General features: G+C 38.3%; 115 protein-coding genes, 1 tRNA gene and 9 pseudogenes (2 of these 125 cut by a window edge). 29 read left to right on the forward strand and 96 right to left on the reverse strand.

Annotation, left to right across the window (positions count from 1 at the left end):
• The 6 genes and pseudogenes from CEF16_RS07530 to CEF16_RS07555 form a co-directional block, all read right to left on the reverse strand.
• Positions 1-324 (reverse strand): annotated as a pseudogene (locus CEF16_RS07530) (rhamnogalacturonan lyase); it reaches 2,265 nt to the left of the window's first position.
• A 149-nt stretch (positions 325-473) separates the two neighbouring features.
• Entirely contained in the window at positions 474-1,772 is a 1,299-nt protein-coding gene (locus CEF16_RS07535; RefSeq protein ID WP_091585298.1) for a TRAP transporter large permease, read from the reverse strand.
• Positions 1,769-2,296, reverse strand: a complete 528-nt coding sequence (locus tag CEF16_RS07540; protein ID WP_091585297.1) for a TRAP transporter small permease — start codon at positions 2,294-2,296, stop codon at positions 1,769-1,771. Before CEF16_RS07540 ends, CEF16_RS07535 begins: the two co-directional genes overlap by 4 nt.
• A 17-nt stretch (positions 2,297-2,313) precedes the next feature.
• A complete protein-coding gene (locus CEF16_RS07545) occupies positions 2,314-3,315 on the reverse strand; it encodes a TRAP transporter substrate-binding protein (protein ID WP_091585296.1) in 1,002 nt (333 codons plus the stop codon).
• A gap of 75 nt (positions 3,316-3,390) precedes the next feature.
• The gene (gene bglB, locus CEF16_RS07550) at positions 3,391-4,494 is read right to left on the reverse strand and encodes a beta-galactosidase BglB (RefSeq protein WP_091585295.1); all 1,104 of its coding nucleotides are present in this window, start codon (positions 4,492-4,494) and stop codon (positions 3,391-3,393) included.
• Between the two features lie 148 nt (positions 4,495-4,642).
• On the reverse strand, positions 4,643-5,482 hold the full coding sequence (locus CEF16_RS07555; protein WP_211295845.1) for a sugar phosphate isomerase/epimerase family protein: 840 nt from the start codon (positions 5,480-5,482) through the stop codon (positions 4,643-4,645).
• Positions 5,483-5,876: 394 nt separating this feature from the next.
• On the opposite strand from CEF16_RS07555, the gene CEF16_RS07560 reads away from it, so the two are divergent.
• Complete coding sequence (locus CEF16_RS07560; protein ID WP_245917793.1) at positions 5,877-6,170, forward strand: HPr family phosphocarrier protein; 294 nt, start codon at positions 5,877-5,879, stop codon at positions 6,168-6,170.
• A 70-nt stretch (positions 6,171-6,240) separates the two neighbouring features.
• Here CEF16_RS07560 and CEF16_RS24325 read toward each other — a convergent pair.
• The 4 genes and pseudogenes from CEF16_RS24325 to CEF16_RS24330 form a co-directional block, all read right to left on the reverse strand.
• Positions 6,241-6,808, reverse strand: a pseudogene (locus CEF16_RS24325) (DDE-type integrase/transposase/recombinase); the annotation flags it as partial.
• Positions 6,809-7,454: 646 nt separating this feature from the next.
• Positions 7,455-7,736, reverse strand: a complete 282-nt coding sequence (locus CEF16_RS07565; RefSeq protein ID WP_091585294.1) for a phosphoribosyltransferase — start codon at positions 7,734-7,736, stop codon at positions 7,455-7,457.
• A gap of 549 nt (positions 7,737-8,285) precedes the next feature.
• Positions 8,286-9,611: a short-chain fatty acid transporter gene (locus CEF16_RS07570; protein WP_245917794.1), complete on the reverse strand. Its 1,326-nt coding sequence runs from the start codon at positions 9,609-9,611 to the stop codon at positions 8,286-8,288.
• A 132-nt stretch (positions 9,612-9,743) separates the two neighbouring features.
• Positions 9,744-10,049: pseudogene (locus CEF16_RS24330) on the reverse strand (SDR family oxidoreductase); the annotation flags it as partial.
• Positions 10,050-10,059: 10 nt separating this feature from the next.
• Here CEF16_RS24330 and CEF16_RS24335 point away from each other — a divergent pair.
• Positions 10,060-10,293: pseudogene (locus tag CEF16_RS24335) on the forward strand (SDR family NAD(P)-dependent oxidoreductase); the annotation flags it as partial.
• Here the strand turns inward: CEF16_RS24335 and CEF16_RS24340 are convergent.
• The 5 genes from CEF16_RS24340 to CEF16_RS07600 all read right to left on the reverse strand — a co-directional run bounded on the left by CEF16_RS24340 (position 10,281) and on the right by CEF16_RS07600 (position 13,757).
• Positions 10,281-10,484 (reverse strand): SDR family NAD(P)-dependent oxidoreductase, encoded by a 204-nt coding sequence (locus CEF16_RS24340; RefSeq protein WP_254780991.1) that lies wholly within the window; start codon positions 10,482-10,484, stop codon positions 10,281-10,283. The pseudogene CEF16_RS24335 and the gene CEF16_RS24340 overlap by 13 nt on opposite strands.
• Positions 10,485-10,635: 151 nt before the next feature.
• Positions 10,636-11,034: a carboxymuconolactone decarboxylase family protein gene (locus CEF16_RS07585; RefSeq protein WP_091585293.1), complete on the reverse strand. Its 399-nt coding sequence runs from the start codon at positions 11,032-11,034 to the stop codon at positions 10,636-10,638.
• A 100-nt stretch (positions 11,035-11,134) separates the two neighbouring features.
• Positions 11,135-12,328: an acetyl-CoA C-acetyltransferase gene (locus CEF16_RS07590; RefSeq protein ID WP_091585291.1), complete on the reverse strand. Its 1,194-nt coding sequence runs from the start codon at positions 12,326-12,328 to the stop codon at positions 11,135-11,137.
• Complete coding sequence (locus CEF16_RS07595) at positions 12,325-12,987, reverse strand: 3-oxoacid CoA-transferase subunit B (RefSeq protein WP_091585289.1); 663 nt, start codon at positions 12,985-12,987, stop codon at positions 12,325-12,327. Before CEF16_RS07595 ends, CEF16_RS07590 begins: the two co-directional genes overlap by 4 nt.
• Positions 12,988-13,061: 74 nt before the next feature.
• The gene (locus tag CEF16_RS07600; RefSeq protein WP_091585287.1) at positions 13,062-13,757 is read right to left on the reverse strand and encodes a CoA transferase subunit A; all 696 of its coding nucleotides are present in this window, start codon (positions 13,755-13,757) and stop codon (positions 13,062-13,064) included.
• Between the two features lie 102 nt (positions 13,758-13,859).
• Between CEF16_RS07600 and CEF16_RS07605 the strand changes: the two genes are divergently transcribed.
• Together CEF16_RS07605 and CEF16_RS07610 are read left to right on the forward strand one after the other, a co-directional pair.
• Entirely contained in the window at positions 13,860-14,750 is an 891-nt protein-coding gene (locus CEF16_RS07605) for a LysR family transcriptional regulator (RefSeq protein WP_091585285.1), read from the forward strand.
• A gap of 715 nt (positions 14,751-15,465) precedes the next feature.
• On the forward strand, positions 15,466-15,807 hold the full coding sequence (locus tag CEF16_RS07610; protein ID WP_091585283.1) for a hypothetical protein: 342 nt from the start codon (positions 15,466-15,468) through the stop codon (positions 15,805-15,807).
• 384 nt (positions 15,808-16,191) lie between these two features.
• On the opposite strand, the gene ald is transcribed toward CEF16_RS07610, so the two are convergent.
• The 16 genes from ald to CEF16_RS07690 all read right to left on the reverse strand — a co-directional run bounded on the left by ald (position 16,192) and on the right by CEF16_RS07690 (position 30,579).
• Complete coding sequence (gene ald / locus CEF16_RS07615) at positions 16,192-17,331, reverse strand: alanine dehydrogenase (RefSeq protein ID WP_091585281.1); 1,140 nt, start codon at positions 17,329-17,331, stop codon at positions 16,192-16,194.
• A gap of 30 nt (positions 17,332-17,361) precedes the next feature.
• Positions 17,362-17,484, reverse strand: coding sequence for an SDR family oxidoreductase (locus CEF16_RS07620; protein WP_091585279.1), 123 nt, complete (start codon positions 17,482-17,484; stop codon positions 17,362-17,364).
• A 143-nt stretch (positions 17,485-17,627) separates the two neighbouring features.
• On the reverse strand, positions 17,628-17,972 hold the full coding sequence (locus CEF16_RS07625; protein ID WP_096241742.1) for an SDR family NAD(P)-dependent oxidoreductase: 345 nt from the start codon (positions 17,970-17,972) through the stop codon (positions 17,628-17,630).
• 8 nt (positions 17,973-17,980) lie between these two features.
• A complete protein-coding gene (locus CEF16_RS24810) occupies positions 17,981-18,088 on the reverse strand; it encodes an SDR family NAD(P)-dependent oxidoreductase (protein WP_091585275.1) in 108 nt (35 codons plus the stop codon).
• Between the two features lie 64 nt (positions 18,089-18,152).
• A complete protein-coding gene (locus CEF16_RS07635) occupies positions 18,153-19,631 on the reverse strand; it encodes an alanine/glycine:cation symporter family protein (protein ID WP_091585273.1) in 1,479 nt (492 codons plus the stop codon).
• Positions 19,632-19,715: 84 nt separating this feature from the next.
• Positions 19,716-20,450 (reverse strand): SDR family oxidoreductase, encoded by a 735-nt coding sequence (locus CEF16_RS07640; RefSeq protein ID WP_091585271.1) that lies wholly within the window; start codon positions 20,448-20,450, stop codon positions 19,716-19,718.
• Positions 20,451-20,499: 49 nt separating this feature from the next.
• Positions 20,500-21,099 (reverse strand): short chain dehydrogenase, encoded by a 600-nt coding sequence (locus CEF16_RS07645; protein ID WP_091585269.1) that lies wholly within the window; start codon positions 21,097-21,099, stop codon positions 20,500-20,502.
• Between the two features lie 66 nt (positions 21,100-21,165).
• Complete coding sequence (locus CEF16_RS07650; RefSeq protein WP_091585267.1) at positions 21,166-22,395, reverse strand: NAD(P)/FAD-dependent oxidoreductase; 1,230 nt, start codon at positions 22,393-22,395, stop codon at positions 21,166-21,168.
• Positions 22,396-22,421: 26 nt separating this feature from the next.
• Entirely contained in the window at positions 22,422-22,709 is a 288-nt protein-coding gene (locus CEF16_RS07655) for a (2Fe-2S)-binding protein (RefSeq protein WP_091585265.1), read from the reverse strand.
• On the reverse strand, positions 22,699-22,980 hold the full coding sequence (locus tag CEF16_RS07660; protein WP_091585355.1) for a (2Fe-2S)-binding protein: 282 nt from the start codon (positions 22,978-22,980) through the stop codon (positions 22,699-22,701). The genes CEF16_RS07655 and CEF16_RS07660 overlap by 11 nt, the downstream gene beginning before the upstream one ends.
• A gap of 20 nt (positions 22,981-23,000) precedes the next feature.
• On the reverse strand, positions 23,001-23,783 hold the full coding sequence (locus CEF16_RS07665; RefSeq protein ID WP_245917796.1) for an aspartate/glutamate racemase family protein: 783 nt from the start codon (positions 23,781-23,783) through the stop codon (positions 23,001-23,003).
• Between the two features lie 243 nt (positions 23,784-24,026).
• Entirely contained in the window at positions 24,027-24,926 is a 900-nt protein-coding gene (dapA, locus tag CEF16_RS07670) for a 4-hydroxy-tetrahydrodipicolinate synthase (RefSeq protein ID WP_091585263.1), read from the reverse strand.
• A gap of 25 nt (positions 24,927-24,951) precedes the next feature.
• A complete protein-coding gene (locus CEF16_RS07675; protein ID WP_091585261.1) occupies positions 24,952-26,142 on the reverse strand; it encodes an NAD(P)/FAD-dependent oxidoreductase in 1,191 nt (396 codons plus the stop codon).
• A 23-nt stretch (positions 26,143-26,165) separates the two neighbouring features.
• On the reverse strand, positions 26,166-27,680 hold the full coding sequence (locus CEF16_RS07680; RefSeq protein ID WP_425428019.1) for an aldehyde dehydrogenase family protein: 1,515 nt from the start codon (positions 27,678-27,680) through the stop codon (positions 26,166-26,168).
• Positions 27,681-27,753: 73 nt separating this feature from the next.
• Positions 27,754-29,088, reverse strand: coding sequence for an aspartate aminotransferase family protein (locus tag CEF16_RS07685; RefSeq protein ID WP_217639610.1), 1,335 nt, complete (start codon positions 29,086-29,088; stop codon positions 27,754-27,756).
• 33 nt (positions 29,089-29,121) lie between these two features.
• Positions 29,122-30,579, reverse strand: a complete 1,458-nt coding sequence (locus tag CEF16_RS07690; RefSeq protein ID WP_091585255.1) for a CoA-acylating methylmalonate-semialdehyde dehydrogenase — start codon at positions 30,577-30,579, stop codon at positions 29,122-29,124.
• 98 nt (positions 30,580-30,677) lie between these two features.
• Here CEF16_RS07690 and CEF16_RS07695 point away from each other — a divergent pair, with 98 nt between their 5' ends.
• The gene (locus CEF16_RS07695; RefSeq protein ID WP_245917797.1) at positions 30,678-31,583 is read left to right on the forward strand and encodes a LysR family transcriptional regulator; all 906 of its coding nucleotides are present in this window, start codon (positions 30,678-30,680) and stop codon (positions 31,581-31,583) included.
• Positions 31,584-31,935: 352 nt separating this feature from the next.
• Here CEF16_RS07695 and wrbA read toward each other — a convergent pair whose 3' ends face one another.
• The 4 genes from wrbA to CEF16_RS07715 form a co-directional block, all read right to left on the reverse strand.
• Positions 31,936-32,547, reverse strand: coding sequence for an NAD(P)H:quinone oxidoreductase (gene wrbA, locus CEF16_RS07700; protein ID WP_091585351.1), 612 nt, complete (start codon positions 32,545-32,547; stop codon positions 31,936-31,938).
• Positions 32,548-32,687: 140 nt separating this feature from the next.
• Positions 32,688-33,293 carry an alpha/beta hydrolase gene (locus CEF16_RS07705; protein WP_091585252.1) on the reverse strand — a complete coding sequence of 202 codons (606 nt, stop codon included), beginning with the start codon at positions 33,291-33,293 and terminating at the stop codon, positions 32,688-32,690.
• Complete coding sequence (locus tag CEF16_RS07710; protein ID WP_091585250.1) at positions 33,290-34,240, reverse strand: ring-cleaving dioxygenase; 951 nt, start codon at positions 34,238-34,240, stop codon at positions 33,290-33,292. Before CEF16_RS07710 ends, CEF16_RS07705 begins: the two co-directional genes overlap by 4 nt.
• A 72-nt stretch (positions 34,241-34,312) precedes the next feature.
• Positions 34,313-34,768, reverse strand: coding sequence for a MarR family winged helix-turn-helix transcriptional regulator (locus CEF16_RS07715; RefSeq protein WP_091585248.1), 456 nt, complete (start codon positions 34,766-34,768; stop codon positions 34,313-34,315).
• Positions 34,769-35,440: 672 nt separating this feature from the next.
• On the opposite strand from CEF16_RS07715, the gene CEF16_RS07720 reads away from it, so the two are divergent.
• Entirely contained in the window at positions 35,441-36,235 is a 795-nt protein-coding gene (locus CEF16_RS07720; protein WP_091585246.1) for a potassium channel family protein, read from the forward strand.
• Between the two features lie 348 nt (positions 36,236-36,583).
• On the opposite strand, the pseudogene CEF16_RS07725 reads toward CEF16_RS07720, so the two are convergent.
• A pseudogene (locus CEF16_RS07725) lies at positions 36,584-37,530 on the reverse strand (beta-ketoacyl-ACP synthase 3); the annotation flags it as partial.
• Between the two features lie 97 nt (positions 37,531-37,627).
• Between CEF16_RS07725 and CEF16_RS07730 the strand changes: the two are divergent.
• Together CEF16_RS07730 and CEF16_RS07735 are read left to right on the forward strand one after the other, a co-directional pair.
• A pseudogene (locus tag CEF16_RS07730) lies at positions 37,628-38,119 on the forward strand (LysR substrate-binding domain-containing protein); the annotation flags it as partial.
• Complete coding sequence (locus CEF16_RS07735; protein ID WP_091585244.1) at positions 38,120-38,386, forward strand: flavodoxin family protein; 267 nt, start codon at positions 38,120-38,122, stop codon at positions 38,384-38,386.
• Between the two features lie 389 nt (positions 38,387-38,775).
• Here CEF16_RS07735 and sda read toward each other — a convergent pair whose 3' ends face one another.
• The 3 genes from sda to CEF16_RS07750 all read right to left on the reverse strand — a co-directional run bounded on the left by sda (position 38,776) and on the right by CEF16_RS07750 (position 39,809).
• Positions 38,776-38,904 (reverse strand): sporulation histidine kinase inhibitor Sda, encoded by a 129-nt coding sequence (gene sda / locus CEF16_RS07740; RefSeq protein ID WP_102776560.1) that lies wholly within the window; start codon positions 38,902-38,904, stop codon positions 38,776-38,778.
• Positions 38,905-38,946: 42 nt separating this feature from the next.
• Positions 38,947-39,216, reverse strand: a complete 270-nt coding sequence (locus CEF16_RS07745; protein ID WP_091585240.1) for a hypothetical protein — start codon at positions 39,214-39,216, stop codon at positions 38,947-38,949.
• Positions 39,217-39,293: 77 nt separating this feature from the next.
• Complete coding sequence (locus CEF16_RS07750; protein ID WP_091585239.1) at positions 39,294-39,809, reverse strand: hypothetical protein; 516 nt, start codon at positions 39,807-39,809, stop codon at positions 39,294-39,296.
• A gap of 625 nt (positions 39,810-40,434) precedes the next feature.
• Here CEF16_RS07750 and CEF16_RS07755 point away from each other — a divergent pair.
• Positions 40,435-41,757: a CitMHS family transporter gene (locus CEF16_RS07755; protein WP_091585237.1), complete on the forward strand. Its 1,323-nt coding sequence runs from the start codon at positions 40,435-40,437 to the stop codon at positions 41,755-41,757.
• Between the two features lie 58 nt (positions 41,758-41,815).
• Here the strand turns inward: CEF16_RS07755 and CEF16_RS07760 are convergent, their stop codons facing one another.
• The 9 genes and pseudogenes from CEF16_RS07760 to CEF16_RS07795 all read right to left on the reverse strand — a co-directional run.
• Positions 41,816-42,511, reverse strand: coding sequence for a response regulator (locus tag CEF16_RS07760; RefSeq protein ID WP_170031694.1), 696 nt, complete (start codon positions 42,509-42,511; stop codon positions 41,816-41,818).
• A gap of 19 nt (positions 42,512-42,530) precedes the next feature.
• A complete protein-coding gene (locus tag CEF16_RS07765; protein WP_091585233.1) occupies positions 42,531-44,138 on the reverse strand; it encodes an ATP-binding protein in 1,608 nt (535 codons plus the stop codon).
• Positions 44,139-44,738: 600 nt separating this feature from the next.
• Entirely contained in the window at positions 44,739-45,044 is a 306-nt protein-coding gene (locus tag CEF16_RS24815; protein ID WP_254780987.1) for a GerAB/ArcD/ProY family transporter, read from the reverse strand.
• Entirely contained in the window at positions 45,025-45,756 is a 732-nt protein-coding gene (locus CEF16_RS07770; RefSeq protein WP_254780985.1) for a GerAB/ArcD/ProY family transporter, read from the reverse strand. Before CEF16_RS07770 ends, CEF16_RS24815 begins: the two co-directional genes overlap by 20 nt.
• A gap of 41 nt (positions 45,757-45,797) precedes the next feature.
• Positions 45,798-46,910 carry a GerAB/ArcD/ProY family transporter gene (locus tag CEF16_RS07775; protein WP_091585231.1) on the reverse strand — a complete coding sequence of 371 codons (1,113 nt, stop codon included), beginning with the start codon at positions 46,908-46,910 and terminating at the stop codon, positions 45,798-45,800.
• Positions 46,911-46,940: 30 nt separating this feature from the next.
• A complete protein-coding gene (locus CEF16_RS07780; protein WP_091585229.1) occupies positions 46,941-47,183 on the reverse strand; it encodes a hypothetical protein in 243 nt (80 codons plus the stop codon).
• 64 nt (positions 47,184-47,247) lie between these two features.
• A complete protein-coding gene (locus CEF16_RS07785; protein WP_091585227.1) occupies positions 47,248-48,405 on the reverse strand; it encodes a Ger(x)C family spore germination protein in 1,158 nt (385 codons plus the stop codon).
• Between the two features lie 30 nt (positions 48,406-48,435).
• Positions 48,436-49,995, reverse strand: coding sequence for a spore germination protein (locus CEF16_RS07790; protein WP_091585225.1), 1,560 nt, complete (start codon positions 49,993-49,995; stop codon positions 48,436-48,438).
• 805 nt (positions 49,996-50,800) lie between these two features.
• Positions 50,801-51,394, reverse strand: a pseudogene (locus CEF16_RS07795) ((Fe-S)-binding protein); the annotation flags it as partial.
• Between the two features lie 83 nt (positions 51,395-51,477).
• On the opposite strand from CEF16_RS07795, the gene CEF16_RS23640 reads away from it, so the two are divergent.
• Positions 51,478-51,642 carry a hypothetical protein gene (locus CEF16_RS23640; protein ID WP_170031697.1) on the forward strand — a complete coding sequence of 55 codons (165 nt, stop codon included), beginning with the start codon at positions 51,478-51,480 and terminating at the stop codon, positions 51,640-51,642.
• A 119-nt stretch (positions 51,643-51,761) separates the two neighbouring features.
• Here the strand turns inward: CEF16_RS23640 and gntK are convergent, their stop codons facing one another.
• From gntK to gnd, 3 genes are all read right to left on the reverse strand, one after another.
• On the reverse strand, positions 51,762-53,294 hold the full coding sequence (gene gntK, locus CEF16_RS07805) for a gluconokinase (protein ID WP_091585223.1): 1,533 nt from the start codon (positions 53,292-53,294) through the stop codon (positions 51,762-51,764).
• Between the two features lie 59 nt (positions 53,295-53,353).
• Positions 53,354-54,697, reverse strand: coding sequence for a GntP family permease (locus CEF16_RS07810; RefSeq protein ID WP_091585221.1), 1,344 nt, complete (start codon positions 54,695-54,697; stop codon positions 53,354-53,356).
• Between the two features lie 91 nt (positions 54,698-54,788).
• On the reverse strand, positions 54,789-55,685 hold the full coding sequence (gene gnd / locus CEF16_RS07815; RefSeq protein WP_091585219.1) for a phosphogluconate dehydrogenase (NAD(+)-dependent, decarboxylating): 897 nt from the start codon (positions 55,683-55,685) through the stop codon (positions 54,789-54,791).
• A 152-nt stretch (positions 55,686-55,837) separates the two neighbouring features.
• Between gnd and CEF16_RS07820 the strand changes: the two genes are divergently transcribed.
• Positions 55,838-56,692: a MurR/RpiR family transcriptional regulator gene (locus tag CEF16_RS07820; RefSeq protein WP_091585217.1), complete on the forward strand. Its 855-nt coding sequence runs from the start codon at positions 55,838-55,840 to the stop codon at positions 56,690-56,692.
• A gap of 180 nt (positions 56,693-56,872) precedes the next feature.
• Here the strand turns inward: CEF16_RS07820 and CEF16_RS23645 are convergent, their stop codons facing one another.
• Positions 56,873-57,046 carry a hypothetical protein gene (locus CEF16_RS23645; protein ID WP_170031700.1) on the reverse strand — a complete coding sequence of 58 codons (174 nt, stop codon included), beginning with the start codon at positions 57,044-57,046 and terminating at the stop codon, positions 56,873-56,875.
• 448 nt (positions 57,047-57,494) lie between these two features.
• On the opposite strand from CEF16_RS23645, the gene CEF16_RS07825 reads away from it, so the two are divergent.
• Positions 57,495-57,908 carry a hypothetical protein gene (locus CEF16_RS07825; RefSeq protein WP_091585215.1) on the forward strand — a complete coding sequence of 138 codons (414 nt, stop codon included), beginning with the start codon at positions 57,495-57,497 and terminating at the stop codon, positions 57,906-57,908.
• A gap of 571 nt (positions 57,909-58,479) precedes the next feature.
• On the opposite strand, the gene CEF16_RS07830 is transcribed toward CEF16_RS07825, so the two are convergent.
• Positions 58,480-59,862 (reverse strand): SNIPE associated domain-containing protein, encoded by a 1,383-nt coding sequence (locus tag CEF16_RS07830; RefSeq protein WP_091585213.1) that lies wholly within the window; start codon positions 59,860-59,862, stop codon positions 58,480-58,482.
• A gap of 361 nt (positions 59,863-60,223) precedes the next feature.
• Here CEF16_RS07830 and CEF16_RS07835 point away from each other — a divergent pair, with 361 nt between their 5' ends.
• Complete coding sequence (locus CEF16_RS07835; RefSeq protein WP_139185954.1) at positions 60,224-60,433, forward strand: hypothetical protein; 210 nt, start codon at positions 60,224-60,226, stop codon at positions 60,431-60,433.
• Positions 60,434-60,535: 102 nt separating this feature from the next.
• Positions 60,536-60,736 carry a hypothetical protein gene (locus tag CEF16_RS07840; protein ID WP_091585209.1) on the forward strand — a complete coding sequence of 67 codons (201 nt, stop codon included), beginning with the start codon at positions 60,536-60,538 and terminating at the stop codon, positions 60,734-60,736.
• 1,092 nt (positions 60,737-61,828) lie between these two features.
• Here the strand turns inward: CEF16_RS07840 and CEF16_RS25275 are convergent.
• Both CEF16_RS25275 and CEF16_RS07860 read right to left on the reverse strand, forming a co-directional pair.
• Positions 61,829-61,993, reverse strand: a complete 165-nt coding sequence (locus CEF16_RS25275; protein ID WP_091585204.1) for an IS3 family transposase — start codon at positions 61,991-61,993, stop codon at positions 61,829-61,831.
• Between the two features lie 169 nt (positions 61,994-62,162).
• Complete coding sequence (locus CEF16_RS07860) at positions 62,163-62,468, reverse strand: transposase (protein WP_091585202.1); 306 nt, start codon at positions 62,466-62,468, stop codon at positions 62,163-62,165.
• A 144-nt stretch (positions 62,469-62,612) separates the two neighbouring features.
• Between CEF16_RS07860 and CEF16_RS07865 the strand changes: the two genes are divergently transcribed.
• The 3 genes from CEF16_RS07865 to CEF16_RS07875 all read left to right on the forward strand — a co-directional run bounded on the left by CEF16_RS07865 (position 62,613) and on the right by CEF16_RS07875 (position 64,161).
• A complete protein-coding gene (locus CEF16_RS07865) occupies positions 62,613-62,846 on the forward strand; it encodes a hypothetical protein (RefSeq protein WP_091585200.1) in 234 nt (77 codons plus the stop codon).
• Between the two features lie 152 nt (positions 62,847-62,998).
• Positions 62,999-63,379, forward strand: coding sequence for a DUF4183 domain-containing protein (locus CEF16_RS07870; RefSeq protein ID WP_091585198.1), 381 nt, complete (start codon positions 62,999-63,001; stop codon positions 63,377-63,379).
• A 413-nt stretch (positions 63,380-63,792) separates the two neighbouring features.
• Positions 63,793-64,161: a DUF4183 domain-containing protein gene (locus CEF16_RS07875; RefSeq protein ID WP_091585196.1), complete on the forward strand. Its 369-nt coding sequence runs from the start codon at positions 63,793-63,795 to the stop codon at positions 64,159-64,161.
• 61 nt (positions 64,162-64,222) lie between these two features.
• On the opposite strand, the gene CEF16_RS07880 is transcribed toward CEF16_RS07875, so the two are convergent.
• The 19 genes from CEF16_RS07880 to CEF16_RS07965 form a co-directional block, all read right to left on the reverse strand.
• Positions 64,223-66,820 carry a glycosyltransferase gene (locus CEF16_RS07880; RefSeq protein ID WP_091585194.1) on the reverse strand — a complete coding sequence of 866 codons (2,598 nt, stop codon included), beginning with the start codon at positions 66,818-66,820 and terminating at the stop codon, positions 64,223-64,225.
• Between the two features lie 18 nt (positions 66,821-66,838).
• Entirely contained in the window at positions 66,839-67,195 is a 357-nt protein-coding gene (locus CEF16_RS07885) for a tetratricopeptide repeat protein (protein WP_091585192.1), read from the reverse strand.
• 13 nt (positions 67,196-67,208) lie between these two features.
• Positions 67,209-69,131, reverse strand: a complete 1,923-nt coding sequence (locus tag CEF16_RS07890) for a motility associated factor glycosyltransferase family protein (protein WP_091585190.1) — start codon at positions 69,129-69,131, stop codon at positions 67,209-67,211.
• The gene (locus tag CEF16_RS07895; RefSeq protein ID WP_091585188.1) at positions 69,132-69,446 is read right to left on the reverse strand and encodes a hypothetical protein; all 315 of its coding nucleotides are present in this window, start codon (positions 69,444-69,446) and stop codon (positions 69,132-69,134) included. It lies immediately after the preceding gene.
• 6 nt (positions 69,447-69,452) lie between these two features.
• Positions 69,453-69,755 (reverse strand): hypothetical protein, encoded by a 303-nt coding sequence (locus tag CEF16_RS07900; RefSeq protein WP_091585186.1) that lies wholly within the window; start codon positions 69,753-69,755, stop codon positions 69,453-69,455.
• Positions 69,756-69,777: 22 nt separating this feature from the next.
• Entirely contained in the window at positions 69,778-70,605 is an 828-nt protein-coding gene (locus CEF16_RS07905; RefSeq protein ID WP_245917799.1) for an SDR family oxidoreductase, read from the reverse strand.
• Positions 70,586-71,305, reverse strand: coding sequence for an acylneuraminate cytidylyltransferase family protein (locus CEF16_RS07910; protein WP_091585184.1), 720 nt, complete (start codon positions 71,303-71,305; stop codon positions 70,586-70,588). Before CEF16_RS07910 ends, CEF16_RS07905 begins: the two co-directional genes overlap by 20 nt.
• Positions 71,302-72,213: a Gfo/Idh/MocA family protein gene (locus tag CEF16_RS07915; protein WP_091585182.1), complete on the reverse strand. Its 912-nt coding sequence runs from the start codon at positions 72,211-72,213 to the stop codon at positions 71,302-71,304. Before CEF16_RS07915 ends, CEF16_RS07910 begins: the two co-directional genes overlap by 4 nt.
• Positions 72,210-73,259 (reverse strand): nucleotidyltransferase family protein, encoded by a 1,050-nt coding sequence (locus CEF16_RS07920; protein WP_091585346.1) that lies wholly within the window; start codon positions 73,257-73,259, stop codon positions 72,210-72,212. Before CEF16_RS07920 ends, CEF16_RS07915 begins: the two co-directional genes overlap by 4 nt.
• Before the next feature lie 34 nt (positions 73,260-73,293).
• Entirely contained in the window at positions 73,294-73,917 is a 624-nt protein-coding gene (locus CEF16_RS07925) for an acetyltransferase (RefSeq protein WP_091585180.1), read from the reverse strand.
• On the reverse strand, positions 73,914-75,005 hold the full coding sequence (gene neuB, locus CEF16_RS07930; protein ID WP_091585178.1) for an N-acetylneuraminate synthase: 1,092 nt from the start codon (positions 75,003-75,005) through the stop codon (positions 73,914-73,916). Before neuB ends, CEF16_RS07925 begins: the two co-directional genes overlap by 4 nt.
• Entirely contained in the window at positions 75,002-76,162 is a 1,161-nt protein-coding gene (gene neuC / locus CEF16_RS07935) for a UDP-N-acetylglucosamine 2-epimerase (RefSeq protein ID WP_091585176.1), read from the reverse strand. Before neuC ends, neuB begins: the two co-directional genes overlap by 4 nt.
• Complete coding sequence (locus tag CEF16_RS07940) at positions 76,155-77,336, reverse strand: LegC family aminotransferase (RefSeq protein WP_091585174.1); 1,182 nt, start codon at positions 77,334-77,336, stop codon at positions 76,155-76,157. The genes neuC and CEF16_RS07940 overlap by 8 nt, the downstream gene beginning before the upstream one ends.
• On the reverse strand, positions 77,333-78,343 hold the full coding sequence (locus tag CEF16_RS07945; protein WP_245917800.1) for an NAD-dependent 4,6-dehydratase LegB: 1,011 nt from the start codon (positions 78,341-78,343) through the stop codon (positions 77,333-77,335). Before CEF16_RS07945 ends, CEF16_RS07940 begins: the two co-directional genes overlap by 4 nt.
• A gap of 585 nt (positions 78,344-78,928) precedes the next feature.
• A complete protein-coding gene (locus tag CEF16_RS23650; protein WP_170031703.1) occupies positions 78,929-79,081 on the reverse strand; it encodes a hypothetical protein in 153 nt (50 codons plus the stop codon).
• The gene (locus tag CEF16_RS07950) at positions 79,074-79,388 is read right to left on the reverse strand and encodes a hypothetical protein (protein ID WP_091585170.1); all 315 of its coding nucleotides are present in this window, start codon (positions 79,386-79,388) and stop codon (positions 79,074-79,076) included. The genes CEF16_RS23650 and CEF16_RS07950 overlap by 8 nt, the downstream gene beginning before the upstream one ends.
• 12 nt (positions 79,389-79,400) lie before the next feature.
• Entirely contained in the window at positions 79,401-79,616 is a 216-nt protein-coding gene (locus CEF16_RS07955) for a hypothetical protein (protein ID WP_091585168.1), read from the reverse strand.
• 405 nt (positions 79,617-80,021) lie between these two features.
• Positions 80,022-80,612, reverse strand: coding sequence for a helix-turn-helix domain-containing protein (locus CEF16_RS07960; RefSeq protein ID WP_091585166.1), 591 nt, complete (start codon positions 80,610-80,612; stop codon positions 80,022-80,024).
• Between the two features lie 199 nt (positions 80,613-80,811).
• Positions 80,812-81,054, reverse strand: coding sequence for a hypothetical protein (locus CEF16_RS07965; RefSeq protein ID WP_091585164.1), 243 nt, complete (start codon positions 81,052-81,054; stop codon positions 80,812-80,814).
• A 425-nt stretch (positions 81,055-81,479) separates the two neighbouring features.
• Between CEF16_RS07965 and CEF16_RS07970 the strand changes: the two genes are divergently transcribed.
• The 3 genes from CEF16_RS07970 to CEF16_RS07980 all read left to right on the forward strand — a co-directional run bounded on the left by CEF16_RS07970 (position 81,480) and on the right by CEF16_RS07980 (position 83,615).
• Positions 81,480-81,809 carry a hypothetical protein gene (locus tag CEF16_RS07970; protein WP_091585162.1) on the forward strand — a complete coding sequence of 110 codons (330 nt, stop codon included), beginning with the start codon at positions 81,480-81,482 and terminating at the stop codon, positions 81,807-81,809.
• Between the two features lie 142 nt (positions 81,810-81,951).
• Positions 81,952-82,272, forward strand: coding sequence for a tyrosine-type recombinase/integrase (locus CEF16_RS07975; RefSeq protein ID WP_245917978.1), 321 nt, complete (start codon positions 81,952-81,954; stop codon positions 82,270-82,272).
• A 791-nt stretch (positions 82,273-83,063) separates the two neighbouring features.
• Positions 83,064-83,615, forward strand: a complete 552-nt coding sequence (locus CEF16_RS07980; RefSeq protein WP_091585160.1) for a CBO0543 family protein — start codon at positions 83,064-83,066, stop codon at positions 83,613-83,615.
• 254 nt (positions 83,616-83,869) lie between these two features.
• Here the strand turns inward: CEF16_RS07980 and CEF16_RS07985 are convergent, their stop codons facing one another.
• The gene (locus CEF16_RS07985; RefSeq protein ID WP_091585158.1) at positions 83,870-84,400 is read right to left on the reverse strand and encodes a DUF5906 domain-containing protein; all 531 of its coding nucleotides are present in this window, start codon (positions 84,398-84,400) and stop codon (positions 83,870-83,872) included.
• Positions 84,401-84,525: 125 nt separating this feature from the next.
• Positions 84,526-84,768, reverse strand: a complete 243-nt coding sequence (locus CEF16_RS07990; RefSeq protein WP_245917801.1) for a helix-turn-helix domain-containing protein — start codon at positions 84,766-84,768, stop codon at positions 84,526-84,528.
• 162 nt (positions 84,769-84,930) lie between these two features.
• Here CEF16_RS07990 and CEF16_RS07995 point away from each other — a divergent pair, with 162 nt between their 5' ends.
• Both CEF16_RS07995 and CEF16_RS08000 read left to right on the forward strand, forming a co-directional pair.
• Positions 84,931-85,344, forward strand: coding sequence for a helix-turn-helix domain-containing protein (locus CEF16_RS07995; RefSeq protein WP_091585154.1), 414 nt, complete (start codon positions 84,931-84,933; stop codon positions 85,342-85,344).
• An 11-nt stretch (positions 85,345-85,355) separates the two neighbouring features.
• Positions 85,356-86,528: a tyrosine-type recombinase/integrase gene (locus CEF16_RS08000; RefSeq protein ID WP_245917802.1), complete on the forward strand. Its 1,173-nt coding sequence runs from the start codon at positions 85,356-85,358 to the stop codon at positions 86,526-86,528.
• A gap of 388 nt (positions 86,529-86,916) precedes the next feature.
• Here the strand turns inward: CEF16_RS08000 and CEF16_RS08005 are convergent.
• The 6 genes from CEF16_RS08005 to CEF16_RS08025 all read right to left on the reverse strand — a co-directional run bounded on the left by CEF16_RS08005 (position 86,917) and on the right by CEF16_RS08025 (position 90,821).
• Positions 86,917-86,992, reverse strand: a tRNA-Val gene (locus tag CEF16_RS08005).
• A 274-nt stretch (positions 86,993-87,266) separates the two neighbouring features.
• On the reverse strand, positions 87,267-87,401 hold the full coding sequence (locus CEF16_RS24820; protein WP_281259158.1) for a hypothetical protein: 135 nt from the start codon (positions 87,399-87,401) through the stop codon (positions 87,267-87,269).
• A 220-nt stretch (positions 87,402-87,621) separates the two neighbouring features.
• On the reverse strand, positions 87,622-88,998 hold the full coding sequence (locus CEF16_RS08010; protein ID WP_091585152.1) for a DHA2 family efflux MFS transporter permease subunit: 1,377 nt from the start codon (positions 88,996-88,998) through the stop codon (positions 87,622-87,624).
• A 197-nt stretch (positions 88,999-89,195) separates the two neighbouring features.
• Positions 89,196-89,801 (reverse strand): FMN-binding negative transcriptional regulator, encoded by a 606-nt coding sequence (locus CEF16_RS08015; protein WP_091585150.1) that lies wholly within the window; start codon positions 89,799-89,801, stop codon positions 89,196-89,198.
• 23 nt (positions 89,802-89,824) lie between these two features.
• Positions 89,825-90,343: a spermidine/spermine N(1)-acetyltransferase gene (gene paiA / locus CEF16_RS08020; protein ID WP_091585148.1), complete on the reverse strand. Its 519-nt coding sequence runs from the start codon at positions 90,341-90,343 to the stop codon at positions 89,825-89,827.
• A 25-nt stretch (positions 90,344-90,368) separates the two neighbouring features.
• Positions 90,369-90,821: a MarR family winged helix-turn-helix transcriptional regulator gene (locus CEF16_RS08025; protein WP_091585146.1), complete on the reverse strand. Its 453-nt coding sequence runs from the start codon at positions 90,819-90,821 to the stop codon at positions 90,369-90,371.
• Between the two features lie 140 nt (positions 90,822-90,961).
• Here CEF16_RS08025 and CEF16_RS08030 point away from each other — a divergent pair.
• A pseudogene (locus CEF16_RS08030) lies at positions 90,962-91,576 on the forward strand (YczE/YyaS/YitT family protein).
• A gap of 444 nt (positions 91,577-92,020) precedes the next feature.
• On the opposite strand, the gene CEF16_RS23655 reads toward CEF16_RS08030, so the two are convergent.
• From CEF16_RS23655 to CEF16_RS08060, 7 genes are all read right to left on the reverse strand, one after another.
• Complete coding sequence (locus CEF16_RS23655) at positions 92,021-92,197, reverse strand: hypothetical protein (protein ID WP_170031706.1); 177 nt, start codon at positions 92,195-92,197, stop codon at positions 92,021-92,023.
• Positions 92,198-93,388: a Ger(x)C family spore germination protein gene (locus tag CEF16_RS08035; protein WP_245917979.1), complete on the reverse strand. Its 1,191-nt coding sequence runs from the start codon at positions 93,386-93,388 to the stop codon at positions 92,198-92,200. It abuts the gene before it with no gap.
• A complete protein-coding gene (locus tag CEF16_RS08040; protein ID WP_091585142.1) occupies positions 93,336-93,932 on the reverse strand; it encodes a GerAB/ArcD/ProY family transporter in 597 nt (198 codons plus the stop codon). Before CEF16_RS08040 ends, CEF16_RS08035 begins: the two co-directional genes overlap by 53 nt.
• Entirely contained in the window at positions 93,932-95,416 is a 1,485-nt protein-coding gene (locus CEF16_RS08045; RefSeq protein WP_170031709.1) for a spore germination protein, read from the reverse strand. Before CEF16_RS08045 ends, CEF16_RS08040 begins: the two co-directional genes overlap by 1 nt.
• 289 nt (positions 95,417-95,705) lie before the next feature.
• Positions 95,706-96,845: a mannitol-1-phosphate 5-dehydrogenase gene (locus tag CEF16_RS08050; protein WP_091585138.1), complete on the reverse strand. Its 1,140-nt coding sequence runs from the start codon at positions 96,843-96,845 to the stop codon at positions 95,706-95,708.
• Positions 96,846-96,850: 5 nt separating this feature from the next.
• Positions 96,851-98,935, reverse strand: coding sequence for a BglG family transcription antiterminator (locus tag CEF16_RS08055; RefSeq protein ID WP_091585136.1), 2,085 nt, complete (start codon positions 98,933-98,935; stop codon positions 96,851-96,853).
• 209 nt (positions 98,936-99,144) lie between these two features.
• Positions 99,145-101,058 (reverse strand): PTS mannitol transporter subunit IICBA, encoded by a 1,914-nt coding sequence (locus CEF16_RS08060; RefSeq protein ID WP_091585134.1) that lies wholly within the window; start codon positions 101,056-101,058, stop codon positions 99,145-99,147.
• 280 nt (positions 101,059-101,338) lie between these two features.
• Between CEF16_RS08060 and CEF16_RS08065 the strand changes: the two genes are divergently transcribed.
• A complete protein-coding gene (locus tag CEF16_RS08065; protein WP_091585132.1) occupies positions 101,339-101,629 on the forward strand; it encodes a hypothetical protein in 291 nt (96 codons plus the stop codon).
• A gap of 1,044 nt (positions 101,630-102,673) precedes the next feature.
• Here the strand turns inward: CEF16_RS08065 and CEF16_RS08070 are convergent.
• A complete protein-coding gene (locus tag CEF16_RS08070; protein WP_091585130.1) occupies positions 102,674-103,519 on the reverse strand; it encodes an STAS domain-containing protein in 846 nt (281 codons plus the stop codon).
• A gap of 176 nt (positions 103,520-103,695) precedes the next feature.
• On the opposite strand from CEF16_RS08070, the gene CEF16_RS08075 reads away from it, so the two are divergent.
• The gene (locus CEF16_RS08075; protein ID WP_091585128.1) at positions 103,696-104,454 is read left to right on the forward strand and encodes a (S)-benzoin forming benzil reductase; all 759 of its coding nucleotides are present in this window, start codon (positions 103,696-103,698) and stop codon (positions 104,452-104,454) included.
• Positions 104,455-104,704: 250 nt separating this feature from the next.
• On the forward strand, positions 104,705-106,825 hold the full coding sequence (locus tag CEF16_RS08080) for a heavy metal translocating P-type ATPase (RefSeq protein ID WP_096241743.1): 2,121 nt from the start codon (positions 104,705-104,707) through the stop codon (positions 106,823-106,825).
• A 47-nt stretch (positions 106,826-106,872) separates the two neighbouring features.
• On the opposite strand, the gene CEF16_RS08085 is transcribed toward CEF16_RS08080, so the two are convergent.
• Positions 106,873-108,888 carry a methyl-accepting chemotaxis protein gene (locus tag CEF16_RS08085; protein ID WP_091585126.1) on the reverse strand — a complete coding sequence of 672 codons (2,016 nt, stop codon included), beginning with the start codon at positions 108,886-108,888 and terminating at the stop codon, positions 106,873-106,875.
• A gap of 250 nt (positions 108,889-109,138) precedes the next feature.
• Between CEF16_RS08085 and CEF16_RS08090 the strand changes: the two genes are divergently transcribed.
• Positions 109,139-109,342: a hypothetical protein gene (locus tag CEF16_RS08090; protein WP_091585124.1), complete on the forward strand. Its 204-nt coding sequence runs from the start codon at positions 109,139-109,141 to the stop codon at positions 109,340-109,342.
• A gap of 102 nt (positions 109,343-109,444) precedes the next feature.
• Here CEF16_RS08090 and CEF16_RS08095 read toward each other — a convergent pair.
• Positions 109,445-109,543, reverse strand: a pseudogene (locus CEF16_RS08095) (helix-turn-helix domain-containing protein); the annotation flags it as partial.
• Positions 109,544-109,752: 209 nt separating this feature from the next.
• A complete protein-coding gene (locus CEF16_RS08100) occupies positions 109,753-110,004 on the reverse strand; it encodes a hypothetical protein (RefSeq protein WP_091585122.1) in 252 nt (83 codons plus the stop codon).
• A gap of 237 nt (positions 110,005-110,241) precedes the next feature.
• Between CEF16_RS08100 and CEF16_RS08105 the strand changes: the two genes are divergently transcribed.
• Both CEF16_RS08105 and CEF16_RS08110 read left to right on the forward strand, forming a co-directional pair.
• Positions 110,242-111,897, forward strand: coding sequence for an FAD-dependent oxidoreductase (locus CEF16_RS08105; RefSeq protein ID WP_091585120.1), 1,656 nt, complete (start codon positions 110,242-110,244; stop codon positions 111,895-111,897).
• A gap of 5 nt (positions 111,898-111,902) precedes the next feature.
• Positions 111,903-112,193, forward strand: a complete 291-nt coding sequence (locus CEF16_RS08110; RefSeq protein ID WP_091585118.1) for a 2Fe-2S iron-sulfur cluster-binding protein — start codon at positions 111,903-111,905, stop codon at positions 112,191-112,193.
• A gap of 243 nt (positions 112,194-112,436) precedes the next feature.
• Here the strand turns inward: CEF16_RS08110 and CEF16_RS08115 are convergent, their stop codons facing one another.
• The 3 genes from CEF16_RS08115 to CEF16_RS08125 all read right to left on the reverse strand — a co-directional run.
• Positions 112,437-113,945 carry an S-layer homology domain-containing protein gene (locus CEF16_RS08115; protein ID WP_091585116.1) on the reverse strand — a complete coding sequence of 503 codons (1,509 nt, stop codon included), beginning with the start codon at positions 113,943-113,945 and terminating at the stop codon, positions 112,437-112,439.
• Positions 113,946-114,076: 131 nt separating this feature from the next.
• Positions 114,077-115,222: a thiolase family protein gene (locus CEF16_RS08120; protein WP_091585114.1), complete on the reverse strand. Its 1,146-nt coding sequence runs from the start codon at positions 115,220-115,222 to the stop codon at positions 114,077-114,079.
• Positions 115,219-115,343, reverse strand: partial view of an AMP-binding protein gene (locus CEF16_RS08125; protein WP_091585112.1) — the 3' portion only. It continues 1,402 nt past the right edge of the window; 125 of the gene's 1,527 nt are visible here — the last part of the coding sequence; the start codon falls outside the window, past its right edge; its stop codon occupies positions 115,219-115,221. Before CEF16_RS08125 ends, CEF16_RS08120 begins: the two co-directional genes overlap by 4 nt.

Here is a 115,343-nt window from a genome sequence, read left to right on the forward strand (position 1 = left end):
GTCCAAATAGTTCGTACTGTCTTCCACTGTGGCAATCTTATTTCCGTTACGATAGACGTGAAAAGTTGAACCCGTCAGACCTGTGCCGGAAGAACCGGTCACTTCGTCAGCCAACAACCTCCAGCTCAGGAATAACCCTTCAGATGTAGACGCCGCAACCAGTCCCCGGTCGAGATATTCCAACTGCACACCTGCACCATTTCCTGTTCCCTCGTCTTTTTTCCAATCAGAGGCGGAAGTACTGAACGTCCCCGTCATCAGCAGAGGGACGACTAAAGCGATCATACATACCTTTTTAACAAGAGAAGATTTTTTCAAATACATGTATCATCACCTTTTTTCATTATTTGGAACCGTTGTAAACGGCTATCCCTTTGTTATGGCAAATAGGTTTAAAATATAAAAAAAATTCAGTCAATTAAAGAAAGTCTATGAAAAGCACACCATGATTGATCACGCGGTGTGCTTATGCGTTATAATCCCAGCAGGTTCGGTAAGAACAAGCTGATTTGCGGAAAGTATGTGACTAGCATAAGTAAAACGAAAATCGCTGCATAGAATGGAAGGAGCGGCTTCAGTACTTGTTCAATCTTCACTTTCCCTACACTCGATCCTACAAAGAGTCCTGTTCCAACCGGAGGTGTGATGGTACCGACACACAAGTTGAGAATGAAGAAGATTCCAAAGTGAACAGGGTCTATACCAATACCTGTAGCAATCGGCATAAAAATCGGGGTGAAAATCAGAATCGCCGGCGCTACGTCCATGACCGTACCGATTAACAGCAGGACAAGGTTCATGATAAGCAAAATGATGATCGGATTATCAGAAATGCCTAACACCAAGCTGCTCAGCGCTGCCGGAATACCTGTGAAAGCCATAGCAAATGACATTAAAGAAGAAGAAGCAATCAGAAACATGATCACTCCTGTCATTTCAACGGCCTGGGCCATCACATGTGGCAGCTGTTTCAACGTGATCGTCTTATAAAAGAAGAAAGCCAAAATGAAAGAGTACACGACAGCAATAGCTGATGCTTCAACTGCCGTAAACACACCAGTCAGTATTCCGCCGATAATAATAAAAATCAACAGGATACTCGGAACAGCTTCCCAAACGATTTTTTTCACATTCAAATTGGTTTTCTCGGTCACAACCGGATATTTTCTTTTCTTCGCAATGATGTAAGAAACAATCATAACCGCGAGAGCCCAGAGGACACCGATGACATATCCGCCCATGAATAGAGCTGCGATCGAAGTCCCTCCACTGATGAGGGAGAAAATGATGAAACCGGTACTTGGAGGGATGACCATTCCAGCCGGAGCTGAGGCAATATTGACTGCCGCTGCAAATTTCCGGTCGTACCCTTCTTTTTCCTGCAGCGGGACCATGACCCCACCGATCGCTGTGGAGGCAGCGATTGCAGAACTGGAAATCGAACCGAACAGACTGTTTCCGATAACGTTTGTATGGGAAAGAGAACCCGGGACCCTGCCCGCCAACAGCTTAGAAAAGTCCACCAACTTCGCGGCAATCCCGCCGTTATTCATAATAATTCCGGATAAAATGAAGAATGGAACCGCTATCAAAGAAAAGCTGTCGATACTGGCTACCATCTTTTGAGCTGAGGAAAAAACCGCTATATCGATAGGCAGAATCAGTAAGATGGTAGCTAAAGACGCAACGGCAATACTGATTGCTATCGGTATACCTACCGCCAGAAGAACTGCAAAGACAAGGACCAAAATTAAGCTAGCCTGTAAGATCATAGAACTTCACCTGCTTTTTCGTATTCCACGCCATCCCTTTTTTCCATAGCCGGAGTTTTATCTTTTTTTAATAATTGAACCATATTGAAGATACTGTAGAATGTGATCAACAAACCTGATACCGGCAGGGACAGATACACGAATCCCATCGGCATCCCTAAGGAAGGGGACAGCTGGGACATCGTAATCGAGATGGCTTTCACTCCACCATAGGTCATGATGGCCAACGAAAAGAGTAAAAAGGCGGATTGTATAAAAAGCTCTAACCCTACTTTGTTCTTTCCTTTGAACCGGTCACTGATCATCGTGAAGGCGATGTGACTCCTTTTTCCCACGACATACGAGGCGGCTAACATCGAAAGCCAGATCAGACTGAATCGTATAAACTCCTCCGTGATAGTACTCGGGTTGCTAAGAACATAACGGGCAATGACCTGCCACGTTGTAACCGCTACCATAATAAGAAACAAAGTAGCCGTTACACCTAAAAGTATTTTGTCCACGTACTTTTTCACTGCTTCCATTTGATTCCCTCCCTTACTTATTGACCGCTCATTTCTTGTATCGCTTCATACAGATCCTTGAACTCTTTATTATTTTTGAATTCGTCGTGAAGGGGCTGTACGGCTTCTTTAAAAGGTGTGTTATCCACTTCATTAAATTCTACGCCGTGCTCTTCTATCGCCATCTGCTTTTCTTTTTCAACGGCCGCTTTCCATACTTTCTTCTCGTATTCCGTTGATTCTTCTGCCGCTTCATAAACCGCTTCCCTTTGTTCAGGTGTCAATTTATTCAACGTGGCTTCATTCATGACCACAATGTCAGGCACTCTCGTATGCTGATCATAAGAATAATACTTCGCCACTTCTCCATGGCCAGCTGTCACTAAGACGAATTCATTATTTTCTGCCCCGTCAATAATCCCTTGCTGTAAAGAGGTGTACACTTCTCCACTGCCCATAGGTGTCGGGGAACCGCCTAGCAGCTCGATCATTTCAATGGCCGTCTCACTCTGCATCACTCTGATCTTCTTCCCTTTAATATCTTCCGGGGATTCCACAGGGCCGTCTTTCATATAGAAACTTCTCTGGCCAGAATCATAGTATGTTAATCCGACAAACCCAAGATCGGAAGTCGATTGATAAATCGGCTCCATGATTTCTTCATTTTCCATGACATTGTAGAAATGTTCTTCCCCATCAAATAAATACGGGAGGGCAAAAATCGAATAGCGGTCAGAAAAACTTTCCAGAGCAGCTCCACTGACCTTGGTGATGTCGACCGCCCCCGTCTGGGTCAACTCAATCAATTCCCGTTCCCCGCCCAATTGCGAGTCCGGATAATATTTGACGGTGACTTCCCCATCTGTTTTCTCTTCAAGCAACCGACCAAACTCTGCCATCGCTTCTTTGACAGGCGGTGCATTACTGGCATAAGCAAAACGTAAAACTACCTGATCACCCGCTTTTGCATTCAAGCTGCAACCCGTGATAATCGTAAGGATACATGCACCTACTAACAACAAGATGACATTCCTCTTCATGCTCTTTCCTCCCCTGTAAGTTTTAAAGGTTTACATGGACCACCAACATGACCCGTGTAAGGATTGTGAATCTGATCAGATATATGTGTGCAGATATTCCGTCAGGCACAAAACGGCCAGAGACTGCCCGTACGGCATCGTCGTCGTGTTAATTTCCTTGTAAAATTCCTTCGAGTCCCCCATCCCCGTTCCGACGGAAACTTTTTGAACGGCTCCGTCTTCATTGATTTCGCTTACGACACCCTGAATCGCCTGGCGGGCGACTTCTCCGTATTTTTTATCAATGTAGCGTTTTCGGACCGCCTTCAATATTCCATACGCAAATCCAGCCGTTGCGGATGCTTCCAAATAGGAATCCGGATCGTCAATCAGCGTATGCCATAGACCGCTTTCATGTTGGTGTTCAGCTAACGTCTCGACCTGGCGATTCATATTCTCGAGAAGAAACTCCCGGAAGAAATCCCCTTCTTTCAAGTCCAGCATTTCAATGATTTCAGGGATAGCGATGGTGATCCAGCAGTTCCCCCTGCCCCACAAAGCATTAGCAAAATTGTGATTCCCTTCAAATGTCCAGCCGTGAAACCATAAACCTGTCTTCGGATCGCATAAGTATTTCGTATGAATCAAAAACTGCCTTTTCGCTTCTTCGATATATTCGGGCTTGTTCAACAGCTGACCAATCTTTGCCAGTGGCAACACCGTCATCATCAACGTGTCATCCCACAACTGTTCGGTATTCGGCGGACCATAGGTCATATGCTGCAAACCATTCTCTTTGGTACGAGGCATATCGTACATGACCCAATCCGCCCACTTTTCCAAATAAGGGACATAGGTTTGTTCGCGAGTGTCCTCATACATATAGGCTAAGGTAAGAAACGGAGCCATCGTATTGACGTTTTTCGGCGGGACCCCTTCTTTAAACCTCGCTTCAAACCATTCGTTCACCGTTTTTAAAGCCTTTTCATTTTTCGTCAGCTTATACAAGTTGTAAATCCCATACAAACCCACACCCTGCGGCCAATTCCAGACATGCCAGCTTTTATCATCTACCACAAGCCCATCAAAGTTTAAGAGAAATTCACCAGTGTCATCTTTTATCTGCGCCAGGTTTTCTATAAGGGAATCAATGTGTTCCAGTACGGTTTCCTTTTCCAGTTTCACTTCACTCTGTATCATCTTTACCTCCATGATCCATCTTTTTTATATTTTGATTTTTTTTGACTTCGCTTTCATTATAAAGATAATTCAAAAAATAATCAACATAAGTAAAAATATTTTGTGCTTTATCCAAAAAAAACAACTATTATTTTTTGTTTTATTGGTTTTATGCGCTCTTGTATTTGTTTATTAAGTAGTCGATACTTTCGTTGATATACGGTTCTTTCGTCTCTTCCATCAAAATGTTGACGAACGGTTTCTTTTTCTTCATATATTTAAACACCGCATCGTAGTTTAAGAGACCTTTCCCAACCGGGACGACCTGGAGTGTACCGTCTTCGATCCGGAAATCTTTCGCATGCATAATCGCGATCCGGTTCCCGAACCGTTCAAACGCTCCCTGAATGATCGCTTCCTGCTGCTCGTAGTTTTCGACGGTCAAATAGTTGACGGGGTCATAAATAACTTGCAGATTATTAGAATCCACACAATCCAACAGCCTCTTCATGACGGCCGGGGAATAGATCGGGTGATTGACTCCCCCTTCGATTCCGACAATCACACCGAATTTTTCGGCTTCTGCTACAAGCTCACGAACACTTTGTACGACGTCCAAAAAAGGCTGTTCATGAAAGTTCGCTTCTGTGTACACGATTTCCGGATGCACATTCCCCGTCTCCGTCCCTACAATGCTGCATCCGAAATCACGGGCATACCGGATATGCTCCTTGAATCGGTCTAGAGCTTCTCTTCTTTCGTCATAATCAGGGTGAATCATATTGATGTAACAGCCAAGAACGGCAATTTGAACATTCCTGTCAGAAAAAGTCCTGCCTACGTAATGAGCGAAGCCCGGGCTCAAACTGCCTGTATCCGTACTTTCCTCCCCAATAGATTTTGCCAAGGCCAGCTGAACGGATGTTAACCCTTTTCCGGATACCGTTTCGACTAATTGTTCCAAAGGTAAACGTTCAAGGTCATGTGCTCGAATACCTAAATTAATCATCTGCAATCCCTCCATGTATCGATTTATTTATAATAAAAACCTGTATTTTTGGTTTGGACAGGCTCTTTCTATCATTGCAAAGGCGGCTCCATTGTGACCATGGTCCTTACATGTATTCCCTTGCAAAATGTGGATTTCTTTAAGAAAGCTTGGTCGTAATTATAGGAATATATTTTCGATAAATATATAACCTTACTTATTTTTTTATTATCCTCATTTGCCTAATTATATAAATTTCAAAGATCCTCTTGAAACTTCACCCTCGTTTGAACATAATAAATATAATTCTATAACACTCTGAACTGTTGCTGGAAATGCCGCTCAACATAGATCAACCATATTAATCCACAGGGGATCTTCACAGAGGCAAAAAATAAAAGAGAGGTTGATTGGATTGGATGAGAAAAAAATGAATGCCGGGCTGAATGTTGCAAAGGGATTGGAAACAGGTTCAAAAGAAAGCAGGAAAATGCTGAACATCGTTCATACGGCAAACAAGTTTGATTCGAGTATTGTGTTACATACTCCCCACAAAGTCATTGACGTCAAAAGCTTCTTAGGATTAAGCGTGTCGTTATCTGATAAGGACGATTATAAGCTGGAGGTTCACGGACCGGATAAGGAAAAAGCAGAAAATGCGATGGTTGATATTTTTACAGAAAACGGCCTGAAAGTTCATATTGTATAAGAAAAAGGTTGAGTATGGGGCTCCATACTCAGCCTTTTTCCATGACTCCGATTGGATTGCCAACACAAAACTAGACAATCTTGTTAAGGTGTTTCTTCTTGAATTCCATTGGGCTGAGATAGCTTAGAGTTCCATGAATTCGGATGTGATTATACCAGCCAGGTCCAATTGTTTCTGGCTTTCGAATGTTTCTCCATAGACAAACTCTGTCTTAATCACCTTATATGTAGCTACAGCGACCGCATTATCATAAGGGCAACCCTCCATGCTCAAAGAACGATCAATTCTAAGGCTTCAAGTAGCTCTTCTATGGCTTGATTTTTAAATTCATTTCCACGATCTGTATGAAAAAGTTCTATTTCTTTGAGATTACCATCAATCGAAGAGAAGGCTTTCTGAACCAAGGCGGCACCTTTTGAGGAACTGAACTGTAGCCGATAATTTCACGGTTATATATGTCCAAAATCGTACAAATATAATGCCATTTGGAAACGTACCCGAACATAGGTTAGATCACTCACCACGCCTTTGCGATCCTGGTCCTAGGAGAATTGACGATTCAATGTGTTCTCATGTTCCGACTCGTTGCACGGGGTTTTCATCGGCTTGAATTGAGCCACAGTGTATTTGGAGACAAGCTAAAAAAGCCTCTCAAAAGTTCAATGAACTCATGAGAGGCTTCCTAGAACTAGACTAAATTTAAAAATCCAGTCATTATTCATTTATAGGGTTTCAAATCCTTGTGTAGCAAAGAGTTTGAGGACAGCTTACATCATGCCGCCCATACTTCCTCGCCAAAAGAAAGTAGTTTACGAGACTTAACGCTTCTTCATTTGTCTGAAAGATTTTTTATTTTGATCAACTCTGATATTAAATTACCTGTTCCAATATCCAGGAATTTTTTCCAAATAGTATAAAAAATTCTCGCTTTTCATGCTTGGTTGATGAATTCAATAATTTCTGTATCTTCTAACGTAAAACTGGTTAGTGTCTTTATTTCTTCTATAACTTGCTTATGGAGCCTATTTGTTGAAGATAGCTTTTTTTATTAGTAATTAATTCTCATCGATCTAAGACCTTAGTTCAGCATAAGTTCTTTTTCGATTGTTTCTCCATCTGCTCTCTCCTTTGGAATAAAAAAGAGGTCGCTCAGGTAAACGGATTCACTATAAACCTTAACGTCCTCAGTGAATTAATAAAATAATTATCCAGATATAATTGAATGAATGTTATTTAGTAGTTGTGGCGCTTTGTAGTTTTTATAACCATTAATTTTCTTAGCATCTATATTTGTTGCATTAACGTTTGGACTAAAAACATCACCTTCAATAAAAAATCTTCTTTTCTATATACATTTTGAAAAGTACCAATTGTCACAAAAATGAGTTCTTTAACACCTTGATTCAATAAAAGGTTTCTTGCACACTCAAATGAGTAACCATTGGCTGTATAGTCATCTAAAACTACTACCTTCTTACCCTTTAATTTACCTTGGTATTCTGGATTTAAGTGTATTGTATCTAAATGACGCTTTGCTCCTTCAATGTCCTTTTCTTCTGGCCTCATATATGCTGATTTCTTAGAACTAGTATGCCTGATTAGTTTATCTTTACGGTGGTAAACCAATTTTCCTCGCCCGCACGATTCGTAACCTGCCTCGATATACTCAAAAACCTTAAGTTTTATTTAATTACATAAAATCTCTTAAAATTAATTTACTCATTCACTACATTAGCCGTATTCACTGCGTTTTTACGCTTACTTGGATCCTTCATTTTATCGCCAAAGAACATTTCAATGGCAGATATATGGCTTACCAAATGTTTACCAGTCTAAGACGATACTCAGCTCTTCCACTGATGTGTCACAAAAGAAATGGCCTCAAAATAGTACTGTTTCCGGAAGAACTCTCTACAGGATTCCAAGAAGAAGGTGCATTTACATACCAAGAATCCCCAGAAGGATAACTGGTAGAACTTTGTGAGCTTGTACTACCATAGGATGACCAACCGTTTGTACCATAGTTTACTTGTCTACTTAAAAGATAGTTCAGTGTTTAAGTGATTTCCTTACAGCTGTATACTAACTGTGATCCTCTTTCCTTAGCAAAAATACTTAAAACAATAAAAACCCTAGCGAAATAATGACACCGCTCACAAATAAAATAATAACACAAAAACCCATGATGTCTTTCGCTTTTAATCCAGCTATGGCAAGAGCTGGAAGGGCCCAGAAAGGTTGAATCATGTTTGTCCATGCATCTCCCCAAGCAACGGCCATGGCTGCCTTAGAAGCTGGTACACCTAACCTTTGTGCGGCTTCAAGCACAACTGGCGCTTGAACAGCCCATTGTCCCCCACCTGATGGAACAAAGAAATTTACAATTCCAGCACTTAAAAATGCAAACAATGGAAAAGTGATTTCGTTTGCAACAGACACAAACGCTTCAGACATGACTGTTGCCAATCCAGATGAAACCATAATTCCCATTAACCCAGCATAAAATGGAAACTGGATGATAATCCCACTTGCGCCTTTCACAGCATTTGTTACTGCTCTCAAAAATAATTTAGGCGTGCCCTGGAATAAAATCCCTAAGAAAAGAAAAGAGAAATTAACAATATCAAGATTTAACTGAAAGCCACTATTTAAAAAGTAATAAATTAAAAAGATAATTCCTAGTATACCAATAAGAAATGATAACACACGACTATTTTCCAATCGATCTGAAGGTGTCATCGCGGCTGTATCAAGGGTGGCTGCTTGAAGATTCTGGCTATCTTCTAATGAAGAACGATCAACCGTAATCGTTTCTTCCTTTTTGGGGATCATCATCCGATTGACGAGTGGAATCGTAATAAAAAGGGTAATGACAATGGCAATGTTATATGGCGCAAAAACGGTCTCACTCGTAGGGATGACTCCAATGATATCTTGAGAAAAGTGATCGGGTGTGGCAATGGTTAATGGAATCGAACCAGATATTCCACCATGCCAAATAACAAATCCACTATATGCACTTGCAATTAATAACCGATAATCAACATGATCTACTTTTTTCGCTAGTTCTTTTGCAAATAAAGCTCCAATAACTAAACCAAATCCCCAATTAATGAAACTTGCCAATAAAGAAACAACGCTGACTAATATGATCGCTTGACCTGGTGAAGATGGTAGACCAGCTAAACTCCCAAGCCCTTTTTTAAACAGGGGGCTGCTTGCTAAGACATGTCCTGTCACAAGAACAAGTAACATTTGCATGGAAAAGGACAATAAACCCCAAAATCCTTCTCCCCAATATTGGACAATATTAATTGGACTGCTGTTTGTAAAAATGAATGCTAAGCCAAATACTGTAAATGTGAGAAGGACAACAAACAGAAATGGATCAGGTAAATAGCGTTGCATCATCCGGTTGGATAGCGAAATAACATACTTCAACGTTTCTCCTCCTTTGCTGGCTTAAAGTAGATAGATTTTACTATGTAAGAATAAACTCCCTTATCACTACAATAAAAAATTTTCTGACTATTTCTCTTATTCTTCTTCTACCTTCACTCCCCCATAAACGTTTTATTGCGCTATGTACCCGCCATCAAGTACAATCGCCTGACCGGTGACCCCTTTGGCTTTATCATTTGCCAAATACATCGTATAATCCGCAATTTCCTGTACCTCAAGCAGGCGTTTTTACGGAACGAGAGGATACAGCACCTCTTCCAGTACTTTTTCTATCGGCACATTTCGGTTCTTCGCCAAGCCTTCAAATTGGTTGCGAACGAGCGGAGTATCAACATACCCCGGACACATGGCATTTACCGTGACCCCATATTCTGCGCCTTCCAATGCCGCTACTTTTGTTAAGCCGATGACCCCGTAATTCGAAACATACGGAAGGCTGGATGTACTGATTAAAAATGCAGGGCTACAACAAGTGGCTTCACTAGAAGAGTTTCCTACTGAAAAGTTCGAGTTCATTACGAAGGTGATGCTTGTCACCCCATTCATGACTACCAAGCATGTATTCCCGATTATGAAAAAACAAGGGACTAGCCGGATCATCAATATGGCCTCGATCAATGGACTGATCGATTTTGCTGGAAAAGCTGCCTATAACACCTCCTTGGTCACGTCACATTTTAGGCCCATACAGTCAAACCCATTCTGCCTCAACGTATCCGTCACTTCCCTTACTTTATCTTCATTGATATCCGTAAGGACGACCTTTGCACCATTTTTTGCAAATTCCACTCCAATTTCATAACCTATCCCACTTGCTGCTCCCGTTATGAACACAACTTTATTTTCTACCATTCTATTTTCCTCATATAGCTTCTATCAATATCGCAGTCATCTACATGCTATTGGCAGTTAGAAAAAACCTTATCATAGACAGTTTGCTCCTTACTTCTACCTGTCTACGATAGAGAATACAACACTCTTACTCAAAAGCTGCATAAAGAGGTTATTTTTCTTCAATCATAACATGATGTTCTTCAAAAATCTTTTTAGTCATATTTAATGCATTCTGAACACGTGGAAATCCTATATAAGGAATTAACTGCATGATGCTTTCTATGATTTCTTCTGGAGTTAATCCTGATGTAATTCCCCTCTTCACATGTGTTCCAATTTGCGTATAAGCTGCTTGCGTCACAAGCGAAGAAAGCGTAACAAGTGCTCGCTGTTTATTATCCAACCCCGACCGCGTGTAAATATCTCCATAAGCAAATTCCACAATAAACTTACGAAGGTCTGGAGCAATGTCTTTTAAACCATCTGACTCTATTAAATGATTTACTTCTTCTGAACTAGTAAATTCTTTTAATTTATCTAACCCCCGCTGAAAACGATCCTGTTCCATCCTAACACCTTCTCGTATACTATTTATACTGCTCAGCTTCTGTCTTGTAATTGGTATCTCCAACAAATGCTACTTGTATGAGAATTGCATTCTTTTGAAGTTATCCGTTATACCTCTCTACAATTGTCGCTATTCCTTGCCCTCCGCCAATACAAAGAGCAGCTAGTCCAGCGGCACTATCTCGACGTTTCATTTCATGAAGCAATGTCACTAACACACGAGTTCCGCTTGCTCCAATCGGATGCCCTAATGCAATGGCGCCTCCGTTTACATTAATCCGGTCCTCTGGTATGTCCAAATCACGCTGGACGGCAATGGATTGTGCTGCAAATGCTTCGTTTGCCTCTACCAAATCCAGGTCATTAATCGTCATTTCTGCTTTGTCCAATGCTCTTTTAGCTGCCGCGACAGGACCGATGCCCATAATACGCGGCGGAACTCCCGCGCTGGCATTAGCACGGATACTTGCAAGCGGCTTGGCATTTAATTCTCTGGCGCAGCGCTCACTCATTACTATTATTGCTGCTGCCCCGTCATTAATGCCGGAAGCATTGCCTGCTGTAACGCTGCCGTCTTTTTTAAAAGCGGGCTTCAACTCACTTAATTTTTCAACCGTTGTGATTGCCCTAATGCCTTCATCGTGAGTAACGGTGATAGAATCTTTTTTTCTCTGCAGCACTTCTATCGGCACAATCTCATCTGAAAATAGTCCACTTTCCTGAGCTTTTGCAGCTTTTTCCTGACTCAAGGCGGCAAATTTGTCCTGCTCTTCTCTTGTAAATCCGTACTGATCGTTTATATTTTCTGCGGTTATTCCCATGTGATAGTTTTCTAGCGCACAGGATAATCCGTCATGAATCATGCTGTCTATTAATTGTTGATTTCCGATGCCAAATCCCGTTCGGCTTCCCTTTAAAAGATAGGGAGCCTGACTCATGCTTTCCATTCCGCCTGCCACTATAACATCAGCGTCTCCTGCTTGAATGGCTTGAGCAGCCAAGTGAACAGCTTTTAATCCAGAACCGCATACTTTATTAACCGTCATAGCAGGAATCGATTCTGGCAGGCCGGCATGTATTGCCGCTATACGAGCGGGATTTTGACCAATTCCTGCCTGGAGAACGTTCCCCAAAATAACCTCATCAACCTGGTCAGCTTCAATACCTGAGCGCTTTAACGCCGCTCGTATTGCAGCGGCACCAAGATCGACAGCAGATAATTCTTTAAATACGCCGTTAACCACTCCAATCGGCGTGCGAACAGCACCTGTGAGAACGACTTTTTCCGAATTCAATTTACTCCCTCCTTTTGGAGAAGGGATTGATCTACTGTAAAACGAGCTTCTGTATGTTTTCGTACCGCATCCAAGTCATAGCCCTCCTGGATTTCCTTTAACACCATCCCATCTTCCGTAAAATCAAACACCGCCATCTCTGTGATTAATCGACTGACTACTTTCTTTCCCGTCAACGGCAGTTCACATTCAGAGCGGACTTTGGACTGCCCATGTTTATTGACATGATTCATAATAATGACTACTTTTTTTGCTCCTTGAACAATGTCCATCGCACCGCCCATGCCTTTGACCATTTTTCCCGGTATCATCCAATTGGCCAGATCCCCATTTTCAGCCACTTCCATGCCGCCTAGAATGGCCAGATCAACATGGCCTCCGCGAATCATTGCAAACGATTCGGCATTGTCAATAAACACAGCCCCTTCTTTCGCTGTCACCGTTTCTTTTCCTGCGTTAATAAGATCAGCATCCTCTTCGCCGGAAACCGGATAGGGGCCAATCCCTAAAAGACCATTTTCCGAATGTAAAAACACTTCCTTGGATGAAGGGATTTTATCTGCAATCATCGTTGGCATCCCGATCCCCAAATTGATATTCATGCCATCTTCCACTTCTAAAACGGCTCGAGCAATAATTTTTTCACGAATAGAACTCATTTTACCCCTCCTATTAATAATGTGCTAGTTTTCCGCAGACGCCCGGCCGAGCGTCTCTCTGTATAAAACATATATTAAGCCCCGCGAACCGTCCGTCTTTCAATTCGTTTCTCATAATGTTCGCCTTTTAATACGTACTGCACGTAAATACTAGGTGTATGGATAAAATTTGGATCTAACTTACCAACGTCAACTAGTTCTTCTACTTCAGCAATTGTTACTTTACCAGCCGCTGCTGCTAGTGGATTAAAGTTACGGGCGGTGTGGCGGTATATTAGATTCCCATAAGCATCACCTTTCCACGCCTTCACAAGGGCAGCATCCCCCGTAATTGCTTCTTCCAAAATGTACGTTCTTCCATTAAATTCTTTATGTTCTTTTCCTTCAGCTATGGGTGTTCCTACGCCGCTTGGTGTATAAAATCCTGGAAGACCGGCCCCGCCTGCTCGAATACGTTCGGCAAGCGTTCCCTGCGGTACCAGCTCCAAATCCAAATCTCCGTTTAAATACTGGGACTCCAGGGTTTTATTTTCCCCTACATACGAGGCAATCATTTTTGTGATCTGCTGATTTTGAAGCAGCAAGCCAAGGCCCCAATCATCAACCCCGCAATTATTACTGACAATCGTAAGGTCTTTGGTTCCCTGCTCTACCAGTGTCAAAATAGCTTGCTCCGGAATGCCGCAAAGTCCAAATCCTCCTACAATGACTGTATCCCCATTTTTAATGTGGCTTACGCTGTCTGCAAACGACATTGTAATACTTGACATTTGAAAACCTCCTTCTATATTTACACTTTACTAAAAGCGTTTTCATAAGTAAAATAGATAAAAAATATATATTTATTCTTATAAAGAATAAATGAGGTGCCTATGGATATTAAACAACTACATTTGTTTCTCGAAGTATATAAAGAAATGAGCATTTCTAAAGCAAGTCAAAAACTCCATATTTCACAGCCCGCCCTTAGCAAATCTCTGCTTCAATTAGAACAAGAGCTGGGACTTCGTTTATTTGACCGCTCCACCCGTCACCTGCACATCACAAAAGAAGGTGAAATAATGCTTTCTCACGCGCAAAAGGTCATACGGGATATGGAGGATATGAAGCAAGAAGCAGAAGACATAAAACTAAGAAAAAAAGGAAGCTTTAAGTTCGGCCTGCCGCCCGTGATTGGCTCCAATATTTTTCCCGACATCATCGCTTCCTTTAAAACATATAATCCTGAAATAGAGATGGAAATTGTGGAAGAAGGAGCTAAAATTATGGAAGCTTCTCTCTTAGAAGGAAAAATAGACGTAGGTGTTGGGATCTTACCTGTGGATCATGAACTATTTGAAATACGCCCCATTGTAAAAAAAGATTTATTGCTCGTGGTTTCCACAGACCATCCATTAGCAGATAGGAAACGAGTGGAATTAAAGGAATTAGCGAATGAACATTTTTTGATGTTTCAAAAGGGATTTTCATTGTATGACCGTGTCAGGCAGGGTTGTATTGAGGCAGGTTTTGAGCCTTTTATTGTACATGAAAGCACACAGTGGGATTTTTTAGTGGAAATGACAAAAAAGAACCTTGGCATCACGTTGCTGCCGGAAATGCTCTGTCAGAAGATTGATTTATATGGAGCCTCTACATTAGAAGTAACAAATCCTACAATCTCGTGGAACTTGGCGATCATCTGGCGAAAAAACAGCTATCAATCACATGCAGCAAAAGCCTGGGTTGATTTCGTGGAGGATGCACTGCAAAATAATCTGTAACGTTTACGTTTTGCACTTTAAATAAAATCGTATAGGCGTTGCCGGATTGACTCACTTTTAATCGGATGTAAGCCTGAGGAGGTCTTTTGCTCGGTTTCCAACATAAGATAGCAAAAACTGCTGCGGGAATAAGCATAAGCGAGTGCAAAAATGCTACATCTATTCCTCGATATAAAAAGTAGACTTTGCACCAGCTCCATAGTTTACGAGAATGGATGCTTTTCTTGAGCTAAGTGATAGGTTCATTTCCTGATGCAGGTATGCCCGTTTTGTTAACATTGTATGTATTCTTTCTTCTTGATCGGAACAAACAACATATGTAGTAATGGATGAGAGCAGATTTTTCTAGGAGTCTATGGCAGTGAACTTTTTCTAACAAAACCACAACCCGAATATGTGAGGAGACAGGGCATACCTTTTGCTTTGATTAGTTACGATTATTTGTATGATTGCCGCTGTTATTACTTTTTCGCTGAACCAAGTAGAAGATAAAAATTATAATAGTGAATCAAGTTTTGGCCAACTTGATTCATGTTTATTTAATCTGGCTTCCTGGAGGGATTATCGTTATTGGAATTTTTGGATTCATCTGGTATTTATTTTAATAGATTTTTATGAGATGTTGACTCAGCAGGTATTACTGCTGCAGTTGTTGGTTTCGTGATATAATGACAGACAGAAAACTATTATATAATTAACAGGGATGAGAAAAAAGATGAGCAGTACAATAAAATTGATCTCCCTTTCCATTTTAATATGTTATTTTATTTTTATCGATTATCATGGCCCTCCAACCAGTATCGATTCTTATAATCAGACCAATGTTATAACTGTTAGTGAAGATATAAGTGAATATGAACCTTTCATCGGAAAAGATAAACACGCCTTTGGCCATAACCTTTTTATCTATCCGTTACTTATTTTAGTGGTTGTTTTAGAAAGCGTATCTAATAAGACCATACCAACCTGGTATTTCAGCAGGACATTATTAGCACTTACTCCAGTATTTTATGGGGCTGATTATTTGATCCATTTCCCTTTGTTTATGAAACAATGAATCTTTTATGATTGGAGGAATGGGTATGATGTGGTTCAGACTTATAATGATTGGTGTATTTGCTTTGACTGCTGTAAATATCTTTTCATATCAAGGTATAGAGATAGTGTATGCTATTACCGACTTCATCAAAAATAAGCAATAGTTTTTTTGAGTGCATAGACTCTTTATCTATGCACTCTTTTTAGTGATCATTCAGCTTTGATCACTTGCCCAGGAATTCTATCCTCTTCCATGGGAATTCCTCTATTGTCCTCTTATATGGGCTGCATCTCCAAAAAATGTGAATTATTGTTAATAGTGTGACCATTTAAGCATTATTAGCCCATTTTAAAAGTGTTTGACAAATGACTACAAGGTTGCCGATTTATTTCATTAACTCTCCTAAAGAGTCTTTTCATATTGGTTCTCTTCCATTTCTTCATAAATATTTGTATATGTGTAACCATGAGCATCAGCTACTGCTTCTAAAGTGACTTTACCATTAATGCAATTAATCCCTTTTGCTAGTCCTGGATTCTCTAAAGCGGCTTTTTCATATCCCTTGTTTGCAAGGTCTAATCCGAATTGAGTAGTAACATTTGTTAAAGCAATGGTGGAGGTCTGCGAGACAGCTCCAGGCATATTAGCTACCGCATAATGGACTACACCATGTCGAACGTAAGTAGGTTCAGCGTGCGTTGTTATATAATCAATAGTTTCAATAGAACCTCCTTGATCGATTGCAACATCGACAATAACAGACCCAGTTTGCATATCTTTCACCATGTCATCTGTAACAATTTTTGGAGCTCGTGCTCCGGGAACTAGAACAGCCCCAATTAACAAATCAGCACGCTTAACTGCATTTCTCACGTTTAGAGGATTGGATATTATTGTTTTTAATTGCCCATGAAACTGGTCATCCAATTGTCGTAAACGTTCAGCACTAACATCAAGTATTGTGACACTTGCTCCTAGCCCTAAGGCCATTTTGGCAGCGTTCGTCCCTACTACTCCACCGCCAATAATAACTACTTCTCCCGGAGAAACCCCTGGTACTCCTCCTAGCAGCACTCCTTTTCCACCTTTACTTTTTTCTAAAAACTGAGCACCTATTTGTACAGACATGCGTCCTGCTACTTCACTCATAGGTGTTAGTAATGGAAGAGTGCCATTCTCTAGCTGAATTGTTTCATACGCTATAGCAATAACTTTGTTATCTAATAGAGCTTTAGTAAGAGTTGGTTCAGGGGCTAGATGTAAATATGTGTACAAAATTAAACCTTCTTTAAAAAACTCATATTCTGAAGGAATTGGTTCTTTTACTTTAATAACCATATCGACGTCCCAGGCTTCTTTAGGGCCTGACACCATGATGGCACCGACTTTTATATAATCTTCGTCACGAAAGCCACTTTCGAGACCTGCATTTTTTTCAACAAGTACTTTATGTCCAGCGTTTGTATATACAGCAACATTACTAGGGGTTAATGCTACACGATGTTCGTTATTTTTTACTTCTCGAGGAACTCCAATTATCATTTTAATACCACCTTAGCCATATTTTTTATTCTATTTAACAGAAAAACCTCTATCTACAAATAGCTGTGCTCCTGTTATAAAAGAAGCCTCATTTGAAGCCATAAATGGTACAGCTGCAACAACATCTTCCGGTTTTCCTATGCGCTTTAACATTGTAAGATTTGCTTAGGCAGATGCCACTCCTTCTAACTGTAATCGTGACTTAGTTAAGATTGTTTGTATGGTGCCAGGAGCTATGCCGTTTACCCGAACATTCTATTCTCCCAAATCTAAAGCCATATGACGTGTCATTTAAGCTACCGCACCTTTGAGGCCCCATGCTCAACCGTATTCGGTTCTGCTATAACAGAAGTTGTAGAGGAGATGTGAACAATACTACCTTGTTTCTGCTTAACCATATGCCGAGCAGCTTCTTGGCTGCAGAAAAATACACATTTTGCATTAACGTCCATTACTTTATCATAGTCTGCTTCGGTTAATTCGAGAAAAGGCTTCCTAATAGTCACTCCCGCGTTAGCTACCGTAACCTTAATCTTAAAAAAGCTTTCTATTGTTTTAGCTATTAGAGATTTGACAGACTGCACATCTGCGACATCTAACCCGATAGTCATCCAGTTAACTTCATCATGTTGTGAATTCAAAGCTTCTCTTAACAGCTTCTAAATTTATCTAAAAAAACGACCTTAGCTCCTTCATCAAGATACCTTTTAGCAATAGCTGCTCCATTGCCAGAACCAGCACCAGTTACAATAGCCACTTTATTTTTTTAGTTTCATTCACTCCCCCTTTCTTCCGTGTTTGTCTCTTGATATGAATAAATTTCACTGAGCCTTCCTTTGTTCTTTCCTGTGTTTTTCATCTTGGACATACTCTTTCTCCCAAAATTCTGCATTTTTTATCCCTAGCTTTGCTGGATCAAAAACAGGATCCTTGCCCATCTTTTTCTGTTCCTTAAAATCCTTTAATACTTTCAATGCTGGTTTAAACAGCAGAAGTAAAGCAAATAAGTTAAAATAAGCCATGCTGCCTAAACCTATATCGCCAATAGTCCAGGCTGTATTCGAAGCGACAACTGTCCCAGTAAAAACAAAAATTAAAATCAGGAATTTTAGCAAATTATTCATCCATTTTACTTTGCTTTTCCAGTTGCGAGTGATATAAGCCAAACTTGTTTCAGCCTTGTAATAATACGAAAGCATTGTGGTAAAGCAAAAGAAAAACAAAGCAATAGCTAAAAAAATGTAACCAAAACTAGGAAGAATATCACTTACAGCCATCTGGACATTTACTGCTCCCGCTTCGACACCAGGTACATTCGTCACAATAGCCTCTTGCCCATCAGGTTGTACATTATACATTCCGGTAATTAAAATCATAAAAGCAGTTGCCGAGCAAATAATCCATGTATCCACGTAAACCCCAAAAGCCTGTACAAATCCCTGCTTAGCAGGGTGAGAAACTTCTGCAGCTGCGCCTTCGTAGGTTTCTCCTCCAGATCCAGCAGCATTTGAGAAAAAACCTCGCTGCACTCCCCAAGAGATAGCAGCACCAACGATACCTCCAAACGTTGCCTCCGCACCAAAAGCACTTGATAAAATTAAAGAGAAAACATCTGGAATAGCTGATACATTAGCTATTAATATAATACTGCACACAATCAAATAACCAATTGCCATTAAAGGTACGAAAAACTCCGTAGCCTTTGCAATTCTTTTTATTCCTCCGAACACAATCAGAGAAAAAAACAACACTAGAATTATTCCCATAAACATCGGATTAATGCCGAATGCTTTTTCCATGGAAACTGCGATTGTATTTGATTGAATGTTCATTAAACCGAAACCTTTTGCAATAATTGCGATTAATGCATACACTATGGCAATTTTCTTTAACCCTAGTCCCTTCTCGATATAATAGGGTGGGCCGCCACGATATTCGCCATTTTGCTTACTTTTATATATTTGTGCCAATGAACTCTCAATAAAGGCTGTTGCCGAGCCCAAAAAGGCCATTAACCACATCCAAAAAACAGCCCCAGGACCTCCCAACGCAATGGCAGTAGCTACACCAGCTATATTACCGGTTCCCATTCGGCTTCCTAATGACATTGATATAGCTTGAAATGAAGATACTCCACTTCTTGAGGATTCTCTACTAAACGTATATTTAATCATCTCTTTGACGTGTACTAGCTGAACAAACCTACTTGCAATCGTAAAGAACAGTCCAATACCCAAAAAACAGTAAATGAAGTATTGGTTCCACACCAGTCCGCTAATCCAATTTAGTATACTTACCATAATAGCCCCCGATTCACTCAATGAAATCAAACGTACATTGAGTTATTTTAGTATTTATGGGCTCTCTCCACTCTCACTCCTTGTTTATTCTCCTATTGGTTTTCTATTAATCTCTAAACTTTTTTTTATGTTGTGATTGATAACGTTTATATTTTCTTCCTGTATATCTTTTTGATGCTTTGCACTTTCAAATATTAACTCGGCTACTCTATCAGGATGCATATAACTATCCCTTTGCTCGTTGGATGGTGTTGTTCTCCATAAATTAGTTATCATATTTCCCATATAAGCTGATAAAATATTTATATTTAGGTCTTGACATTCTATGGCTAGAGCTTCAGTAAAACCACGCACTCCAAATTTACTTGCACTGTAAACGCTTTCCATTTTCTTTACTACTTTTCCAGAATTTGATATAATGTTTATAAAGCATCCTTTTTTTTGCCTATGCATCACTTTTAATACTTCCTGTGTACAAAAAATTGTCCCTATTAAATTTGTATCAATGGTTCGGTTAACATCTTCTTCTGTCAGCTCAATAACTGGTTTGAAAATTCCTATCCCGGCGTTATTAACCCAGCAATCAATAGATCCGTGAACTCTTATAATGCTTTCTGTAACATGTTCAATGTTAGTTTTGTCTGTAACATCTAATTCATAAATGGAGGATTCACCATCAAGTTGAGAAGCAGTATTCATAAGGGTTGTTTTTGTTCTTCCGAGCAAACATACATGGCTGCCGCTTTGCGAATACTTTATTGCTAATGACTTTCCCAACCCACTGCCTGCACCAGTAATGGCAACTATTTCTTGTGCTATATTAAATCACCCCCTGGCAAAGTATGATGAAAGAGTCACTATATGATTTTTAATAAACTTCATAAGTTTGGCCTGACTGCGCTCCTAGTATACTTTTCTTAAAAGCGAGACCTACATCTTTGGCTTCTCTTGGTTTGAACCCTTTAAACAAAGGACCGTATTTTTCTTCCGATTCGATGACCATTGTTGGGCTTACATTATTAATACGAATATTTTTAGGTAATTCAATTGCAGCAGACTTAACAAACGCTCGAACACCACCATTTGCCATGGCAGAAGATGATGCTTTTACTATCGGATCATCCATTAAAATACCAGTAATTAGTGTAATGCTTCCATTTTCACGAATATAATCTAGACCAAGCAGAACTAAATTAATCTGGCCAAGAAGTTTACTATTTACAGCTACAAGATTTTGTTCAGGGGTCATGTCTTCTACAGGTCCAAAATGGGCCGCCCCAGCTGTGCATACCAGCGCATCAACCTCACCCACGGTTTCAAACATTGCTTGAATGCTATCCGTCGAGGTAATATCTACCTCCACATCAGCATTTGTTCTACCTGCACTTATAATTTCCGCATCCGTTTTCATTTCGTTTGCCACTGCTTGTCCAAGAGTACCATTTGCGCCTACTAGTAATAATTTCATGATCTCTAACCTCTCAATATCGATAGTTTGTCTATAAATGATAAACGTTCATTGATCCCACAAACGTTATGCTTCCTGCTTTTTCTTTCTCACTTCTTTAATATCTTCAAGCTGTCGATAGAATTGCTCACGTGCCTGGGGGAGACCGGGCTGGAATTGTATCATAGCATTATCTCTGGTAATTTTCACATTCTCCATTGCTCTATTTATTGATTCTTCCAATTGAATCCATTTGTTAAGGAAATCCGCAGCCACAGACAAGCCAGCCACTCTTCCTTGAGCCATTGCCACTTTAGCACTTTCAATGCCAGTTATATTTCCAGCAACAAAAAGATTTGGCACATTTGTCTGCATTCTTTCGTTATGCACCGGCACATGCCCGCCTAGCTCTGGTACATACTTAAAAGAACAGCCGACAATAGATGCAAGCTCTGCTAGCGGGGTCAATCGACCTGAGATACACACGAAGTCAGCATCTACTACTTTTTCACTTCTATGATCAATTTCGCCGCTTGCTGTGACATTTGCTGTTCTTACTCCGGTAGCGTGGGTTTCTCCAAGGATCTCTAATGCAGCGGTTTTTATACGAATAGGAATTCCAAACATCCTCATTCCCTTTTTAGGAAAAAACCTGACTACAATTTTGGGATGTACAAGCTTACCGATCTTCCCTAATTGACGCAGGACTGGAGTTGGTGCAAGGTGTGTTAAGTTCATTAACGAGGATAAAACCTTTTCAGGCACTCCAGCTTCTTTGGAAATCATATCAGCCTTTGGAATAATGATTTCTTTCACTTTAACACCACATAACTTTAGTTCATTGGCAATAGCCATCGACAGCACGTTGGCTCCAATAATTACACACGAATCACCAGGCTTGACTCGATGCACATTTCCCATTACTTGAGCTGCTCCTATGGACATCACTCCAGGAAGCGTCCATCCTTTTACTGGAATAGGACTTTCCGAAGCCCCTGTGGCTAGAAGTAGTTTTTCAGCTTTAAATTCTCCACGAGTCGTGTATACACGCCAACCATTGTTTGATTGATTGATATCATATACGGAAACCTCACACTGAATTGCAACACCTAATTGAAGTGCCCGTTGATTAAGCTGTTCTCCTTCTTCTATTCCGTTCCACCACTCACCGTTTGGTTCTTGATGCAGCTGTCCCAGAAGACGTCCTCCTGCCTTCGGAAATTCGTCAATTACTTTAACAGTTAACCCTTCTTCCGCCGCAGTAATAGCTGCGCTTAACCCGGCAGGACCAGCCCCTATAATAAGAAGATTTAACATCTTTATTCACCTCCTCTTCTTAAATCTTATAGCGAATGTATCCTCATCCCTTCTGAAACAGATGTTAAGCATGCCCTTGCCACTTTTTTTTCATTGAGCTGGACTCGGCATTCAAAGCAGTGACCAATATTACAGTAAATTCCTCTTCCTTTTCCACTAACTTCATGGTGCCTGAGTGTTTTTATCCCCTCTGCCATCATAGCTGAAGCAATCGTATCTCCTTCATAAGCTTTATAGGCTTTATCATTAAAGTAGATCGTTACTTCCCTTTGGTTTTCTAGATCTTTTAGAACGGGATGATGTTTAACTCTCATTGTTGTTCTCCCCTCCTAACTCTCCAAAGGTGACCGGCCGTATTGGCGGCCTATAACTGAGCTGGCTTTCATCCTTAGCCTTCTCATTATTAATTTCCTGTACAATTCGTTCTACCATTGTTCGACATGTTCTCCCACCACAATATCCCATTCCAGCACGTGTTCGTAATTTAACTTCACGAGAAGAGCAGTGAAATTGTTTCGCTGTGTCAGTAATCGTCCCTAAAGGTATATCCTCACATCTGCATATAATTGTTGTCTCATCAATCATAACAACCATTCACCCCCTTATTAGAGAAAACCACTATAGGGTTTCTGGGACGTTGCCATATGTGCCCACCGAATCATTGTAATAAAGTCGTATACTGGCAGCCCTGCTGCACGTTGAATATCTGCTGCGTACGGTGGAAGATCACTGCATTCCAACAGAATAGCTCCCATATCTGGATTCTCGTGCACAAGTTCTAAAGAAGCGTTCACAACCTCTTTTCGGACAATATCGTTATCAAAGCTTCCCCGGCTTTCAATAATTGCCGAAAACTCCGGGAGCCTGCCTAAATCCTTTATCTTTGCATAATCTGTATTTTTCACTCCACTGCTATCAAAAAGTTTATCTGTCAATCCATTAATATCAGCTGTTAATACCCCTACTGTTTGTTCTGATTTTAAGCCTGTTTTAATCCACGGTAGTTGAATGATACTTGACATAAATACAGGAATATCAACAGAATTAGCGACTTGCTCTTGATAATTTCCAAAAAAGCCGCAAGCACCACAGATCACTTTAGCTCCTTCTTTTTCTAATTGTTTAGCAGCAGATATAACATCGCTCACAAGGGTTGGATCCCCCGCGTGTATTCTCTCTTGGTTACATCCTGGAACCACTTTCATAACAACTGGAAAATCATAAGTGGATAAATTAGCTACGTTTCCAGGTAGAGTCGGATACCAGCAATCATCTAAAAACAGAATTCCAACCGAATAGCCTGAAACATACTGACCTTTCTTCATCTTTATTCTTGTATTTGTACCTTGCTCAATGAACCCATATCCTTGCGATTGACTTGTTAACACTTTCCCACTTCCTATCTGACTATTACTTATTTGAAAGAGTGAGGGCTGTCTCACAATTAGGATGGCTCCATCTATTTTAGCGACTACAGTTGAAATACGGGCAACGCTTCCTTCAGTTTTCCCGTGAGCAGAAAACGCTTACTGCGGCAACTTCAGAAATCTACGTGTATTTCAACTGCATGATGTTTCTTTTCAGGTGAGAAAAAATAGAATTAAATCCCCTTTGGGACAGCCCCATGCTTATTAAACAGTTTTAACTTCGTACCCTAACTCCGAAAGTGCTTGACCCATTTTTTGTTTCAATTCTTCCGATGCTGGTACTAGCGGATCACGTACAATGCCCCCTCTAATTCCAAGAATGTCTAGTCCTGCTTTTACTGGTCCCGGAACGGGTTCAGCTTCCACATAATCATAGAGCGAAAGAAGTTTTTGATTCATCGCGATAGCTCCATCGATATTCCTTTCTTTTGTAAACAAATCATACATTTGAACAATTTCTTTTGGGACCAAATTGTGAACGATCCCGGTTGCGCCGTGCCCGCCAACCGCTAAAGTGGGCAAAATGAGGTGTTCAAAACCAGTTAAAACGGAGAAATCATTTTGATCTTTTGTAAGAGCGATTACTTTGCAAGTGTGTTCTTGATCTGTCGTATTTTTAACACCCACAATGCCGTCAATTTTGCTTAATTCTGCAATCAACTCTGGGGACAGTTCAACGCTTGTTGCTGCTGGGTAATGATAAATTACAATGCCGATATCCGATTCCTCTGCAAGAGTAGTATAATAGTCAATAATGCCTTGTTCGCTTGTTTTTAAATAGTATGGGTTAATAACAAGTGCACAATCTGCCCCAATGTCTGCTGCATATCTTGTTAGTTCTAGGGTATCTTCCGTTCTATGAGCGCTTGTTCCAGCCATAATAGGCACTTGACCATTAGCAGCTTCGACAGCCGCCTTCAAGACTGATTTCCTTTCATCCATTGACATCAAAGAATATTCGCCTGTACTTCCACCTGCAAGCAAGCAGTGTACTCCACCGTCTATTAAGTGTTTAATTAGATTATTGTACGCCTCAAAATCTATTTTTCCCTCGTTGTCAAAAGGCGTAGGCATAGCTGGGATCATTCCGATAGGTTTGTACATATTAAATTCCTCCTATTTGTATTTACTATTTTGCTATTCTAGTTGATTCTTTGTAGCGCGAGAACTTTAATCGAGCAATGTCAAAGTCTGTTTCTTCATTTGATATTAATTGAGTCATCATCTTCCCTGTAATGGGCGCCATACTGATACCGTCGCCCTCATGGCCGCTCGCAATGTAAAACCCTGGCACTTCTTCTACTTCTGAAACAATTGGCAAGTGATCAACGACCCATGGGCGAATTCCTGCATAAGAACGAATACAGCTTATATCTTTCAAAATAGGCAGAAATCGTAAGGCCCTTTCTGCAATCCCCTGCATAACTTCATTTTCTGAACGAATATCATAACCTCTAAAGGCCCGATGTCCGCCTAGAAGAAAATTACCTGCCTCGGTTGGCTCAATGGTAAATGCGATATTGTTTTCTTCTACGACACTGCTTACATTGCGTGAATAGTTGATATCTTCGAATTTTGACAACATATAGCCGAACTCATGGACTTTTTGACTGACAACTGGTCTTGTTTTTTCCGATACAAGGACCATTCCTTTGCGTGGTCGTATCGGAATATCTATTCCTACCATGTTTCCGAGCTTTGCTGCCCAAACACCTGCACAATTTACAACCCTTTTTGTAATAATCGTTGTTTTATCAGTAACCACTGCTTCAACATGACCACCTGGTCCCTTTTTAATATCTTTTACCTCATGATTAGAAAATAGCTCTAAACCATATTTTTTTGCTTCTTCTACAAAAGCGAAGCAAACTAGATACGGATTCATGGTAGAGTCTACTTCTGTCCATATTCCGCCTACTAAGTCTTTTGCCAAATGAGGCTCAATATCCGTAAGTTCTTTCTCATCAACCATTTTCATGTCATAGCCAGCCGCAGCCTGTTCATTAACATAGTCTTTGGCAATTTCTAGCTCTTGATCTGTTTCGCATACATATAAGCTGCCTCTAGATGAAAATTCAAAATCAAAAGATAATTCCTTTGCCAACTTCTTATACAATTGAATACTTTCAAAACCCATTTCCGTATCAATGCCGGGTTTTTTGTCACAAATTAAAGCAACTGCATCGCAACGACTAGAAGTGCCAGAAGCGACATCACCTTTATCTACCAGCGCCACGCTATAACCTGCTTTAGATAGGTGGTATGCAACACTGCATCCAATAATGCCGGCGCCAACAACCACAACGTCAAAACTATTCATGGTGTGCCTCCTAGATTCTTTCTCTACCCTTTATAAAAACCAGAGGGCTTTACTTCTAACGCCGTATTTATTTGTTTTTTATACAAGTATTCTTCAAAACCATAAGTTCCAAGGTCTCCCCCACCAACACCACTTTGTTTGTAGCCGCTCCATGGTGCTTCATTAAACGTTGGATGGTAGGTATTAATCCACGTTATACCTGCCTGAAGATTACGGATCACTCTTTGCGCCTTTGCACCATCATTTGTAAAAACAGCAGCAGCAAGACCAAAGTCAGTGCCGTTTGCTAATTCAATGGCCTCTTCCTCTGTATCGAACACTTGAATAACTAATACTGGACCGAAAATTTCTTCCTGAACAATTCGCATATCGGGTGAAGTGTTTGAAAAAATAGTTGGCTCAACATAATTACCTTGGGCCAAAGCTCCTTCTACTATTTGATTTCCACCACAAAGAAGTTCTGCGCCCTCATCTTTACCGATTTGAATATAATCGAGCACACTGTTCATGTGATCTTTTGAGGTAAGAGGACCCATTTCTGTATTTTCATCCCAGCCTGGCCCAATCTTGATTTTTTTTGCCCTTGTTATAAGTTCATTTACAAACTGGTCATATATACTTCTTTCTAAAATTAACCGGGACCCAGCTGAACAAATTTGTCCTGTACCAGCAAAAATACCTAGCAGCGCAAAATCAACGGCAGTGTCAAAATCTGCATCAGCAAAGACAACATTAGGAGATTTACCACCAAGCTCTAAACTGACGTTTTTCAATGAACTTGCAGCATTTTTCATAATTCGTTTCCCAGTATCCGTGCTTCCAGTGAAAGAAACCTTATCTACATCAGGATGATTAAGGAATCCTTCACCTACTATAGAGCCTGTTCCTAATACCAAATTCGCAACTCCTTTTGGGAATCCAATTTCATCAATAATCTCAAAGAGACGAATGAGAGTGAGCGGTGTCTTCCTATCAGGTTTTACAACGACAGTACATCCGGCTGCTAGAGCTGCCGCCATTTTTTGTGTTGCCATCACAAGCGGAAAATTCCATGGAGCTATTAGGGCAACTACTCCCATAGGTTCCCGAACAACCATTGCCTGTATTTCATCGGGAACCTCATATGTTTGACCATGTGGTTTTGTCGCCAGACCAGCATAATACTGAAATTGGTTAATGGCATCCTCTACGTCTACCAATGAATCTTCGTATATCTTTCCATTATTTAATGTTTCCAACATGGCAAACTCTTCTTTTCTTTCTTCTAATTTATTTGCTACTTTCAGAAGAAGGTCTGCTCTAGAACGTGCATAAGTTTGTTTCCAACCATCTTTATAAAAAGCATACTTAGCTGATTGAACAGCTGAATCCACCTCGTAAGAATCGGCTTCTGCCACTGTGGCGATAACTTCATTATTTGCCGGGTTTATAATCTCTCTGGTCTTGTTTGAGGAACCCATCACCCATTCGCCATTTATATACATTTTTTGAACACCTGTTTTGTTTTTTAAAACATTTTCGAATTCTCGAGCAGTCATTTCCATTCTACAAGCTCCTTTCCAAGGTTAAAAAATCATCATATCTACCTAAAGAGTGAATATTATTTATTTTTCAAATTAACCAAAAACTATCAAACAAAGTCTCTATAATAAATTGATAGTCTTGCTCTGTTATATTTAAAGGCGGAGATAATTGTATAATGTTATTATGACCCGTTACGGTGTCTCCATTCTTGCCAACTAGCAAGCCTTTATTTTTACATGCTTCCATAATGGTTGTTACTTTTGAGGAATCAATAGGAACTTTTGTTCTTTTGTCTTCTACAAGTTCAATTCCAAGTAAGAGACCTTTTCCACGTACATCCCCCACGTAAGGATGTTCTTTCAACTCTGATAAATCGCTTAGAAGCCGCTCTCCCAGTTCCTTAGAACGTTTAAATAAATCCTCATCTTCCATAATCTCTATATTCTTTAACGCTACAGCACAAGAGGCAGGGCTCCCGCCATACGTATTGACGTGCCTGAAACGGTCATACTCGCTTTCTCCGGCAAATGCTTCATAAATCTCACGTTTGACAGCTGTAGCTGCTAGAGGCATATAAGCACTTGTGATACCTTTTGCCATCGTAATAATGTCAGGTTTAACACCGTAATTCATGAAACCAAATGGCTCCCCTGTTCTACCAAACCCACATATGACTTCATCAACTATCATTAGAGCCCCATGTTTTTCACAGATTTCTTTCACCCGTTTTAGATAATTGTCTGGAGGCATAAGCACTCCGCCACCTGTAATAATAGGCTCCATGATAACTCCTGCGATTGTCTCATTTAATTCCCATTTCATTACCTGATCTATTGCTTCTGCGCTGGATAATGTTTCTTCATCATCTGGGTTACGATATAAGTCTGGAGGCGTCACATGAATAAAACCAGAACTTAAAGGTTCATACTTATACTTTCTTTGGGCTTGTCCAGTAGCAGCAAGTGCTCCCATCGTATTTCCGTGATACGCCCGATAACGGGAAATGAATTTATGGCGATTTATGTCACCTTTCTGCTGATGATATTGTCTAACTATTTTAAATGCTGTTTCATTCGCCTCTGACCCGCTGTTCGAAAAAAAGAAAACATAGTCATCATCCAAATACTGGTTTAACTTTTCAGCTAGCAAAATAGAAGGGTTGTGACCATGCGACAACGGAAAGTAAGGAAGTTTAGTAAGTTGCTCATAAGCAGCACGGGCAAGTTCTTCCCGTCCATATCCTACATTTACGCACCAAAGCCCTGACATCCCGTCTAAATATTCTTTACCGTCCGTATCCTTGACCCAGGCGCCTTTAGCGCTATCTATGATCAACGAATGAGATTCATCAGTATATCCCTTCATTGCATGCCAGACATATTTTGCATCTTTTTTTCGTAATTCTTCAGCATTTTCCTTCATTGACTGCATATCAGTACCTCCTAGTGCTGCTCCTTAATAACGTGCGGTTAACATTTTTTTTCTTGTATAAAACTCCACCCCGTCTTTTCCATTTGCATGAAGGTCCCCGTAGAATGATTTCTTATATCCTGAGAAGGGGAAGAATGCCATAGGAGCCGGAACACCAAGGTTAATTCCCAGCATTCCTGCATCTATTTCTTCTCTAAATTCCCTGATTGCATTTGCACTGTCTGTGAACAAGCAGGCGCCGTTAGCAAAATCAGATTGATTAGTGAGCTCAATAGCTTCTTTGAGAGTATCGACACGAACAATAGAAAGAACCGGAGCAAAAATCTCATCTTTCCAAATTTTCATTGATGTATCAACATGGTCAAAGATAGTTGCACCAACGAATGAACCACTTTCTTCAATATCATCTTCTCGGCCGTCTCTTACTAACTTGGCACCCTCCTGTTCTCCAGCTGCAACGTATGAAAGTGTCCGTTCCTGTTGCTCCTTACGGATTACTGGTCCTAGAAAAACATCTTCTTTTGACCCATCACCTATCACAATGTTGTCTGCCTCTACTTTTAGTCTAGAAATCAGTTCTTCAGCAATGTCTCCTACCGTAACAACCACTGAGGCTGCCATACAACGCTGACCTGCTGATCCAAAAGCAGCATTAATAATATTTGGCACTGTTATATCTAAGTCAGCATCTGGTAATACAATACTGTGATTTTTTGCTCCAGCTAATGCCTGAACTCGCTTGCCGTTAGCAGCTGCTGTTTTATAGATATATTCTGCGACTGGTTGTGAACCTACAAAGGAAATTGCTTTTACGTCCTTGTGATCCAGCAGTTCGTTTACAACGTCATGTGCACCATTGACAATATTTAATACGCCATCTGGAAGACCCGCTTCTTTAAACAATTCGGCAAGCTGCATAGCAAGTAATGGAGTTCTTTCTGACGGTTTTAGTACGAAAGTATTTCCGCATGCAATTGCTAATGGAAACATCCAACAAGGAACCATCATTGGGAAATTGAAAGGGGTTATTCCACCAACCACTCCAATTGGATAGCGGTACATTCCAGACTCAATTCCATCAGCAATGTCCGGTAACTGTTCTCCTTTCATAAGAGATGGAGCGCCAGCAGCAAATTCCACGCACTCAATCCCCCGCTGGACTTCTCCGAGTGCTTCAGAATGGTTTTTGCCATTCTCTTTTGTAATAATTTCTGCAAGTTCCTGTTTATGCTCGATTAAGAGCTGCTGATAGCTAAATAAAATTCGTGCTCTTTTTGGTACAGCTACTTTATTCCATGTTTTAAATGCATCACTTGCAACATTGACAGCGTTTTCAACATCTGAAGCATTTGAAATGGGTACTTTAGCAATGACTTCATTTGTAGCAGGATTTACAACCTCTTCATACTTTTGTGCCGATGGCTGTACCCACTCTCCTGAAACGAAATTTTTAATTAATTTTGCGGGGCTGCTCATCACCATTTACTTAACCTCCAAAAGTGTTTAATATTTTTTTTATTCTTACTTGACTTACATTCAGTATAATCAGACAATTAACATTAGTAAAATGAAAGTTAATAATGCTTAACATGAATAAAATTCATATAAGGAGTGTAGCCATGACTATCCAGAGGTATGAGGTTTTTAACAAAGCAGTTCAATTAAAAAATATTACAAATACTGGGAAAGAATTGGGATTGACTCAATCAGGTGTAAGTCATGCCATTAAAAGTCTTGAGGACGACTTAGGGGTACCTCTTTTAATCAGAAACCGGTTAGGATTGCAGCTGACTAGCGAAGGAGAGAGGGTATATGAATATACGCTTAAAATCATGCAAACCCATGATAGCTTATTACAAGAAGTTGAAACACTAAAGGGATTGAAAACAGGCAAGGTTAAAGTAGGATCCTTTGCAAGCGTCACTTCCCAATGGATTCCCGAAATATTGAATGTTTTTTCGAACAAGTATCCAGGGATCACAATTGAGATTTATGAAGATGATTATGAAAGCCTTGAAAAGTCTGTAAGTGCGGGAGAACTAGATTGTTGTTTCACTACAGCTTCTGATAAAAAAATGATTGATTTTGTGCCACTGATAAAAGACAAACTGTTTTGTATCGTTTCAAACAAAAATCCACTTTCTGAACAAAAAACAATAAAAACCAGAGACTTAGAGAAGCATCCATTGATTAAACCAAAAAAAGGCTGGGACAATGAAGTTTCAGATTTTTTTAGTCAACACCAAATAGTCCCCAATGTTAAGTATGAAATTTCTGATGATCATTCTATACTTGCGCTAGTGCAAGCAAATATCGGTATTAACATTAGGCCTGAGCTTGTCTTAAAAAATGCGCCTGCTTCCATTACTTTACTTGACTTTGAGCAAGATGCCTTTCGAATTATTGGGTTAGGTCTAAACAAACAAATATCACCAGCTACCGCCACTTTTGTGTCCGTTGTCACTGATCTTTATCAAGCCATTTAACTAGAAAACAGGGCAAAAGGAATATGTATGTCAAGAGCAGGGCAAATTTGATGAACTGCTAAATGAAGGATAGATCCATTAATACAAGAGGAAATTAAAAAAGAAAGCTCTAAAGTAATCCAATGGTTAAAAAACGTAAACCTTCCAAGGGCCTGATCTGCTTTGCTCTAAACGTATTGGATGTGGTTGAACTTCGCTAAACAGCAATTTCAAATTCCCAATATTTTGATGAAAAGATAAATATTCAAAAACCACTGTACTGGCAAGTCGCTTTTGAATATACCTTCAGAATATCTTTGCAATCTAAAAGGTGGTGAAAAAAAACTCCCACCTTTCAGATTGCAAACATGATTTATTGTTGTCCCTGTTTCACCCATGAAGCGATTGTAACCGTGCGTTTTGCTTGATGTTTAACAGCTTCCTGTACATCTTCCTGCATGTTCCCTTCCTGATCGACAGTTACACTGACGCCATATGGGTTCCCTCCAGAAGTAAATTGAACGGGATCCGTGTAACCAGGCGCAGCAATGATCGCACCCCAGTGCATCATCGATGTATAAAGAGCTTTTACTGTCGCCTCTTGACCACCATGTGGATTGTTTGCAGAAGACATTCCGCTAACTACTTTGTTGATTAGTTTGCCATTGAACCAAAGACCTCCGGTGGTATCAAGGAACTGTTTCATTTGGGCCGGCAAATTACCAAAACGAGTCGGCATGCTGAAAATTATAGCATCGGCCCATTCAAGATCATCCAATGCTACTTCCGGTACATCTTTGGTTTCTTCCAGGTGTGCCTTCCAGGCTGGATTTGACTCGATTGCGGCCTGTGGGGCCAGTTCAGGGATTTTTAATACCTTGACTTCCGCTCCTGCTGCTTCAGCTCCATCTTTCGCCCACTCTGCCATTTGATAGTTTGTACCTGTTGAACTGTAATAAATCACTGCTAGTTTTACATTTTCCATAGATGAATCGCTCCTTTTCGCGTTTTTTTTAAAAAAATCAAATAAACCCATCTGGTACACCACCATTCATGTTTCTAATAATAGCTTCCCCCATCGCTGCAGATTTTGTTTAACACCCCCTCTAAAAAGGTTAGGGGAAATTATCCTAGCTTTTCATACCACTCCGCTGCTTTTTGGATTTCATTACTTGTCAATTGATGACCATTGTTCTCCCAGTGAATGTCAACAATGGCCCCGGCACTTTTAAGCATTTCTGCTAATTCTTCTGTTTCCTCCGGCTTACAAATCGGATCATTTGTGCCTGCCCCAATAAATACAGGAATTCCTGTTAAGTCAGGCAGTTCTATTTCTCTTCGCGGCACCATGGGATGGAACAATACAGCCCCTTTAAAGGGTTTCTGATAATGAAACAACAGGCTTGCTGCTATATTTGCACCATTAGAATACCCAACAGCCACCACATTAACCTGATCAAATCCATGATCATTTGCTGCTTCAGCCAAAAAATCGTACAATTCCTTCGTCCGATTGATTAAATCCTCTTCATCAAACACGCCCTCATCCAGTCTTTTAAAAAAACGAGGCATTCCATTTTCGCTGACATTGCCGCGCACTCCCAAAATCGATGCCGAATCATCAATCATACCTGCGACCGGCAGCAGGTCTGTCTCTGTTCCTCCGGTCCCATGCAGTAAGAGAAACGTCGTTTTGTCTTCATTTTTCCCTTTTTGAAAAATGTGTTTCATTGCTGATCCTCCTTTGTTTCTTGAACGGTGATGGGAGGCAGTATTTGTTCAATTCGCGGACGATGAATTTCCAGCCATTGAGGCAGTTTTAATTTCTCTCCTAATGCTTCAAACGGCTCATCGCGTGTAAACCCTGGTGGATCTGTTGCAATCTCAAACAGCAGGCCCCCGTATTCACGGAAATAGATGGCATCAAAATAATCCCTGTCTTTTACGTCTGTTGGAACGTATCCATTATTGGCAATATGCTTCTGCCAGTCTTTATGATCGTCAAAGTCTTTTGCCCGAAAAGCAATATGGTGGACGGTTCCAGCCCCCATTTCCCCTCTAGGACTTGCCGCCAGCTTTATATCAATGATGTTTCCGAGGTCTCCATAAGAACGGAACCGCAAATATTCATCTTCTTGGCCGACTTTTTCCATTCCCATCACCTGTTCCAGTAAATCAGCAGTTTTGTATGGGGCTGCTGTGTACAATACAGCTCCTCCAAACCCTTTAATAACGTGTTCGGAAGGAATCCCATTCCCTTTCCATTTGCTGTTAGCCCCTTCTTCTCTTGCTGCGACTTCTAAGTGCAAACCATGCGGGTCTTCAAATTGAAGGAATTCCTCATTAAATCGTATTGATTTGGTTACAGCTATATTGAAGCTATTCAAGCGTTTTTCCCAATAACCAAGTGCGTCTTCTGGGACAACGAATGTTGTTGTTCCAACCTGGCCAGTTCCTATGCGGCCTTTTGGTGCACCTGCCCAGGGAAAGAACGTCATAATTGTACCGGGCTCTCCTCTTTCATTTCCAAAGTATAAATGGTAAGTCCCCGGATCATCGAAATTCACAGTTTTTTTCACAAGCCTTAACCCAAGGACACCTGCGTAAAAATCTACATTTTCCTGAGGATCTCCTGCAATCGCTGTAATGTGATGAATCCCAGCTGCAGCTTTACTCACTTTTATTACTCCCTTTCCATTTTATCCTTAATTCAATTATCTTTAGTTCAAGATAATTTTGTAAAAAAAAGATTAGCGGCTTTCTAAAGAAAGCCCTATTCTCTTTAACAAAGAAATTAACGTTTCCTTTTCCTCCTCATTCAACGCACCAAAAATACGTTGAACAGCTTGTTGATGTTTTGGGAATACATCATTCATTAACTCAGTGCCTTTTTCTGTAATGTCAGCATAAATGACTCTTCGGTCCTTCGGGCATCGTTTACGCTCGAGCAGCTGCTTTTTTTCTAATTTGTCAACAACATACGTTATGCTGCCGCTTGAAAGAAGAATCTTTTCCCCAATATGTTGAATCGGTTGATCTCCTTTGTGATAAAGAAGTTCTAGAACAGCAAATTCCGTTGGATTCAATCCGTGTTTTTGAATATCTTCTTTTATTTTTTCTTCTACAGAATGATTGGCACGGGAAAGAACGATTAATGATTTTAGTGACAGATCCTTTTCATTGTAGTTGGATTTATTCATTTTCATCAAATCCTTAATTGATTTATCTTGAATTAAAGATAATATTAAAACATCTTCTGCTACTTGTCAACAATTAGTTCATACCATTAGGATAAACCTTCAACAAATGTTTTTTCCACATGTCCATCAACCGAAAAAATAAGAACATCGTTTGTTATCGCTGCTTTCATGGCAGGATATATTTTGATACAAATCACCCTTCTTTCCATTCTCGTTCTCGGCCCCGATTTGACGCCAGGTAAATATATCATCAATATAGGCAATTTCTTGACACGTGTGGAAGTGATTACGGCGGGTATTAGGGTTCTTACCATCTAACCCTTTGTTTTTAGACTTCGAGCATCGGGCTTGCATAAACCCTTCGCTTAAAGGATTTTCGTTCCCTGACTTTTCCTTTAGGGATCATACTTATTGTACAAGCACTGATAGTATCACCGAATATTACATATTTGATAATGATTGATTCAACCACATGGACACCTCATTCATTAACTTATGGCTTGTTTTTGTTACTGACTGTTGATTCCATCAGCAAGAAATTTTCAAAAAGATAAATGACCTTCCAATTCGTCTTAATCTACTTTTATTATCAGCTTATTTAATAATGCATTTGGCAATACTGCGAATAATATTCAGGATACTCTTGGCTGCTTTAATTTGGGGTAAGGAGTTTTTATTATGCTCATAGGTTTAATTAGGAAAGTACTAAAAAAATCAATTAATATAGAACACTGGAAATTAATCTTGATGGGCGTTATTTTCATTGTTTTAAGTTCATTTATTGTTTATTACTTAGAGCCAAGTGAATTTAAAAACCGTTTCAATGCGTTTTGGTATGTAATGACGACCATTTCACAGGTTGGCCTTGGTGATTATATTCCTAAAACAAATGCTGGTAAGCTCTATTCCATCCTATTATATCTTGTAGGTGTAGGTTTTTTTGCTATTATCATTGCGAAATGGATAGATTTACTTAATATTTATGAAGAGTTAAAGGAGAAGAAAATAATGGGGTATACAGGAAAAAATCACATAGTAGTGGTTCATTGGTCTAAAAAAGCTAAAATCACAATAGATGAAATGCTAGGCCAAAATTCTACTACAGAGGTTGTATTAATTGACCAGTTGAATGAGTCTCCGTTACAAAAAGACGGTATTCATTATGTTCAAGGAAACCCAACGAAATTAGATACACTGCATAAAGCGAATGTTCTGCATGCAGACTCCATTTGTATTTTTGCATCAGATGATACAATCGATGAAACAGCAGCAGATGGGAAGACGTTATTAATCGCTTCTACCATCAAACAATATGCAAAACAAAAAAAATCTGATGTTTATACAATTGTTGAAATGTTAGATGAGGACCATATCTCTAACGCGAATCTAGATTGTATAGACGATTTTATTTTATCTAATAAGCCATTTTCTCACTTGATGGCTAAAACGGCCCTGCAAAAACACTACTCATAGTTATATTTTAGATTATTTTTCGCTCGCGTATGTCGTGTTGCCTGAGTAACAAATTAAATGCATTCATCAGATAAAATTAAGCCAAAGGTATATAGAATGACCTCGTCTCTATAACAAATAAAATTTGTCTATATTTTATATAAGGGATAGTGAGAACAAGAATGTGGCGGGGTTTATATCACTTGGGATATTCATACCGAGGTTCTGCCTGCTCCAATGCTAAACTCGCGGAGAAACTGTATCAGCCACTGCTGTGCTGCATTCTATATATTTGTTTAGCACATTCACTTTCTTCTCCTTCTTCTTGAAATTTTTTGGTTGTATGTGTCTTTTATTAACTAATTTGAGTAATCCACCACCAAAACCATATAATAAAACCTTATCTCCCTTATTAAGTTTTCCATCAGCCACCCCTTTATCTAAAGACAAGGGTATTGTTGCTGATGATGTATTTCCATAATGCACTAAACTATATAATATTTGCTCAATTGGAAAGTTACTTTTTTCACATATCGATTCAATCATTCTTAAATTTGCACTATGAGGAACAAACCAATTTACCTCATGTAATGGAGTGGATGCTTTTTCCATTACACATTTCATCCCTTTTGGAACAGTAAAAACAGCCCATTTATAAACCTCTCGTCCATTTTGGACAATTTTTCCGCTATTAACTAAGTCTTGTTCAAACATACGTTTTGAAATGTTTGAAGAGTATAAGTGATTTCCTTTCTCACCTTCTGAACCCAAATATGAAGAAAGAAAACTTGATTGCTTATCATCGAATTCAACAAGAACTGCTCCTCCACCATCTCCAAATAAAATACAAGTCGTTCTATCTTCATAATCAGTAATTTTAGATAGTGTTTCGGCTCCAATAACAAGAATTTTTTTATTTAAACGTGAAGTTATTAAACCATTGGCAACATGCAAACCATAGGTAAATCCTGCACAAGCGGCATTTAAATCAATCGCCCCAGCACCTTTAATACCAAGTTTTGCTTGCACTAAAGAAGCTAAACTTGGAGTTTTGAAGTCAGGGTTAACGTACAAACAATAATCATATCTACATCTTCCACGGTTTTTTCATATTGTTCCATTAAGTTTTTAACAGCTTTATAACTTATATCACTCGTAAATTCATCTTTATCTACAATTCTGCGCTCTTTAATACCAGTACGTTGGATAATCCATTCATCATTTGTTTCAACCATTTTCTCTCAATCGAAATTTGTTAACCTTCTCTCGGGAACATAAGAACCTATTGCTGTAATTCGTGCTTTTGATTTGAACATAAACATTCACCCCAATTTTAATAATCTAACTGTTATTATTTTATCACTAGATATTATGACTTGGTACTAATTTTTTTGTAAAAATCACCTTTTACATTTAGTAAGCGGGCGGGTAGATATTGCTTTAATGGTTTATTCAGAAGTAAGTCTTGAAAAATGCATTCACTATGATTTAGGTGAGGAGAAAATCGTTCTAGTGAGCAGCAGTGATGGGCCGGATCATTTTGAGGAATATAAAAAAAATAGTAATAAGCACTTTTTTATAACCAATGAAGAAGGCTGCAGCTACCGGACAATGTTTGAAAGATACTTGTTAAATTATGATATCCATGATTTTCAAACCATGGACCTTATGGAGTATAGAAGCTATCAAATAGACGGTAATGAGCGGGCTGGGATTTGCTGTTTTGCCTTATATGACTGTGAAAGAAGAAGTGGAGAGCGGCAAGCTGGAAATCCTGAGTCACTCCGAAAAGTTCGACCCGATTTAATCCCACATGCTGATAAAAAATGGTTGTCTCCAGCAGTCGAGGCTTTTGTTGAACTTGTTTTAGATTCGATGAAGGAAACGGAAAAAGGAGTGCTTTGATTGAACAACATTATGGTGATTTACGGCAGTTCAAGAAGAAATGGTAATACTGATTTTTTAGCGGATCAGATGACCGAAGGAGTGGAAGTGACTAAAGTGTATTTACAAGATTGGAATATCGAGCCAATCGTTGATCAAAGACATGAATCGCAAGGGTTTAACGATGTAAACGATGATTACGAACCTCTATTAAATGACTTTCTTGATCATGGTTCCATTCAAAATATCTTACGTTTTTGTCATCCGTGTTGGCTTCCTATTCGTTAACCTAATTACTTTTTCACTTCACTTTTACAAATATGCCATATATGAATCTATTAAGGAATTAAGAACCGAACGAGCTCACGGATTTCACCATATTTTTCTGACAAACCCTACCCTAAAATAGAAAGTATAACTCTCATAAAATAAACACAACATTCGGTCTTGTCACTGGGAAACTACAGATATGAGACGGTTTATTTCGGATTAATATTGTGTGACTCAGCTTTATTCATCTTTTGAGAGGAAAGAGTTTCAGAAGGCTGCATTATAGAACTAAAATAATGACGATAAGACATGTCGTTTTATAATTCAACATTAAATACTAAAGTCCTGTAAAGAAAATAAAAAGATAGCAACGAAAGTTTCGCCGCTACTGATAAGTATTATACATTTCACTGATGCACAAGGTGTGCTTGTAATGCCTTCTTTAGAATAGTGATGAAATCTTCATCTAGGTTCATTTCCTTTGCCTTATGGTAAGCTTCCAAAAGAACAGAAGGGGATAAATCGTCCAAAGCCATGTCAAATTCTCCTCTCATTCAATTATAATTTCATAATAAATATTAAAACAACCTAAAATAAATAACCAATAGCATGCCTATAAAAGAATAAACAGATAAACAAAGGAATATAATAAAATTCTTTTTATACTTATTCTCCCTGTTTACTAGAGACAAATATAAAGATATTAATGTAAAGACCAGATTGTAAAAAATAGCTTCAGGAACTCGATCAAGATAACCTGTTATCGTAACAAATGTACCAGCAGTGACCGTCCCTAAAATCCAATAGGAGAAAAATCCAATATAAATGTAATCAAATAACTTCCCCATAAAGTAAAATACCCTCCAAAAAATAAAGCTGGGGGTATCCATCCCAACTTACTTTAAAAATTATGTAAACTAATCTATTAAATTGGCAAAAACAATGTTACAGTTTTTGCAATTGCATTAGCAGCCCATCGAGGAATTGGAGTAGTATCCACTATTGCATTTGTCATTGCTTCTTCAACACTATCTACAAACCCAACATAATGATCCATAACTACTGCAATACTATAAACAGAAATCGCTGCCTTCCAGGTTTTCTTCCTCTCTGACCCGACAGGTAATTTATCTATTGCACTATCAATCCATCCATCAACTTTTTTCGTGTTATCCTTCAAATATTTAGAGGCTTGTTTTATAGCAATAGATCCTTTACTTTGAATGGTCACATCTTCCGCACTATCTTCAGCCATTTCTTCTTCACTCAACTCTTCTATCTCTGAATAACTTAGATTATCAATTTGTTCTTCTACATTTTTTCCTTTTTGAATGGAAACAGTTTCAGAAGCACTAGCACTAGAAATAAAAGACAAACTTAATGAAGAAACAACAAACGTAGCTGTTAAAGGAATTAACAAAATTTTTGTCTTTACATTCATTTTTCCCAACCTTTTCCATATTATGGTTAACACGATTTTATTATGATCTTTTTCTTCCCTTTTTTCAATGCGACCAACTCCCTTTTCATACCATCTGTTTAATTCATTCGCCCAAATGTTACCAGTCCTAAAGTAAGACTAACAAGCTATATAGTTTTATTTTTTGTGTCACATTTATCCGAATATTACATAGGACCATATTTAAATAGTAGTTAGGTTACACTTAGCTGGACAGATTCGATAAGGTCATATTGACTTTGTTCAAATAAATGCCGTGAAGAATCGATATGACCAGACGAGCAAGAGAAGGTCAAAGAATAAATTGTAGAATTATCCTTGAATCTGAACATTTTATTAAATATCTATTTTCATTCTATTAAATGAGAGAGACCATTTTGTTGGCCTCTCTTTTTTTCGTCTCTCACTCAGCAGGTGTGAACAAAATGAACGAAATTTTCTTTTGTTACTCATCTTTTTCTTATTTTATTAAACTTACCGTCTTGGATTTGTTTTGTTAATATTCAAAAAGATGATAAAGAAGGGATCTAAATCAAGAGAGAGTCATTTTTGTAAGGGCTTTCTCACATCACAAAAATACTTCATTTGGAGAAAGGAGAAAGATAGCATGATAAGTTTGATTGGTTTTCTCACTATCATTACCATTGTAACGTTACTCATTACGAAAAAAGTAAATCCTATTGTCGGTCTTGTGATCATCCCATTAGCTGGAGCTTTATTATTAGGAACAGGTATTGACGATTTAGCCACGTATTTTAACGACGGTATTGACTCGGTTATGTCTGTTGTCATTATGTTTATTTTTGCGATTTTGTTTTTTGGCATTATGCAAGATGCGGGGCTCTTTGACCCTATCATAAATAAAATGGTCGAGATTTCTCGTGGAAATGTGGTAGCGGTTGCAGTCAGTACCATTATTATTGCGATCGTTGCAGGTTTAGATGGTTCCGGTGCCTCCACGTTTTTAATTACGATTCCTGCATTACTCCCGCTTTATAAACGTTTAAATATGAGTCCCTATTTGCTTATGTTGTTGGTCGTCTTAAGCATCGGTGTGATGAATTTACTTCCATGGGCCGGCCCAATTGGCAGAGCAGCTTCTGTTTTAAATATGGATCCTGTTGCTTTATGGCAGCCGCTCATCCCTCTTCAACTCATTGAAATTGTTTTATTACTCTTCATCGGTGTATTTTTTGGGATAAGAGAAAAACGCCGGATTGCGAAAATATATGGCTTCCCGTCCGTACAAGCAGAAGCAGCAGCAACCGTAGAGGGTGCCGTTGAGGAGAACGTAGACAAAGATGAACTGAAAAGACCAAAACTTCTCTGGCTGAATATTATTTTAACTCTAGCAGTAATTGGTACATTAATGAGCGGAGCACTTCCATCAGGTTTTGTGTTCATGATCGGGTTAGCTATTGCTCTTCCTGTAAACTATCGACATGTCGACAAACAGCTTGAACGAATTAAAGCACACGCCCCAAATGCTCTAATGATGGCGGGGATCATTTTAGCTGCTGGTTCATTTTTGGGCATATTAGAAGGAACAGGTATGTTGGACGAAATGGCCGCAAGTCTTATTTATATTCTTCCGGGCGCAATTCTTCCTTACTTGCATTTGATCATTGGTTTTTTTGGAGTTCCTTTTGACCTGATTTTAAGTACAGATGCCTATTATTTTGCTCTCGTTCCGATTGTTGAACAAATCGTAACAAACTATGGTGTTCCTTCAACTACCATTATCTATGCTCTAGTAGTAGGAAACATCATTGGAACGATGGTTAGTCCGTTTGCTCCTGCATTATGGCTGGGTCTTGGTTTAGCCAAACTAGAAATGGGAGGCCACCTTCGTTATTCCTTCTTCTGGGTATGGGGATTTAGTATTTTATTGTTAATCGTTGCTTGGGTGATGGGGATCATAAGCTTATAAAAACATCATGAAAAAAACGGGTCCACATCCTTTCTAGGTGGGACCCGTTTTTTTATGTCTATTGAAGGTGCTGTTTCTTAAAATATAACCGCTGCGGCCGCCCTAAATCCCCGTAATTGGAATAAGATTCTGCATAGTGTATCGAGGTAAGATATTCTAAATACCTTCTTGCTGTAGGCCGGCTGACTCCGATACAGTTAGCTGCATCCATCGCAGAAATGCCTTTTTCACTATTTTGATCAATGGTATCTTTGACGATATTCAGCGTTACTTCATCGATGCCTTTAGGCAGCTCGGTTACGCTTGCTTGATTAACTGTTTGTTTCATAACCAAATCAATAGCATCTTGATCCATTTCTTTATGGTTTTCGAAAAAAGAGCGCTGCTCCGCGTAATGGTGCAGTGTTTTTTTAAACCTCGTAAAATCAATCGGTTTTAATATATAATCAAAAACCCCGCTTCTCATTGATTCTTCAACAGTAGATACTTCTTTTGCAGCGGTTATCATCATAATATCAATATGTTTATATTGATTACGTATTTCCCAAAGTAAGTCCAGGCCTGTTACATCAGGAATATAGACATCAAGCAATATTAAATCAGGCAGATAATCCGTATGTTTTAAAAAATGAATCGAATCTTCACGAGACATGGATTTTTTTACAACCTGAAACCTTTCAACGTTATTAACTGCGTCTTCAAGTACATTGGCAACGCGAAAGTCATCCTCGATAATCATGACTTTAAATTTCATAACCATTCCCCTCCAACTTTTAACTTTTCGGTAAAGTCAATACAAAACATGCTCCATCTAATTCTCCTTGTTCTATGTAAATGCTTCCTCCGATATCATGAACCGCTTGTTTCGACAATGCCAATCCAACGCCTCGGTTTTCTCCGGTCTTCGTTGTGAATCCTTTTTCGAAAATAACACCACCAATTTGAGCAGGGATGCCTGGTCCATTATCTTCTACTTCAAAAATAATATCTTCACCAATATCTGTAAAATGAATATGCACCTTTCCCCCCCCGGCCGAATGCTCTTGTTTTACCGCCTCAAATGCGTTTTCAATCAAATTACCCAACACCGTAAATAAAACATTTTTTTGCTTTGGAGAAAGGGGTGTCGTTAGATGGCTGTCTGGGTCGATGTGCATGGAAACTTTCAATTCATTGGCTTGATTATATTTTCCTAAAAGCAGCCCTGCAATCATAGGATCAGACACATGTTTAATCAAAAAATGAATTCTTTGCTGCTGTACATTCGTTTCCTCTTGAATATATTCAATCGCTTTTTTCACTTGATTCATCTGCAATAATCCAGAAATCGTTAAAAGTTTATTAGAAAATTCATGGGTTTGTGCTCGGAGTGTGTCTGTGTATTGTTTTGTTCTCGATAGCTCTTCGGTTAAATATTCTATCTCACTTTTATTATGAAAAGAAGCTACCGCCCCAAAAGGCTTTTGGTCCTGAAATATGGGCACGATATTTAAGACTAGTGTTGATTGTTCCATCTCTATTTCATTATTAAATGTACTTTTCCCATTGGATAAAACATTTTTCAGCATTTGTTCAGGGAGAAGCTTTTTAATATAAAACTCATCGGGATAATCATCGTTTTTTCCATTGGTTAACATGTCTTTCGCTGCTTTATTGACTAACGTAGCCTGCCCCTGTTGATCCATCGCTATAATACCTTCATAAGTAGACTGTAAAATGGTTTCTTTCTGCAAGAAAAGCTGAGCAATTTCTGAAGGTTCTAAACCAAACAGAATCCGTTTGATATGGTAAGCAATAATGACAGCACCGATAAATCCTAAAGCGGCAAGTCCTGCGAGCACATACCAAAGCTCTTTGCTGTATTGGGCAATGATTTGATTCACATTTTCCATGAGAAAGCCAACGGATACCACACCGATAATTTCCCCGTCTTCCGACAAAACAGGGGATTTCCCTCGAATAGAAAGGCCTAGTGTCCCTTCCTCGCTGGAAACATAAGCTTCTCCATGTTGTAACGCTCTCTCGTTATCCGAACCAATCATTTGTTCACCAATCCTCTCCGGATTTGGATGGGAATAGCGGATTTCGTCTCTATTCCCCACTACCACAAATTCCGCTCCCGTTTCATCGCGGATCGATGTAACTAATGGTTGAATGATCGAAGCAGGATCCTCTTCCTCAAAAGCCTGGACAATTTGCGGCATGTTGGCCACCGTTTTTGATACATTTAAGGCGTTTTGTCCGACTTGTCTTTCCAATGCATCCGAAAAAAAAGAATAGACAAAGACACCCATAATACAAAAAACGACGATAATTAATAATCCAATTAAAAGGATCATTTTATGAGCTAATCGTAAATGAAATGATTGATTTTTACCCATATGTTCCTCTTCCTCATTTGATTTGGCTCATTACATTTTAACAAACTTTTGCCAGCATTAACTGAGGAAATCCACATTGTTCCTACAGCTCCGTTATCATGATGCATAAGTAAGCTTTTATCCCCCAGCAGTGCACGACTTTTCAATAAAGCTTTGCCAATCAGATAGCAGCTTTTTTATCTCATATGAGGCAAAATGAATTTACTCAATCATAGTACGCATCTGTATTATTGGAAAATCTATATGTTACGCCTACAATTTCTCATTTTCCTCAGCTAGCTCTTTAAAGACCCGTAGTGAGCCGTTTTTGCTCACGAGGAGGTTATAATACTAAAGCGCCCAGTCCTGAAGCCGGACTCCGTTCACTTTTTTAATAAAAAAATCACCATTTTACGGAATAAGAGAAAAGCTTCTCCCAGATTCTTTTATGTTTATACCGCGTCGTCTAAACGTTTATATAAAAGAAATACCACTCAGCCCTGCTGAATTTTTAGTTATGTCTTCTGCTTTCTTTTTTTAGAAAAGCCGCTGCCGAAAGAATGAATAAAGGAAGAACATAGGCTATTGTCTTCCATACTGGTTCGATGACCGAAACAGAATTTATCCACCTGGCTTCCCCAGGGAGATTTGCAGCGTGGAATAAAGAAAGCAGACCAGCGCAAGTGGAAAGATCAGAATGTTCGTGTCCTGCGACCTAAATAAATGGGTAATGGTTATATTCAGGACATATAGAGAGATAACTGCCTTCATGTAGGAAGCTACAATAAGAGCGTAGCCGATCAAAGACTCCATTCGTTGAATAATTTCATATAATTCAATCGTCCGTGCCACCTCAAACATGGAATAAGCCCGCTCCCCGGCGATCGGACCGAATACCATGATGGTACTAAGCGTAACAGCGATCAAAAAACAACCATTGACCAGAATGGCCGTAAATATGCTCTTTTTTTAGAAGGTGATTTTCTTCCCGGCGTACATAAGGAAGCAGCATCGTAAAGATAATTATTTCTGAATAAGGAAAACCATAGGTGAAATAAGCGCCTAATAGAACCGGTTTGAAGCCATCCGGTAAAACCGGAATTAAGTGATTTGTCTCGTAATTAGTGCTCGCTAAAAATAATATAACAATGACAAATAAGAGGACTATCATCATAAGTACCACAAACATCCGTACAAACTTTTCTATTCCGGCCCGTACCGTCAACGCCGTCACGAAAAAAATCAACAAAGTAAAAACATACAACGGTGTTTCCCGCATCATCGAAGAAGTCATAAACAAGCCGACGTCAAGCACGATCCCCGAAGTACTGTGCAGCTGCATCGAAAGAAAGGGAAAAGCAATCAGCAGTGTCAGCCATTTTCCTAGCAGCTGCTGGCTGTATTCGATCAAACTTAATTGTGGAAACTCCCGGTATAAATAAAGCATAAGAACCAATAGAATCATCCCAACAGCAAGCGAAAGCAATAGGGATAACCATGCTCCGTTTTTCGCATATCCAATAAGAGCCCCCGGCACGACAACGATGCTAGAACCAGTTAAAAAAATCAATACCAAAGAGGATAATTGAGTCGCGCTAATCTGTTGCCGGTCTTTCATAACATAACCTTGATTTTCCATTGTTCTTACTCCTCGCTTTATCCCTACTTAATACAACGCAGCTATTTCCAGCTGATCTTTCTATTTTTCACCCTTAGAAAGGCGGTTATGGTGAGAACGAGTAAAGGAAGTACATAGGCGAATGTTTTCCATAATGGCTCAATGACAGTCACAATGTTTATCCACATGGCTTCTCCTAGAGATATTTGAAGCATAGAAAAAAGGAAGCAAACCAACGCAAGCGGAAAGATCAAAATGTAGGTGTCTTTTAGCCCAAACAATTGGGTAATGGTTAAATTCAGGATATATAGCGAGATAACTGCCTTCATGTAGGAAGTGATAATGAGAGCATAGCCGATAAGAGATTCCATTCTTTGAATGATTTCGTATAATTCTATTGTACGTGCAACTTCAAACATGGAATATGCCCGTTCCCCAGCGATAGGTCCGAATACAAGAATCGTACTGAGCGTAACTGCGGTCAGAAAAAAAACATTGATCAGAAGAGCCGTAAACATGCTCTTTTTTAAAAGATGGTTTTCTTCCCGGCGTACATAAGGCAGCAGCATGGAAAAAAGAACCAGCTCTGTAATTGGCACACCGAAATAGAAATATGTACCTAAAAGAACAGGCTTAATGCCATCTGGCAGAACGGGAACCAGATGTTCGATCTTGTAATTGGCGCTTGCTAAAACTAGTATAACGATAACAAATAAGAGGACCACCATCATAAGTACCACAAACATGCGTGTGAATTTTTCTATCCCTACATGTACCGTCAACGCCGTCACGAAAAAAATCAAAAAAATAAAAACATACAGCGGTGTTTCCCGCATTATTGAAGATGTCATAAACAAACCCACATCAAGCACGATTCCGGATGAACTGTGCAGCTGCATTGAAAGAAAGGGAATCGCAAATATCCATGTCAGCCATTTTCCTAGCAGCTGCTGACTGTATTCAATCAAACTTAATTGCGGAAATTTCTCATATAAATAAAGCATAAAGACCAAAAGAAGCATCCCGCCTGCTAACGAAAGCAAAAGAGACAGCCATGCTCCGTTATTCGCGTATCCAATGAGAGGGCCCGGCATCACAACGATGCTTGAGCCTGTCAAAAAAATAAATGCCAAAGAGGCCATTTGTGTTGCACTTACTTGTTGTTGTTCTTTCACGACATACACCTCTCCAATGGCGGGTCTTCGTCAAGAAGGAGAAACTTCCAAAAATTCTACGATTCTGCGTGTCGGCTCTCCTAAAAGGGCATCAATGGCAGTATGCAAAAACGGCCATTCTAAGTCGAAAGCAAAACTAATACTTTGATATAGCGCAATTACCAATAGAGAAATATAAATAACAACGGTCTTTTTATTTCGTTTTTTTAATTTTGGAAGATCATAAGCCAATATAACTATATAAAGGAATATCAGCATCACCATTTTTTCCATCTTATTCCCATCCTTCTTAGATTCCAACTCGATTTAGGCTGAGGTTATTTAGAAACAGTGATGCTTATTCGGAAAACCAGGGTTTTCCGCTTGACGTTCCACTGCTGGTGATTCGAATCTGCACATCGAATTCAAACTCACTGTCAGCAAAACGCTGATCCCAATCTTTTTTCCACCGTTTCCATACGGATGGATTTTTCGCATATACTTTATCTCCAAGATCCATCGCGTCAAATTGTTTTTCTTGCAACACATTGATCGTTTTTTCTAACTCCTTCTCTATATACTGTTCTAGTCTTTTCTCCAATTCTTTTTCTGCTTCGGGTGAATCCGTTTTAGAACAAGTAAGTTGTTGTAAGACCGCTTCGATTTCGCTTGACACCTTCACTGTCAGCGAGTCATCTTTAATTATCGGTTTCAAACTGGTTTCGGCAGAAACGATTTCAATTACTTCTATAGTCGAAGGATCATTCTTACAGGGAAGTTGAATCATCCCGCCTTGATATTCATCTCGAATAAGTAATAACCTTTCCGCTTTTTCTGTAGGCAGATTACCGACCATTTTGCCTTTTTTTAAAAGAGTAATCCCGGCTACGGTCGGTGATGTTTCTGAGGCATGCTCTATTTTGTGAAAGTAAGGGAGAAGGCCATTGCCGACTTGGTTTCTCGTCTGTATAGCTAGTTTCAAGAGATTGCTGTCAATTGTTTTTTGGCTGTACTTATGCGACATTTCTTCATTTTCGCTTAACTGCTGACCCGTTGTAATTTCCATTAAAGGTTCCATTTCTAAAAAATCAGCAGCTTTTCCTTTCGTAATCACTACACTAGCCGTAAGCCGTGGTTCATGATCCCGAAAGAAAAATGCGAGAACTTCTTCCAAACCTTGATTCCTTGCAAATTCCTCACTGATCACGATGACATATAAATGTCCCCATTGCGCTTTGCGCCCGATATGCCTGGGAATATCGCGAACTGCTTCATTAACGGAATCTTCGGTTGTTCTTATGTTAATATAATTTTGGCTGCCTTGACCTCCTCCCCCTTCACCCTGAACACCCCGGGAAGGATTGTAAGCCTGTGTGGTCAGCTGCACTTTTCCTTTTTCCGTTTCATCGAGCGCAACCCCCATCACAAATGCTCTGTTGATTAATTCTAAATTGTCCCAACATCCAGTTAATAATAAAAGTAATGATAAATACGCAGCTATTTTTAGTTTGTTCATTGACATCATTCTTTCCTACATAGATATCCCTTATTCTGGTCTCATCCGCATATGACGATGGCGATGGGGACGAAACATTTTTTTTAACGGAGCTCGAACGAATACATCCCGCCACTGTTTTGGTCTGAATGGCCCGAGCGGAGTCAGATAAGGCTGGCCAAGTGAGCGTAAATCCGCCAAATGCAGCCAGATTAAGATAAGAGCGATTAATAATCCAAATATCCCCAGGATAGCTGCAAATACCATAATCAGCAGCCCTAAAACGCGCAGTGCAATAGCGAAATTGTGCTGCGGCATCGAAAAAGAAGCAATTCCTGTAAGCGCGACTACAATAACCATCATGGGGGAAGCGATACCCGCCGTAATTGCTGCATCTCCAATGATTAACGCTCCAACGATGCTGACGGCACTACCAACCGGGCGCGGCAGGCGAATCCCTGCCTCCCGCAGCAGTTCAAAGAGAGCGGTCATAAGCAAAGCTTCAATGAAAGCCGGAAAAGGAATGCCTTCACGGCTGTCAATGATGGTCGTTAACAGAACGGTAGGAATCAACTCCGGATGAAAAGTGGTAAAAGCAATGTAAATACTAGGGAGAGTGAGGGCAATAAAGAATGCGCTTACTCTCATTAAACGAACAAGACTTGCAAAAACAGTGCGCTGATAGTAATCTTCACTTGACTGCATAAATTCAACTAATAAACCGGGACAGATCATTATCGCTCCTGATCCGTTTACGAGTACCACAATTTTCCCATCAAGCATGGCCGCCACAGCCGTATCGGGGCGCTCGGTGTATCGGTATTGAGGAAATGGAGAATACGTTGAATCCTCAATTAACTCCTCTACGTAGGAGGTTTCCAGGATCTCTCCTTCCCTCCATTTTCTAATACGTCTTTTAAATTCGGCGAGCATATCAGGATTAACCGTACCGTCCAAATAGCCGTAGGCGATCTTTGTGTTTGTCTCTCCATTGAGTGAAAAAGTTTCTATTTTAAAATGCGGCGACTGCAAACGATTTCTCAGCATTCCTATATTTTTATCGATATTTTCAACGGTACTTTCGCGCGGCCCCCTTACTGTTGGTTCAACAACGGGTTCTGTAACCTGTCTGCCTTCAATATTACTGCTCTTATAGCTGAGTGCCTTGTTCCATTGATTAAAAAAGATAATAAGATGGCCGGAACTTATTTTTTCAATGACTTGCTGGAAATCTTCGACCAGGCGGTGGGACTGAGCGGAAACACCGTTCTGCTCAAAAAAAGACATGACCTCTTCCGGCGCAATCATCGTGCCCTTCCCTACTTCATGCGTTACCAGATCTTGCAGTGATTCTTTCATATAGTTAAGTTCTTTTCGTTGAATGAGTGTATCATAATAGATCGAAAATGCTGTATGTTCCATGTCCGGTCCGTATTGCCAGGTAAGAAGAACAAAGTCATCCGAACAAGAAAAAATTTCCTTCACCTGCTGAATATTGTCAGATAAATTAGAAGAAATCGGAACAGGTGGGCTGTCTTTTTCGTTCTGACTCGTGTTATTTTGAAGAGTGGTTTTCTGATCAATTTTTTTAATATTTCCCCGCCTTCTCATAATCACCCTCTCTTCCCTTTGGTTTTTTTTTAGCTTTACCAAGTTTATTAATCATATAACAAAAAAAGAGGATCACCATCTGCCATTAGCATAAGGAAGGAGACAGAGAAAATAATATTTTTATTATTAGAAAAACTCGGTTTGCCGCCAAATCCAAATGTCAGAAGTCGTTGTTTTTCTTATATTTTGATCCTTTAACAAGTTAAACATCCTAAAGTATAAAATCATAATAATTTTTGGGGAAAATAGAAAAAGTATAGGAGGTGTTTACAAAAGTGTATTTGTTGGCTAGCGTTGTCAGGAGTTTTGGAGTATTACAAAAGTACTGAACAAAGAAGATGCAAAACGGACAGAAACCCGATAATCCACTGAAAAAAGTTTTCTTGGCAAAAGAGTATATTACGGTTAACAAAGCCATTCAAAAGTATGAAGAAAACACCAAAGCTCATAAGTCTTCGACCAAGGCTTTCTTTTGAACCATCAGCTTGGGAAAATCCTGAATAAAGGAGTACTTAAATTACATTACATGAATAGGGAGTAACGAAAATATAATTTAAAAAGTTAATATAGATACAGCAACCCATTTTAGCTCATTTCTAGTTATTAAACTACTCTTAATAGAGAAATTTCCAATAAGAATGGCGCTATCCTTGTTACTGATTAGCGCCCTTTCGTAATATAAAGTCAGCCAGTTAATTTATATTTTCTGGTTGCCTTATTTCCTTTCTTCCTTCTGTTACTCAGCTTCTACGAGAGGCTGTCTGTCCCCAACTACAGAACGTTCGAGAATTTCAGCAATGTCCTCGCCGGCGCCGCAGCACATGTCGTCCTGGCGGTTCCTCTCCATCTCCGTGATGTTGAGTCCCGGTATAGCTTCGAAGATATCACGAGGGGAATCGTATACGGCCAAGAACTCCGTGTGATGATATTCTTCAACATCTTCTAAACCAAACTCCGGATACTCATTTTTAAAAGTATTATAAGCATGCGGATCAATCGTCACGATTTTCTTTACGTTGTGTTTTTGAAATTCACTAATATTGGATGCCGCCAATTCTTGATACAAAAATTCATTCCCGATGCGTCTTGGTGTATCACCGGAGTTTTTTTCTTTGTTTCCAAAGATGGCAAATTTCACACCAGCTTCGTTCAGCAGTTTTGCAAATGACTGAGCAATTTTTTGACTGCGCTTGTCATACGAACCCATCGCCCCTACAAAGAACAGGTATTCAAACGTTTCATCATTTTTATTCAATTCTTTTACAGTTGGAACATCTATATCTTCTCGATTTTCTCTCCACTTTTCCCGTTCTTTTCTGTTAATCCCCTACGGGTTGCCCTGGCGTTAGATATTCATCATCGCCCGCTGTGCTTCGGAGTCCATTTTTCCTTCGGTTAAGTGGTATTAAAAGAGGCGACAACGGAAGATATTGATACACTCTATTATTGGAAATACGAAGAAGAAAAACAGGAAGCGAAAAAGTGGAATGGACCTTATATTCCCGAGGAGAAAAAAACAAAGAGGAATATAGAAAAGATTGGTTACAAGATAATTTGATTGTTTACCATGTACCCGATTCTCTGATTCTATCCTCTAAAGGAATTGTAATCGAACTCAATGAAAAAACAGCCTTAAGGCTGCTTTAATTGTAAAGATAAGTAAACCTCCCTTGCTTTTTATTGTTAGATCAAAAAGGTACAGTTCCTTCTTATTTTTCAGATAAGAAAAAAGCGTGTAAGCTTGATAACATTACACGCCTCATTTATTAGAACTTACTTTGAAAATCACTTATCGCATCGTATTCTTTCTCAAGTAATCTTGGTAATCGAATAAAGATCGGCATCAGTTTACGGTATGCAGCTGTTGCTTCTTTATTTGGCTGATGACAATGAATCGAACCAACGATCTTTTCAACTTCGCTTAATGAATCAATTTCACCAAGACCATACATTCCTAAAATAATTGCACCTAAACATGAACTTTCAAAGTTTTCAGGAATGGTTACTTCTTGATCAAAGACATCTGCTAGCATTTGTCTCCATAATATTGAGCGAACAAAGCCCCCTGTTGCTTGAACGCGTGTTGGTGTCCCAATCAATTCTTCTAATGCAAGAAGTACACTGTATAAGTTCATCATCACACCCTCAAGAACCGCACGAACCATATGTTCTTTCTTGTGATGCATACCAAGACCAAAGAAGGAACCACGTGCATTTGCATTCCAAAGAGGAGCTCTTTCTCCTGCCATATATGGATGAAAGATGAGTCCGTTTGATCCAGCTGGAACCGTTGCTGCAATATCGGTTAAAACTTCATATGGATCTTTTCCTAAACGCTTAGCTGTTTCTACCTCAGCGTTCGCCAGTTCATCACGGACCCAACGGAAAATCATCCCGCCATTATTCACAGGTCCACCTATGACCCAATGCTTGTCTGTTAGCGCATAACAGAAGATTCGACCCTTTGGATCTGTAACAGGTCGATTAGTAACTGTACGAATCGCACCGCTTGTTCCAATTGTAACCGCTATTACACCAGGTTCGATTGCATTCACTCCTAGGTTAGAAAGCACACCATCACTTGCTCCGACAACGAATGGTGTATCAACAGATAAACCTGTGAATTTAGCGAACTCAGGTGCTAAACCTTTGATGCTGTCAGTTGTACTGACTGGTTTTGATAGTTGTTCTCTCTTTACACTAACAAGGTTAAGAACTTCTTCATCCCATTCTAATTTTTCTAAATTGAACATCCCAGTGGCCGAAGCAATAGAATAATCAATGACATACTCACCAAACAATCGCAAAAAAACGTATTCTTTAATTGATATATACTTGTTTTCTGGCTGGAATAATTCCTTTCGTTCCTCACTCAACCATAATAGTTTCACTAATGGTGACATTGGATGAATAGGAGTACCTGTTCGTAAGTATATCTCATGACCATTATGTTCTTTTTTTATTTTTTCAGCGTATGATACACTTCGGTTATCCGCCCAGGTGATTGACTGTGTTAGAGGATTCCCTTCACCATCCACAACAATTAAACTATGCATCGCCGAACTAAAAGAAACAAAACGAACATCCTGACCTGATACGTTTGCTTCTATTAAACTATTCTTCATTACCGTAAGAACGGCTTGAAAAATCTCCTCTGGATCTTGTTCAGCTGCTGCTGAGGTAGGAGTATAAAGTGGATATTCAACTCCAAATCGACTAACTGCTTTACCTTCCTTATTAAAAACCACTGCTTTTGTACTTGTTGTACCAATATCAACGCCCATCATGTAGTAACCCATAACATATCCTCCTAAATGAGAAATAAGGGAAAACCATTAAGGTTGTCCCTCATTCATTTTTATGCAATAAAAATTCCTAAAATAAGAGCAACACCCACGCCAACTAAACCAATAATGGTCTCCATGACTGTCCACGATTTTAATGTGTCTATTACACTTATTCCGAAGTAACGTCCTACTAACCAGAAGCCTGAATCGTTCACATGAGATAGTACTGTCGCACCAGAAGCGATTGCAATAACAAGCAACCCAAGTACTGGTCCTTCTAAGCCTAGAATTTGAATAAGTGGCGCCATTAGTCCAGCTGCTGTCACCATTGAAACTGTTGCTGAACCTTGGGCAACACGAACCGCAGCTGCGATTAAAAACGCTAACAAAATAGGTGGTAAAGGCGATCCAGCCATCATATCTCCAAGAACTTGACCTACACCAGAATCAATTAAAATTTGTTTAAATACTCCACCAGCACCAGTTACTAAAATGATAATCCCAGCTGGTTCTAGAGCTTTTGTTGCAATGTCTTGTACTTCTTGACGAGAATATCCACGTTTTGTTCCTAGGAATATGAATGTTAAAATCGTTGCAATTGTTAGGGCCACGAATGGATGTCCAAGGAATGTAAGAATAGACCGAACCATATTTCCTTCTTCAAATAACACACCTGAAACCGTATTCAATAAAATCAATACTAACGGAATCATAATCAATGAAGCAATAAGCTTGAAGCTTGGTAATTCTTTATCATACTCAACTTCTTCAAGATTCATATAGTCAGGAACAACAACATGTAATTTTTTCGAGATATATTTTGCAAAAAGTGGTCCTGAAATGATCATCGCTGGTATACCTGCAATTGTTCCGAATAAAATAACCCAACCAAGATCTGCACCAATTAAATCAGCAACTGCAATTGGACCCGGTGTTGGAGGAATAAAGCTATGAGTAACAGCCAAACCAGCTAACAATGGGATACCATAATATAATAGAGACTTTCCTGTTTTCTTTGCCAATCCATAAACAATTGGTACTAAAATGATAAACCCAACATCAAAGAATACTGGAATCGCTACAAGGAAACCTGTAACTCCTAATGCCCACTGTGATTTATCTTCCCCAAATTTTTTCACAAGTGTTTGTGCTAAACGTTCAGCACCACCGGATACCTCAAGCATTTGACCAAACATAGCACCTAAACCAACAACTACGGCAACGAATCCGAGGGTTCCCCCCATCCCGTCCTGCATTGACGTAACAACTTCGTTTAAAGGCATTCCTGCTAATATACCAACAATTAAACTTACTAATAAAAGCGCAACGAATGCGTGTAATTTTGTACGAATTACCAAAAATAGCAGAAGAAAAATTCCGGCTACTGCCACAAGTATTAACATTTGATCTGACATGTAGTTTCACTACCCTTCTTTATTGAGTACTATGAGGAAGGCGTTCTTTTGTAATCCCTATCTTCTCAGTCTTCCTACTAAAATGAAAAAATTATTTTTTCTCTACCGCGTGACCGCCAAATTCATTACGAAGGGCTGCCACAACCTTCCCTGTGAATGTATCATCCTCAAGAGAACGATAGCGCATCATTAAAGCAAGGGTAATCACTGGTGCAGCAGTTTGAAGGTCTAACGCCGTTTCAACTGTCCACTTTCCTTCACCTGAAGAATGCATAATTCCTTTGATTCCTTCAAGATTTTCATCTTTAGAAAACGCATTCTCTGTTAATTCCATTAACCATGAACGGATAACTGAACCGTTATTCCACACTCTTGCTACCTGTTCATAATTATAGTCAAACGGGCTTTTATCAAGAAGGTCGAATCCTTCAGCAATCGCTTGCATCATCCCGTATTCAATTCCGTTATGAACCATTTTTAGAAAATGTCCACTTCCTGCTTTCCCTGAATAGAGGTAACCGTTTTCAACGCTGATATCTTGAAAGATCGGTTCAATTTGTTTAAATTCTTCCTCATTTCCACCAATCATAGTACAAGCACCATTACGAGATCCTTCAACTCCTCCACTAGTTCCACAGTCAAAGAAATAAATTCCTTTCAACTCACACTCTTCATTTCGCTTCAGTGAATCTTTGTAATGAGCGTTTCCGCCATCTATAATTCGATCCCCCTCTTCTAAATGCGGGAACAATTGTTCAAAAGCTGATTGTGTTGCATTTCCTGCGGGAACCATTAACCAAACTGTTCTTGGTTTTGATAGTTTACTAACTAGCTGTTCAATTGAATCCGATGTTTGTACTCCCATCAAAGAAATTTTTTTCATTGATTCTTCATTTACATCAAAGGCAACGACATCATGCTCTTTATCTACTAAATTAAGAGAAAGCTGATATCCCATCTTTCCTAAGCCTATCATTCCAATTTGCATCTCTAATCATCCTAACTGTTTGTAGAATAAATTTTCTTGATATTTTCATTATAAGAAAAAAAATTCTTTTTGCAAGCGCTATTAAGAAAAATATTTTTTCTTATTTCGGTATATAGTATAATTAAACAGAGCCCTATCAGGAGGGATGATATATGAAAAAAGCTCAAGAGCCTTGTTTAGTCACAATTCGCAAGCTCTATCCTAAGTTCAGTGTGACTGAAAGAAAAATTGCCGATTATATTCTAAATAACCCTAATAAAATTATTCACTCTTCAATTAATCAATTAGCGGAAAATTTAGAGATAGCGGATTCTACAGTTTTTCGATTTTGTAAACGTATTGGATATAAAGGTTATCAAGCGATGAAAATAGCCCTTGCATCTGAAGTTGTCTCTCCTATTCAAGATATTCATGAAAAGGTGAACGAAGATGACACAGTTGATACGATTGCAACAAAGGTTTTTCATTCAAATATTAAAACAATTGAGGATTCGTTATCAGTGTTAAATGAGGAGAAATTACAGTTAGCGGTAGACAGTATGATAGGAGCTAATTCAATTGAATTCTTTGGAAGTGGAGGTTCAAGTATTATAGCTCTTGACGCATATCATAAACTAGTAAGAACTGGTTTAAAGGTTCACGCTGTAATCGATACTCATTTCCAGTTAATGGCAGCATCACAAATGACGAAAAAAGACTGCGCAGTCTTTATCTCCCATTCAGGATCATCAAAAGATATTCTACATATCTTAAATGTTGTGAAATCAACTGGCGCCAAAATGATTGCGATTACTAATTATGCGAAATCACCATTAAGCTCGGCTGTAGATATCCCTCTTTACACGGTGTCAGAGGAAACTGAATATCGTTCTGAAGCTCTGTCATCCCGGATTGCACAGTTAACCCTGATTGATGTTCTTTATGTCAATATTTTAATGAAAAGAGGGAAAGAAGGAAAAGAAGCATTGAAAAAAATGCGTGAAGCAGTACTTGTAAAGCGAATCTAGATTAGGCTAGCTAAGCTTCTTTACGAAGGAGCAGGATCCAAAGGCCTTGCTCCTACCTCTTATTCTTCCATTTTTCAAGAAGGGATCTCGCTTTTGCTTTCTTTGATGCCGTTTCTTCTTTTTTATTAATGCCTTATTTAACGTTTCGTCCCCATCCAACTGAACTTCTAGGACATCGTCTTATCCTTGCCAAAAATACAGAAAACTGAACGCGAGTGGTGTCATGGTTCGGTTGGAAGGTGTTTTCTTTCGCGTAACCTGTTGTAATGCCAGCTCCGCTATGTTTGAAATATCCTTTATAGAATACATAATCTCACCTGAGAGGTCAAAAGAACGATTCAGCACAGCAGCCATTTGCCCCCTCTTATCAAAGTATGACTTTGTTACGTCTGTAATATCCTGATTGCAGCCGCCTCGTATGCATTATATTATCTATACCTTTAATTCATCCGTAGCCAAAACCCCTGTAATAAATGAATCCTATTCTGTACCAGACTAAAACAAAACAAAAGAGGCTGGGACTAAACCCAATAAATAAACGATGTAAAGTTAAAAGTGCCTGATCCTAATACAGTAAGTCAGGCACTTAACTTAAAGCTTTTACTAAAAAAAGAGAGGATAGATGAGCAGGATTGAAATACCTGTAATCATCTATCCTTTTTGTACGACAAATGAGCTCCTTTACCACAATAACAATATTTTTGTTGTTCAACTTGAACTTTTCTATGCTTTAAAGACCCAGCATAAATACCCTCTAGTTTCATATAAATGAACTAAACATAATAGACTGGGGGGAATGAAGATGACAAATGAAGCAGAGGTGGAAGAGTCCTTTGAACTAACAGAGGAAATATTAAAAAAATACTATGAGTTAAACATCCAAAAAAAGGAATTAGAAAAAGAAATGAATCGGATCAAAAAACAAATTCACAACTACTTAGATGATACCCTTGGAAAAGAACAAAAAGGTGAATTGAAACGAGGGAAATACAAGGCACAGCGTGTCATTCGCTCTTCCGTTACTTACGACGAAGAGAAAACGATAAAAAAATTGGAAGAATTAAATTTAGATGATTTTATTTTACAAGTAAAACGACCAGATACAGAAAAACTAGAAGCTGCAATGACGATAAATTTAGTTGAAGAAGAAGATTTCGTGGATTGTAAAACGAATAAGCTCTCTCAAGCCATTACAGTTAAAGAGTTAAGCTTATAGATACTACGAAGGGGCTGCCAAAAAAGGACAGATTTTCCTTTTTTTCATAAAAATAAGGTTTTAAATCAAATATTGGGGTAGGTACTATTGCTCCTGCCCCTTTATTCTATTTGAATGTCTTGTCCTTTTAATTGATAATGTAATAATACTCTCATGCGCAGGCAAAATGTATGTACACACTGCTCCTACCCTTTTCTTGGTTACTCGTCCATTCAAGTGTAAAGTATATCGGAACTTGTGTGTTGGGCTCGAACCAGTGCCCTCCACCCTGTAAGGTGGCTCAATCACTAATATATCATTAGTTAAGCGTAATAAAAGATTAGTAGCAATAACCACTTCACTTAATAGATTTAATATAGATAGCACGTCATGGTTGTTGATTAATTACAAGGAATAATTACCATACATATTAATTGCCTTAGTTTTATTCACCTTCAGTTTCATTATCCGTTTTAAAATTATGAACGATTAGGTTTTACTTGTTTATCATCAACCTTCTTACCTCCAAAAATAAAAAAGAGAAACCCTAATTCTAAACCATTTTGGGAATCCCTTTTTATTAAATATTTTTCTAACCTGAGACAGCAACTTCTTTCTCAGCCGCATGTTGATGTTTATTCTGTTCTAAGTGAAGTGATTTTCTATATTCTTCTGCTTCAGCTAATTTTGTAAACTCAATTGTCTTATTATGATTTTCTTTAACTACTTTTTCTATTTCATCAAGTGAAACAATAAAAAACTCTTTTCTTGGGTTTACTTTATTAACTTGATAGTCCTCAAATGCTTTATGCAAAGCAGTTTCTAATTGTGGAGCATTTTCAGAAAAGATCATTGCATGCACATCAAAGGAAAAAGGTACTGAAGCATTACCTAGTTCATTCACACGATCTAACGGTTCAAGTCTACGGGTCATACCAATTTTATACATATCCTCACCAAAAGAACAAATGTTTGAAATTATATAAACGTAACCAGCTTTTGCATTTTGTTCTCTGTAATCAACTTCCTCTTTTTCTTTTTGTAACTCTGAAACTTTTTCATCTATTTCTGCCATCTTTTCTTCTATTTCTGCTTTCATTTCATCATTTGCAGTTTCAAGCTGCTCTTTGTATTTTGCTAATGCTTGATTGAAATGTTGTTCATCTTTTTCAAGCTTTTTCTTTTCACGCTCAATTTCTTGTTGTATACGTTTTTCTTCCTTCATCTCTTCTTTGATTCTTCGTTGTTCTTCTTTCTCTTCTTCTTTTTTTACTTGATACTCATACGCTAAATACAGTTCGTCAAGCTTTAATGATAAATAATCAATTGTAATTTCTATGCCATTTCTTTTACCAATTTTATTTAACTGCTCTCTTGCTTTTTTAATCTTTTTTTCAATTGAGTCAATATTATTAAATTTCACACCAAATATAGATGAATCACATTCATTATTAAACGCTCTAACGACCATTTTAACGTTATCTTTTCTAAGCATTTCACCTTTCTTCTTACTGCCATCAACTGTCCACGGCTTAGAATGAGTAGCTTTATCATCTTTAACCATCTCTTTTTGCAAGTCTCTAATTCTTTTCAATTCAACTTTGTATTGCTCAGAATTCTCAAAATCGTATTTAGTCTGATAAAATCCGAAAGATTGATATAATATTTCATCATCAAGAATAATGATTTCATCTTTCTTCTTATTAATTTCTTTTTCAGTATTAACTAATTCATCGTTTGCTTGTTCTTTCTTCTGAGCTAATTTAGAAACATCTTTTTCTAATTTTTCTTTCTTCTCTTGAACTTTAGTAAGATCATCTAGTTCATTTTCCTTAAATTCCTTTTTCCTTTTTCTATTGTCAACTATTTGCCAAATCAACAACACTAATCCAATTACAAAAGGATAAACATACACTGAGAACGCAAACCACAATGAAATAAACCATGTAGAAAGATACCATTTTTGTTTTCTCATATAATTCCCCAAAAATTTTATTGTATAGTATAAGTTTCCATTTGCAGGATATTTATTGGTAAAAAGATCCCATAAGTTTCTTAGGAAATTAATTAAATAAAAGAACAAGGCTACAATATCCCTGCTCTTTTTAGCTTACTTTTTCCATTAAAAATTTAACATTTTCAGTCGAGTTCACATTGTACCTATGAGGTGTATTGGATACAGGTCAGTATTTTTGTAATAACCAATAAAAAGAAGTGTTTTCATTATTTTTTTCTCATTTTCAGTAGAGTAAAATTTTGGTAAGTTTAAGAAGCCAAACATGAAAGAAGTGAGTATAGATAGCAGGGGATGACCCTTGGAATGATGGAAATCGGGGATGAGTAATTTGATACGAAGAAACCGCATATGGATTGCTGCTTTTTTGTTAATGTCTTCATGGCTCATTTTAATGGATTATATAAGAGATAATTCATTAGAGCTTCTATCGAATATAGTTCATTCCTTGTTTATGGTAATTTTCACACGAATTGTTTTCTGGATTTTTGGTATGGATAAGAGAAGAAAAGAATCTAAAATAGAAAAATAATATAAAAAGAGAGTCACTGTTATTTATAAGGACTATTTTTACTCTATTCCACCAAAAATAGAGAGACAGTATCCATAAACAAAAAGAGAAAGGGTGTTTTAAATGGGGAAGTATACAAAGGGCCAAGAAGCATTAATATGCGGTTTGGGGGCAGGTTTAGCACATTTAGTGGTGGGCTTCCCTGTTATATACATCTTTGATACTCCTGATCATATAAAGACTATCGTTTACTCTTTTGGAGCTGGTTTGGGTTTTATTTTAGCAAATGAATATATTAAAAAAAAAGAAAAAGAAACTGATTAACAGTAATAAACCCTTCTGAGATAATGCAGGAGGGTTTTAAAAACAGTCCCGTTAAAACCAAGTCACATCGAGAAGGAGTTTTAATGTATGTGGGAAATCTTAGGTGCTATAGCTTTTGGTATTGCTTTGTATTATTGGAGCAAAGTAAGGAAAGCAGAAAAAGGAAAATAATTGAATAAAAATGTCAAAAACAAACCAAAAAATAGAAGTGGTGTATGATACGAAGAAACCTTATGTATATTATTGCTTTTTTATTATTTTTTGCATGGCTTGTTTTCATTGATTATATAGAGCATAATTCATTAGATTTTCTATCAAATGCAGTACAATCCTTGTTGGTGGTCATTTTTATGCGACTGTTTAATTGGTTTACAGGTTCCGATAATAAAAGGAAAGAATCTAAAACAGAAAAATAATGTAAACTTGGAAAACAAATCAGCAATAGTAAGTTCACCTTTGTTAAATCGGTAGTTTTACGAGCCATATGATGTTGAACAATCTTAGTTATTTTTTGATTAAACGGTGTAAGCGAATATCTAAATAAGATGTTAGTATTAATGATTGTTGGTTTCATTTAACTCATCCTTATCTTTAAATCCCTTACCTTTACTTGGATTATTGATGATTCCAGAAGCTATACCAATTGAAAGTATCACATCAACATAACGTTCATTATATGAAGTTGTGATTAATAAAAAAGCCCTTTATATCAACACTTTCACTTTTTTGGACCTATCTCCAAAAATCCCAAAATCCTTGCAAAGAATATCCTTAGAATATTCAAGCATCTCTTTCTCAACAAAAAGGCATTTAGATTTATAAAAAATTTCATTTAGTTGATTTTCATATTCTTTAAGGTTTTTCATAGGGCTTTTATCAGAATTACTATTGTTTATAGTTTTTTTTCTCTCTTCCTCCAATAGCTTAAGTTCATCATCAATAAATACTATTTTTGATTTAATTATACCTATTACCTCTCTGAATTCCCTATATAACTTTACATACTCTCTTAGACACTGGAAGTACTTAGGTACCGTCAATAAGTTTGTGTAATATTTTTAGAGTATCCTAAGAATAACTTCTTGAGTTTTCTTACAGGGGAAGATTATTCTTCGTTTTCAATCGATAGACTTTCTTTTTATTGATGATTAATCCGTAGTGGCGGCGAAGAATCACGGTGAGTTTTCGATAACCATAAGCGAAAGCCTCCCTTTCGATCTCTTCCAGCAGCCATTCCTTGATTTGTTCATCTGAGATTTTTTTCCATTTCTGGTGAAAGAGTAGCCTGGTATGGGACGTCCCTCACTTACCTTTTTGTGCTCGACGCGATAAGACGTTTGATAATAATACGTCGATCGTGGAATACCAAGAATGCGGCAGATGACCGATACCTTGTACCCTTTGGCAATCCAGGCCCCTGCGACGTCTATTTTTTCAGCAAGTGAGGGTTCTTCTTTTTTATGAGATGACGCAGAACAGCGATTTCTATATCCTTTTCGCCAAGTAGTTTCTTTAATTCCGTATTCTCCTGTTCCATCTTTTGAGGATTCACATAGTCAACCTGGTCCACGGATGTTTGGCCGAAATGCCCTTGTTCATACTCTTTCGTCCACCGGTAAATCAGATTTTTTGATAGTTCATACCGCCTCGCTACTAAAGCTTTATTGCCAGTTTCGAGTGCTTCTTTTACCACTTGCAATTTAAAGTCATTGGAGTAAACATGTCGTTTCATATTCCATCAACCCCTTTGATTCTAGTGTAACTAAGTTACCCTTCGTTTGTCCAAAATCGCTAAGGGGCTTTAGAGAAACAGGAAGATGTAATTTATTTAAGAGAGTACGAAGATATACTCTATGTTGAGGATATAGCAAAATACATGCAAAGAACTAGACTTAGTATTTATAGAATTGAAGAGCTTATCGATTACATTAATGAAAAAGGTTACCACAAAATTGAAGGATATAATAATTTAAATAGAAAAACAGAAGCTTTAATAGCTGAATATAGTGAACTTGAAAGAAAATATATAAACTTCGAAGAAAGTGAATTAAAAAGAGAAAGGCTTTATTTAATCATAAGTCTATACAAATTTAACAACTACCGAATATAATAAATTGAATTTTTAATTATTTCCCCGTAGTAATTATTGAAATAAAGACAAAGGCCGCAGGATCGTCTGGCATCGCAAGCATGACTAATATCCGAATTATGTTTGCCCTTATGCTGCGTATTATTGCAATTTTTACAGAGAGGAGCTAGGAAATGGGACATAAAAAGCAAAATAAAATTATCAAAAAAACTTTTATTGACTTTCTTCCTCCATCAGGATGTCCGGACATTTATCCAGGTAGAAGACCTGCTCCTAAACCAACAAATGTATTAAAAACGGACACTTCTACTTATTATGCTATTGCTGAAGAAGGGCAAAGAATATACACAAATGAGAATGCATTAAACGATCACGGAGAGGGGGTTATTCTGGACCCAAATGAAGCATCGTATTACAATCTTTTTATTAACGGTGTCATGCAGCCACATCAAATTTATGAACTAAGTAGCGGCTTTCTATATTTAAAATCGGAAGACTTGCCACTAAAAGGTTCTCCTATTATTTTACAATTTGTGATTATTAAGAGTTTTTGACTAGTAAATGTGCCTTGTTGATCAGATAATGATGTTAGCCTAAAAGGTAATGAACACGCATTAATAATGAAACAAAATATATGTTAAAAATCGTGTCTAAAAATGGGTAATCTATCTGTGATATAGAATTCATTATACAAGCTTTACGGTTAACGACTGGGTTAGTGTTTAAAAAAGAGCTGATTTTCCAATCGCGATTAACGCAAAACGGAGATACTTTCCCCATACTCTAATTTTAGACTGGTCCAAAAGAAGACGGGACAGGGTACATAAACTTTCTCGGAAAATACCTTTCCAAAAAATTCTGGATCCATTCGAAATGGTTATAACACTAGTAAAAAGCCTCTATTGCCTACTATCAAAGGTTACTTTTTCCTCATATAATATAAAGAAAAACGAAAGGAGGTAGAATTGTGGCAACAGAACTAATGAAGCTCGTAATGTCTGCAAATACAACAACAGATTCCAACCCAGAAGTAGAGAAGTACTTTTATAATTTAAGTGAAGCCCAAAGAACAGGGGACACTGTAACTATACCTTCAACACAATTTACAAACGATGCAGGGAATACAATGACTGGAAACTTGACAACCGCTTCAACAGACAATGGATACTATTACTTGTTTGTTAATGGAGCTGTACAACAATCAAGCTTATTTACAGTGAGTGCAGGTGGTTCTCAAGTAACAATCACTCAAGCATCAACCATTCCGGTTAGTGCTCCAATCACTTTAGCAGTTAATAACTTCGCCCCAACTTCTTCAACTACAATAACTTCATAATAATAGTGAAATAAAAAGGATGTGTACCAATGTATGCTTCGGCACATCCTTTTTATATTAGTTAGCAAAAATTATTATGCATTACCTTTTCTTGTTCCTCTTTGATGTATTCACTATTTATATGTTCTTTAGACCCTTCTGCTAATGTATCTAAAACATAACCTTTACAAATTCTGAAAAAGATTGGCATGACATGATGAGCTTTGTTTAACCCGCTTATTTGCTTTCTCACTTCTTCTTCGTTTCCTGAACACCATAAACAGCTGAAAATGTAAGCTTGAACGAGCGGGTATATTATTTTGCCATCTTCTATTTTTTCAAAATAATCATATGCTTTTTTAAACTGCTGCTCCTTAAAGTGAATTAGTCCTAAAATATAATAAATAAAATCCTCTTTTTGATAAAACACTGAACCTTCTAATTGCCAACATTTTCTCTCTAAAATAGCACTACATTCTGTTTGATTATTGCGGAATATATTACTTATTTTTGTTTGGAATTGTTCGTTTTCTGGATCCCATTGTAAAGACCGTAAATATGCGATAAATGCTTCGTTGATTTTCTGCATGTTCTCAAATATCTCACCAATATTAAAGTGGATGTCAGCACATGTTTTATTTGTATCATTTCCTTCCATAGTTCTTTCACTTGCCTCTTTATCTTTTATTCGCAAATTTTGATAGAAGGCTAGTAATGCTTTACTTGGTTTCTCTTTTGTTTTAAACGGGGAGGTATTATTCACCTTCGTTATTGATTTTCGCGGTTGTGCCTTTTCTATACACTTCTCTAATTTCCACACAAAATTTCTTGACCATAGCACATAATCTAATGTTCCCAATGACGCTGCTTCCCCTAGATTATTTACCTTATTAGCAGTCAGAAGATAATCTTTTCGCAGCAAATGCTGAATGATTTTTTGTTTAAATTCCAACTTCTCGTCCTTATGCAGAATAGACTGAAAAATAACTTGAATTGGAGTAAAATCATTCCTATCTGCCCATAACTGCCCCAATTTAATCAATTTGATATACTGCTCTTTCCCTTGATGTCCGTGTAATAATAAAGGAAGAATAAGTTTTGCTTTTTTCTCCTGTTTTTTCCATAAAAGATTCTCTGCCAATATGCTAACCATTTTATATTCTTGTGGAGTTAAGGGCTTCACCGAATCACTTTTGATTTTTTCTGTAAGCACGTCTTGGAGTACATGATACAAGTTTTTAATGTGTGGATCGATACTTTCTCTTTGATCGATTTCTTTTAGTAGTTGCTCTGTTTTTTGCCAATCATTATAAAGCCAACAACTTTCCATTCGCTGTAAAAGAATATGGTCATATAAAGGACTGTCTTTTTTTATCGTGGAAAAATAAACATCAGCTTTTTTTATTTTTCCTAACATCATATAGCAGAAGAACTTAATGCTGGCTACTTGGTCCTTATTGCCGAGTAACGACCCTGCCTCATCTAAACAGAAGATTACCTGAGTATATTTACGCTGCTGCAAATGGATATCCATAAGTATCATTAACTGTCCAATGTTCTTTTCCTCTACAGCTGTTTTCAACATCTTTTCTAATTGTTGAGCCGAGCCAACCGATTTAGTTAATTCTCCTATTTTATATATTAGTTTTTGATTCATACGATTTAAATCATATGCTTGTTGATAATAGACAAGAGCTTTTTGTTTATTCCCTTGCCATTCATGCACTTCCGCTAATGTTTCTAAAACAATGGAGAGATGAATTTCTGGTTTAGGGATTGCAGCATTTGGCTGTTTTTTTATCTCTAAGCATTGTTCAAGGTCATGAACAGCTTTTTCGTACTGTTTCTCTTGCTTAAATAACTCCCCCCGTAAAACAAAGAAATCGGTGTAAACAGGAAATAATTTAATACCTCTTTCCAATACAGATAAAGCTTCCTCCTTTCGTTTTAATGAAATAAGACTCCAGCTTAAACATTTATATAAATGAGGAGCAAATAAATAACTTTCCTTCACTTTTTCGCATGCCCTTTGCAGATAAACCGTACTTTCTTCATGTTTGTTTTCGTTTAAAAGCTGAATGCCATAAATATAATTAAGATAACTATCGTCTGGATTTTTTGCGATTTCCTCCTGTAATATATTCGTGATACTAATATCTTTAAATAACGTATGATCAGCGTGTTGAATAATTCTAACCCCTGCATCTTTTATATTATTTATAAGCTCATCTGGAACTTGTTCAAATATTCTATATCGATAGCGGTATTCTTGACGATTTCGAAACAATCGCAAAGATTGTACAGGAGACGAGATGCGATTCTTTTTTGAACGTTGATCAACATATAGTAAATAACCCTCAGCATTTGGATTCTTTAAGAGAAAAGGCAGTTTTTTCAGCTGCTCCATCACGATTGTCTCATTTGCTTGAAGAAATAAGACCCATCTACCTTTAGCCAAATCTAAACAAGCATTTTTAACCTCACTATAATCTTCGTTCCAATTCCTATGAGAAACATCGGCTCCTGCTTTTTTTGCAATATCAACCGTTTGATCAGTCGAACCTAGATCGATAATAATGACTTCATCAGCGATTTCTTTCATCATTTTCAAGCAATCCAGCAAGTACTTTTCATCATTTTTCGTAATCATACATAGACTTAACTTCTTTTTTGCTGTCATTGGTCATAGATTCTCCTCTCAATCCCTTTTCAACGGTTCATACATTTTTTGTGCTTTCTCATAATCTCCTATTAGATAATAGGAGTTACCTGCTTTTTGCATAACTTCTATATCATGTGGTTGAATTTCTAAGTAAGCGTTATACATAGAGATACTCTTTTCCCATTGAGATTGTTTATATAAAATTTCAGCATAATTATATAAAACATCCTCATCGCTTGAATCAAGCTGGCAGGCTTTTTGCAAGTACATCTCTGCATTATTCCAATCATTTAGTTGATAAAGGAGGACCCCAATCTCATTATAAAGAACAGGATTATTCGATTCCTTTATCAATTGATCTAGTTTTCTCTGCAGCAGATCAATATGGTACACACGATACTCCTCCCTAATAATCAGCACATTCGATCAAAACATCTTCTAAGGACGCAATAGCATTCTCTAAATGAATAGCTACACTTTGACAAACAATATTTAAGTGATGAAAAAAATCATGCTGTAACTGAAACGTTTCCCTAATTTTCTCAGGAGTGTCAATCAATCCTTGACGATTCAATAGATAAAAATAAATAAAGATAATCTGTTGCGTAAAACTACGGCACAAATCATCCGATATATATTGTTGATACATTTGAATATTCTCCTGGTATGTCTGTTCCAACACTTTTTGGTACTTTTCATGATCTTTTGTTTCAGATAATCGTATCATTTCCTTACACGCTTGCTTTCCTTTATGAGCCTCTTTACGCAGGCTGTGAAATAATTGTAGATATTCTTCTACATTTTTTATAAAATTTTTCAATCCCTGTACTCTCTCCGGCATCAAAAGCTTCTCCTTTTGATCGGCGATGATTTGATGGATACGAATAGGTATCGATTCTATACAATAATCCTCAATCACATCAAATAAAGGCATACTCATGGCTCCATTAATTTTTGCTCCACCTTCTGTGGCGTTAATAATTTTTTCATTAGAGTGAGTTGAAATTTTACGCTCTAGCCCTTGCTTAAAGTCAGTCCATAATTGATTTGATGGAATCATTGTGCCATCATTGCCTTCCACATACACAACAGGCTTTGACTTTAAAGTCTCTCTCGCTCTTTTCCCTTTCTCTTCTAAATAAACCGCGTCTTTACTATGAGTGGCACCTTCTGGACCATAGGCATAATCCTGGCCAACGAACACAATTGGATTGGCTCCGAGGTATACAGCAAGTTCCAAAGCAAGGTGGGATACATTGGCACCTGCATCAAGCCCTGTCCCATCCCCAACATGTTTATTTATCCATTGGTTAATGGCTTCATTTTTTCGAAAAATCGGAATTTTTTGTCCTGGAAAGGCAGGATAAACTTGCTTATCGACAAGACCAAGGCATAATAAAGCAATATCTTCAGGGTAATCTATATTTTCAAAGTGATACGTATAAGTATATTTCGTCCGTTCAATAATCGTTAAAATATCTGGTTTTATATGATTTCTTAATAGCGGAATAACCGCTGATTCTGTACTAATAATTAATCCTTTGTCTTGAACCTTCTTTAATTGGTGAATGTTTTTATCTAATGAAGGGCCATTGGCAATAATGAAAGCTGGAACATCTTTATATTGATCTTTCAGGCAGCTTAAATAGGGATTTTGGACAATCTCTTTCATATTACCGAGTAAATTGTTAAAACCGATTAAGGTATCCAGGTGATCATTGCCAATGTAAAAAACAAATAATCCTAATTGGGAAAAAATATATTGGTGGATTTCCAAGTATTGAGCTTTAAAATTCCGTAGTGAGATAGGAGTAAAAGCAAGAACGGGGGAAGTACAATTAGCAAAAATAATACTAAAAAATAAATGTTCAAAAGCTGCTGCAAAATGATCGACACCACCAATAAGAAAAGCGATTTTTTGTGTGTTGATAATTGGTTCTAGATCAAAATAGTGAAGCATTGCTGTAAAAAGGTAAATGTTTTCCTCAAAAAGGACAACTAATGTATGCGGCTGTTTTTGTTTAAAGATCTCAAATAATGGATAAGCAAAACCAGAGCCGTACATAAAAATGGCTCCTTTACCTTTTATAGAAAGGGCATTACACCACTGCTTAGCTTCCTTAACAGGCTGTTCACTCGTGATTTGAAAACTCGTATTTTTTTCATGATATTTGCATACAGGCATGCCTTCATCATTATAGGTGACCTGAACCTTTTCCCACAGGTCTTTTTCATTGATTTGAAGTACTGATTTCCTTAGCCAAGGCGACAATTGCTGGACGTTTTTCTGAAACATCTCTTTTGTCTCATGAGCTTTTGCGATAATCATTTATCCTTGCTCCCCTCTTCCCCATTGATTCATGAGGGGATAAAGTTTACATTCTAATAAATCTGTCATCGCAAGAACGTCCTTATTTTTCATAGCCTCATAAAGCTTATCTAAAATTATTATGATTTTATCAAGATGTCCTTGCGGCTCTCCGCTATATTGTTGACATTCTATTAAAATTTCAAGGTCATCTATACTGTGCAAAAAATGATCTAGACCAAGGTGATCATTTCCAAGCCTAAATTGTTTGACAGAAGAAAGTATAGCTCTTTCCAATCGATCAAGTCTATCTTGATAAGCGAAGGACTCTCTCATTATTACTTATTCCCCTTCTTCAAATAATCTTTTCCACCCATGTTGTTGATAGCCTTCTATATTTTTCAATGTGTAATAAACCGTTGCCTGCATTCTCGCATCAAAAAAGCTTAATACACGCTCTCTTTTATTTAACTCTTCCTCTGTAATAAATAGCGTTTGTACATTCTCGGCTTCCGCTCTTATGTGGGAAAGTAATTTTTTAAATGCAGCTATTTGGGAGGTATATTCAAAAACGTTAACCACTCGTTCCTGTAATTCCTCGGAGTATGCTTCATGGCCTTCATAAAAGTCTTCTTTTATCCTCATTTCTTACCTCCTTTTCCTGTATTTACCAAGCACTTAATCCTCCATCAACAATAATATTTTGACCTGTCACATAACTAGAAGCATCAGAAGCTAAGTAAATTAAAGCTGCTACCATTTCGTCAGGCTTTCCCATTCTTCCTAATGGGATTCTACCTGAATATTTTTTCTTGAAGGTATTATTCTGTCCGCTTTCATTACCACCAGGAGTTAATGTATTTACCCGAATGTTTTTATTCGACCAATACGTCGCTAAATATTTGGTTAAACCTATCACTGCTGCCTTGGAGGCTGTGTAAACAGCCGGTGTATTAATTTCCCACCCTAAATAGGAGGAACCTTCATAAATTCGTTGATCTGGTCCCAACATACCATAAATAGAGGAAGTTTGAATGATGCTTCCGCCTTTGCCCTGGTTCACCATCTGTGAGCCAACAGCTTGAGCAACGAGGAACATACCATCTACATTGACAGACATAATCTTCCGCCATTCAGCTAAGGAGTATTCTTCAAAACGAGCAAAAAAAGCGTTTAAATCATCTGATTTATGAGCAGCATTATTATGCAAAATATGAATGTCAGAAAAGGCTTCTATGACTCTTGCCACCATATTCTTAACATCCTGTGGTGAAGAAACATCACAAGCAATGCCCATACATTTCGTTTGATAACGATCTGTTAGCTTTTCTGCAAAAGCTTTTGTCTTTTCTTCTTCTAAATCGACGACGACCACATTTGCTCCAAACTCAGCTAAACCGGCACAAAAGCGTCTCCCCAATATCCCTAATCCACCGGTAACAACAGCCGTTTTATTAACCATACTAAAAAGATCTTTATACGATGTTTGATCCACTATTTTTCCCCCGCTTACTCATTAAAAATTCGACAATATCGAAGTCCAATGGGGAGTCAATATCAATCGAACGTTCTTCTGGCATGATATATAATTCTGTATCTTTATGAAATAACGTATGTTGACTTAAAAGGGCTTTTCGTTTCCAAACATAGATGGATGCGTTTAAGTCATAACAATCGGGAGCATCTTGTCTACGAAAAATAGGGGAGGAATGTGGTTTAGAAAGTTGTACAACTCCCTGTTTATTTTTTTCAACTAAATTAAAATAAGGTGAACGACGAGCGTGGGTTCCTGTTAAAACATTAGATATTCCCTTTGTTTCAAGTAATTCTACTGCATTTTTTATATCGGAAACAAACCGAAGCGGAGAAGTCGCGTCTAAGTCTACAATGACATCAAAGGTTTCTTTAGATATGTCTTCTACGATCTTTAAACAATGCTGGATAGCGGGTAATTTAGGTGCTGAATCGGTTGCTAAATGATCAGGTCTTTTTATTAAGTAATCCGCTCCCCATTCTTTACCTATTCTTAAAAGATCATCAGTATCACTACTTACTGCGAGATATTGAAATAATCCAGCGGCTTTCGCTTGCAATATACTGTAGGCTAATAGAGGTTTACCTGCAAGATAGCGAAGGTTTTTGTTAACAATGCCTTTAGAACCAGAACGAGCACAAATGGTACATAATCTGTTCATTTGTAAATCCACTTCCTCTGTTTCATTGATTGTTCCGCAGCCTCTATCATTTTTACGACTTTTAAACCCTCGTGTAACGTACACAAGTTATCTTTCGCTCCGTTCATAATCGTTTTATGCTGCAATACGTACGTATCATCTCGATTAATTTGATAATCCATCTTTTCTTCATTTATTTGCAGCGTTTGTTGAATTAAGTCTGCTTTGATCGAGTATTTATCAGTAATTATGGTTATTTCTCTTCTATTAATACGGTCAAGATAGTTTAGATGTACTTGAACCATTGGACATTTTTCCATCTCCATCATCAAGCTGAACATATCAGTGCTATCTATGCGTAAACTACTGTACTTCCCGCCTTTTGCTGCGATGCTGTTCCAATCCTCGAAAAACCAGTGGAGATAATCAAGCTCATGGCTAAGGTCAAGCAGAACCCCCCCACCTTTATTTAATTGTGCTGAATAACTTAATTTGTAATCTCTTTCAGGTCTCCAATAAGGTAAATATTGCCCTGCGTAAATTTGACAAAATAATGTCCGTTCATTTTTGATTATTTCAAAAATTTTCTGTAGTATAGGATGATGTCGTAAATGGTATCCTACATACGCTTCTTTAAAAAGATGGTTTGGAGTCCCCTTTACCCGATCAAATAGTGGCTTTTCAATGAGAACTATCCCTTTAAACCCGCTTTTTGCTAGTTGAGCTAACGAATCATAATGTTTTGACGTTTCATTTGCAATAACAACATAATCTGGATTTTCCTGCTCTAAGGCACTTGATAAAGATGGATACGTTAAAGGGAATGGAATATCTCTTTTACTAACCACCGATAATCTTCTAGTAAGTTTCTTTAAAATGCGTGCATGCCTTTGCCCAATCGAACCATAACCAACAATAATACCATTCATTTGAATACCTCGTTAAAATCTAACTTTGCTTGATTGAAATCTTCCATATTTCCAATATCAATCCAATATTCCCGAATCGGAAATGTTGATATTTGCTCCTTATTTAAAAGCATGATCTCAAATAGTTGATTTATATCAAAATAGGAATTTTTAGGAATTTTATTTAACAATGCCGGATGAAGTACATAAATTCCTGCATTGATAAAGCTTGTATAAATAGGCTTTTCTTCAAAACCTATTAACCTATCTTTTTTTACTTTCACAAAACCATAGGGAACTTGAAAATCGAAGCTCCGTACAGCAACGGTAGCTTCTACCTGTTGATCTCTATGAAAGTTCATTAACTGATTAAAATTTACGTTTGTTAAAACATCTCCGTTCATTACAATGATCGGCTTTTCAGTTGTTATCGGAAACAAGCTTAAAGAACCGGCTGTTCCCATCTTTCTGTCTTCCTGTATATAACGAATATCTGCTCCCCATTTAGAACCATCACCAAAATAATTGATAATTTGCTCTGCTCTGTAGTTCACTGAAATACAGAATCGATGGAATCCTTGTGTAATAAAGTGCTGTAATATCGTTTCTAATACTGGTTTACCTCCAATGTGTAGCATCGCTTTAGGACATTTATTCGTTAGTGGTTGCAGTCTGCTTCCTAACCCTCCTGCCATGATCACAACCCAGTTTTTACTATCCGCAGGATGGAGAAGATCCTCTAACCGTTCAATCCCTACAACGCAGCCGGAATCATTAACGACAGGAAGATGACGCAGCTTGTTGACTTTTAAAATCTCTAATATACTTTTTTTATCTTTCATTTTCGGAATAGTAACCGGGTTTGTATTCATAATTTGATTTACATTGTTATTTAAAGACACACCACTGAGTATTCCTCGACGTATATCGCCATCGGTCACTGTACCTAATAATTTATTATCTTCATTTACGATAAGGGCAATTTGTAAGGCGTGTGCATCTATCATTTGGATTGTTTCTTGAATTTTTGTATGCGGCGGTACTAATACTTTTTGCCAATCTTCCATGCCCTTTCTGTCCCCTTCCAATTTTGTTTCTCCATTATCTTGCTGGAATGCCTTTTACTATTGTATTTTCGGGGACACTTTTTGTGACTACAGAGCCAGCTCCTACGATTGTATTTCTCCCGACAACTAGTTTATCAGTCAGTGATTTACCTTGGAGAATGCAGGCATTTGTACCTATATAAGCACCTGTTGATATTTTTACATTTCCTGAGATATTTACCCCTGAAGAAATGGTCACAAAATCTTCAATAACGCAATCATGGGGGATCGTACAATTAAGATAATAAACACCAAAGTTACCTAAACGGATGTTGCTTGTCATTCTTGTTCCAGCACATATAACATTTCCAACTCTTTTCTCCAATTCTGCTAACTGCCTAAATCCAAATGTTGCGGAAGGATGTACAAGATTAATATATTTTAAGTCATGATATCTGGCTTTTATTTCTTTTCGAATCTCAGGATTACCAATACCAATAATGAAATGATAGTCTTTTTCAGCAAGTGAATTTACCTTCTTCTCAGAAACAATTGGAAACCCATCAATACTTCTTTCCGTTTTTTTATCAATAAAAACAATATTTTTATAACCCAAAACATAAGCAATATCCCTTACTTCTCGAGCAAAGCCAGATGCTCCAAATATAGCTATTTTCATTTGATCATCTCATTTTCTACATACGATTTTGAAGCCTTTTCCCCTAACAAATTCCAATATTCTAAAGGAGAAATTCCCTTGCCCGGCCTCTTTACTGTCAAATTTTCTTCTGTAAACAATTCACCTTTTTGAATGTGTTTTGCTGCCACAATACTTTTACGAGCGATTTCTTTATTTTTCAGTTCTGATGGGGCTGGCTTTTTATATGAATAACCAAGTGCTTGCTCAATTTGACGGATCCCTTGAACCATTTGTGTTAACTCTTCAGGCTCTAGCGATGCCTTATGATCAGGGCCTGGTAAATTCCGATCAAGTGTAAAATGTTTCTCAATAATTGTGGCTCCTAATGAAACGGCTGCTAAGGGGAGAGCAGTTCCTAACGTATGATCGGAATAACCTGTTTCTAGATGAAAGCATTGACTTAGTGTGTTTAATACGCGTAGATTTGCTTCATGAAATGGTGTTGGATACTCTGTTGTACAATGAAGTAAACTCACATGTTGATTTAAATAATTTTGAGCTTCCTCAGAGTAATAGGCTTCCTTAAAAGCATTGCGCGATGGATTTTTAAGTTGACTTTTCTGCTCCAAATAAGCAAAAGCAAGAACTCCTAACGCTTCTTCAATTTCCCCTAAAGTAGACATTCCTGTAGATAATATGATGTTTTTTTGAGAGCGAGCGGCTTGTAGCAATAAAGGTGCGTTTGTTATTTCGCCAGAGGCAATTTTTATACGAGGGATATGCAATGTATTTACTAGAAAATCAAGACTTTCTGTATCAAAAGGAGTCGACATGAATTGAATCTTCCGCTGCAGGCAGTATTCCTTTAAAATATAGTGCATCTGTTGGTCTAATTCTAATTTTTTTATCATCTCATACTGGGATTTGTTTAAATCCGTATTCTGCATTTGGTACACAGCTTTCGGCGCTTGAGGCAGGATCATTTGCTCGGTCTTAAACGTTTGAAATTTTACAGCATCCACGCCTGCTCTAGCTGCAGCATCAATTAATTTCTTTGCCATGTCTAAAGAACCATTATGATTTACTCCGGCCTCCGCAATGATAAAAACATGTTTTTGGTCCTTCATACACCACCTGCTTTGAAAAAATGTTTTTTTAACAAAGCCTTGTAGTCTGTTATTCTCTTTATAATAAGAATTATTTTCTTAGAGCTATTTCCTTCCCCATACGGGTGAACAGTAGAGGTGCAATCCTTAACGAGGGCTGCATGAATTGCTTTTTCAATATCCACTTTCTTAGCAGCACAATTAATAACCGAGGAAGCTTGCAATCTTCCTTTTTGCCGATCCCCAATATTGACTGTTGGTTTTCGAAAAGCAGGAACTTCATATATACCACTTGAAGAGTTGCCTACTACTGCATCAACTTGAGCAATCGTACTAAAATAACGTAATTGTCCTAAAGAGGTAAAAGCACGAGCGTTTGGGCGGGTCGAAACAAAATCATCTAATAAGCGAATGAACTCTCGTCCCTCTGGATCTGCATTTGGTTTAGTAAAAATTAATCCAAAATCAGGCCCTAGATGATCTAGTGCTTCTAATAGTTCTTTTAATTGTTGGCTGGAGGCTTGATTTTCGAGTGTAACGGGATGGAAAGTAATTAATAAATTTTTTCTTAAAAAGGAGAATGGAAGCGACTTTTCTAATTCCAAGCGACTCATACGCATTACACGATAAATGCGTTCAATCGCCAAACTTCCAACATTATAAATATGTTTCGGGTTTTCTCCTAATTGACGTACTCTTTGCCAAGAAAGTTTATTTGTCACAAAATGAAGGTGAGACATTTTTGTAATACTATGCCTAATCGCTTCATCAAATGCACCTTCCGTTGTATCACCTCCAGAAATGTGAGCCACCGGAACTTTAGCTATTAAAGCAGCTTGAGCAGCCGCTAAAACTTCATATCGGTCACCAAACAAAACGATAATGTCAGGTTGTAATTGCTGAAAAACATCCGCAAAGCTTATTATCCCTAACCCGATTGACTTCGTAACGCCAATAGCAGTATCACTGGATAGAAGCATTTCTACCTTATGATGAATAATAAAACCGTCTTCTTCTATTTCCTTATAAGTTAACCCAAATTCGGGAGATAAGTGCATTCCTGTGACAACCACTTGTAGTTGTAATTTCTGATCTTTTTCTATACCTTCCATTAAGGTGGATAGTAAACCATATTCTGCACGTGTCCCAGTCACGACACAAACCTTGCGCTTAACCATCTTCACCTCCCAATTTAGAACTGCTTGGAATATTAATCATTCTTTGTTCTAAGCTTTCAGCAATCGATAGATCCATATGTGGACAGTTTTGAAACATGTCAAGTTTATTCATTAAGGTCCAAACAGGCCGGGTTAAGATACCTTGTTCATGAGTTGCTTCTAAAAGCGAATCACGACTTGCTGTATACTTTTCATCTAATATCAATGTATTCAGCCAATAATTACTTCGGGCATATGCTGGTTCTCTAAAAAAAGTAATACCTGTTACGTTTTTAAACAATTGTCTGTATTTCTCTGCTAAGGATCGTTTTTTGTTAATAAATTGATCGATTTGCTCGATTTGAGCACATCCTAATGCTGCATTAATATTAGGTAAGCGATAATTATAACCAATTTGATCGTGAATAAATTCCCATCGATGCCGGATTTTCGCTGTTGTACTTACATGCTTAGCTATCTCAGCTACACCCGTGTCATTCGTCAGTATCGCTCCACCTCCACCTGTGGTAATGATTTTATTTCCATTAAAACTAAGGACTGAAAGCTTCCCCCAATTACCTGTATGCTTTTGTTTGTAATAAGAACCTAATGCTTCCGCAGCATCTTCTATTAAATCCAAATGATATTTATTGCATACTGTATGAATGGAATCCAAATCCGCAGGATGACCGAAAGTATGTACTGCGATTAAAGCCTTGATTGGACGCATTGTTTTTTTATTATAACTACAACCATTTTTCTGAACCGTAATTTCCTTAAGGTAATCATCAAGCTTTTTCGGATCTATTCCAAGAGTGTCCATATCACTATCAATGAAATGCGGGACAGCACCACAATAATGGACAGCATTGGCTGTCGCTACAAAGGTAAGGGCAGGAAGCAGAACCTCATCCCCATATTCAACTCCTACGATCTTCAGGCCAAGGTGTAATGCTGCGGTTCCATTCACGACAGCTATCGCATGACGCGCCCCTGTGTACTGGGCCAGCTTTTTCTCAAACAAATTTACATATTCACCAACGGAGGATACCCAGCCTTTATCTAAACAGTCTTTTACATACTGCCATTCCTTCCCTGTTAAAGAAGGCTCATGTAATGGAATCACTTCTCCTGGTTGATTTGTGCCGTGTTTCAAGAGCTTCACGATATGATTAGCATCCAAATTCCTGTTCATATGTTGTACCTATCTGCTTTGTATTGATTTAGATGATCAGGATGACTGAACCATTCGGCTGTTTCTTTTATTCCTTGTTTAAAACCAGCTTTTCCCCCATACTTAGGCTGCCAACGGAATAGTTTTTTCGCTTTTGTAATATCTGCCCAAAGTCGCTCAACTTCACTTTTTTTTGGCCGCATTCGTTGTGGATCTGTTTCTATATCAATATCAACTTCCATAACCTCTGCAATCGTTTCAACAGTTTCCCCGATCGAAACCTCAAAATCACTCCCGATATTTACCACTTCTCCATTCGTTCTCTCCGATTGAGCAACCTCCATAAATCCGCGAACCGTATCTTGTATATAATTAAAATCTCTTGTTGGCGATAAATGACCTAATTTAATCTTTCGCTCTCCTGTTGCAATTTGAGAAATAATGGTGGGAATAACTGCTCTAGCTGATTGTCTTGGACCATACGTATTAAAGGGGCGAATAATCGAAACAGGTGTAGAGAAGGAGTAATAAAAGGAAAGTGCCAATTGATCTGCCCCAATCTTTGAAGCAGCATAAGGAGATTGACCTTGCAGAGGGTGGTTTTCTGAAATTGGAACGTATTTAGCGGTGCCATAAACCTCACTCGTTGAAGTATGCACTACTTTTTCCACTCCTAATTCTCGAGCTGCTTGTAAAACATTTAAAGTCCCTTTTATATTTGTGTCAATGTATGTGTCAGGAGAGTGATAGGAATAGGGAATGGCAATTAAAGCTGCTAAGTGAAAAACAATATCACAATCTTTCATCGCCTCCTTTACCCCATGCGGATCACGAATATCGCCTAGGAATACTTCGATCTTCTGCTTAACCTCGGGATGTGAATGATCAAGCCAGCCCCAGGAATTAAAGGAATTGTAATACATAAATGCACGAACATCATAACCACTTCTCACCAATTCCTCTGTTAAATGTGAACCAATAAAACCATCTGCACCAGTTACAAGAAGCTTCTTCCCTTTTAAGTTCACTTGAGACCTCCTCAAGGTATAAATTTCTCCTGTTAATATTTTATTTTTTTTTATGGCATACAGAACTTCATCGCTAATGTAATTGGTGAATGATTTTTTAAGTCCAGCCCGCTGTAACATGTTGTTATGTTTACGGTAAATATATATAATGGATAAAATCTTGAGTATAATTACATATATTTATTCTTGATACCAAATTGTATGGTTTTTGTATATTTGGAATAAAACAGTCATCAACAGCAGAGGGGATACTCCATATTAGAAATTGCCGAAGTACTGTTGATACCCGCAACACCTATCCTTTTTTAAAAACAAATTCTTCCGGCTTCCTTCAGCTTCCCGATCACCCCGGACCACTGCTACCCCCGTAGTATACTTTCACTACCTAGCTGTTAAACATACCGGGCACACCAAAACAGGCGCTTTCTTTAGAAATAATTGACTATAAAGGTTGGGCAACCGAAAAGGAGATACTGGAAAACGTACTTACATACTTTAAAGGACAAAAGGAATTTAAGAATAATCAATTTAAACGCTGTATTTTCCTTATACTCTTTGGGGTCAATCATTAACTTCATTCATTTATCACATCCCTTCATTAAAATATTCCTCTTCTTCCTTCATCCATCCATATTCATCATCAATCATTGAGAATGAACCGGCATGATACATTTCACTTTGTTTTTTTGCAGGTTCGCTGTAAAATTCATCCTCTTCATTCTCGGCAATTTTATCCATAAAATGAATAAATTCTGAAGTGCTCTGCTAGTTTATACAAAGCTAATTGCTTGTCTTGTCCTTCTTGAAAATCAAATACCATGTCTCTCAGGTCTTCAATATCTTTCATTAATGATTTATTCATTTTTTGTGATTCTTTCCACCTATTAATGGTATTTTCAACATTAAACATATACTCATCCATTCTTTTCTTTGGAAGTGTTACCGTTTTCTCTGATTGGTTCATTTCAGGAAAGTGCTTTGCCTTTGTATCCATGTTTTGCTGCTTCTTTTCTGCTCCCTTTTTGAAATCGTAAATTTTTGTCATTCACCATTCCTCCTAGTTTTTATTTATCTCAGATTCTACTTCAGCTTTAGCTTGCTTATACTCTTCTGGAAACTCTTTTTCAATGAAATCATCAATCTCAAAAACATCATCGTTATGTAAGTTAAATTTGTTTGAAACAGAATTGTAAATTTCATTATCGTCAAAACACTCGGCAATAATCATCGTTGTTACTTCATATAAAGATAATTCTTCATGATTCATACTCATTCTCCATTCCTCCATTATTTTTTATTTACTTAAAGACTGTTCAATTAGACTAAATGCTTCTTCATCTTCTAGTTCTTCATTTGATTCCATAACCATACTCATAAGTAGACTACCGTCATCATGAGCTTCAGCAAATCCCCTAACATGCTTCGCTAACGTTTCAAAAGCTAATTTGTATGCATCAATTGATACTTCTTCTACTTCTCTTTCTAAAACGTTACATCAACTAACTCACTACTTTTATCATGGATTGCTCTAACCAATACGTCAAAGTCTTTTACACCAATTGTTTCATTTGAATTATTCATTATCCATTCCTCCATTAATTTTTAGATTTTCCCCTTGCCTTGTTCCAACGAGCAACCATTGATACTACTACTATTCTTTTAGATTTTAACCACCTCCTTAAATTATTTCTATATCAAGATGCTTTTTTAAAACATCTTTTAAATCTTCCATTAATTGTTCATCTTTCTTCCTCATACCTGCTGGTTTACCCCAGTTAGTGGAAAGAATATATGTAAAAATATATAATGCATCAATTTCATCACGACTTCTTTCTTCAAAAACATTCACTATTTGTTTTACTACACTTGATTTATGGCTATTATCTCCATCAGCTATGTGTTCAAATATCTTATTTACTAAAACCTTCTTATTTCTAAGGCTATATAGACGGCTTCTTTCAGAAGATAAAGGATCACTAATAAGAATTTCCCCATCAGTTTCTACTTCCTCATATTCTTTTGCAGAAAGTTTTTCAATATGTGCTATTTGCACATCAAGCTCTTCAACCTCATTAAGTTCCTTTTTATTAAAAAATGTAGGATCTATACCATTAAATAGTTCTGATAATTTTGGAAGATGTTTTTTAGGTATATACCTCGTTTTTCCTTTTATATAATCGGTTATAGTCTGTTTACTAACTCCCAACTCTTCTGCTATTTCTTTGTATTGATAATCAAAAATTTTGGCGCAATATTCTAATGGATGCAACTTTAACCCTCCAAATCTGACTGGTCAGATTTGTAAATAGTTTTTATTAACTTTTTAAATAATTTTTTTAGACGTGACTCTTCATATATAAATAGAATTGCTGAGAGGGACTAATTTTTGCTGTTTCATGCCATATATGGTCATTCTGAGAAAAAGAAAAACGCCTACTATAATCAGTAAGCGCTTAGTCTAGAGTTTCTTATTTATTTTTTCTCTCTATAAGAGTTCCATCTTCTTTTTCTCTAAAAACAGGTTTATTAAATGCCTCTTTAAACCAGTCTATGTTTTTCTCTAAATCTTCAACCGTCTCCCAAGTAAGAAATGAACCATCAGCTTCTACGAATCCCCAAGGTTTACCATCATCCTTAAAATACACTTCCGCAATGCTATATAATTCACTTCCGTCTTTTTGTTTGGATTTTATTATTCTGTAATCCCACATAGCTGATCCTCCTATAACGTGGAATAATTAATTTAACAAAATCATATATTAGATTAGTTTAATTTTTGTCATCTCTGCCTTATCGAATCTGTTGTTAATCCATACTTCCTCTAATTCTAAATTCTTTAATGCATATATCACCAACCGTAACCGATGCTTCCTTAATTATTAAATTGCCTAAATATTTAAGTCATTTAGTGGATTATACTTCTCATTCTGTTCTTTTAAATCCTGCCCCCCATAGTGCCAAATAGTTTTTAATGTTTTAAAAATGGATATACGTGAAATATTGTTAATTACTTACCTGTAAATAAAAATATCTTATATTTTCTTTTCATACCTATTTATAACTACCGTTTCCTAGGAAAAACCCAGGTAATAGAATCAAGTGGAAAAAATCTTTTATTAGAAGGAGTTTTTTTGAAATGGGCCATATTCACATGGATGAGAAAACAAAAAAATGGGTCAGAAAGAATGGAAATACGGTTGCGCTGTATCCATTCCACCTCTTTAACCTCAAGAAGAAAAAAGAATTAGTCGATGTCATGGTAACAAACGAAGTTCCGACAAAAGCGGTGCATGACATGGTCTTCACCCATGTAGATGGAATTGATGTTTATATCCATCAGGACATTCAAGCAAAACGTGTACTGAAACTCCAAGTTACCGGCTTTGGTCCTTTTGAACATCTGCGTTGCTGTGGAACGAAGCGTTTTCGGCGCAAACAAGAGCCTCTCGAGATTTTAGAAAATTAAAAAGAAAGTAAACCTATCCGGTAATGGATTGGTTTTTAAAGAACCAAAAACTTCAAAATCTAAAAGACAGATTTCCATTTCAACATTTGTCGTTAATGAACTAAAAGAGTTTAAGAATAATCAAGAATAATTTAAATCTGATATTGGCTCGGTTTATAATGACAGAGGTTTAGTTACTTGTTTAGAATTCGGAAAACCAAAAGACCCTCGCAACCTTTCGCGTGAATTTTATCGTCTTATCGAAAAAGCAAACGTGCCCAAAATAAGCTTTCATGATCTACGTCATACTAATGCCACTCCCATGTTGGAAATTGGTGAGAATCCTAAGGTTGTGTCTGAACGTTTGGGACATAGTCGTGTCGGAATTACATTAGATAGGTACTCTCATGTAAATCAGGACATCCAGGATCGGGCTGCGGAAAGATTTGAAAACACTTATTTTACTGATGAACAATCACTTTAGCATAGGTGCACAAAATGTGCACAAAGCGCATATATTAGATTTTCCAGTTAATTAATTATCTGCACTAAAATAGCAAAAAACCTCTTGCGCAGCAAGGGGTTTGACTGTTTTATGTATGGTGTCCCGTACTGGGCTCGAACCAGTGACCTCCACCCTGTCAATGTAGGATAGAAAGTATGATTGTAACAGATGGAATATTTTTAACCTTTATATGACAATACATGCCATGTGTTTTAATCGGATCTTTTAGATGAGTTTTATTAAAAATGGCTGAAATTGTCCCCAAACTGTCCCCAATAGCAACCAGTTATAACAGTAGCCATTTATTTTTAATTTTCTATAGAAGTTAAAAAACTTATGATACTTATGATACGCATAGCTTAAAGCCTTATATATCAAGGGATTGAGTGTATCACAAGTTTGTTTAAACTCGTGCTAAATTTTTGATACTTATGATCAAACTCGTGTGTATATGGCATTTAAATCAAAGTATGAATGGCGGTATATAATTTGTATAAATAAATCCCATACATACAAAATCTTAAATAAGGCTTTGTATGTATGGGATGCTTAATTTCTCATGATCTTCTACAATCGCGCTCTAATGCTGAAGATAATATATACTTGATTTAAAGTGTTTTCCGAATTTTATGAAGTGCCAATCGACAGTTCGTACTCCAACCAGAAACGATTCAAGACGGTTATAGCACCACCATTTTTATGAATTTTGCATAATGATTTTTCATACGGGAAAACCTAAGTATTATCATGGAGTTTACGGGGGTGAGGGTGTGAATAACAATCAATATCCTTCTTGGGATGAAATAGTAAATCTTCGAGAAGAATTTCGAGATTCCTATTGGGCGTATTGGATAAATGAAAATTTGTTTTCCTTTGGTTGGTTTTTACAATTCGGGTTAAACATTCTGTTTATATACATTGCTTACAAATTATTAGATAGAACACGTTTATTTGAATTATTAACTGCAGGTGGCATAATAGCTATTTTAAGTTCACTATTAGATTCTATTACTATCCAAAATGTTTTAACTACATATCCCAATAGCTTTACACCAATATCTCCACCATTTGTCACATCCACAGTAGTTATACTTCCCATTGTTTATATGCTACTGTATCAGTTTTTCTCAACTTGGCAATCTTTCATTATAGCTAACGTGATATCCGGGGCCATATTGGCTTTTGTTATTGAAAATTTATTTCGTTGGTTAGATATTTATCAATACATTCAATGGAATTCCTTTTTCTCCTTCATCGTCTATTTAGTAATGGCGGTTATTTTGAAATGGATAATGAATTACCTTATGAAAGCTCAGAAGTAGCTAAAGAATTGTCCCCAAAATGGCTGTACTAATAAAAAATGCCCTAAACTGTATCAGTCTAAGGCATAAGAAAAAGCCCTATGTATCAAGGGGTGTAAGTTTACGTGTTATGGTGTCCCGTACTGGGCTCGAACCATTGACCTCCACCTGTCAATGTAGGATAGAAAGTATGATTGTAACAGATGGAATAATTTCAAGACTGATACTATGGGATATCCCTTAGGTTTTAATTAATCTGTTCCATTGGATAAAGTTTAATATAAAATGGCTGAATTTGTCCCCAGCATTGTCCTCAATAGCCACAAGTTATAACAGCCACAAATATATATTTCTTGTTTTCTATAGAAGTTAAAAAACTTATGATACTTATGATACACATAGCATAAAGCCTTATATATCAAGGGATTGAGTGTATCACAAGTTAGCTTTGGATCTCGCTCCTCTTTGGTGAATGTTCGTGTAAATTCAATAAGCACCCATCTTCTGAAGAAAGAATGGCCTAATTCATTGGATGGTGGAAGCTCATTCGCTGAAAACATCAATTTCGCAAAAGGGATAAAATCAAAGCTATCTTTTCCCTTCTTCTCAGCGTTCACCGTGTCCCCTGAAGTAATTTTCTTAAATACTTCGCTTCCATCCATCAACTTAGAAGAAAGATCCGCTGAAATATTGGCTAGTTTTCCGTGTAAATGTGCAAGTTTAAAACGGTTATGCTGTAAATCTTGTAAAGCCACATTCGATACATTTTCATGTCCTAAAAAACGTTCAATTGCATACAGTAACACCGATTTCCCGTTTGAACCTGTACCCGTTAGCATTTATGTCAGGTGTTTCAATCACTACACCTTCTGGTACTTCTAGAAGCTCAATAATTTCTTTCACGCTGTCCACCTCCTTTTATTTAGTACGTTTACCCATTACATATCCTTTTATGATTGATTTTTTCTATCATTTCAACTAAAAAAATATCATCAATCTCCACGTTTAAACCCTCTGATATTTTTCTGCTTACCTTTGGTGACGGGGAATAATCTCCATTCAATATCTGTGATAGGTACGTTTGCGAAATTCCTATTTCTCCAGAAAAATCCCTTAGTGACTTACCTTCCCTAGCGATCATAAGCCTTAATTCCTCGGTATCTTTTACAGTCATTTTAACCATAGCTCCACCTACCTTTTATTATTTACATATACATCGTATCACTTGTGAAAGATAAAATCAATCACTTTTTAGATTTTTTTAATCATTTTTATTGATATTTTTAATCACTGCCTTTAATATAGAATTAACGAATATGTAGAGGAGTTTTTCCTTATGTCTGATATTGGAAAATATATAAGAAAAGCAAGGGAAGAAAAAGGTATATCTGCAAGGGAGTTATCTAGACGAAGCGGTATATCTCAAGGTTATATTTCACAAATTGAAACCGGAAAACATAGCACCCCAAAGAAAAGCACTGTCATTAAGCTAGCTGATGCTTTGAAAATTTCTAGAGTTGAACCATTGAGAATAGCTGGTTTTTTGGACGAAGGTGTTGTCAATGCAATCGAGGTTTTAAAAATAAAGGATTGGGAACAAGCTTCACCTCCTGCCACACCTCCTGGAAGTTATGTAGCTGATTTACACGAAATAATCACAGGGAATGAATATGTAGAGTATAAAGGGAAGCGGATCAGTGATAGTGAGAAAGAAAAAATCCTTACGTTAATCGAAACCATATTAGATTAGGAGGTTTTCGCGTGGCTGGTAACGGAAGCATTGAAAAGCGTGGATCTAATTCCTGGCGGCTTGTGTATAGCATGAAATTTAACCAACATGGGAAGCGGATCAAGAAGCAAAAGACAGTTAAAGCCAAAAATAAAACAGAAGCCAGGAGAATGTTAGCTGAATTCATAGCGGAAATTGAAGCAGGGGAATATGTAGATCCTTCTCAAATTAAATTTTCTGATTTTGTGGAAGAGTGGAAGGGAAAACATGCGAAAAAACATTTGTCTCCTAAAACACTGGAAAATTATATGTATCCATTGAATAATTTCATTTTGCCATCATTAGGATACTTTCGCTTGGAAGATATAAAACCTATCCATATTATTGATTACCTGGACAGCTTAGAGCAAGACGGAGTACGAAAGGACGGCAAACCCGGTGGCCTAGCTTCTTCCAGCATCCTCTACCACTACAGAATATTAAAGGACATCTTCAGCAGGGCGCATGAATGGAAAATCATTAAATATAATCCTGTAGCAAGTGTGAAACGTCCAAAAGTGGATCAGGTGAAAACAGAAGTCTATACGGATGAGGAAGTACGGGAATTATTCATTAAATTGCAAGATGAGCCGATCCATCAACGTATAATGATTACACTAGCCATTACCACGGGTTTGAGGCGTGGTGAATTGCTCGGGCTTCAATGGGAAGATATAGACCTGGAGAACAGAACCATAGAAGTAAATCATTCTTTGCAGCATATCAAAGGAGAAGGCTACCATTTAAAGAAACCTAAAACCAGTTCATCAGAGCGTACTGTAGTTATGAATTCGTTTGTTGTAGAAGAAATGAAGAAATACAGCCACCAGAAGAAGAAAGAACGCCTGCAAGCTGCTGAATTATGGGATGGTGGAAAACATAACTTTGTCTTTTCTACATGGAACGGCAAACCTTATTACCCTACTGTTCCCGGCACATGGTGGAGAAGGTTTATCAAGCGCACCGGCTTTAAATATATCCGTTTCCATGATCTTCGCCACACGGCGGCCGCTCTGCTTATCAATCAAGGCGTTCATGCTAAGGTTATTTCTGAGCGGTTAGGCCATGCAGATATTAAAACTACTATGAATGTCTACGGTCATTATATGAGGCAAGCAGATGAAGAAGCGGCGGATAAATTGGATACTTTGTTCAAAGCTCGGTAATGATCCGGGCTTTTTTTTTATGTGCGCACGAATTTATGGATGTATCACAAGTTTGCACACGAGTTTAAAACAACTTATGATACACTCAATCCCTTGTCATAACTGAGATAGGGGGAAACGTATCACAAGTATCGCTTTTTTTTTCACTCCTTATAGGATATATATGTATATATAGTTGCTCAAGAAAAGAATGTTCCTATCTTAATCGGACAATATGCATACAAGTATTTCTATTATTCCTTCTTCAATACCTCAAAATATGCCTTAAAAATATAATTGTCCCCAAATTGTCCCCAAAATGGCTGTACTAATAAAAAATGCCCTAAACTGTATCAGTCTAAGGCATAAGAAAAAGCCCTATATAACAAGGGCTTGAGCATTTGTGTTATGGTGTCCCGTACTGGTCTCGAACCAGTGACCTCCACCCTGTCAAGGTGGCGCTCTCCCAACTGAGCTAACGGAACGTTGCGTTATATTACGTTAAAGTCATTGAAAATCAACGCTATCAAGGTTTACAACCGAAAAATAAAGCGTCCCTTCGATTTGTTCACATTGAACATTATACCGTTAGCACCGTTTCTTTGCAAGGAAAAATTGCGTTTATATGTCGCCATAAGCGCAAAATCGAACAGTCACCCGTCAGGTCAAAACTAATTTCGCTGTATGGCGTATCTCTGCTGCGTGTCGTCTGCTGCCTTCCTCACTGCCTGTTCGACTCTTCCTTCATCGGGTGTTTTTCTATGAGAAAATATCTTCTTTCTTATATTTGTTTTCCTTTGTATATGTATGGAATCTTTCTTCTATTTCTGCATTATTATTGCAGCCCGTCAATAATACAGCTGCTATGACTGCTGTTAATACTTGCTTCTTCATTTTTTCATACCCCAATCATGGTTCGAAACGTTCTCCTGCGCCTTCCTCTTTCATTTCTTGCAGTGCGTTATATTTTAAGCATAATTACAGTCCTTTTAATAAAAATCTCAAAGGTTATTTGAGAAAAGGGATATTAAAGAGTGCTTACCTATTGTTGACGATTATTGAAGAGCGTTCTTGAATAACATGCGCCATTCTCTTCATTGAGGCGATCACACATTTATTTTATACTTTCTTTTATAAACATTGTAAACGTAAGTCCGATTAGCGCTAACATAGCCATCACTATAAACGCATAGGACGTTCCCCAATATGTGCCAACCTCATAAGAAGTGTCCATGATTGAAGTGGTGACACTAATAATAGTAGTGAGAACGATAATGCCAAAAGTCATACCAAATTGGCGTACCGTATTTACAATGGCAGATCCATGAGGGATGTCTGCATCGTCCAAGGCGTTCATACTCACAGTAACAAGTGGCATAAGTGTTAATCCAAAACCGAGCATAAATACACAAAAGTGAATCATTATCCAATAAGGCGAGCTCCCCATGTCTACAGTGTTCAGTAGTAATAACGATATGAACGTGAGGATAAAGCCGATCATGGAGATCTTTTTACCTCCATAACGATCATATAGATTACCGGAAATAATTGTTATGACGGATAGAAGCACCGTTCCGGGAACAAGAATAAAACCAGATAAAAATGCACTGGTCCCAAGAACATCTTGAGCGAACATGGGTAGAATTGTCTCGGCAGCTAGCAAAAGCATCATATTTATAAAGACAAGAATCATTGCCAAACGGAATGTGGGATTACGAAATAATTTTACATTAAGAACTGGCAAGGATAAAGTCATTTGACGACGTACAAAAATGAAAAGGGATATAACGCCAATCAATATTGGCATGATGACAAGCACGTCTGTAATTCCTGTTACACTAATATTACTTAAACCGAAAATAAATAAAGAAAAACCGATTGAAGAAAGGATGATTGAAAAAAGATCTAACGTCGCTTCTTGTTTCTCTAACACATTTCTCATCACAAATATAGCTAAAATTAATGTGATGATTACGATCGGAAGGATCACCCAATGAAGGGAACGCCAACTGAAAAGATCAATAATTAAACCGGATATTGATGGTGCACTAGCAGGTGCTACGTTGACGACGGATCCTAAAAGCCCCATTGCAAATCCTCTTCGTTCGTATGGCAATACTGACAATAATATGGTCTGTACCAATGGGATGATTATGCCTGCGCCAATGGCCTGAACAACTCTAGATAAAACTAATGTGCTAAAATTTTGAGACAATCCTCCCATTACTGTACCCACGACTAAACATGAAAGTGAAAAAACAATGAGGGTTTTCGATGAAAAGGTATTCGATAAATACCCTGTCATGGGAATAAAGATAATGGTTGTGAGTAAGAAAGATGTAGTTAGCCATTGTACTTGAGTTGCATTGACATTAAATTCGTCCATAATTGTTGGATATGCCGTAATTAATAGGAATTGGCTAAATGAAAATAAAAACGATGCTGATAAGATGACAAAAACGACACCTTTATATTCTAATTTTCCTCCCATTCATGATTGAACCTCCTCTTCAGTGAATGCCTTTCCAAAATATAGGCATGATGGCTTGGACTCGCTTTCAAAGCGTAGTTTATCTGCAAAGAAAAGCTCAATTGAACAGCCTTCAGCAATTGTAAGAAAAGAAGTGAAATTCCTCCTGCGTGCTGCGAAAACTCTAGTTCAATAAGGAATGATTTTTATTTGCATTTTTATAAATTTTTCTTCATAAGAGATGCTACTTGTATATTATCTTGTTGAGAAGTGTTTTCTAGATGCTTAATAATTAATTCTTGTCGTTCCACAGGGTGATTTTGGCTTAATTTAGCTTTTGCTTCAATTTTTGTGATTTTTATTCTGAACGCTACAATTCCTTTACTCATTCCTTCAACAAAACTAGGTTCAACATCATTTAAATTGTATGGACTATCAGGGCTTTCATATTTATTTACCAAGTCATTTAAAGAATCGAATATTACTTTTCTATCTTCGACAATCTCCATCTTTCCGTATAAATGGATAGACACATAATTCCAAGTAGGTACTGCTTTAGTTGTTTCGTACCAAGTAGGTGAAATATAACAGTGAGGACCTTGGAAAACCGCAAGGACTTGTTGGTTTGCAGCATCCTTCCATTGCTCGTTCGGACGTGAAAAATGACCATATAAAGCATTTTCAGATTTATTTAACATCAGTGGAAGATGAGTAGCATAGGGTTCTCCTTTATGCTGAGAAAATAAGGTTGCAAAGCCATAATTTTCGATAAAATCATAAATTACTTCTTCATCATCAATTTTAAAATGTTTAGGTATATACACAATAATCCACCTTTCAAAAAAAGTTATATGAGTGTTTTGGTCATTATAAAGTCCACTTGTTCTTCATCACCCATAAAAAAAGAGTGGGCTCCAGTTTGAACAAACCCCATTTTCTTATAAAAAGCAAGAGCATTTTCATTTTTTCCCCATACACCTAGCCAAATTTTCTTTTTATTACGTTCCATAGCAATTTCCATAGCTTTATTTAGCAGATATTTACCAAGCCCATGTTTTTGAAATTTGTTCTTTATATAAATCCTCTCCATTTCAAGTGATTTATCACCCATGTCTTCAGACTGAGCATCATTGGTATTGACCTTTAAATATCCAGCGACTTCATTATTGAAATAAACAAAAAAGAATTGCGAAGAAATATTGGATAATTCTTTTTCTAATTGTTTTAAATTAAATGCCCTTTCCAAATAGGCATTCATATTTTCGGGTGAATTCTGATGCTTAAATGTCTCATTAAATGTTTCATAACTAATTTCTTGAAGTTTGCGTAAATCTTCAAGGGTACACTTTTTTATATTTATAGTCATTTAAAAATGTCTCTCCTTTACATAATCAATAATTTCTCTTGTTTCCTTTTTTTACAAATTCCCAGTCTTTTTCTATATTTTTTCTTACTCTTTGAAGAAGATTGAAAATGGTTTCTACTTCTCTTTCGGAAAATCCCTCTAATGCTACGATATTAGAATAATCATTTTCTCTTTTTATAAAAGGATAAACATTTTTCCCTTTCTCTGTTGGAAAGAGTTTTTTAATTTTTTTGTTATGTTTATCTTCTTTTTTTTCAATAAATCCATTAATTTCAAGTTTTTTTATAGCTCGAGCTGCTGTTGTTCGATCTACTTTTATCATCTCAGCTAACTTTTCTTGAATGATTCCCGGGTTTTCACATATTCGCACAAGGTACAAATACTGCCCTTTTGTAAGGTCATATTCTTTAAATTCTATATTGCTTATAGAATCTAGTGCCCTTGCTATCATTCCAATTTCACGAAGAATTTCCTTCATAATGAACTCCTTAGTATATATTTTTGTTGCAAGTGCAATAAAAATAGCTTATATTAAATTTAACCTAACTTTGTTGCAAATGCAATAAAAAATTATGAAAAAGAGGTCAAATAAAGTGAAATTTTTTTTATGTATTAGGAATTTTAATATTAACCCTTGGTATTTCTTTAACTATACAATCAGACCTTGGAACTTCACCTTTTGATGCCTTTTTTGGTAGTGATTTCCATAAATGCGGGGCTTACTGTGGGAAGTTGGGAAATAATAATAGCTTTAATATTGATATGTTGTAATTCATTTTTAAAAAGACAAAGACCAGAAATTTTGGGGTTGTTAACAGCATTTATAACGGGTATTGGTATTGATATGCGGCTTTTTTTATTGAACAATTTGATAACACCTGAATTATGGTACAGCAAAGTTGTTTGTTTTGGAATCGGCTTAGTTGTTATAGGATTAGGAACTGCAACATATTTACATACAAATTTTGCACCGATTCTAGTTGACCAATTAACATTAATCATACAAAAACTAACTAGAACAAATATATTTTTTTCGAGAACATTCATTTACCTCGTCTTCTTGATATCTGCAATGATTTTGGACCAATTGGGGTTGGAACTTTATTAATCGTTTGTTTAGGGGGACTAATACTTAATTACTTTATGCCATTTACTGAAAAAGTATTAGACCGCATATTAACACACTCTAGTACATCACCAAATTATGATAAAAATAAAAACTATTCGATATAGAATGTTTTTATTTTTCTTGATCAACTAATCTGAACCTTTAGTTTAAGTGCAAATGTTCACAATTTCACATTAATTTTAGCATTAATATCCAATTTTGTTTTGCTTAATTTCACTTTAACGTAAATATGTCGCTATAGCTGATGAACGTTCGCTCTATTTATCCTTCAAAACGTTTTCTAAGTATGAACTGTTTATGCATAAGCTCAATAAAAGATTTACAAAAAGACCCCCATTCATTTGTGAAAGAGGTCTTTACCCTCATATTAAAAACACCGGCGCTCTCGCAACTGGGCTAACGGAAAATATATTATGTTTTTCGGAAGACACAAAAAACTGTTATACTCGTTTTTATGCAACTTATAAACAAGAAAATTGCTTTTTCCTCCTTCAATAAACTTGATGTTAATCTCCCTTTTTGTTCTAAACTTAACTAACCTATACACTTCACTCTTTATCTGTTTCCTGCTTTTGCTGGTTCATTTCCTTTTTCCATGGAGGAGCGATCCATTCGCTTAAACGTTTATAGGAAAAATAAAACCCGAAACAAATGACCCATAAACTTAATGCTGCCCATAGTCGCGTACTATCTACAAATTCCGATATAATATCCCAATTCATCATTTATTCCTCTTTCTGTTCTGGTTTGCCGGTTATTCCAATTCGTTCTATTTTGGTGTCAACATGAAAACGAATCGGCACATCAGAAAACATACGATCCCGCTGATCCCAGTTTCTTCTCACTTTTTCGTACGTTTTATAATCCTCTACCCGTATTTCATCTATTAAATTAAAAGGATCTAATTGAAATTTTTTTTGTAATTTATGTGTTAATTGGGTTACTTGATATTCTATTTCTTCCTTCATTACTTCTTCTACCTCTTTAATATACTTAGAAGTCAACGGATTGTTCCTTGGATATTGGGCTTCTCCTAAATGACCGGTTGCAGAAATATCGATATCAAAGGATATATTATCACCGTCTATTTTAGGTTTTATTTTTGAGTCGGCGGTGAATATTTCAAATGCTACTATATGCCCTTGTTTATCTGGTGCTGTAATTATACCGTTTTTATGTTCTCCAACTATTAAATTGTAAGCAATCGTTTCCTGCTCACCTAACTCTCCTGCTAATTTGCTGTATTTGCCATCAAATAACAATGCCCCGGCCATTTTTATGTCTTTGTCCTTTGTCACTTTAACCTTTCGTATAATAAAACTGGTTTCCTTTGCAATTTCATCACTTAGCGTCCCTATCGCAAATGGATGGGGAATGCGGTTTGCCCTTTGATAATTTTCGCTGATAGCTTCTATTTTCGTAGCCGGTATATCATTAAATTGTCCTTTTAGCTCAAGAAGACTACTAGCATCTCCTTCTGTAACAAAAAACAGCATTTTCCGCCGCATCTGATGGTCTCTTAGGAAAAAATCCAACAGGCCTTCATTAAAATGATCGCTTGCGGCAATTTTGTCACTAATGGCAACTACTTTTAAATGATCCAATGTAAAGGTACGAGAACTTCTAGTAGAAAACAGTCTTAACGCATCGAAAACAGAGTGGGACACTGTCGAACTGTTAAAATAAGGCTGGGTTTCTGTCCCGGACTGACCGTCGGCGCCTTGCTCCATTGGTACGGCTACTTGTCCGGTTAATCGAACTCTATCCGGTTCGCCTTTTCTTTTCCATTCTTCATACGTTTCCGTATCTTCCGGCTCTTCGTCTGTTAGATCTAGAGCAAGTCCCATCACCAGGCCTCTTTCTTCAATTTCTTGTAAATCCCAACAAGCACTGAGTAGAAACAGTAAAAAAATCACCAACAAAAAACGGACGTGCTTCGTTTAAATCAAACTCTCCTCCTATGTTAAGAAATAAGATGATTCCTAGCATTCCGAAAATGATAGGAAACAAAAAAATATTGATTCTTACGAGTACATTTATTCCTTGAGCTGCTGTATAAGTGGTCACCAATAAAAAGCTTCCGATAATGACGGTCGTGGGTGTCGTATCAAGTACATAGAGTTTCATAACGTCGCCTACGTTTCGACTGTACAACGCTGCTGAAATGCCAAAGTATAATAAATAAAGGAAACAAATCGTATAATTAATAGGTTTTGGCAGAATAATCGAACCAAAAAGTATGATATTTTTTCCGGGAAACATGTTTATTAAATAGGCAGCAGCATAAGCAAGAAAAATAAATAACAGACCGGTAAGAAGTACAGTAAACCATCCTCCAAATCCATCTACAGCAGTAGTTATTGAACGCGGACCCGTTAAAATCCCCACTCCTAATAACGTCGAAGCCGTTAACATGATAAGTGCACCTGTGGAAAATTTTTGATCTTTTGTGACAAACATTATTCTGTCCCCTTATTAGGAAGCTTTACTTTATCTTTAGGATGAAACACGGTGGGACGTTTGTTCAGCACTTGAATAGGCATCCGTAAAATAAAATCGCGCCAGTCATATTTCGTGAATGGGCTAAATGGAGTGAAGTAATGAATGCCAAAGCTTTTCAAACTGAGCAAGTGTGTGATTAATAATATAAAAAATAAAATCATCCCATACATCCCTAACACGACTGCAAATAAAAGGACAACAAACCTAAGAATACGAAGCGAAATAGCCAATGAGTAAGACGGAATCGCAAAATTGGAAACGGCAGTCATCGCCACTACGATTACCATTAATGGATTTACAATTCCTGCGGTAACAGCTGCTTCCCCAATAACAATACCTCCTATAATACCAACGGTCTGCCCAAGCGGCTTAGGAAGCCGTACCCCAGCTTCTCTTAATAGCTCTAAAGTAACTTCCATTAGCAAAGCTTCTATAAAGGAAGGAAAAGGAATACCTTCTCTAGCACCAGCAAAAGAAAGGGCAAGGTCTGTTGGCAGCAGCCCTTGATGGTAGGAAGTTAAGGAAACATAGGTTGCTGGCAGAAAGACCGCTAAAAATACAGCAAAATAACGCAGAATTCTTATAAAAGAACCTATGTACCAGCGTTCATAGTAATCTTCCGGTGAGTGAATAAATTGGCTGAGCGTAACTGGTACAATAAGTACAAAAGGAGTTCCTTCTAAAACAATGGCGACTCTTCCTTCTAATAATGCTGCCACAACTTTATCCGGCCTTTCGGTCGATTGAATCTGTGGGAAAACAGAAAGGGTATTATCTTCTATAAGCTGTTCAATAAAGCCGCTGTCTGGAAGATCGTCGATCTGTATCATTGAAAGCCGGGATTGTACTTCTTCTATAATTTCACTCCGTGCAATCGACTCCTCATATAAAATGGCTATCTTTCTTTTTGTGCGTACTCCTTTTTCCATTGTTTTTATTGTTAATGAAGGATTTTTCATTTTTGTCCGAATTAACCCTATGTTATTCTTAAACTCTTCTGTAAATCCATCTCTTGGCCCTCGGATTAGATGCTCTTGGACTGGTTCCTCAATATCTCTAGCTACAACGGTGGCGGTATCCATAATGATGGCTGCTTTTAATCCATCAATAAATAAAATTGTTTTTCCAGCTAATAATTGCTGTACAATTTCATCTAAATCACCGGTTTCTTCTAACCGCCCGTCTGTAGGAATTTTATTTTCGACTAGTTTTAAAAAATCCTCCCTGTTATTTTCTGGATTGTTTTCTCCGAGTTCAGTCATGAATTGAAGTGGAGCAAGGATGTGATCCCGTATTTCTTTTGCATCAACTAAAACATCTAAATACATAATAGAAGCTTGAACAGGCGAATTAAAAAGTTGAAAGAAACGGGTCACAATATCAGAACTATTATGAAGAGCTGCTTTGATGGTATCGATGTTTTTGAAAAGATCTCTGTCCAAATATCCAGGCACCTTTCCAGTTTTATTCATATTATTTTCCGGAAAATCTTTTCACTCTCCAACATTTTTCTTTTAATGCCTTTTACTAATCGCCCCATCTCGATGTCTCCTTGCATAAGCTGTCTATGTATTAGAATGAATAAAATGGAAGAAAATATACTTTTTTTACTTATAAAACGCAAAATAACCCCGAAAAAGCTCGGGGTTATTTGTCGGGTGATTGTATTTTTTCTGATTGAAATGGCCTCTATAAAGTTTTAAAGACTTTCTGAGAAGGCCTTCCTACGTCTTAGCCCTTTAACGATTCATACTGCCTTATGACTTCTTTTATGATTTCACTGTCTTCATCGAGCCCGCTTACATTTTTTAGAACATGCCGAGGACCGTTTTCCTTCAGCATGTCCTGGATTTCCACTGCTTGTTCGTCTTCTGGATCATCGAACAAGAGCGCTGCAGCGATGGCTTTTGCGAGGTTCGTGTAAGGCAGGCCTGCTTTTTGTGCTTCTGTTGTTGGCCGTACCAATCTGTCTTCAGGACCTAGCTTACGGATGGGGGCGCGTCCTACTCTTGTGACACTGTCATTCAAATACGGATTTTTGAAGCGTTCGATATTCTTTGTTATATAACACTCATGCTCTTCTTTATCAAGACCATATCGTTTTACTAAATAGGCGCCGGTTTCCTTCAATGTTTCCTTGACCTGTTTTACTATTTCTTCATCGGCGAGCGTCTCATCTATGGTGGATTTTCCTTTCAAGTAGCCAAGATAAGCAATCACGGCATGGCCGGTGTTGACGGTAAATAGCTTTCGTTCAATAAATGGGGCGAGATCCTCCACTATCTTCATGCCTTGAACTGGCGGGATGCTTTCGTTTGTTTCCACAACCCATTCATAATACGGCTCTACCAGAACATCCAGTGAGTCCTGATCCTGCATCGGTACAATCCGGTCGACCGCAGAATTAAAAAAGTAGACCTTGTCTGCCAATCGTTCTTTTGTTTCTTCCTCGAGATGAGCGTCTATTTCTTTTTTTAACAGATCTGTTGCGCCGATTTGATTCTCGCATGCGATCACATACAGCTTTTCATCGGTCGTACGGACACGCTCGGATATGGCGCGGGCCATTAACGGAGCAATTTTTGGCAAAATATTCGGGCCGATTGCCGTCGTCAAGTAAGCGGCATGTTGAATGGCCTTTATGACTTCTTTTTCTTGATGCAGATTATTTAATCCGGACACATTATCAACGGTTATCGTTTCTTTTTTCTCGGCAGCTAATGTGACGTGATAGCTTTTTTCGTCATTTATTTTATTAATAATCTCTTCAGCAATATCAACAAAGGTTACATGGTAGCCGGATTGGGAAAATAATGTGCCGATAAAGCCTCTTCCTATATTTCCTGCGCCAAAATGAACGGTTTGTTTCACGATTATCATTCCTTTATTAAATGATTTTGTAGATAATCTAAAAATAAATCTTCTAATTTCTTTTCAATCATGGCTTCGTTTGACGAGGAGAAAATCAACATGGATGTCTTACTTTCAATCAAACTTGTGCTGATGATGCTTAGTATTTCGTGTTCTCTCTTGCTTAAGTTTGCGGGAGCGAGCATTAAAAGCAGGCTTTTTATTTGCATTTCCCCGCCGTCCATTCCTTTCACTTTACACGGCTCATCTAAATGGGAGACCTGGAAGATCAGCTCTTTCACACTTTCGTGACGGCAGTGAAAAAGGCCCATGTTAGTGTTCGGTATTCCAAGTCCGCCCTTTTCCTCCCGTTCTTCGAGCTGCTGCAGCACGTTGCTTGCGTTTTGGATGAGATCCTCTTTCTCTATTTGTTCTACCATTTCTTTTAAAACTTTCATATGGCTGTCTGCCTGCTGTTTTCGGTAAACTCGAAAATGATGGAGAATAGCTTCCATGCTGGATTGGACATCTTTTATTTCTTGCAGCAGATTTCGCACTTCGGTTCCATGGTAAGAAGTTTTTGTCTCCCGCTGAATAGCAGGTTTTAAATATTGTTTTTTTTCCGTCAGCTTCTCTACATTATTTTGTAAGTAATTTTGGATAAATCCTATATCTTTGTCGCTTAACAGCGGGCTTACCAACGTGTATTCCACATCGGTAAACGGTAGTCTTACTGTAGAAATAACGATATCGTATTGCTCGAGATTGGCAGAGTGGAAATCGTTCATTGATAAAATATCCACATTATTAATTTCGGCAAGCTCTTTTTGAATACGGCTGGCCAGCATTTTCGAAGCACCAATCCCTGTTGGACAGACGACGACGGCGTTTATTTTTACCTTTTCTTCATTCATCAAAAGAGCAGAACCGAAATGAAGAACGATAAAGGCAATTTCGTCATCTGGAAAGTCAATATCATTAAATTCTAGCTTCAAACTTTTTTTCACGGCCATAAATAACACCGGGTATTTTCTTTTAATATCTTCGGTTAATGGATTGAACAATTCCATCTGCTGTTTTAAACGAAAGATCGAAGGCTCCATGTGCGCCAGAAGGCCTTGATACAATGAAAAATCATCAGACAAATCGACATGCAGCTGAGACGAAACATCTTGTATAACGTTTTTAATCAGCTGGCCGAGCAGGATGCTGTCGTAATAGACGGCCCCTTCATCTTGTACTTTAGAGCCTTTTAAAATAACAGTTAAAAAATGAATGTCACTGCTCGTTAACGGAACCGAAAATCTTTCTTTCAATTCTTCGCATATTTTTTCCATCACGTTGTATTCAGTTGTATCATCATTTTCCGTGTTATCATCATGCAAAACAAAGTTGTTTTCGGTTCGCTGCATCGACAGGCATATATGAACAATCAGTCCGATATAATCGCTGTCGATTAATTTTGCCTGCTCATTAGTCAGCGTTTGATTCACGATCTTCTCAACTGCTACCAAGTATTCGGGTGAAAAAAACCCAAGCACAGATTCCTTTAAGTAATTCCCTTTTTGCAGCACATACAAGTTTTCAATGATGTCCTCATAAAAGTAAACTAAAACGAAGCTTGCTAGCGCGCGTCGTTTGCTGGCTTCATCTGAGGAAAGCTCTACCCCTACTCCCCTTTTTCTCGTAAGGGTAATAGAAAATTTACTTAACCAGTCTGCTAAATCATCCAAATAGGCTGTTAAAGTGGCAATACTGATCCCGAGCTGATTGGCAAGCATCTGTTTTTTAAAAGAAGGGCCTTCATGAAGTAATGTAACCAGCAAACTGAGCTTTCTTTCTTCAGGTGTTTCATCTATGGGATCAACATCCGTTAAGTTCTGTATTAGTCTGTATATTTGTTCATTTTTCCCATCGATAAAAAGCCCTTCATTCTCGGTATATTTCAGCGTTAAATCATATTCGTTTAAAATTTTTTCTACCGACTTCAAATTTCTTTGAATCGTTCTTCCACTTACATGTAAAAAAGCAGAAAGAGAGTGAACCGTATGCTTTCCAGAGGTTCTTACGATTAAATCAATAATGGATTTTTCTCTGGATGTAATAACCATTAAGATCACTCCTTTCTATTAGAAAAACTAGGCTTACCGCCAAGTCCAAATGGCGGAAGTCGTAGTTTTGCTTATAATTTGATCCTTTAACAAAGTTAAACTTTCCTAAAGTGTAAAAAAACTTGGCTTGCCGCCGAGTCCTTAGCTTTTCTAAAGTATAAAATGTAGAACAGAAAGGCAGGAATACCCGCCTTTCTCTTGTCAATTATTTATTTGCTGTTGATCATTTCTTTTAATTCTTTTGCCGTTTTGGCTTCTATCATTTTATCGACATTTTCCTGTTCGGCACAAATGACCGCAATGCCTGATAGGATTTCTAAATGAGTACCGTCTTTTCCTGCAATACCGAAGATCAATTTCGCCTGTTCGCCGTTAAAGTCCACTCCATCTTGAACTTGTACGACAGTAAAGCCGGATTTAAGGACAGCTTTTTTAGCGTCTTCGGTGCCGTGCGGAATCGCAACGTTATTGCCCATATACGTAGAGGTGATTTCTTCTCGTTCTATCATCGCATCCACATAATTTTCTTCTACATAACCCGCTTTTACTAATGCCTCTCCTGCAAATCGGATCGCTTCTTCTTTTGTAGAGAACTCCTGGCCGATAAAGATGTTTTCCTCGAGTAACAGATCGTCATCTTCATCCATATGAGGTTCTGTGTCTACGGCCTCTTCTTCCGATTCTTCCACAAGCTCTGCTTGTTCTTCTGTTACACCGCCCTGCATACCGGCAATGAGCTTATCGTATTCTGGACTTGATAAAAAGTTGTCGACGGAAATGTGATAAGCATCCGGCAGCTTGTTTTTGGCCCGGTTTGTTAATTCCTCTTGTGTTATCACGATCTCTGCATCAGCTGGGAGGTTGCTGATCGATGTGTTTGTCACCGCAGCATCCAGGCCGGCGCCTTTCACTTTCTTACGAAGAAGAGACGCCCCCATAGCACTTGAACCCATGCCGGCATCACACGCAAACACAATTTTATTTACGTCTTCTGGCATTGTGCCTTTATTGGCCGATACTTGTCCAGCGACGGAACTTTCTTTCCCTTTCATTTGTTCCATTTTCTTTGTCGCTTCATCGATATCTTCATCCTGTTTCTTGCTTGATTTCAGCACTATGGCAGAAATCAGGAAGGACACGGCCGCTGCTACGATAACCGCTGCGAAGTTCGCGATATAAGCCATCCCTTCTGGAGGAGTAACCGCGGTAATCGCAATAATACTACCAGGAGATGCTGGGGCAACCAATCCTCCGCCTAATAGTACCAGTGTAAACACGCCGCTCATTCCGCCAAGGATAACAGATACAATCAGCATAGGCTTCATTAACACGTACGGAAAGTAAATCTCGTGAATCCCGCCAAGAAAATGAATGATTGCTGCACCGGGAGCTGACATCTTTGCCGTCCCTCTTCCAAACAGCATAAAAGCTAACAGGACACCTAGACCTGGACCGGGGTTTGCTTCCAACAGGAACAGAAGCGATTTTCCTCCTTGCTGCACCTGTTCCAGACCGATGGGGGACAGCACCCCATGATTAACCGCATTATTTAAGAATAGAATTTTAGCAGGTTCAATGAGAATACTTGTTAACGGAAGTAATCCGGCCATAACGAGCCAGTCCACACCGGCAACAAGCACTTCTGTAAACGCATCCACTGCTGGTCCTACACCGAGAAACGCCAGAATTGCAAGAGCCCCGCCAAGGATACCAGCTGAGAAGTTGTTCACGAGCATTTCAAATCCCGCTCTCACTTTTCCTTCGATCACCTGGTCAAATTTCTTAATAACAAATGCCCCAATCGGTCCCATAACCATAGCACCTAAAAACATCGGCGTGTCCGGTGCACCGACGATAACCCCCATTGTGGCGATCGCACCAACCACACCGCCGCGCTGGTCATGAATCAGTTTTCCTCCTGTGTAACCAATTAAGAGAGGCAGCAAATAAGTAACCATAGGGTCCACTAAACTGGTAAGGCTTTCATTTGGAATAAAACCAGTTGGTATAAATAACGCAGTAATTAACCCCCAGGCTATAAAAGCACCGATATTTGGCATAACCATCGAACTGAGGAAGTTTCCAAACTTCTGTATTGCAACTTTTGCATTTGATTGAGCCATGGTTTTCTCCTTTCTTTAGAAAATTCTGTCTTACCGCCGAGTCAAATGGCGGAAGCTTTTAAAACGTAAGTATTAAAAATAATAACTTGAGACTATTTTCATCTTAGGTTACCTCATGCTGCTGATTCAATAACAATGAAAACTAACTTTGTCGCACGTGTCATGACAAACCTATTGTTTCTTTCTGAAGGATTCCAATCCTAAAGTAAAATCTGCTCCGTAAGCCGGTGAAACCGATGAAAACAATGTTTAATGGAACAGTAGAAATAAATGATAAAACGTGTGCCAAAGTGGGTGGTACGAATGGATACAAAAAGCCGATGATGGGGAAAGTCGAGCGGTTCAAACAGTTGCTCCTTCTCCGATGCAAATTGCCGACAATATGGAGGCCATAGCGCTTAAACCAGAAACCGAAGCAACATTACGTTTAACAGTGAACACCAACCGCAGTTGGCCGTATGCGTATGGAACAAAATGGATGGGCGGAGGAAAGCCTAGAAAATATGAATGTGAGGTCGTTGCTGATTGGTGTATGAAAACGTGGAAGGCAGGTTGTCCTATTCGTTTTTAACAGAAGTGGAATAGAATAGAATTGAATAGAGAATGGGATTGTTTCAGGAAAACTATGCCCGTTTCTTTACCTTACTCTTCGTTTCTTATTAGGCTGTACCTGAAAAGTTTCGGAGTGAGATAAACAGTTCTGGCAGCAGCTCTGGAAAATGTGGTCCTTAATAATACGGTTGAAATTGGCATCCCGCTCTGTTTGTTTGGATGCTCCTGAGGATCAGCGAAGTATATATGCCGAGAAATTTGAAGACAACGAATGAAAAAAACAGCGATTTCAAATCAGAACCGGCCGTTTTTTCGTCAAATCACTTGGAATGGTAGAGATATCCGCTTTGTTTTGCTGTGTATATATTTATTATTTGGAGTACTTAACACCGCCGGTTCCATTTTTTTACAATACTAGCCAGATTCTCTGATTTACTCGCCGACTTCGAACTTTTACTCGCCGTTCTTGTTCTTTTACTCGCCGATACTCGCCATAGGGACTATTTGCCTACAAATATCGAGAGAGGATGGCGAACTCGCGTTGATGGCTGAGGACCGGCTGGTATAAAGCATTAGACCTGTTAGCACATCAGCGCCGCCACGCCGGATGTATCCTCCCCTACTTCTTTTGGTGGCCATCTATTCTTCCCGATATTTTGCGGGTGTTTGGAGTCGATTCATTAAGGGTATGAGTAGGACAGTACTCTTACTATAGATGCTCTTGGTTCGATGCAATGTTAGGAACCGCAGCTATTATGACGTTTTGGATGGAACGAGGGTGGGCATGAAAAAGAAATACCTTTTTCAAACACCTGAGGAATTTGAAGAATATGTTTATAATGACAACATTATGATTGAAGGATGGTTTTTAAAAATGAGAAGGGGCGATTGAAATTGCTGACATCACAGGAGCGCAAGTAGATAACCCGGCCCCTTCCACTTTGCATAAACTATATTGTACGGTTTTTATTGACCCTCATGACAGCCGGTTTCTCTGTTTTTTTCCCCTTTGGGATTGACGGCTGATTTCTCACCATAAAAAGTATAATGGGAGAGTCTTGCGTTATTTCTCAGTTGAAGACGTAATAAAAAAGTCTGATAACGCTTGTTGGAGGCTTCCTTTTGTTTCTGCTTTCTTTTCTAGATTAATTCCTAAATCAATCATTTTTCTTACCACTTCTGGGCGTACACCTGTAATAATCGGTTCGCTTCCCATGATGGAGACGCCTTCGATGACTTTCATTAAATGATCGACAACGACTTCTTCCATTTCTGCGATTCCGGATAAGTCCAAGATTAACGTTTGAATCCGTTGTTCTCCTATTTCCATCAATACTTTTTCTTCAATTGTTTTCATCCTTGATTCATCTATGGTTCCGATTAAAGGCAGTACGCACATGGCGGTTGTAACAGGAATAAGCGGTACGGAGAGGTTTTCCACTAATTTACTTTGCGATTCAATCAATTTATCTTTGTATGTAGAATAGCTGAGAAAAAAGGAATTTAGGAATTTATCGATGAAATCATTGATTTTTTTCTCTAACACAAAAAAATCATCCGTGTCGTCACTGCTATTGTCCCTCAAATGACTATAGAATTGCAGGAATTTCCACAGTGTTCTTCTTATCGCCTGCACCCATTCAAGTTTAAAAGTTAAGGTTAACTTGTATTTTGCCCATGCTACTCCTTCTTGCTTTGAAAATTCAATGAGGTCTGCTTCTTTTTGTTCAACGACATACGTCACTAATCTGTGAGCGTTATCTATAAGATTAATATTGCCGATCAGCTGAATTTCTTCGATTTTTTCTCTCACATTCACTGCCTCTTGCAGTAATTCATGTTCAAACTGATCTTTATTTTCCGTTAAAAATGCTTTCATATCCTGTCCTTCTTGATAAGCTAAATTCATTGTTATCACTCACCTTTGAAAATGTAATGGTTTGATTTAGTTAGTTAGATGCCTATGTATTTATTATAAAAGAAGGAAACAATGTTATGAGAAACCTATACTTAGTTTCCTTTCATACCCTCTTTGCTACAATAATAAACTACTATTTTTTTCTATTTTTTTAGGAGGTACTAAAATTGGATCACATTATTCTTACCGGAGCGTCACACGGGATTGGGCTTGCAGCAGCGCAGCATTTTTTACAAAACGACAACATCCATCTTTATACGATTTCTCGTTCAAAAGACGAATCTTTAGCAGAAAAAGCTCGCAAAACGGGGGCTTCGCTTGATCATTTTTCCTGTGATTTAACTGATAGACATCAAATGGAAGCGATTGTTCCGGTTATTTTTCAAAACATTAACCAAGAAGCAGTTTCTTCTCTTACATTAATTAACAATGCCGGAATGGTTGAGCCAGTTGCCCCTGCAGACAAATGGGAGCCAACAGACGCCGAAGCTGCCGTACAATTAAACTTGCTCGCTCCGATGATTTTATCATCTTCATTTATGAAAAAAAGCCTTTCTTTTGATGTCCTTAAAACGGTGTTGAACGTTTCTTCAGGGGCAGCCCAACATCCAATGCACGGCTGGAGTGTGTATTGTACGACAAAAGCCGGGTTGGATATGTTCACTCGTACTTGTGCGCTTGAACAACAAGAAAACCAAGCCTTCCCTGTTCGATTTTTGTCATTTGCTCCTGGCATTGTTGATACACCGATGCAAGAAAATATTCGTTCTCTTTCAGAAGAAGATTTTCAAGCTGTCGAAACGTTCCAATCTTATAAAGATGAAGGAAAACTCCTTTCACCAGAATCAGTGGCGGAAAAATTGGACAAGTTATTATTTGAACAAACCTTTGAAAACGGCGCTTCGATTGATATATATGAATTGTAAAAACAGCATCCTGTTTCAAAAGCATCCGGAATCTTTCCGGATGTTTTTCTAAAGGAGAACGTGTTAGCTCAAATTTATTAACGAAACGAATGAACATCTTTTTACACACGTTAATATGTCTGAAGCAGAGGCTTTCTTCCCTTTTAATATGCTTATATTTTTCCTTACAAATCCATTGACATTCAAACATCTATTTGAGTAATATGAGAATATATTCAAATATTCATTTGATTGTTCAAATGACCAGGGGGTGAGCTTCGTGCCTGATACCGATCAAAAACAAATTTACCGCATACAAGGCTTAACCTGAGCAGGCTGTGCAGACACGTTTGAGCAAAACGTGAAGCACCTGGATGGTGTGAACAGTGCAGATGTGAATTTTGCAGCCTCTAAGTTAACCGTTTATGGAGACGTATCTGTCGAAAAACTGGAAAAAGCCGGTGCCTTTGAAAATATATCCGTGCGTCATGAAAAAGATCAAACGCCGGTTAAAAAAGAGCCTTTTTGGAAAAAGCATGCATCATTAATGATGTCTCTTCTGTTATTGGCAGTTGGTGTGTGTTCTCATATGTTTGTTGGAGAACATCATCTTTATACGATCCTGGCTTATCTTTCTTCCATTGTTATCGGCGGACATTCTTTGTTCCGGACGGGAGTTTTTAACCTTTTCCGCCTGCGGTTTGATATGAAAACATTAATGACGGTGGCGATTATTGGTGCGGTGCTGATTGGCGAATACGGAGAAGGTGCTGTCGTTGTAATTCTATTTGCGATTAGTGAAGCACTGGAGCGGTTTTCGATCGATAAAGCGCGGCAATCGATTACGTCACTGATGGAGATCGCACCGAATGAAGCAATTATTCGGCGAGATGGACAAGAAACTGTTATATCAGTAGATGATATAAAAATTGGCGACACGCTGCTTGTCAAACCTGGCGAAAAAATTGCCATGGACGGGCGTATTACAAAAGGCGTCTCCACGATTAATCAAGCAGCCATTACCGGAGAATCGGTTCCGGCTGAAAAGCAATCCGGAGATGATGTTTTTGCAGGTACGCTTAATGAAGAAGGTTTCCTTGAAATAGAAGTTACCAAACGCGCAGAAGATACGACGCTTGCTAAAATCATTCATCTCGTTGAGGAAGCACAGGCTGAAAAAGCGCCGTCCCAAGCTTTTGTGGACCGCTTTGCTAAATACTATACGCCTGCGATTATGATCGTTGCTTTCTTCGTTGCCATTTTTCCTCCTTTATTATTTGGAGCACAGTGGAGCACCTGGATTTATCAAGGGCTGGCTGTTCTTGTCGTCGGCTGTCCATGTGCGCTCGTTATTTCCACTCCAGTTTCTGTGGTAACAGCGATTGGCAATGCTGCAAAAAATGGTGTTCTTATCAAAGGCGGCGTCTATTTAGAAGAAATGGGAGCTATTCGAGCGGTCGCGTTTGATAAAACCGGTACGCTGACGTATGGCGTTCCTTCTCTTACTGATATCACCATTTTCGCTGACGATCAAAAAGAAATGTTTTCTTACTTGGCAGCATTAGAAAATCATTCCCAGCATCCGCTTGCTGCAGCTGTTACAAGGCAGGCCGGCAAGCAAAACATTGATTACAAAAACGTAAACGTAGAAGCTTTCAACTCAATTACTGGGAACGGTATTCAAGGACGAATTAACGGCACTATGTATTATGTCGGAAAGCCCTCTTTTTTCAATAAAGCATTATTAACAGATCATATCAATCAGCTTATTGAAGAATGGACAACAAAGGGCAAAACCGTGATGGTGATGGGAACCGATAAGAAAATCACGGCGGTTCTGGCTGTGGCAGATGAAATACGGAGCTCGAGCCCGACTGTACTTCAGCGTTTGCATGCATTAGGAATAAAAGAAACGGTCATGCTGACAGGAGACAATGAACAGACAGCACAAGCGATCGGTACGACTGCAGGGGTTAAACGTGTTCAATCCGAACTTTTGCCTCAAGACAAACTTGATGTTATTAGAAACTTGATGAAAAACAATCACAAAGTGGCCATGGTTGGGGATGGGGTAAATGACGCCCCGGCTTTGGCCAATGCAACAGTTGGGATTGCGATGGGCGGTGCCGGCACAGATACGGCGCTTGAAACGGCCGATGTGGCACTTATGGCAGATGATTTAAAGAAACTTCCATTTACGGTACAGCTCAGCCGCAAAACGCTCCGTATTATTAAGCAGAATATCGTTTTTTCGATCGGTATAAAACTGCTCGCTCTGCTGCTCGTAATACCAGGATGGCTGACGCTGTGGATTGCTATCTTTGCCGATATGGGAGCTACCTTGCTTGTCACCTTAAACGGTCTGCGGTTATTAAAGCTAAAAAACCAATAAAAAAGCTATCTCAAGGGGGATTTTACCCCTAGATAGCTTTTTTATTATCATTCAGCATTTTCTTTTTTTAGATTAAACTGATTAACGACTTCTTTTAATTCAGCCGCCATTTGGCTTAACGATTGAGCTGAAGAATCGATTTCCTGCATCGATGCGAGTTGTTCTTCTGACGAAGCGGCTACTGTTTGGGTGCTAGCTGACGCTTCTTCTGAAATACGGTTCATTTCTTCAAAAGCCGCCGATATTTCTTGACTGCTAGAAGATAATTGTTCTGATGAAGCAGCCATTTGTTCTATATGTTCTGCCACTTCAAGCGTGGACGTGTGGATGTTTTCAAATTTTTCTCTTGATTCATTGACAACCTCCATTCCGTCTTCTACTTCTTTTGTTACGTTCTTGGTGGATTCAGAGGATTCAGCCATGTCGGTCTGAATGTCTCTAATAATGCTGGCGATTTGATTAGATGATTGCTGGGATTCTTCTGCTAACTTTCTTACTTCTTCAGCAACGACCGCAAATCCTTTACCGTGTTCGCCAGCTCTTGCCGCTTCAATCGCTGCATTAAGTGCAAGCAGGTTCGTCTGCTCTGCTATATCGGAAATCACATTCAATATTTTTTCTATTTCTTGAGATCGTTGGCCTAAGGCCTGATTGACCTTATTGGATTCAGCGACCGCTCCAAGAATAGATTCCATTTTATGATTTGTATTTTGAACTGACTGCCCGCCTTCTTCTGCTTTTTCCAGCGTACGGCTTGATGTTTGTGCAATGTCTGTTACAGAAGATGCCATCTGCCCAATTCCGTCCGTCATTTCTTGTAATGCCTTCACGTTGTTCTGCAATTGCACTTTTTGCGTTTCTGCCCCGCTTGCGACTTGCTGAATCGATGTTGTAATATCTTCTGACGCTTGGCTTGATTGTTCAGCGCTGGCATTTAATTGTTCAGAAGAAGAGCTGACTAATTCTGCATTTTGCTCGACTTGCTGAATGATATCTTTTAAATTCTCTGTCATGTTATTAAAGTGGTAAGCTAATTCTCCCACTTCATCGCGTGTGTGGATGACGGCACGATCTTCTGATAAATCGCCTTGCGCCACGCGTTTTACTTTTTCGGTGATGATTTGGACAGGCTTACTTATTTTATGAGCTACCAACACTGCCGCTAACACGAGAAGTATACTTGCTGCAGCAAGTATAATAATGGAAAAAAGCTGGATCTGATCTGTTACCGATAAAATATGGTCCATCGGCGCAGCTAAATATAAACCATAGCCCGCAAGTGGAACAGGAGCATAGGACATAACTGCTGCTTCGCCGTTATTTTGAAGTTCAGAAGAGCCGTTTGACGTTTTTCCTTCTTCAAATATGGACATGACATGCTTATTGAACCCAGCTTCTTCTACCGTAAGTCCTATGAGATCTTCTTCTGGATGGAGCTGAATGATATTCTGCTTATCAATTAGTATAGCCTCTGCCCCTTCCATGTTTTCATCTGTCATCGTTAGAAACTGCTCCACTAATGCTTCAAAATTAAGAGAAGCACTCATCACTCCAATAATATCATCGTCTTCATCCATTACTGGTGTTGCAACGACAACAATACGATTGCCAGTCGAATTGGAAGTAAGAACTTCGGAAATCGAATCTTCTCCTTGCATGCCGTTTTGAAAATAATCTCGTTCTGATAAATCTAATGAACCGATATGTTCGGGAGAAGTATGAGCTCGAACGATGCCTTCAGGATCTGTAAAGACGACTGTTTCATAAGCAGCATCCTGTTCTTTCACATAATTCATAAACCCTAACCGTTCGTCCAAGTCATTTGATATAATATTTTCCGTTTGCGCTGTTAATTTTATTTCCTCCAGCCTTTTATCAAGCCATTGTTCTAACCCTTCTGCCGTACTTAACGAAATGTTTTCCATGGCATCTCTTTCTTTTGCCACTATTTCATTGCTGCTTAATTGATAAATAAACATAGATGAAATAATAAGCGGAATCAGACCAACCAATAAAAAACTAATGATCAATTTCTTTCTAATCGTAAACATTTTCTTCTTCATATTTCCACTCCTTTTCTCTCCAAACTGGAGTATAACAAAAGTCATAGGTCTCGTGGAGTGTAATATTTTCGTTTTTATTATTTGTTATAAAAGCCCTATATTATTTTTTTGAAAAATTTACATGGTTTTTTACAGAAGCAGCAGTACATCTTATAAAACGAGGGCAAAACATTCCCTCTACTTCTTTTGCCTTTCGTTTGATGAGCTTTATGCTGGTTGAAGGAAAGCTGCTAACAGGAGATGATGATAAGTGGCACATCGGGAGAATAAAAACCGACAAGACCAGAAAAATCGGGAGCTTAACAATGCGAACCGAAAACGAAACCAAAATCATCAGCGTGAATTGCACATGGATAACATGAACACGGAATTTGCTTGTGAATCAGAATTTCAAGACGATCTTGACAACCTGAATAACCGCGGCAACCGTGAAGAAGACTGCATCGACTGCTAATCTCCTGGGAGGGCTGTCCCAAATTTTTGGGGCAGCTCTTTTTTAGTACTGGGCAGCTGGGCGAAATAAGTAAAACTCGGCTTGTCGCCGAGTTTTATAAGCGTTATAAGTCAATCCTTTTCCCGTATCTTTATATGTGTTACTCCATTTAACGAGGAAATGATTGAATACAAAACGACTACAACCAATTGTTTTAGCAATTTGTTTTTCTTATACTTTGTTCCTTTAACAAAATTAAACTTTCCTAAAGTACTATTTAAAATATTTTACCCCTTCTTAACAAGAAGACTGTAGGGATAGTCGGACAATGGAGATAGCTAAGACCCTCTCCGATTCATCTCCCACTTACTCGCTGTCGCTTCTTGAAACTGGTAGTCTTCTCGCCTAAGAACGATAAAAAAAGCACCCGATTATTCGGATGCTTGATAAAGGTGATGGCGTCTTAGTTGAGATTCAGCTCTGGCATAAATAATACCTGCTTCTTCTTCAGAAATGTCAAATGCTTTGCTTGCTTTCTTTTCCACATACGTATCATTTTTGGCTTCATCGTATTTCTCGCCTGCCTGCTCTAACAATTCATACTCTTTTTCCATGAAGCAATAAACTTCTCTCTCTACTGCCGGCAAGGATTCCAGACCTTTTTTCACGTTTGCATCACTCATATGTAATCCCCCTTTTAATTACATGATAGTATATTTTTTCGATAAAGCAAGTACGATTCCTTTATTAATTTGAAAGTAACAGAAAATAATTCCCTTTCTCTCACTTTTCCTCATTTGTAACCAAACTATTCGTCAAGAGAAGGGCACATTTACTCATCTAAAATGTTTGACTATTTTCTAGGATCATGCAAATGTTAAACAACAATATTTATTTAATAAAGGAAGCGTGCAGGAAACATGGAATATACAACAACTGACGTACTTGTTATTGGCTCTGGGGCTGCTGGACTTGCTGCAGCCGTTTATGCCGCCCAAAAAGATACAGATGTCCTCGTTATTGATAAAGGAGCATTTGGAAAGAGCGGTTCGACCGTGGGAGCCGTTCAAATTGCCGGGATCGGTCCATGGTCAGTCCCAGAAGACAGTCCAACAGCATATGGAAAAGATATTTATGAAAGCGGACGCGGCTTGAGCAATCTCTCTTTAATTGAAGCGTTAACGACCGATATTGAAAAGCGTCTTCAAGATGTGCTGGAATGGGGTCTGAAACTCGATCAAAACGAAACAAATGAAGCAGCCGTTTCCTTAACATCCGGGCACACCATTCCCCGCTCCATCAGCGCTAGAAAAGGAAAATCCGGTCTTGGATTATTACAAACGTTAACGAAAGCGGCCAAGAAAAAAGATTCCATTACTCGTTGGAGCGATGTGATTACACTTGATCTTCTTAAACAAAATGGCAAAGTGTGCGGGGCTGTGGTTTATGACTTACGGAACAAGAAACCTTACCTTATTCAAAGCAAGGCTGTGATTTTAGCTGCGGGCGGTATCGGGCAATTATATTCGATTACAAGCAATCCGGTACAGGCAACAGGAGACGGTTTCTCGTTAGGTCTAGGTGTCGGAGCATCTCTTATTGATATGGAACAGCTTCAATTTTATCCAGTCAGCCTGATGAAACCCGATTCTCTAGCCGGGTTATGCATGAGCTTTTACCACCTTGGCAAGCTTTATAATACGCAAGGGGAACGTTTCATGAAAAGGTATGAACCAGAAACCTTGGAAGATACAACTAGAGATAAGCTTTCCATTGCAATTGGAAAAGAAATAGCAGCCGGACGCTGTACTTCAAATCGGAGCGTCTGGCTCGATGCGAAAGACCAATTAGAAGCAGTACAATCATATTTCCCGCATGAAAACTCGATGTGTCTCAAACGCGGGGTGGACCTAGCTGCAGAATGCGCCGAAGTCGGCCCGGCTGCCCATTTTGTTATGGGGGGAATACAAATAAACAGCGATGCTTCTACTAAGGTACCGGGGTTGTATGCAGCTGGAGAAACATCCGGTGGGTTACATGGCGGCAACCGTCTTGGCAATAATGCTTTATCAGAATGTCTTGTGTTTGGAGCACGAGCAGGAGAAACAGCAGCCTCTCTTTCTAAAGAGACGATGCTTGAGAATCAGCCAGTACTCCCCAAACACGCCGATTCATTATTAGAAAAAGTATGTTCCTCAGAAAAAGGCAGACTCCGTCCACTTGACATAAAAAATAACATCCGAGAAATAATGGATACCTATTTGAATGTGATTCGGACGACAGAGGGATTAGATAAGGCAGACAAAAAGCTTGAGAAAATGACAGTGGCGTTCGAAGACGTTACCATCACCAATCCTGAAGACAGCTATTCTAGGGAAGTACTCGACTTCATCGAAGCTTCTCATATGCTGCGCACAGCCAAAGTAATTACAGCAGCGGCGAAAACAAGAAAAGAAAGCAGAGGAGCTCATTACAACAGTGACTTTCCGGATCAAAAGCGTGAGGCTCGTCATACTTGCATTACATCGAGCAATGGTTTGCTTCAACATACCTTCTGTCCGGTAAAAGGAGAGTGACATGCATGAAAGTAGAAATTAAACGATCAGAAGGTAAAACAGACAACTACGACATGGAGTATAAAAATGGGATGACTGTGTTAGACGTGGTCGAAGATATTTACAAATATCACGACCCAACAATTGCGTACCGCTATTCGTGCCGCACCGGTCTTTGTGCCACTTGTAATATGATGATAAACAAAAAGCCGGGTTTAAGCTGCATGACACTCGCAGAACCCGGCGAAAATGGCAAGCTGACAATTGGACCTATGCCGCGCGGAGAAACAATTAGGGATCTTGTTAAAGAAATGTAAGCATAATACATGAGTTAGACCACCGCCGAGTTCTTATGGCGGAAGTCGTAGTTTTACTTATACTTTGGTCCTTTAACAAAGTTAAACATTCCTAAAGGTATTAGAAAGACTCGGCTTGTCGCCAGACCTTAATGGCGAAAGCCTTAGTTTTTCTTATACTTTAATCCTTTAATGAAGTTAAATTTTCTTAAAGTACGAGAAAAAGCCGGCCCTTTAACCTTTAGGGCCGGCCTCTCCTGCTATTTAAATGGTCCATTCATCATGAATAACTCCGACAACATACCATTCTCCCTTATGCTTATCTACCGCTATTCGAAGCGATTTCCAATCCATGCCTGCGTATTCCTCTTCATCACCTGAAAAATAATATTCAACCACAAACGCTTCCGGATAAACATCTTGACTGTTGTCTATTGTGTTCCCTTGCCCGATTCTCTCATTCACTGATGTTTCTTCAGCGTTGGCAAAATTTCGGTCATAAATAAATTCTTCGTAATAACTAGAGAAATCCTGCTCGATAGGATGTCCGGAACCATCATAATGGCCCCACAAATACTCTGTGTCCTCTTCGAACAGCCCTTCTGTTTCTTCTGCAGAAAAGTGCTGGTCGTTTTCTGGATCTACATAAGCATAAGGAGAAAATCTTACCCCTTTATCTGGGTGCACGAAAGAAGCAAACCGCTCACTGTTTTTATTTTTTAATGCTCCAATCACATCGTCTGCCGCCGCTTTTGCTTCTGCTTCCTCATTCACGACGTCATCCATCACTTCGAAACTTAAAATGGTTTCTTTTATATCTTGTTCGTTTTCTTCAAAGAACGAAAGAGACACTTCTCCACTCACATGGTATTCTATATCGTTTTTTAGTCTGAACATATCAAATTCAACTTTATTATTGTTTTCTGTTTCTTTGTAATAGCCGTTGCCGTTATCTAGAATGATCGAACGATACTCTGATATATCAGGAGCCTGGTCTTTCATATAATGAGTGGCATAAGCTCTTATTTGATTTTCTTCTGATTCATATAGGAGCTTTCCATCTCCGTTTGCTGCTTCTTCACCAGCCGGCCAATCAGCAGGGTGCGTCACTTCAAAGTCGAAACGTGAATTGGCGTACGTATCATGTTCTACTTCATCAATAAATTGTTCAGGTGCTAATGCTCTTGCTAAAAATACAGAGAACTGCGCTCTAGTAAGAATATCATTTGATCCAAACGCATTGTCTTCGTAGCCTGTTGTAATTCTAGCTTCCGCTATCGCTTGAATATCTGAATAAAAAGTATGGCTTTCCTCTATATCTTTAAATGTTTTCACAGCTTCCGGACCTGCTGAAATTGGAAAAGAACGATTTAACACAGCTGCCATCTGTCCACGCGTCATCGCCTCATTTGGAAGAAAATAACCATCCTTTCCACGAATAATCCCCTCATCCTGCATAGCTGCCGCTACGTCAAAAGCGTGAAAATCTTCCTGAATATCTATAAAATCTGGTTTCGGTCGATCTTCGGTTTCTAGTTCCAGTGCTTCGACAAGCATAGACGCTGCTTGACTGCGTTTCACCGGATCATTCGGACGAAACGTTCCGTCGCCGTAGCCCGTAACCACCTTTTCATCAACCAGAAACTCTATTTCTTCTTCTGCCCAAAATTGGCTGTTTACATCGGTGAACGGATGGGAGTCAGCGTTTGCTGCGGCTGGTGCTAGGATTGCAGCAATAAATGCTGATATCGCCCACTTTCTTATTTGTATCACGTACGTTTCCCCCTTTTTTGTGCTCTTAACTTAACTGTAACATTCTTAACATAATTGAAAAATCGGCATTTTTCACCAAAAATACCCGGAACGTTCTACACAAACGATCCGGGCTGTTTTAAAAGAGATATTTATCGTTTTTTTAAAAGACAAGTTATTCCCATTCCCCCGCCGATACCCATCGTGGCGAGTCCTATTTCGGCATTCTGGCTTTTCAATTCAGTCATAAGCCTGGTCGTAATAATAGCTCCTGAAGCACCATACGGATGTCCAAGTGCAATAGCTCCTCCACTTACGTTCACTTTCTCAAGCGGCATCTTGAGTGCGCACAAGGATGCCAGCACTTGCGAGGCAAAAGCTTCATTAAATTCCATTAGATCAATATCATTGATGGTTAAACCATTTCGGCGCAAGCATTTCTCAACAGCAGGCACCGGCCCAATGCCGAGTACGTTCGGATCTACTCCAGCCGTTACCGTATCGATCACTTCTGCCTGCGGTTGTAGATTCCATTCCCGTGCTTTTTTTTCTGACATCATTAAAACAACGGAGGATCCATCATTTAATGGACAGGAATTTCCAGCTGTTACCGTTCCATTTTCCACAAAAGATGCCGGCAAGCGGTTTAACATTTTTAAGCTTGTTCGTTTGCGCGGGCATTCATCGTATTGTTGTTTCACTCCTGGAACGGGCACTATTTCATCATCAAACATACCTGCTTCTACTGCAGCCGAAGCTTTTTGATGACTTTCTAGTGCATACTGATCCTGGTTCTCGCGGGAAATGCCGTATTCCCTGGCTACATTTTCTGCGGCTTCTCCCATTTCCGGGTCCCCTATGCTTTCCGGTGAAAAGCGAGCTCTTTCATAGAGCCGCGGCATTCCTTTATGCAAATTTTTAGGCCGTTCCATTTTCCAAGGGGCCAGACTGGTGCTTTCTGTGCCTCCAGCGATGTAAACATCACCTGCTCCTGCTTGGATGAACCGAGCTGCCATGCTGATTGCTTCAAGGCCTGATCCGCACTGGCGGTCCACTGTTACTCCAGGAACGGATACCGGAAGACCTGCTGTTAAAAGGGAAAGCCTGGCGATATTGCCGCCTGGTCCTACGACATTTCCTAAGATCACATCATCTATCGCAGCAGGATCAATATCATTATCCCGGACTATGTGTTGGATGAGAGTGCTTGCCATTTGTTCTGGTGCTGTGTTTCGCAGAATGCCATCCACTTTTCCTATCGGTGTACGTTTTGCACTTACGATTACTGGTTTGTTCATTGTAACTGACCTTCTAACCGAAATTGTTTTTCGATCTTCTCTTTTACCTTTTGTCTAGAAGGCTTTCCGCTTGTCGTAAGCGGGATTTCGTCGGCTGTCATAACAAAACGGGGACATTTGT

This window comes from Alteribacillus bidgolensis, assembly GCF_002886255.1.
GTDB lineage: Bacteria > Bacillota > Bacilli > Bacillales > Marinococcaceae > Alteribacillus > Alteribacillus bidgolensis.

Excerpts from the sequence above, each read along its gene's own strand:
- CEF16_RS07535 (WP_091585298.1), bottom strand. The coding sequence starts at position 1,772 with ATGATCTTACAGGCTAGCTTAATTTTGGTCCTTGTCTTTGCAGTTCTT.
- CEF16_RS07540 (WP_091585297.1), bottom strand. The coding sequence starts at position 2,296 with ATGGAAGCAGTGAAAAAGTACGTGGACAAAATACTTTTAGGTGTAACG.
- CEF16_RS07545 (WP_091585296.1), bottom strand. The coding sequence starts at position 3,315 with ATGAAGAGGAATGTCATCTTGTTGTTAGTAGGTGCATGTATCCTTACG.
- bglB (WP_091585295.1), bottom strand. The coding sequence starts at position 4,494 with ATGATACAGAGTGAAGTGAAACTGGAAAAGGAAACCGTACTGGAACAC.
- CEF16_RS07555 (WP_211295845.1), bottom strand. The coding sequence starts at position 5,482 with ATGATTAATTTAGGTATTCGAGCACATGACCTTGAACGTTTACCTTTG.
- CEF16_RS07565 (WP_091585294.1), bottom strand. The coding sequence starts at position 7,736 with ATGAGGCCAGAAGAAAAGGACATTGAAGGAGCAAAGCGTCATTTAGAT.
- CEF16_RS24340 (WP_254780991.1), bottom strand. The coding sequence starts at position 10,484 with ATGGTAGAAAATAAAGTTGTGTTCATAACGGGAGCAGCAAGTGGGATA.
- CEF16_RS07585 (WP_091585293.1), bottom strand. The coding sequence starts at position 11,034 with ATGGAACAGGATCGTTTTCAGCGGGGGTTAGATAAATTAAAAGAATTT.
- CEF16_RS07595 (WP_091585289.1), bottom strand. The coding sequence starts at position 12,987 with ATGAGTTCTATTCGTGAAAAAATTATTGCTCGAGCCGTTTTAGAAGTG.
- CEF16_RS07600 (WP_091585287.1), bottom strand. The coding sequence starts at position 13,757 with ATGTCAAGTATTACAATGTCGTTTGCAGACAGCGTAAGCCACATTAAA.
- CEF16_RS07605 (WP_091585285.1), top strand. The coding sequence starts at position 13,860 with ATGGATATTAAACAACTACATTTGTTTCTCGAAGTATATAAAGAAATG.
- CEF16_RS07610 (WP_091585283.1), top strand. The coding sequence starts at position 15,466 with ATGAGCAGTACAATAAAATTGATCTCCCTTTCCATTTTAATATGTTAT.
- ald (WP_091585281.1), bottom strand. The coding sequence starts at position 17,331 with ATGATAATTGGAGTTCCTCGAGAAGTAAAAAATAACGAACATCGTGTA.
- CEF16_RS07620 (WP_091585279.1), bottom strand. The coding sequence starts at position 17,484 with ATGTTAAAGCGCATAGGAAAACCGGAAGATGTTGTTGCAGCTGTACCA.
- CEF16_RS07635 (WP_091585273.1), bottom strand. The coding sequence starts at position 19,631 with ATGGTAAGTATACTAAATTGGATTAGCGGACTGGTGTGGAACCAATAC.
- CEF16_RS07645 (WP_091585269.1), bottom strand. The coding sequence starts at position 21,099 with ATGAAATTATTACTAGTAGGCGCAAATGGTACTCTTGGACAAGCAGTG.
- CEF16_RS07650 (WP_091585267.1), bottom strand. The coding sequence starts at position 22,395 with ATGTTAAATCTTCTTATTATAGGGGCTGGTCCTGCCGGGTTAAGCGCA.
- CEF16_RS07655 (WP_091585265.1), bottom strand. The coding sequence starts at position 22,709 with ATGAGAGTTAAACATCATCCCGTTCTAAAAGATCTAGAAAACCAAAGG.
- CEF16_RS07660 (WP_091585355.1), bottom strand. The coding sequence starts at position 22,980 with ATGATTGATGAGACAACAATTATATGCAGATGTGAGGATATACCTTTA.
- dapA (WP_091585263.1), bottom strand. The coding sequence starts at position 24,926 with ATGTACAAACCTATCGGAATGATCCCAGCTATGCCTACGCCTTTTGAC.
- CEF16_RS07675 (WP_091585261.1), bottom strand. The coding sequence starts at position 26,142 with ATGAATAGTTTTGACGTTGTGGTTGTTGGCGCCGGCATTATTGGATGC.
- CEF16_RS07680 (WP_425428019.1), bottom strand. The coding sequence starts at position 27,680 with ATGACTGCTCGAGAATTCGAAAATGTTTTAAAAAACAAAACAGGTGTT.
- CEF16_RS07685 (WP_217639610.1), bottom strand. The coding sequence starts at position 29,088 with ATGAAGGAAAATGCTGAAGAATTACGAAAAAAAGATGCAAAATATGTC.
- CEF16_RS07690 (WP_091585255.1), bottom strand. The coding sequence starts at position 30,579 with ATGGTGATGAGCAGCCCCGCAAAATTAATTAAAAATTTCGTTTCAGGA.
- CEF16_RS07695 (WP_245917797.1), top strand. The coding sequence starts at position 30,678 with ATGCTTAACATGAATAAAATTCATATAAGGAGTGTAGCCATGACTATC.
- wrbA (WP_091585351.1), bottom strand. The coding sequence starts at position 32,547 with ATGGAAAATGTAAAACTAGCAGTGATTTATTACAGTTCAACAGGTACA.
- CEF16_RS07705 (WP_091585252.1), bottom strand. The coding sequence starts at position 33,293 with ATGAAACACATTTTTCAAAAAGGGAAAAATGAAGACAAAACGACGTTT.
- CEF16_RS07715 (WP_091585248.1), bottom strand. The coding sequence starts at position 34,768 with ATGAAAATGAATAAATCCAACTACAATGAAAAGGATCTGTCACTAAAA.
- CEF16_RS07720 (WP_091585246.1), top strand. The coding sequence starts at position 35,441 with ATGCTCATAGGTTTAATTAGGAAAGTACTAAAAAAATCAATTAATATA.
- sda (WP_102776560.1), bottom strand. The coding sequence starts at position 38,904 with ATGGCTTTGGACGATTTATCCCCTTCTGTTCTTTTGGAAGCTTACCAT.
- CEF16_RS07745 (WP_091585240.1), bottom strand. The coding sequence starts at position 39,216 with ATGGGGAAGTTATTTGATTACATTTATATTGGATTTTTCTCCTATTGG.
- CEF16_RS07750 (WP_091585239.1), bottom strand. The coding sequence starts at position 39,809 with ATGAATGTAAAGACAAAAATTTTGTTAATTCCTTTAACAGCTACGTTT.
- CEF16_RS07755 (WP_091585237.1), top strand. The coding sequence starts at position 40,435 with ATGATAAGTTTGATTGGTTTTCTCACTATCATTACCATTGTAACGTTA.
- CEF16_RS07760 (WP_170031694.1), bottom strand. The coding sequence starts at position 42,511 with ATGAAATTTAAAGTCATGATTATCGAGGATGACTTTCGCGTTGCCAAT.
- CEF16_RS07765 (WP_091585233.1), bottom strand. The coding sequence starts at position 44,138 with ATGGGTAAAAATCAATCATTTCATTTACGATTAGCTCATAAAATGATC.
- CEF16_RS07770 (WP_254780985.1), bottom strand. The coding sequence starts at position 45,756 with ATGGAAAATCAAGGTTATGTTATGAAAGACCGGCAACAGATTAGCGCG.
- CEF16_RS07780 (WP_091585229.1), bottom strand. The coding sequence starts at position 47,183 with ATGGAAAAAATGGTGATGCTGATATTCCTTTATATAGTTATATTGGCT.
- CEF16_RS07785 (WP_091585227.1), bottom strand. The coding sequence starts at position 48,405 with ATGAACAAACTAAAAATAGCTGCGTATTTATCATTACTTTTATTATTA.
- CEF16_RS07790 (WP_091585225.1), bottom strand. The coding sequence starts at position 49,995 with ATGAGAAGGCGGGGAAATATTAAAAAAATTGATCAGAAAACCACTCTT.
- gntK (WP_091585223.1), bottom strand. The coding sequence starts at position 53,294 with ATGGGTTACTACATGATGGGCGTTGATATTGGTACAACAAGTACAAAA.
- CEF16_RS07810 (WP_091585221.1), bottom strand. The coding sequence starts at position 54,697 with ATGTCAGATCAAATGTTAATACTTGTGGCAGTAGCCGGAATTTTTCTT.
- gnd (WP_091585219.1), bottom strand. The coding sequence starts at position 55,685 with ATGCAAATTGGAATGATAGGCTTAGGAAAGATGGGATATCAGCTTTCT.
- CEF16_RS07820 (WP_091585217.1), top strand. The coding sequence starts at position 55,838 with ATGAAAAAAGCTCAAGAGCCTTGTTTAGTCACAATTCGCAAGCTCTAT.
- CEF16_RS23645 (WP_170031700.1), bottom strand. The coding sequence starts at position 57,046 with ATGGCTGCTGTGCTGAATCGTTCTTTTGACCTCTCAGGTGAGATTATG.
- CEF16_RS07825 (WP_091585215.1), top strand. The coding sequence starts at position 57,495 with ATGACAAATGAAGCAGAGGTGGAAGAGTCCTTTGAACTAACAGAGGAA.
- CEF16_RS07830 (WP_091585213.1), bottom strand. The coding sequence starts at position 59,862 with ATGAGAAAACAAAAATGGTATCTTTCTACATGGTTTATTTCATTGTGG.
- CEF16_RS07835 (WP_139185954.1), top strand. The coding sequence starts at position 60,224 with ATGAGTAATTTGATACGAAGAAACCGCATATGGATTGCTGCTTTTTTG.
- CEF16_RS07840 (WP_091585209.1), top strand. The coding sequence starts at position 60,536 with ATGGGGAAGTATACAAAGGGCCAAGAAGCATTAATATGCGGTTTGGGG.
- CEF16_RS07860 (WP_091585202.1), bottom strand. The coding sequence starts at position 62,468 with ATGAAACGACATGTTTACTCCAATGACTTTAAATTGCAAGTGGTAAAA.
- CEF16_RS07865 (WP_091585200.1), top strand. The coding sequence starts at position 62,613 with ATGCAAAGAACTAGACTTAGTATTTATAGAATTGAAGAGCTTATCGAT.
- CEF16_RS07870 (WP_091585198.1), top strand. The coding sequence starts at position 62,999 with ATGGGACATAAAAAGCAAAATAAAATTATCAAAAAAACTTTTATTGAC.
- CEF16_RS07880 (WP_091585194.1), bottom strand. The coding sequence starts at position 66,820 with ATGACAGCAAAAAAGAAGTTAAGTCTATGTATGATTACGAAAAATGAT.
- CEF16_RS07890 (WP_091585190.1), bottom strand. The coding sequence starts at position 69,131 with ATGATTATCGCAAAAGCTCATGAGACAAAAGAGATGTTTCAGAAAAAC.
- CEF16_RS07895 (WP_091585188.1), bottom strand. The coding sequence starts at position 69,446 with ATGAGAGAGTCCTTCGCTTATCAAGATAGACTTGATCGATTGGAAAGA.
- CEF16_RS07900 (WP_091585186.1), bottom strand. The coding sequence starts at position 69,755 with ATGAGGATAAAAGAAGACTTTTATGAAGGCCATGAAGCATACTCCGAG.
- CEF16_RS07910 (WP_091585184.1), bottom strand. The coding sequence starts at position 71,305 with ATGAACAGATTATGTACCATTTGTGCTCGTTCTGGTTCTAAAGGCATT.
- CEF16_RS07915 (WP_091585182.1), bottom strand. The coding sequence starts at position 72,213 with ATGAATGGTATTATTGTTGGTTATGGTTCGATTGGGCAAAGGCATGCA.
- CEF16_RS07920 (WP_091585346.1), bottom strand. The coding sequence starts at position 73,259 with ATGGAAGATTGGCAAAAAGTATTAGTACCGCCGCATACAAAAATTCAA.
- CEF16_RS07925 (WP_091585180.1), bottom strand. The coding sequence starts at position 73,917 with ATGAAAATAGCTATATTTGGAGCATCTGGCTTTGCTCGAGAAGTAAGG.
- neuB (WP_091585178.1), bottom strand. The coding sequence starts at position 75,005 with ATGAAGGACCAAAAACATGTTTTTATCATTGCGGAGGCCGGAGTAAAT.
- neuC (WP_091585176.1), bottom strand. The coding sequence starts at position 76,162 with ATGGTTAAGCGCAAGGTTTGTGTCGTGACTGGGACACGTGCAGAATAT.
- CEF16_RS07940 (WP_091585174.1), bottom strand. The coding sequence starts at position 77,336 with ATGAACAGGAATTTGGATGCTAATCATATCGTGAAGCTCTTGAAACAC.
- CEF16_RS23650 (WP_170031703.1), bottom strand. The coding sequence starts at position 79,081 with ATGGATAAAATTGCCGAGAATGAAGAGGATGAATTTTACAGCGAACCT.
- CEF16_RS07950 (WP_091585170.1), bottom strand. The coding sequence starts at position 79,388 with ATGACAAAAATTTACGATTTCAAAAAGGGAGCAGAAAAGAAGCAGCAA.
- CEF16_RS07955 (WP_091585168.1), bottom strand. The coding sequence starts at position 79,616 with ATGAGTATGAATCATGAAGAATTATCTTTATATGAAGTAACAACGATG.
- CEF16_RS07965 (WP_091585164.1), bottom strand. The coding sequence starts at position 81,054 with ATGTGGGATTACAGAATAATAAAATCCAAACAAAAAGACGGAAGTGAA.
- CEF16_RS07970 (WP_091585162.1), top strand. The coding sequence starts at position 81,480 with ATGGGCCATATTCACATGGATGAGAAAACAAAAAAATGGGTCAGAAAG.
- CEF16_RS07990 (WP_245917801.1), bottom strand. The coding sequence starts at position 84,768 with ATGACTGTAAAAGATACCGAGGAATTAAGGCTTATGATCGCTAGGGAA.
- CEF16_RS07995 (WP_091585154.1), top strand. The coding sequence starts at position 84,931 with ATGTCTGATATTGGAAAATATATAAGAAAAGCAAGGGAAGAAAAAGGT.
- CEF16_RS24820 (WP_281259158.1), bottom strand. The coding sequence starts at position 87,401 with ATGAAGAAGCAAGTATTAACAGCAGTCATAGCAGCTGTATTATTGACG.
- CEF16_RS08010 (WP_091585152.1), bottom strand. The coding sequence starts at position 88,998 with ATGGGAGGAAAATTAGAATATAAAGGTGTCGTTTTTGTCATCTTATCA.
- paiA (WP_091585148.1), bottom strand. The coding sequence starts at position 90,343 with ATGACTATAAATATAAAAAAGTGTACCCTTGAAGATTTACGCAAACTT.
- CEF16_RS08025 (WP_091585146.1), bottom strand. The coding sequence starts at position 90,821 with ATGAAGGAAATTCTTCGTGAAATTGGAATGATAGCAAGGGCACTAGAT.
- CEF16_RS23655 (WP_170031706.1), bottom strand. The coding sequence starts at position 92,197 with ATGATGAATTGGGATATTATATCGGAATTTGTAGATAGTACGCGACTA.
- CEF16_RS08040 (WP_091585142.1), bottom strand. The coding sequence starts at position 93,932 with ATGTTTGTCACAAAAGATCAAAAATTTTCCACAGGTGCACTTATCATG.
- CEF16_RS08055 (WP_091585136.1), bottom strand. The coding sequence starts at position 98,935 with ATGGTTATTACATCCAGAGAAAAATCCATTATTGATTTAATCGTAAGA.
- CEF16_RS08060 (WP_091585134.1), bottom strand. The coding sequence starts at position 101,058 with ATGGCTCAATCAAATGCAAAAGTTGCAATACAGAAGTTTGGAAACTTC.
- CEF16_RS08070 (WP_091585130.1), bottom strand. The coding sequence starts at position 103,519 with ATGAATTTAGCTTATCAAGAAGGACAGGATATGAAAGCATTTTTAACG.
- CEF16_RS08085 (WP_091585126.1), bottom strand. The coding sequence starts at position 108,888 with ATGAAGAAGAAAATGTTTACGATTAGAAAGAAATTGATCATTAGTTTT.
- CEF16_RS08100 (WP_091585122.1), bottom strand. The coding sequence starts at position 110,004 with ATGAGTGATGCAAACGTGAAAAAAGGTCTGGAATCCTTGCCGGCAGTA.
- CEF16_RS08105 (WP_091585120.1), top strand. The coding sequence starts at position 110,242 with ATGGAATATACAACAACTGACGTACTTGTTATTGGCTCTGGGGCTGCT.
- CEF16_RS08110 (WP_091585118.1), top strand. The coding sequence starts at position 111,903 with ATGAAAGTAGAAATTAAACGATCAGAAGGTAAAACAGACAACTACGAC.
- CEF16_RS08120 (WP_091585114.1), bottom strand. The coding sequence starts at position 115,222 with ATGAACAAACCAGTAATCGTAAGTGCAAAACGTACACCGATAGGAAAA.